The sequence below is a fragment of the Pseudogracilibacillus sp. ICA-222130 genome (assembly GCF_037892545.1).
Classification (GTDB): domain Bacteria; phylum Bacillota; class Bacilli; order Bacillales; family Amphibacillaceae; genus Pseudogracilibacillus.
Genome location: NZ_JBBKBG010000002.1, coordinates 57,672 through 173,014 on the forward strand (window position 1 = coordinate 57,672; position 115,343 = coordinate 173,014).

Annotated in this window: 110 protein-coding genes and 2 riboswitches (2 of these 112 cut by a window edge); of the genes, 77 read left to right on the forward strand and 33 right to left on the reverse strand. The window is 35.0% G+C overall.

Annotated elements, in window-relative coordinates:
- Nucleotides 1-876: the 3' portion of a YhgE/Pip domain-containing protein gene (locus tag WKT09_RS01670; RefSeq protein ID WP_340414358.1), read on the forward strand. The gene continues 1,263 nt to the left of window position 1, outside the view; the window shows 876 of its 2,139 coding nt (coding positions 1,264-2,139); the start codon falls outside the window, past its left edge; the stop codon is at nucleotides 874-876.
- Nucleotides 877-967: 91 nt separating this feature from the next.
- Entirely contained in the window at nucleotides 968-1,921 is a 954-nt protein-coding gene (locus tag WKT09_RS01675) for an alpha/beta hydrolase (RefSeq protein WP_340414359.1), read from the forward strand.
- Between the two features lie 61 nt (nucleotides 1,922-1,982).
- On the opposite strand, the gene dat is transcribed toward WKT09_RS01675, so the two are convergent.
- On the reverse strand, nucleotides 1,983-2,846 hold the full coding sequence (gene dat, locus WKT09_RS01680; protein WP_340414360.1) for a D-amino-acid transaminase: 864 nt from the start codon (nucleotides 2,844-2,846) through the stop codon (nucleotides 1,983-1,985).
- A 102-nt stretch (nucleotides 2,847-2,948) separates the two neighbouring features.
- Here dat and queG point away from each other — a divergent pair, with 102 nt between their 5' ends.
- From queG to odhB, 4 genes are all read left to right on the forward strand, one after another.
- Complete coding sequence (gene queG / locus WKT09_RS01685) at nucleotides 2,949-4,088, forward strand: tRNA epoxyqueuosine(34) reductase QueG (RefSeq protein WP_340414361.1); 1,140 nt, start codon at nucleotides 2,949-2,951, stop codon at nucleotides 4,086-4,088.
- A gap of 99 nt (nucleotides 4,089-4,187) precedes the next feature.
- Nucleotides 4,188-4,661, forward strand: a complete 474-nt coding sequence (gene trmL / locus WKT09_RS01690) for a tRNA (uridine(34)/cytosine(34)/5-carboxymethylaminomethyluridine(34)-2'-O)-methyltransferase TrmL (protein WP_340414362.1) — start codon at nucleotides 4,188-4,190, stop codon at nucleotides 4,659-4,661.
- 495 nt (nucleotides 4,662-5,156) lie between these two features.
- On the forward strand, nucleotides 5,157-8,012 hold the full coding sequence (locus WKT09_RS01695) for a 2-oxoglutarate dehydrogenase E1 component (protein WP_340414363.1): 2,856 nt from the start codon (nucleotides 5,157-5,159) through the stop codon (nucleotides 8,010-8,012).
- Nucleotides 7,999-9,252, forward strand: coding sequence for a 2-oxoglutarate dehydrogenase complex dihydrolipoyllysine-residue succinyltransferase (gene odhB / locus WKT09_RS01700; RefSeq protein ID WP_340414364.1), 1,254 nt, complete (start codon nucleotides 7,999-8,001; stop codon nucleotides 9,250-9,252). Before WKT09_RS01695 ends, odhB begins: the two co-directional genes overlap by 14 nt.
- 660 nt (nucleotides 9,253-9,912) lie before the next feature.
- Here the strand turns inward: odhB and WKT09_RS01705 are convergent.
- Nucleotides 9,913-10,200 (reverse strand): transposase, encoded by a 288-nt coding sequence (locus tag WKT09_RS01705; RefSeq protein WP_340414365.1) that lies wholly within the window; start codon nucleotides 10,198-10,200, stop codon nucleotides 9,913-9,915.
- 167 nt (nucleotides 10,201-10,367) lie between these two features.
- Here WKT09_RS01705 and WKT09_RS01710 point away from each other — a divergent pair, with 167 nt between their 5' ends.
- The 10 genes from WKT09_RS01710 (at nucleotide 10,368) to WKT09_RS01755 (ending at nucleotide 23,019) form a co-directional block, all read left to right on the forward strand.
- A complete protein-coding gene (locus tag WKT09_RS01710) occupies nucleotides 10,368-12,026 on the forward strand; it encodes a thiamine pyrophosphate-dependent enzyme (RefSeq protein ID WP_340414366.1) in 1,659 nt (552 codons plus the stop codon).
- A 17-nt stretch (nucleotides 12,027-12,043) separates the two neighbouring features.
- A complete protein-coding gene (locus WKT09_RS01715; protein ID WP_340414367.1) occupies nucleotides 12,044-13,477 on the forward strand; it encodes an NAD-dependent succinate-semialdehyde dehydrogenase in 1,434 nt (477 codons plus the stop codon).
- 34 nt (nucleotides 13,478-13,511) lie between these two features.
- Complete coding sequence (locus WKT09_RS01720; protein WP_340414368.1) at nucleotides 13,512-15,212, forward strand: dihydroxy-acid dehydratase; 1,701 nt, start codon at nucleotides 13,512-13,514, stop codon at nucleotides 15,210-15,212.
- Nucleotides 15,212-16,540 carry a glucarate dehydratase gene (gudD, locus tag WKT09_RS01725; RefSeq protein WP_340414369.1) on the forward strand — a complete coding sequence of 443 codons (1,329 nt, stop codon included), beginning with the start codon at nucleotides 15,212-15,214 and terminating at the stop codon, nucleotides 16,538-16,540. The genes WKT09_RS01720 and gudD overlap by 1 nt, the downstream gene beginning before the upstream one ends.
- 93 nt (nucleotides 16,541-16,633) lie before the next feature.
- Nucleotides 16,634-17,128, forward strand: a complete 495-nt coding sequence (locus tag WKT09_RS01730; protein ID WP_340414370.1) for a tripartite tricarboxylate transporter TctB family protein — start codon at nucleotides 16,634-16,636, stop codon at nucleotides 17,126-17,128.
- A 16-nt stretch (nucleotides 17,129-17,144) separates the two neighbouring features.
- A complete protein-coding gene (locus WKT09_RS01735) occupies nucleotides 17,145-18,629 on the forward strand; it encodes a tripartite tricarboxylate transporter permease (protein ID WP_340414371.1) in 1,485 nt (494 codons plus the stop codon).
- 16 nt (nucleotides 18,630-18,645) lie between these two features.
- Nucleotides 18,646-19,620, forward strand: coding sequence for a tripartite tricarboxylate transporter substrate binding protein (locus WKT09_RS01740; RefSeq protein WP_340414372.1), 975 nt, complete (start codon nucleotides 18,646-18,648; stop codon nucleotides 19,618-19,620).
- A 14-nt stretch (nucleotides 19,621-19,634) separates the two neighbouring features.
- On the forward strand, nucleotides 19,635-20,645 hold the full coding sequence (locus tag WKT09_RS01745) for a mannonate dehydratase (protein WP_340414373.1): 1,011 nt from the start codon (nucleotides 19,635-19,637) through the stop codon (nucleotides 20,643-20,645).
- Nucleotides 20,646-20,729: 84 nt separating this feature from the next.
- Nucleotides 20,730-22,241 (forward strand): galactarate dehydratase, encoded by a 1,512-nt coding sequence (garD, locus tag WKT09_RS01750; RefSeq protein WP_340414374.1) that lies wholly within the window; start codon nucleotides 20,730-20,732, stop codon nucleotides 22,239-22,241.
- A gap of 70 nt (nucleotides 22,242-22,311) precedes the next feature.
- Nucleotides 22,312-23,019 (forward strand): FadR/GntR family transcriptional regulator, encoded by a 708-nt coding sequence (locus tag WKT09_RS01755; RefSeq protein ID WP_340414541.1) that lies wholly within the window; start codon nucleotides 22,312-22,314, stop codon nucleotides 23,017-23,019.
- 40 nt (nucleotides 23,020-23,059) lie between these two features.
- Here the strand turns inward: WKT09_RS01755 and WKT09_RS13750 are convergent, their stop codons facing one another.
- Nucleotides 23,060-23,272, reverse strand: coding sequence for an IS3 family transposase (locus WKT09_RS13750; RefSeq protein WP_445323961.1), 213 nt, complete (start codon nucleotides 23,270-23,272; stop codon nucleotides 23,060-23,062).
- Nucleotides 23,273-23,967: 695 nt separating this feature from the next.
- Between WKT09_RS13750 and WKT09_RS01760 the strand changes: the two genes are divergently transcribed.
- Nucleotides 23,968-25,041 carry an undecaprenyldiphospho-muramoylpentapeptide beta-N-acetylglucosaminyltransferase gene (locus WKT09_RS01760; protein WP_340414375.1) on the forward strand — a complete coding sequence of 358 codons (1,074 nt, stop codon included), beginning with the start codon at nucleotides 23,968-23,970 and terminating at the stop codon, nucleotides 25,039-25,041.
- 225 nt (nucleotides 25,042-25,266) lie between these two features.
- Here the strand turns inward: WKT09_RS01760 and WKT09_RS01765 are convergent, their stop codons facing one another.
- A complete protein-coding gene (locus WKT09_RS01765; protein ID WP_340414376.1) occupies nucleotides 25,267-25,833 on the reverse strand; it encodes a beta-class carbonic anhydrase in 567 nt (188 codons plus the stop codon).
- A gap of 166 nt (nucleotides 25,834-25,999) precedes the next feature.
- Here WKT09_RS01765 and WKT09_RS01770 point away from each other — a divergent pair, with 166 nt between their 5' ends.
- The gene (locus WKT09_RS01770; RefSeq protein WP_340414377.1) at nucleotides 26,000-26,860 is read left to right on the forward strand and encodes a S1 family peptidase; all 861 of its coding nucleotides are present in this window, start codon (nucleotides 26,000-26,002) and stop codon (nucleotides 26,858-26,860) included.
- Here WKT09_RS01770 and WKT09_RS01775 read toward each other — a convergent pair.
- Nucleotides 26,823-27,071 carry a YhdB family protein gene (locus WKT09_RS01775; RefSeq protein ID WP_336267343.1) on the reverse strand — a complete coding sequence of 83 codons (249 nt, stop codon included), beginning with the start codon at nucleotides 27,069-27,071 and terminating at the stop codon, nucleotides 26,823-26,825. The genes WKT09_RS01770 and WKT09_RS01775 overlap by 38 nt on opposite strands.
- Before the next feature lie 144 nt (nucleotides 27,072-27,215).
- On the opposite strand from WKT09_RS01775, the gene WKT09_RS01780 reads away from it, so the two are divergent.
- The 10 genes from WKT09_RS01780 (at nucleotide 27,216) to fumC (ending at nucleotide 35,990) form a co-directional block, all read left to right on the forward strand.
- Entirely contained in the window at nucleotides 27,216-28,010 is a 795-nt protein-coding gene (locus WKT09_RS01780; protein ID WP_340414378.1) for a YhcN/YlaJ family sporulation lipoprotein, read from the forward strand.
- 92 nt (nucleotides 28,011-28,102) lie between these two features.
- Nucleotides 28,103-29,473 (forward strand): dipeptidase, encoded by a 1,371-nt coding sequence (locus tag WKT09_RS01785; protein WP_340414379.1) that lies wholly within the window; start codon nucleotides 28,103-28,105, stop codon nucleotides 29,471-29,473.
- Between the two features lie 19 nt (nucleotides 29,474-29,492).
- Nucleotides 29,493-30,254 (forward strand): (S)-benzoin forming benzil reductase, encoded by a 762-nt coding sequence (locus WKT09_RS01790; protein ID WP_340414380.1) that lies wholly within the window; start codon nucleotides 29,493-29,495, stop codon nucleotides 30,252-30,254.
- A gap of 98 nt (nucleotides 30,255-30,352) precedes the next feature.
- A complete protein-coding gene (locus tag WKT09_RS01795; RefSeq protein WP_340414381.1) occupies nucleotides 30,353-30,454 on the forward strand; it encodes a YjcZ family sporulation protein in 102 nt (33 codons plus the stop codon).
- A gap of 129 nt (nucleotides 30,455-30,583) precedes the next feature.
- Nucleotides 30,584-31,336 carry a type I methionyl aminopeptidase gene (gene map / locus WKT09_RS01800; RefSeq protein WP_340414382.1) on the forward strand — a complete coding sequence of 251 codons (753 nt, stop codon included), beginning with the start codon at nucleotides 30,584-30,586 and terminating at the stop codon, nucleotides 31,334-31,336.
- 52 nt (nucleotides 31,337-31,388) lie between these two features.
- Entirely contained in the window at nucleotides 31,389-32,102 is a 714-nt protein-coding gene (locus WKT09_RS01805) for an AzlC family ABC transporter permease (RefSeq protein ID WP_340414542.1), read from the forward strand.
- Nucleotides 32,103-32,396 (forward strand): AzlD domain-containing protein, encoded by a 294-nt coding sequence (locus tag WKT09_RS01810; RefSeq protein ID WP_340414383.1) that lies wholly within the window; start codon nucleotides 32,103-32,105, stop codon nucleotides 32,394-32,396.
- 500 nt (nucleotides 32,397-32,896) lie between these two features.
- Nucleotides 32,897-34,105, forward strand: a complete 1,209-nt coding sequence (locus WKT09_RS01815; RefSeq protein ID WP_340414384.1) for an MFS transporter — start codon at nucleotides 32,897-32,899, stop codon at nucleotides 34,103-34,105.
- A 64-nt stretch (nucleotides 34,106-34,169) separates the two neighbouring features.
- On the forward strand, nucleotides 34,170-34,403 hold the full coding sequence (locus WKT09_RS01820; protein ID WP_340414385.1) for an IDEAL domain-containing protein: 234 nt from the start codon (nucleotides 34,170-34,172) through the stop codon (nucleotides 34,401-34,403).
- A gap of 195 nt (nucleotides 34,404-34,598) precedes the next feature.
- Entirely contained in the window at nucleotides 34,599-35,990 is a 1,392-nt protein-coding gene (gene fumC, locus WKT09_RS01825) for a class II fumarate hydratase (RefSeq protein WP_340414386.1), read from the forward strand.
- Between the two features lie 53 nt (nucleotides 35,991-36,043).
- Here fumC and WKT09_RS01830 read toward each other — a convergent pair whose 3' ends face one another.
- Nucleotides 36,044-36,229 carry a YhzD family protein gene (locus WKT09_RS01830; protein WP_340414387.1) on the reverse strand — a complete coding sequence of 62 codons (186 nt, stop codon included), beginning with the start codon at nucleotides 36,227-36,229 and terminating at the stop codon, nucleotides 36,044-36,046.
- A gap of 169 nt (nucleotides 36,230-36,398) precedes the next feature.
- Here WKT09_RS01830 and WKT09_RS01835 point away from each other — a divergent pair, with 169 nt between their 5' ends.
- The 7 genes from WKT09_RS01835 to yhaM all read left to right on the forward strand — a co-directional run bounded on the left by WKT09_RS01835 (nucleotide 36,399) and on the right by yhaM (nucleotide 44,328).
- The gene (locus tag WKT09_RS01835) at nucleotides 36,399-36,602 is read left to right on the forward strand and encodes a helix-turn-helix transcriptional regulator (protein ID WP_340414388.1); all 204 of its coding nucleotides are present in this window, start codon (nucleotides 36,399-36,401) and stop codon (nucleotides 36,600-36,602) included.
- 1 nt (nucleotide 36,603) lies between these two features.
- Nucleotides 36,604-36,915 (forward strand): hypothetical protein, encoded by a 312-nt coding sequence (locus WKT09_RS01840; RefSeq protein ID WP_340414389.1) that lies wholly within the window; start codon nucleotides 36,604-36,606, stop codon nucleotides 36,913-36,915.
- Nucleotides 36,916-36,926: 11 nt separating this feature from the next.
- The gene (locus tag WKT09_RS01845) at nucleotides 36,927-37,823 is read left to right on the forward strand and encodes an ABC transporter ATP-binding protein (protein ID WP_340414390.1); all 897 of its coding nucleotides are present in this window, start codon (nucleotides 36,927-36,929) and stop codon (nucleotides 37,821-37,823) included.
- The gene (locus tag WKT09_RS01850) at nucleotides 37,816-39,072 is read left to right on the forward strand and encodes an ABC transporter permease (RefSeq protein WP_340414391.1); all 1,257 of its coding nucleotides are present in this window, start codon (nucleotides 37,816-37,818) and stop codon (nucleotides 39,070-39,072) included. Before WKT09_RS01845 ends, WKT09_RS01850 begins: the two co-directional genes overlap by 8 nt.
- Nucleotides 39,073-39,267: 195 nt before the next feature.
- The gene (locus WKT09_RS01855; RefSeq protein WP_340414392.1) at nucleotides 39,268-40,464 is read left to right on the forward strand and encodes a metallophosphoesterase family protein; all 1,197 of its coding nucleotides are present in this window, start codon (nucleotides 39,268-39,270) and stop codon (nucleotides 40,462-40,464) included.
- A gap of 14 nt (nucleotides 40,465-40,478) precedes the next feature.
- Entirely contained in the window at nucleotides 40,479-43,388 is a 2,910-nt protein-coding gene (locus WKT09_RS01860; protein WP_340414393.1) for an ATP-binding protein, read from the forward strand.
- Nucleotides 43,381-44,328, forward strand: a complete 948-nt coding sequence (gene yhaM / locus WKT09_RS01865) for a 3'-5' exoribonuclease YhaM (protein ID WP_340414394.1) — start codon at nucleotides 43,381-43,383, stop codon at nucleotides 44,326-44,328. Before WKT09_RS01860 ends, yhaM begins: the two co-directional genes overlap by 8 nt.
- A gap of 161 nt (nucleotides 44,329-44,489) precedes the next feature.
- Here yhaM and WKT09_RS01870 read toward each other — a convergent pair whose 3' ends face one another.
- The 3 genes from WKT09_RS01870 to WKT09_RS01880 all read right to left on the reverse strand — a co-directional run bounded on the left by WKT09_RS01870 (nucleotide 44,490) and on the right by WKT09_RS01880 (nucleotide 46,402).
- Nucleotides 44,490-45,365, reverse strand: a complete 876-nt coding sequence (locus WKT09_RS01870; protein WP_340414395.1) for a peptidylprolyl isomerase — start codon at nucleotides 45,363-45,365, stop codon at nucleotides 44,490-44,492.
- 217 nt (nucleotides 45,366-45,582) lie between these two features.
- Entirely contained in the window at nucleotides 45,583-45,945 is a 363-nt protein-coding gene (locus WKT09_RS01875; RefSeq protein ID WP_340414396.1) for a YtxH domain-containing protein, read from the reverse strand.
- 28 nt (nucleotides 45,946-45,973) lie between these two features.
- Nucleotides 45,974-46,402: an HIT family protein gene (locus WKT09_RS01880; protein ID WP_340414397.1), complete on the reverse strand. Its 429-nt coding sequence runs from the start codon at nucleotides 46,400-46,402 to the stop codon at nucleotides 45,974-45,976.
- Between the two features lie 223 nt (nucleotides 46,403-46,625).
- Here WKT09_RS01880 and WKT09_RS01885 point away from each other — a divergent pair, with 223 nt between their 5' ends.
- Both WKT09_RS01885 and WKT09_RS01890 read left to right on the forward strand, forming a co-directional pair.
- Entirely contained in the window at nucleotides 46,626-47,369 is a 744-nt protein-coding gene (locus WKT09_RS01885) for an ABC transporter ATP-binding protein (RefSeq protein WP_340414398.1), read from the forward strand.
- A complete protein-coding gene (locus WKT09_RS01890; protein WP_340414399.1) occupies nucleotides 47,362-48,576 on the forward strand; it encodes an ABC transporter permease in 1,215 nt (404 codons plus the stop codon). Before WKT09_RS01885 ends, WKT09_RS01890 begins: the two co-directional genes overlap by 8 nt.
- A gap of 47 nt (nucleotides 48,577-48,623) precedes the next feature.
- On the opposite strand, the gene WKT09_RS01895 is transcribed toward WKT09_RS01890, so the two are convergent.
- A complete protein-coding gene (locus WKT09_RS01895) occupies nucleotides 48,624-49,790 on the reverse strand; it encodes an amidohydrolase (protein ID WP_340414400.1) in 1,167 nt (388 codons plus the stop codon).
- A gap of 281 nt (nucleotides 49,791-50,071) precedes the next feature.
- Nucleotides 50,072-50,251: riboswitch (Lysine riboswitch) on the forward strand.
- A gap of 135 nt (nucleotides 50,252-50,386) precedes the next feature.
- On the opposite strand from WKT09_RS01895, the gene dapA reads away from it, so the two are divergent.
- From dapA to WKT09_RS01910, 3 genes are all read left to right on the forward strand, one after another.
- Nucleotides 50,387-51,271 (forward strand): 4-hydroxy-tetrahydrodipicolinate synthase, encoded by an 885-nt coding sequence (gene dapA / locus WKT09_RS01900; protein ID WP_340414401.1) that lies wholly within the window; start codon nucleotides 50,387-50,389, stop codon nucleotides 51,269-51,271.
- Nucleotides 51,272-51,431: 160 nt separating this feature from the next.
- Complete coding sequence (locus tag WKT09_RS01905) at nucleotides 51,432-51,851, forward strand: disulfide oxidoreductase (protein WP_340414402.1); 420 nt, start codon at nucleotides 51,432-51,434, stop codon at nucleotides 51,849-51,851.
- A 40-nt stretch (nucleotides 51,852-51,891) separates the two neighbouring features.
- Nucleotides 51,892-52,371 carry a thioredoxin family protein gene (locus WKT09_RS01910; RefSeq protein ID WP_340414403.1) on the forward strand — a complete coding sequence of 160 codons (480 nt, stop codon included), beginning with the start codon at nucleotides 51,892-51,894 and terminating at the stop codon, nucleotides 52,369-52,371.
- Between the two features lie 49 nt (nucleotides 52,372-52,420).
- Here the strand turns inward: WKT09_RS01910 and WKT09_RS01915 are convergent, their stop codons facing one another.
- Nucleotides 52,421-52,921 (reverse strand): antibiotic biosynthesis monooxygenase family protein, encoded by a 501-nt coding sequence (locus WKT09_RS01915; protein ID WP_340414404.1) that lies wholly within the window; start codon nucleotides 52,919-52,921, stop codon nucleotides 52,421-52,423.
- Between the two features lie 129 nt (nucleotides 52,922-53,050).
- Here WKT09_RS01915 and WKT09_RS01920 point away from each other — a divergent pair, with 129 nt between their 5' ends.
- A complete protein-coding gene (locus tag WKT09_RS01920; protein ID WP_340414405.1) occupies nucleotides 53,051-55,501 on the forward strand; it encodes a transglycosylase domain-containing protein in 2,451 nt (816 codons plus the stop codon).
- A gap of 232 nt (nucleotides 55,502-55,733) precedes the next feature.
- Here the strand turns inward: WKT09_RS01920 and yhfH are convergent, their stop codons facing one another.
- Entirely contained in the window at nucleotides 55,734-55,862 is a 129-nt protein-coding gene (gene yhfH / locus WKT09_RS01925) for a protein YhfH (protein ID WP_340414406.1), read from the reverse strand.
- Nucleotides 55,863-56,035: 173 nt separating this feature from the next.
- On the opposite strand from yhfH, the gene WKT09_RS01930 reads away from it, so the two are divergent.
- The 8 genes from WKT09_RS01930 (at nucleotide 56,036) to WKT09_RS01965 (ending at nucleotide 68,620) form a co-directional block, all read left to right on the forward strand.
- The gene (locus tag WKT09_RS01930; protein ID WP_340414407.1) at nucleotides 56,036-56,770 is read left to right on the forward strand and encodes an MBL fold metallo-hydrolase; all 735 of its coding nucleotides are present in this window, start codon (nucleotides 56,036-56,038) and stop codon (nucleotides 56,768-56,770) included.
- A 6-nt stretch (nucleotides 56,771-56,776) separates the two neighbouring features.
- A complete protein-coding gene (locus WKT09_RS01935) occupies nucleotides 56,777-57,772 on the forward strand; it encodes a lipoate--protein ligase (RefSeq protein ID WP_340414408.1) in 996 nt (331 codons plus the stop codon).
- Between the two features lie 268 nt (nucleotides 57,773-58,040).
- Nucleotides 58,041-58,532, forward strand: coding sequence for a competence protein ComK (locus tag WKT09_RS01940; protein ID WP_340414409.1), 492 nt, complete (start codon nucleotides 58,041-58,043; stop codon nucleotides 58,530-58,532).
- 149 nt (nucleotides 58,533-58,681) lie between these two features.
- Nucleotides 58,682-59,272: a TVP38/TMEM64 family protein gene (locus WKT09_RS01945; RefSeq protein WP_340414543.1), complete on the forward strand. Its 591-nt coding sequence runs from the start codon at nucleotides 58,682-58,684 to the stop codon at nucleotides 59,270-59,272.
- Nucleotides 59,273-59,292: 20 nt separating this feature from the next.
- Complete coding sequence (addB, locus tag WKT09_RS01950; protein WP_340414410.1) at nucleotides 59,293-62,769, forward strand: helicase-exonuclease AddAB subunit AddB; 3,477 nt, start codon at nucleotides 59,293-59,295, stop codon at nucleotides 62,767-62,769.
- A gap of 1 nt (nucleotide 62,770) precedes the next feature.
- Nucleotides 62,771-66,511, forward strand: coding sequence for a helicase-exonuclease AddAB subunit AddA (gene addA, locus WKT09_RS01955; protein ID WP_340414411.1), 3,741 nt, complete (start codon nucleotides 62,771-62,773; stop codon nucleotides 66,509-66,511).
- Between the two features lie 60 nt (nucleotides 66,512-66,571).
- Nucleotides 66,572-67,264, forward strand: coding sequence for an SDR family oxidoreductase (locus WKT09_RS01960; protein WP_340414412.1), 693 nt, complete (start codon nucleotides 66,572-66,574; stop codon nucleotides 67,262-67,264).
- A 144-nt stretch (nucleotides 67,265-67,408) separates the two neighbouring features.
- Complete coding sequence (locus tag WKT09_RS01965; protein ID WP_340414413.1) at nucleotides 67,409-68,620, forward strand: NAD(P)/FAD-dependent oxidoreductase; 1,212 nt, start codon at nucleotides 67,409-67,411, stop codon at nucleotides 68,618-68,620.
- A gap of 180 nt (nucleotides 68,621-68,800) precedes the next feature.
- Here WKT09_RS01965 and WKT09_RS01970 read toward each other — a convergent pair whose 3' ends face one another.
- Complete coding sequence (locus tag WKT09_RS01970) at nucleotides 68,801-68,995, reverse strand: hypothetical protein (protein WP_340414414.1); 195 nt, start codon at nucleotides 68,993-68,995, stop codon at nucleotides 68,801-68,803.
- 151 nt (nucleotides 68,996-69,146) lie between these two features.
- On the reverse strand, nucleotides 69,147-69,740 hold the full coding sequence (locus tag WKT09_RS01975) for a CYTH domain-containing protein (RefSeq protein ID WP_340414415.1): 594 nt from the start codon (nucleotides 69,738-69,740) through the stop codon (nucleotides 69,147-69,149).
- 150 nt (nucleotides 69,741-69,890) lie between these two features.
- Here WKT09_RS01975 and WKT09_RS01980 point away from each other — a divergent pair, with 150 nt between their 5' ends.
- The 4 genes from WKT09_RS01980 (at nucleotide 69,891) to WKT09_RS01995 (ending at nucleotide 73,810) form a co-directional block, all read left to right on the forward strand.
- Nucleotides 69,891-70,700: an NAD kinase gene (locus WKT09_RS01980; RefSeq protein WP_340414416.1), complete on the forward strand. Its 810-nt coding sequence runs from the start codon at nucleotides 69,891-69,893 to the stop codon at nucleotides 70,698-70,700.
- 11 nt (nucleotides 70,701-70,711) lie between these two features.
- Nucleotides 70,712-71,587, forward strand: a complete 876-nt coding sequence (locus WKT09_RS01985) for an RluA family pseudouridine synthase (RefSeq protein ID WP_340414417.1) — start codon at nucleotides 70,712-70,714, stop codon at nucleotides 71,585-71,587.
- A 50-nt stretch (nucleotides 71,588-71,637) separates the two neighbouring features.
- A riboswitch (M-box (ykoK) riboswitch) is annotated at nucleotides 71,638-71,800 on the forward strand.
- A gap of 149 nt (nucleotides 71,801-71,949) precedes the next feature.
- Nucleotides 71,950-73,314 carry a magnesium transporter gene (gene mgtE, locus WKT09_RS01990; protein WP_340414418.1) on the forward strand — a complete coding sequence of 455 codons (1,365 nt, stop codon included), beginning with the start codon at nucleotides 71,950-71,952 and terminating at the stop codon, nucleotides 73,312-73,314.
- Between the two features lie 211 nt (nucleotides 73,315-73,525).
- A complete protein-coding gene (locus WKT09_RS01995) occupies nucleotides 73,526-73,810 on the forward strand; it encodes a hypothetical protein (RefSeq protein WP_340414419.1) in 285 nt (94 codons plus the stop codon).
- A gap of 62 nt (nucleotides 73,811-73,872) precedes the next feature.
- Here the strand turns inward: WKT09_RS01995 and WKT09_RS02000 are convergent, their stop codons facing one another.
- Nucleotides 73,873-74,331, reverse strand: a complete 459-nt coding sequence (locus WKT09_RS02000; protein ID WP_340414420.1) for a CotY/CotZ family spore coat protein — start codon at nucleotides 74,329-74,331, stop codon at nucleotides 73,873-73,875.
- Nucleotides 74,332-74,501: 170 nt separating this feature from the next.
- On the opposite strand from WKT09_RS02000, the gene WKT09_RS02005 reads away from it, so the two are divergent.
- On the forward strand, nucleotides 74,502-74,765 hold the full coding sequence (locus WKT09_RS02005) for a hypothetical protein (protein WP_340414421.1): 264 nt from the start codon (nucleotides 74,502-74,504) through the stop codon (nucleotides 74,763-74,765).
- A 23-nt stretch (nucleotides 74,766-74,788) separates the two neighbouring features.
- Here the strand turns inward: WKT09_RS02005 and WKT09_RS02010 are convergent, their stop codons facing one another.
- The 7 genes from WKT09_RS02010 to WKT09_RS02040 all read right to left on the reverse strand — a co-directional run bounded on the left by WKT09_RS02010 (nucleotide 74,789) and on the right by WKT09_RS02040 (nucleotide 81,498).
- Nucleotides 74,789-75,514 carry a DUF421 domain-containing protein gene (locus WKT09_RS02010; protein ID WP_340414422.1) on the reverse strand — a complete coding sequence of 242 codons (726 nt, stop codon included), beginning with the start codon at nucleotides 75,512-75,514 and terminating at the stop codon, nucleotides 74,789-74,791.
- A gap of 153 nt (nucleotides 75,515-75,667) precedes the next feature.
- Nucleotides 75,668-76,093, reverse strand: coding sequence for a GNAT family N-acetyltransferase (locus WKT09_RS02015; RefSeq protein WP_340414423.1), 426 nt, complete (start codon nucleotides 76,091-76,093; stop codon nucleotides 75,668-75,670).
- A complete protein-coding gene (locus WKT09_RS02020) occupies nucleotides 76,093-76,605 on the reverse strand; it encodes a 2'-5' RNA ligase family protein (protein ID WP_340414424.1) in 513 nt (170 codons plus the stop codon). The genes WKT09_RS02015 and WKT09_RS02020 overlap by 1 nt, the downstream gene beginning before the upstream one ends.
- Nucleotides 76,606-76,707: 102 nt before the next feature.
- A complete protein-coding gene (locus tag WKT09_RS02025; RefSeq protein WP_340414425.1) occupies nucleotides 76,708-77,433 on the reverse strand; it encodes an alpha/beta hydrolase in 726 nt (241 codons plus the stop codon).
- A gap of 13 nt (nucleotides 77,434-77,446) precedes the next feature.
- A complete protein-coding gene (locus WKT09_RS02030) occupies nucleotides 77,447-79,249 on the reverse strand; it encodes an ABC transporter ATP-binding protein (protein ID WP_340414426.1) in 1,803 nt (600 codons plus the stop codon).
- On the reverse strand, nucleotides 79,242-80,960 hold the full coding sequence (locus WKT09_RS02035; protein WP_340414427.1) for an ABC transporter ATP-binding protein: 1,719 nt from the start codon (nucleotides 80,958-80,960) through the stop codon (nucleotides 79,242-79,244). The genes WKT09_RS02030 and WKT09_RS02035 overlap by 8 nt, the downstream gene beginning before the upstream one ends.
- 355 nt (nucleotides 80,961-81,315) lie before the next feature.
- A complete protein-coding gene (locus WKT09_RS02040) occupies nucleotides 81,316-81,498 on the reverse strand; it encodes a hypothetical protein (protein ID WP_340414428.1) in 183 nt (60 codons plus the stop codon).
- A 195-nt stretch (nucleotides 81,499-81,693) separates the two neighbouring features.
- Here WKT09_RS02040 and WKT09_RS02045 point away from each other — a divergent pair, with 195 nt between their 5' ends.
- The 5 genes from WKT09_RS02045 (at nucleotide 81,694) to WKT09_RS02065 (ending at nucleotide 86,512) form a co-directional block, all read left to right on the forward strand.
- Nucleotides 81,694-82,233 carry a CueP family metal-binding protein gene (locus WKT09_RS02045; protein ID WP_340414429.1) on the forward strand — a complete coding sequence of 180 codons (540 nt, stop codon included), beginning with the start codon at nucleotides 81,694-81,696 and terminating at the stop codon, nucleotides 82,231-82,233.
- Nucleotides 82,234-82,420: 187 nt separating this feature from the next.
- Nucleotides 82,421-83,632, forward strand: a complete 1,212-nt coding sequence (sstT, locus tag WKT09_RS02050; RefSeq protein WP_340414430.1) for a serine/threonine transporter SstT — start codon at nucleotides 82,421-82,423, stop codon at nucleotides 83,630-83,632.
- 342 nt (nucleotides 83,633-83,974) lie between these two features.
- A complete protein-coding gene (locus tag WKT09_RS02055) occupies nucleotides 83,975-85,159 on the forward strand; it encodes an acetyl-CoA C-acetyltransferase (protein WP_340414431.1) in 1,185 nt (394 codons plus the stop codon).
- A gap of 13 nt (nucleotides 85,160-85,172) precedes the next feature.
- Nucleotides 85,173-85,865, forward strand: a complete 693-nt coding sequence (locus tag WKT09_RS02060) for a CoA transferase subunit A (protein WP_340414432.1) — start codon at nucleotides 85,173-85,175, stop codon at nucleotides 85,863-85,865.
- Nucleotides 85,866-85,876: 11 nt separating this feature from the next.
- The gene (locus tag WKT09_RS02065; RefSeq protein ID WP_340414433.1) at nucleotides 85,877-86,512 is read left to right on the forward strand and encodes a CoA transferase subunit B; all 636 of its coding nucleotides are present in this window, start codon (nucleotides 85,877-85,879) and stop codon (nucleotides 86,510-86,512) included.
- A 127-nt stretch (nucleotides 86,513-86,639) separates the two neighbouring features.
- Here WKT09_RS02065 and WKT09_RS02070 read toward each other — a convergent pair whose 3' ends face one another.
- Entirely contained in the window at nucleotides 86,640-87,080 is a 441-nt protein-coding gene (locus WKT09_RS02070; RefSeq protein WP_340414434.1) for an RrF2 family transcriptional regulator, read from the reverse strand.
- 215 nt (nucleotides 87,081-87,295) lie between these two features.
- Between WKT09_RS02070 and hmpA the strand changes: the two genes are divergently transcribed.
- Nucleotides 87,296-88,513, forward strand: a complete 1,218-nt coding sequence (hmpA, locus tag WKT09_RS02075; RefSeq protein ID WP_340414435.1) for an NO-inducible flavohemoprotein — start codon at nucleotides 87,296-87,298, stop codon at nucleotides 88,511-88,513.
- A 299-nt stretch (nucleotides 88,514-88,812) separates the two neighbouring features.
- Here the strand turns inward: hmpA and hemH are convergent, their stop codons facing one another.
- Nucleotides 88,813-89,748: a ferrochelatase gene (gene hemH, locus WKT09_RS02080; protein WP_340414436.1), complete on the reverse strand. Its 936-nt coding sequence runs from the start codon at nucleotides 89,746-89,748 to the stop codon at nucleotides 88,813-88,815.
- A gap of 193 nt (nucleotides 89,749-89,941) precedes the next feature.
- On the opposite strand from hemH, the gene hemQ reads away from it, so the two are divergent.
- The 5 genes from hemQ (at nucleotide 89,942) to WKT09_RS02105 (ending at nucleotide 94,812) form a co-directional block, all read left to right on the forward strand.
- Nucleotides 89,942-90,688, forward strand: a complete 747-nt coding sequence (hemQ, locus tag WKT09_RS02085; RefSeq protein ID WP_340414437.1) for a hydrogen peroxide-dependent heme synthase — start codon at nucleotides 89,942-89,944, stop codon at nucleotides 90,686-90,688.
- A gap of 28 nt (nucleotides 90,689-90,716) precedes the next feature.
- Nucleotides 90,717-91,772: a FecCD family ABC transporter permease gene (locus WKT09_RS02090; protein WP_340414438.1), complete on the forward strand. Its 1,056-nt coding sequence runs from the start codon at nucleotides 90,717-90,719 to the stop codon at nucleotides 91,770-91,772.
- Between the two features lie 10 nt (nucleotides 91,773-91,782).
- The gene (locus WKT09_RS02095; protein WP_340414544.1) at nucleotides 91,783-92,568 is read left to right on the forward strand and encodes an ABC transporter ATP-binding protein; all 786 of its coding nucleotides are present in this window, start codon (nucleotides 91,783-91,785) and stop codon (nucleotides 92,566-92,568) included.
- Nucleotides 92,561-93,532: an ABC transporter substrate-binding protein gene (locus WKT09_RS02100; RefSeq protein ID WP_340414439.1), complete on the forward strand. Its 972-nt coding sequence runs from the start codon at nucleotides 92,561-92,563 to the stop codon at nucleotides 93,530-93,532. Before WKT09_RS02095 ends, WKT09_RS02100 begins: the two co-directional genes overlap by 8 nt.
- A gap of 161 nt (nucleotides 93,533-93,693) precedes the next feature.
- Nucleotides 93,694-94,812, forward strand: coding sequence for a 5-methyltetrahydropteroyltriglutamate--homocysteine S-methyltransferase (locus WKT09_RS02105; RefSeq protein ID WP_340414440.1), 1,119 nt, complete (start codon nucleotides 93,694-93,696; stop codon nucleotides 94,810-94,812).
- A 53-nt stretch (nucleotides 94,813-94,865) separates the two neighbouring features.
- On the opposite strand, the gene WKT09_RS02110 is transcribed toward WKT09_RS02105, so the two are convergent.
- From WKT09_RS02110 to WKT09_RS02120, 3 genes are all read right to left on the reverse strand, one after another.
- On the reverse strand, nucleotides 94,866-95,828 hold the full coding sequence (locus tag WKT09_RS02110; RefSeq protein WP_340414441.1) for a lysozyme inhibitor LprI family protein: 963 nt from the start codon (nucleotides 95,826-95,828) through the stop codon (nucleotides 94,866-94,868).
- 337 nt (nucleotides 95,829-96,165) lie between these two features.
- Nucleotides 96,166-96,420: a hypothetical protein gene (locus WKT09_RS02115; protein ID WP_340414442.1), complete on the reverse strand. Its 255-nt coding sequence runs from the start codon at nucleotides 96,418-96,420 to the stop codon at nucleotides 96,166-96,168.
- Entirely contained in the window at nucleotides 96,377-96,994 is a 618-nt protein-coding gene (locus WKT09_RS02120) for a hypothetical protein (protein ID WP_340414443.1), read from the reverse strand. The genes WKT09_RS02115 and WKT09_RS02120 overlap by 44 nt, the downstream gene beginning before the upstream one ends.
- Before the next feature lie 196 nt (nucleotides 96,995-97,190).
- Between WKT09_RS02120 and WKT09_RS02125 the strand changes: the two genes are divergently transcribed.
- The 3 genes from WKT09_RS02125 (at nucleotide 97,191) to WKT09_RS13755 (ending at nucleotide 99,524) form a co-directional block, all read left to right on the forward strand.
- Entirely contained in the window at nucleotides 97,191-98,090 is a 900-nt protein-coding gene (locus WKT09_RS02125) for a mechanosensitive ion channel family protein (RefSeq protein ID WP_340414444.1), read from the forward strand.
- Nucleotides 98,091-98,266: 176 nt separating this feature from the next.
- Nucleotides 98,267-99,403, forward strand: a complete 1,137-nt coding sequence (locus WKT09_RS02130; RefSeq protein ID WP_340414445.1) for a conserved virulence factor C family protein — start codon at nucleotides 98,267-98,269, stop codon at nucleotides 99,401-99,403.
- Between the two features lie 55 nt (nucleotides 99,404-99,458).
- A complete protein-coding gene (locus WKT09_RS13755) occupies nucleotides 99,459-99,524 on the forward strand; it encodes a hexameric tyrosine-coordinated heme protein (RefSeq protein ID WP_445323962.1) in 66 nt (21 codons plus the stop codon).
- Between the two features lie 47 nt (nucleotides 99,525-99,571).
- Here WKT09_RS13755 and WKT09_RS02135 read toward each other — a convergent pair whose 3' ends face one another.
- On the reverse strand, nucleotides 99,572-100,912 hold the full coding sequence (locus WKT09_RS02135) for a YjiH family protein (protein WP_340414446.1): 1,341 nt from the start codon (nucleotides 100,910-100,912) through the stop codon (nucleotides 99,572-99,574).
- A gap of 216 nt (nucleotides 100,913-101,128) precedes the next feature.
- Between WKT09_RS02135 and ytxJ the strand changes: the two genes are divergently transcribed.
- The 8 genes from ytxJ to WKT09_RS02175 all read left to right on the forward strand — a co-directional run bounded on the left by ytxJ (nucleotide 101,129) and on the right by WKT09_RS02175 (nucleotide 111,194).
- The gene (gene ytxJ, locus WKT09_RS02140) at nucleotides 101,129-101,467 is read left to right on the forward strand and encodes a bacillithiol system redox-active protein YtxJ (RefSeq protein ID WP_340414447.1); all 339 of its coding nucleotides are present in this window, start codon (nucleotides 101,129-101,131) and stop codon (nucleotides 101,465-101,467) included.
- A 372-nt stretch (nucleotides 101,468-101,839) separates the two neighbouring features.
- A complete protein-coding gene (locus WKT09_RS02145) occupies nucleotides 101,840-104,218 on the forward strand; it encodes a bifunctional metallophosphatase/5'-nucleotidase (RefSeq protein WP_340414448.1) in 2,379 nt (792 codons plus the stop codon).
- Nucleotides 104,219-104,507: 289 nt separating this feature from the next.
- On the forward strand, nucleotides 104,508-105,695 hold the full coding sequence (locus WKT09_RS02150) for an amidohydrolase (protein WP_340414449.1): 1,188 nt from the start codon (nucleotides 104,508-104,510) through the stop codon (nucleotides 105,693-105,695).
- Nucleotides 105,696-105,730: 35 nt separating this feature from the next.
- Nucleotides 105,731-106,777, forward strand: coding sequence for a DUF5105 domain-containing protein (locus WKT09_RS02155; protein ID WP_340414450.1), 1,047 nt, complete (start codon nucleotides 105,731-105,733; stop codon nucleotides 106,775-106,777).
- 25 nt (nucleotides 106,778-106,802) lie between these two features.
- Nucleotides 106,803-107,435 carry a fumarylacetoacetate hydrolase family protein gene (locus WKT09_RS02160; RefSeq protein ID WP_340414451.1) on the forward strand — a complete coding sequence of 211 codons (633 nt, stop codon included), beginning with the start codon at nucleotides 106,803-106,805 and terminating at the stop codon, nucleotides 107,433-107,435.
- A 96-nt stretch (nucleotides 107,436-107,531) separates the two neighbouring features.
- Nucleotides 107,532-108,587 (forward strand): DUF5105 domain-containing protein, encoded by a 1,056-nt coding sequence (locus tag WKT09_RS02165; RefSeq protein WP_340414452.1) that lies wholly within the window; start codon nucleotides 107,532-107,534, stop codon nucleotides 108,585-108,587.
- 283 nt (nucleotides 108,588-108,870) lie between these two features.
- A complete protein-coding gene (gene dpaL / locus WKT09_RS02170) occupies nucleotides 108,871-110,082 on the forward strand; it encodes a diaminopropionate ammonia-lyase (protein ID WP_340414453.1) in 1,212 nt (403 codons plus the stop codon).
- Between the two features lie 56 nt (nucleotides 110,083-110,138).
- Nucleotides 110,139-111,194, forward strand: coding sequence for a DUF5105 domain-containing protein (locus WKT09_RS02175; RefSeq protein WP_340414454.1), 1,056 nt, complete (start codon nucleotides 110,139-110,141; stop codon nucleotides 111,192-111,194).
- A gap of 279 nt (nucleotides 111,195-111,473) precedes the next feature.
- Here WKT09_RS02175 and WKT09_RS02180 read toward each other — a convergent pair whose 3' ends face one another.
- From WKT09_RS02180 to WKT09_RS02200, 5 genes are all read right to left on the reverse strand, one after another.
- Entirely contained in the window at nucleotides 111,474-112,031 is a 558-nt protein-coding gene (locus WKT09_RS02180) for a hypothetical protein (RefSeq protein ID WP_340414455.1), read from the reverse strand.
- On the reverse strand, nucleotides 112,028-112,675 hold the full coding sequence (locus WKT09_RS02185; protein WP_340414456.1) for an SCO family protein: 648 nt from the start codon (nucleotides 112,673-112,675) through the stop codon (nucleotides 112,028-112,030). Before WKT09_RS02185 ends, WKT09_RS02180 begins: the two co-directional genes overlap by 4 nt.
- A gap of 147 nt (nucleotides 112,676-112,822) precedes the next feature.
- A complete protein-coding gene (locus WKT09_RS02190; protein ID WP_340414457.1) occupies nucleotides 112,823-114,514 on the reverse strand; it encodes a cbb3-type cytochrome c oxidase subunit I in 1,692 nt (563 codons plus the stop codon).
- A gap of 22 nt (nucleotides 114,515-114,536) precedes the next feature.
- Nucleotides 114,537-115,004: a cytochrome c oxidase subunit II gene (locus tag WKT09_RS02195; RefSeq protein ID WP_340414458.1), complete on the reverse strand. Its 468-nt coding sequence runs from the start codon at nucleotides 115,002-115,004 to the stop codon at nucleotides 114,537-114,539.
- Nucleotides 115,005-115,019: 15 nt separating this feature from the next.
- Nucleotides 115,020-115,157 carry a hypothetical protein gene (locus WKT09_RS02200; RefSeq protein ID WP_340414459.1) on the reverse strand — a complete coding sequence of 46 codons (138 nt, stop codon included), beginning with the start codon at nucleotides 115,155-115,157 and terminating at the stop codon, nucleotides 115,020-115,022.
- 144 nt (nucleotides 115,158-115,301) lie between these two features.
- Here WKT09_RS02200 and WKT09_RS02205 point away from each other — a divergent pair, with 144 nt between their 5' ends.
- Nucleotides 115,302-115,343, forward strand: the beginning of a protein-coding gene (locus tag WKT09_RS02205) for a Crp/Fnr family transcriptional regulator (RefSeq protein WP_340414460.1). The gene runs 666 nt beyond the window's last position; 42 of the gene's 708 nt are visible here — the first part of the coding sequence; its start codon is at nucleotides 115,302-115,304; its stop codon lies off the right edge, out of view.

The window sequence follows — 115,343 nt, forward strand, 5'->3', positions numbered from 1 at the left end:
ATAAGTAATGCGATTCCAGAAATCGAAAAAATGTTAAATGAAACAGATACGAAAATAGATGAAGGACAAGAAGCATTAAATACGTTATTCAGTGTGTATCCTCAAGTGCAAGATCGTGTAAATACATTAGCAGATACGATTCGGGAAGTACAAGATGAAGCAGACATGCAAGAAATTATCGACTTATTATTAAATGACCCGGAAAAAGAAAAAGGATTCTTTGCAGAGCCAGTTGTGCTTCATAAGAATGAAGTGTTTCCAATTCCTAACTATGGTACAGGGATGACTCCTTTTTACACGGTATTATCTTTATGGGTTGGTGGATTATTATTAATTTCTTTATTATCGCCAAATGTTCCAGAAGAAGATACGTTAAGTCCAAAAGTAGTGTACACTGGTCGAATGCTAACGTTTATGACGATTGGATTATTGCAAACTGTCATTGTTACATTAGGGGATATATTTATTCTCGGTGTTGAAGTAAGTAGCCCATTCTGGTTTGTCATATTTGGGTTATTAATAAGTCTAGTATTTATGTCGATTGTGTATACGGCCATTGCGCTGTTAGGGGATGTCGGAAAGGCCGTTGCGATCATTTTACTCGTATTACAAATTGCAAGTTCAGGTGGAACATACCCTGTCGTCTTATTGCCAGAGTTTTTCCAAGCAGTAAATCCATTTTTACCATTTACGTATGGTGTTGACTTAATGCGTGAAGCGGTAGGTGGAATCATTTGGAAGCGGGCATACTTAGATATTGTTGCACTAATTATTTTTGCGGCGATATCCATAACGGTCGGTGTCTTCTTAAAGGGACCAATCCAGAAAAAGATGAAAAAATTAATTCAATCAAAAGGTGGACGATTATTCCACTAATGACATGCATATGATAGGAAGGTTGTAATGGGAGAGGCACGGGCGAACTAATTCATTCGTTCGTGTCCTTTTTTAAAAGGAGTTTGCGATATTGAAACGAAAAAATTGGCTTAAAATAATCATTAGTTTATTTATATTTTTATGCATTGCCGATGTGCTTGCAGGTTTTTATTTTTATCATTTGGCGATTGAACGTGGACCGAAGGAATTTTTGCAAAATAATAGCGATTTAGAAGTTGCAGACGAGACGATGGATACATTTCTGAAAGGGGATTGGATCAAGTGGAAGGATGAACAACCGTTTATCGAAATGACAATGCAGAGTGACGATGGTATCACATTACAAGGCTATTATTTACCACAGAAGGATAGTGATAAGACGGTTATTTTCGGTCATGGTTATTTAGGAAATGCATTACAAATGAGTCTTTATGGAAAATATTATTATGAAGAACTTGGGTACAATTTATTTATGCCTGATCTACGTGGCCATGGCAAAAGTGAAGGGGATTATTATGGATTTGGCTGGCATGATCGCCTTGATATGATCAAATGGGTGGAAACGTTAGAAGAAGCCTACGGAAAAAAGCAAATTGTTTTGCACGGATTATCGATGGGAGCTGCAACGGTATTAATGGTAAGTGGAGAAGATGTACCAAATGAGATAAAAGCGATCATTGCCGATAGCCCTTATACTTCGGTCTATGATTTATTTGGCTATCAAATGACGCGGATGTTCCATTTACCGAAAGAACCGATTTTAACGACAACGAGTATTGTGACAAAATTAAGAGCGAATTATGGCCTACGAGAAGCTTCTGCTTTAAAACAAGTGAAAAAGGCTACTGTTCCAATTTTGTACATAGCAGGGGAAGCAGATACATTCATACCTGCTGAAATGACCGATGTATTGTTTGAGGCTACGAGCAGTGAGAAAGAACTCGTTACGTTTCCGAAGGCAAATCATGGTGAAGCAGGAGTGATGTATGAGGCAAAATTCATGGCTACTGTTACAGAGTTCTTACATAAATATGTAGAGGATTAAGCGAAACAAAAAAGGACGAATTTTCTTAAAAGGTTATTCGTCCTTTTGAATCAAAGAAAATTTAAGCTAGTTTTACTGAAATATTTGCATCTTTTTCATATGTTTCTTGTAGTAAAGTCGAAACAGGACCAGGTTTACCATCCTGAATCATTTTGCCGTCTACTTCAATAATTGGCGATACCTCTGAGTTACTACTCGTTAAAAACATTTCATCCGCCTCATGGATATCTTCTAAAGTAAACGCCTCTTCTATAAATGGAATATCTAACTTTTCACAAAATTCTTTTACTGCCATCCGAACACAACCATTTAAAATGCGATTGGTAGCTGGATGTGTATATACGTTACCATTTTTCACTAGATACACATTTGAGGAAGCACATTCTGTTACAACACCATCGATATGTTGGATGGCCTCATAACATCCTTTTTCAGCAGCAGCCTGTTTGGCTAAAACGTTCGGCAATAAATTTAAACTTTTAATATAGCAATTTTTCCAGCGAATATCTTCCACGACAATTGTACGAACGCCGTTTTTAACATTGTCAACATTACGGGATTGCTTTTGAATGTATGCATATAGGTTTGGTTCTACATCTGTAGGGAAGTGGTGAATTCTTGTCGCTGAACCACGTGATACTTGTAAATAAATGAAACAATCTTCTTCCACGTTGTTTCGTTCGATCAATTCTTTTAATAAAGAGGATAATGTTTCTTTCTCTATTTTTAAATCAATTTTAATAGCAGCTAATGAACGGTACAAACGGTCGACATGCGACTCAAATAAATATGGCTCCCCATTATATACGCGAATTACTTCGTATACTCCATCACCAAACTGTAATGCTCGTTCTTCAAACGGAAATTGTAAACTGTCTTTGTGCACAAACTTATCTTGTGAAAGAATAATAGAATAAGTTGACACGTCATCATTCCTCTCTTCATATAGTCAATTTTATTTTACAATTAATAAAGGATAATGTAAATTACTACAAGAGTATTTATTTATAGACTGGAGGTGGGAGCTATGCAATTGGAACAATTAAAAGAAGATATTAAACAACATGCAGAGGAAATCGGAATTGACAAAATTGGTTTTACGACGGCGGATGTATTCACATCTTTAAAACAACGTTTAATTGACCACGAACGATTAAATTATAGTTCTGGTTTTGAAAAAGGAACGGTGGAAGAGCGTACAGAACCGAAACGTTTATTTTCAGAAGCACAATCAATTATTTCGGTTGCAATTGCTTACCCATCTAAAATAAAAAATCCCCCTAAAAATAAAAAAGATGCATATCGTGGTATATTTTGCCGTGCATCTTGGGGAGAAGATTATCACCATGTGTTACGTGACCGATTGCAACAATTAGCAAATTATATAGGAAATCGTGTAGCAGGTTTTAAGTATAAAATTATGGTGGATACTGGGGAATTAAGTGATCGTTCTGTCGCTAAACGAGCTGGAATTGGTTTTATCGGAAAAAATACATTGCTCATCACAGAGGAATATGGTTCGTTCGTATATTTAGGAGAAATGATCACGAATATTCCTTTTACGGAAGATGAACGAGTGGAAGATGGTTGTGGAGATTGTAATCTTTGCCGTACGGCTTGTCCGACTGGTGCGCTGGTAGAAGAACGAACATTAAATGCGCAAATGTGTCTTGCCTTTCAAACGCAGACAAAACAAATGTTACCAGATATGTTTCGCTCAAAAATTGGAACGAGAATATATGGTTGTGATACGTGTCAGGCAGTATGTCCGAAAAATAAAGGAATCGACTTTCACTTACATGAAGCGTTTGAACCGGATGGAGAAATAGCCAAGCCTTTATTAAAACCGATGTTGACGATGTCAAATCGTGAATTAAAAGAAAAATTTGGACATGTATCCGGTTTTTGGCGTGGAAAAAACCCATTGCAAAGAAATGCCATTATAGCATTAGCTCATTTTAAAGATACTTCCTCTATTGAATTATTAATGGATATAGTAAAAAATGATGTGCGACCAGTTATACGTGGAACGGCAGCATGGGCTTTAGGAAAAATTGGAACCGAAGAAGCGGAAAATGCTTTAAAAGTTGCATTGGAACATGAAAAAGAAGCTATTGTTTTAGAGGAAATTGAAAAAGGATTAGTTTTAATTAAAAGTAAAAAGTAAATAACTTTACGTATTCGATTGATAATGATATGATTTCTAACGTATTTGTATATATAATCAATCATAATAATGGAAAGTTATATGAAAGAAGGTTCATCAGTGGGATTGCATATCGTATTATATCAACCAGAAATTCCAGCTAATACTGGAAATATTGCAAGGACATGTCTAGCGACAAACACGACGTTACATTTAATTCATCCGTTAGGTTTTTCAACAGATGATAAAATGTTAAAACGTGCAGGTTTAGATTACTGGAAAAACGTGAATATAATAGAATATGAATCCATTTTTGATTTATATGATCAATATGAAGATGGAGTATTTTATTATATTGAAAATTTTGGTGAACAATATTATACCGATTATGATTTTAGTAATGCGGAGGAAGAAATCTTTTTTGTTTTTGGAAAAGAGACGACAGGTATTCCAAAAGACCTCATTGCAGGAAATGAACAACGTTGTTTACGCATACATATGAGTGAACATGTTAGGTCATTAAACTTATCTAATACGGCAGCAATTATTATATACGAAGCGCTTAGACAACAAGGATTTCCAAATATAAAATAAAATCGTCATGCAATTTACATTACATGACGATCTTATTATTGATTATTTGTTGGTACGCCTGGTTTTGATTCATATGCTGAAGTTAGGCAAGCTGTTACAAACGTAACGCAAAGAGCTAAGATTAATGCTAATTTCATCACATTCATCCTCCTTTGAGTTAGGAACTTTCTTAACATACATATTATAACTTTTATTCTTGCTTTTGTGAAATCATTTCATATAAGATGAACGAATTTGGCCAAAAGCCTGATGAGATGAATGGATTGTATATAAAATAAACGTAATTTTTGATATATTTACCCGTAAGTTTTAACAAAATATTCAAAAAATATAGGTTTTTTTCACTGTTTTTTAAAATAAGATAGCGATTTCATTTGACATTTATACTTTATAAGTGTTATTAGTTGCTCAACTTTCAAGACAGTTCTATAATGAACATGAGTAAATCATTCCGTAGTGAACGGGTAAAGTCAATATCTAATGGGGGTATAAGACGTGGCACAAAGTGCAAAGCCGAACGGCAAAATATGGAATAGTTTTTATGGTCCAAACATGGGATATGTAGAAGAACAATATGATTTATATAAAGAGGATCCAAGTTTAGTTGATCCTACTTTAAAAACAATGTTTGATACACATGGTGCCCCTGAGTGGATGGATCATAGAAGTAGTGGAGACGTTGTTTCAGAAGGTATTTCAAGTGCGGATGTGAAAAAGATTACTTCAGCAATGAAGTATATGGACGCAATTCGTCGTCACGGTCATTTAAAAGCTGATATTTATGCAGTTGGCGGATGGCATGAAGAAACAGATTTATTAAATCAAGATAAGTACGGTATTACAGATGAAGATTTAAAGAATATTCCAGCGTCATGGTTGTGGGATAAAGCTCCTGCAAACATCGAAACTGGATATGATGTTGTGCAAACTTTACTAAAAATTTATACGGGTAAAGTATCATTTGAATATGATCATGTAAACAGTAATGAAGAACGTGAATGGTTATTAAATCGCATTGAATCAGAAGAATTAAATCTTAATTTAGATGCGGAAGAAAAGAAACAATTATTACATCGTTTAATTGAAGTAGAAGGATTTGAACAGTTCTTACAGAAAACATTCGTAGGACAAAAACGTTTTTCTATCGAAGGTTTAGAGTCGATGGTTCCTGTATTAGATCGAATCGTTAAATCAGCAAATGATGATAAAATTGAACATATTATGATGGGAATGGCACACCGTGGACGTTTAAGTGTATTAGCTTACGTGTTAGGAAAGCCATTAGATAAAATTTTCTCTGAGTTCCACCATGCGCCAGATAAGGAGTTAATACCATCTGAAGGATCAATGGGAATTAACTATGGTTGGACAGGGGATGTTAAATATCACTTTGGTGCTACTAGAATTGTAGAAAATGATGATGCATCTACACGTGTACATTTAGCGCATAACCCATCACACTTAGAATTCGTGAATCCAGTAGTTGCTGGTAAAACGAGAGCAGTTCAAGATGATCGTTCTGAAAAAGGGTATCCGAAACAAGATTTAAGTAAAGCAATAAGTGTATTAATCCATGGAGATGCAGCGTTTATTGGAGAAGGAATTGTACCTGAGACATTAAACCTAAGCAACTTAAAAGGGTATCGTGTTGGTGGAACATTACACATCATTGCAAACAACTTAGTTGGATTTACAACAGATAGACGTGATTCACGTTCTACACGTTATACGAGTGATTTAGCAAAAGGATATGAAATTCCTATCATTCGTGTAAATGCAGACGATCCAATTGCTTGTATGAAAGCAATTCAACTTGCATATGATTACAATCAAACATTTAAGAAAGATTGTGTGATTGATTTAGTTGGTTATCGTCGTTATGGACATAACGAAATGGATGAGCCAAGATCTACACAGCCTGCTTTATATCGTGAAATTGACCAACATCCAACTGTAACAGAAATTTTCGGTTCACAGTTAAAAGAAGAAGGTCTTTTAACAGATGAAGAAATTCAGGCGATGAAAGATAATCATCAAAAAGAATTACAAACAATTTACGAAAGCATGAAGGAAAATCCTTTAGTAGGAGTTTCTGAATTAAAAATGCCAGATTATTTAGCGAATAGCATAGACGATTATGAAACTGCTGTTCCATTAGAAGATCTGAAAAAATTAAACGCTGACCTATTAAAACGTCCTGAAGGCTTTAATGGATTCAAACGTTTAAACCGTGTGTTCAAACGCCGTGAAAACATTTTAGAAGAAGGACAAAAAGCAGATTGGGGAGAAGGAGAAGCATTAGCTTTCGCATCCATTGTGAAAGATGGAACTCCAATTCGTATAACAGGTCAAGACTCAGAGCGCGGTACTTTCGCACATCGTCACTTAGTGTTATATGATACTGAAACGGGTGAGAAATACTGTCCAATGCACGGATTAGATGATGCAAATGCGTCATTTGATATTTATAATAGCCCATTATCTGAAACTGCTGTATTAGGATTTGAATATGGTTATAGTATTCAATCTCCAGAAACATTAGTTATTTGGGAAGCACAGTTTGGTGACTTCGCGAACGTAGCACAAGTAATTTTTGATCAATTTATTTCTTCTGCACGAGCGAAATGGGGCGATAAATCGAATATGGTTATCCTGTTACCTCATGGATATGAAGGGCAAGGACCAGAGCACTCTAGTGCACGTTTAGAGCGTTATTTACAGATGGCAGGAGAAAACAACTGGATCGTTGCAAACGTAACGTCATCTGCTCAATTCTTCCACTTATTACGCCGTCAAGCGCAAATGCGTGGATCAGAAGAAGCGCGTCCATTAGTAGTTATGTCACCTAAGAGTTTATTACGTAACGAACGTGTCGCATCACCTGCTGAAGAGTTTACAAATGGTAAATTTATGCCTTTACGTAACCAACCTAACTTAAAAGTAAGCAAGAAAAATGCGAAACGATTATTATTAGGTTCTGGTAAAATCATGGTCGATATTGAGGAAGCAATTGAAAATTCGGAGGAAAAATTTGACTGGTTACGTGCAATGCGTGTAGAACAGTTATATCCATTCCCGCAAGATCAATTGAAAAAAGAAATCGAACAATTACCTAATTTAGAGGAAATTGTTTGGGTTCAAGAAGAACCTAAAAATATGGGAAGCTGGCGTTATGTTTTAGAATATTTACGTGAGCTTACTAAAGACGGAGTAAAAATCCGTTATGTTGGTCGCCCTGAGAGAGCTGCAACTTCAGTAGGGGAGCCAAATGTTCATAAAGTAATCCAAGAAAAAGTCGTGAATGAAGCGATTAATCCAGCAAAGGGAGGAAATAATAGTGAAGGAAATTAAAATTCCAGAACTAGCTGAATCAATTACAGAAGGTACGATAGCTGAATGGCTTGTACAACCAGGAGACAAAGTAGAAAAAGGGGATCCGGTTGTAGAATTAGAAACGGACAAGGTAAACGTTGAGGTTAACTCTGACTATGCAGGTGTTATTGTTGAAGTACTTGCAGAAGAAGGAGACGACGTAAGTGTTGGGGACGCTATTGCAAAAGTAGACGAAAGTGGTTCAGGAGCAGCTGCACCATCTACGGAAGCGCCGGCAGCTGAAGAGAAAAAAGAAGAAGCGGCACCAGCAGAAGCGCCTAAACAAGAAGCACAAGAGGAAGTTGTTGCAACAGAAGCTGGAGATGTTATTGCATCACCTGCTGCTAGAAAATTAGCTCGTGAATTAAACATTGATTTATCACAAGTGAAAGCACAAGATCCTTTAGGTCGTATTCGTCCAGAAGACGTAGAGGCTGCAAACAATGCAGCTAAATCTGCACCAGCAGCTCCAGCGAAGAAACAAGCTGCAGCTACTGAGACAGCTCAACAGTTTGAAAAACCTGTACGTGTAGAAAAAATGAGCCGTCGTCGTCAAACAATCGCTAAACGTTTAGTAGAAGCTCAACACGAAGCTGCGATGTTAACTACGTTTAACGAAATTGATATGACAGCAATCATGAACTTACGTAAAGAGCGTCAAGAAGGATTCGTTAAGAAAAATGATATTAAATTAGGTTTCATGTCATTCTTTACAAAAGCTACTGTAGCTGCTTTAAAAGAATTCCCATTATTAAATGCGGAAATTGACGGAACGGATTTAATCGTTAAAGAATTCTACGATATTGGTATTGCGGTATCTACAGATGGTGGATTAGTTGTACCAGTTGTACGCGATGCAGATAAATTAGACTTTGCAGGAATTGAAAAAGAAATCGCTCGTTTAGGAACATTAGCAAGAGATAACAAATTAGGATTAGATGATTTACAAGGTGGATCCTTCTCTATCACTAACGGTGGTATCTTCGGATCTATGTTATCAACTCCTATCCTAAATGCTCCACAAGTTGGTATTTTAGGAATGCATAACATCGTTAAACGCGCAGTTGTTATGCCGGATGATACAATTGAAGTTCGTCCAATGATGTATTTAGCATTATCTTACGACCACAGAATTGTGGACGGAAAAGAAGCAGTTCAGTTCTTAGTACGTATCAAAGAAATGCTAGAAGATCCATACGACTTATTATTACAAGGTTAATCATTATAAACTAGGATATGTGGAACCCAACCCCCACCTATCCTAGTTTTTTTATGTAAAGAAATTTGGCTCTTTGTCAAATGGTGTTGGTGACCCTTTTAAAGTCGTCTAATATTTAATTGTGTTGAGCCAATAAGAATAGCGTGAATACGTCACTTCGGAAATGTACTCCGCTTTCCGCGGGCGGCTGCTAAGCCAAGTTCAGGCTTTGCCTTCACTTGTCTTATCTAGGCCTTCCCTCACGCAGGAGTCTATGTACATTTCCTACGTTTCATATGGCTGTTTACATGCTCGTTTCCTTTTCCTTTGATCTTAAGCTGCGAGGGAGGAGGATTTTTTACTTTGTATGATTGATCTCCATTTAAAATTGTCTTAATGTGTGTCTTCATGTAACGAAAGTATAACGATTGGTCAACAGCGTTTAGTGTATACGACAGCGGTGTAAAGTTCTTTTCTTTCACACTTTCCAATAATGTTTGATATAAATGATAATGCATTTTTAAATCTTCATCATAATCTAATAACTCATTGATCATACTTGCCTCCAAGCGTTGGCCAAATAACGGATAATATTTATAATACGTGTAAGATATGTTGTGCTTGTACTTTAATAATAACCACCAATGCTTCTTTAATCTAAGATATTTCTTCCTATCTTCGTTATGAGATGTTCTCAATTCGATTCATAATATGCACGCGTGTCTGATTCATCGAACGACTAATTAATTGAACGATATGGAAACGGTCGATTATGATCTTCACTTGTGGAAATATTTCCTTTATCACATTCACATATCCTGCATTCATATCAATCGTTAAGGTTTCTACCCTCTTCAAATCTTTTAAATGATAATTCCGAATGAAATGTTCTTTGATGGTTTGAGCATCTCGACGTTCTAAAATGTCAATGATATCACCAGTTTCTGCATTCACATATTCAAATGCCATTTTATAAGTATTATAAGAAACTATGAGTCGTTGAAATTATATAAAACTATAAAAAATATATGATGAAAAGTCATGTTTTAAAAATAGAATTTTCTAAAAATTTTATTGACAGACAATTATATATGTCATATAATTAACTCACAAAATTATATAAGGGTGAGTTAATAATGACAACTAAAACTAATATACATGGTGGTCAAGCGATCGTAGAAGTTTTAAAAAATGAAGGTGTAACAAAAGTATTTGGAGTTCCAGGTGAAAGCTATTTAAACGTGCTAGATGCATTATATGAAGAATCTAGTATCGACTTTATTTCAGCAAGACAAGAAGGTGGAGCATCTTTTATGGCAGAAAGTTATGCTAAATCTACCGGGGAAGTAGGAGTTTGTACGGCGACAAGAGGACCTGGAGCCACGAATCTATCTATTGGTTTACATACTGCTCAACAGGATTCTACACCATTAGTGGCACTTATTGGACAAGTGGAAAGAAATGTTAAAGACCGTGAAGCGTTTCAGGAAGTAAATTTTGTTAACTTTTTTAAAGAAATTTGTAAATGGACAGTCGAAATTAATGATGCAAACAGAATTCCGGAGATTTTACATAGAGCATTTCATGTAGCACGATCTGGAAGACCTGGTCCTGTCTTGGTTTCATTGCCGGAAGATATGCAAGATGATTTAGTTACAGAAACACCTTATCATCCAATTAAAAAGTCTAAAGTATATCCAAACGATGAAGATGTGAAAGAAGTTGCAAATTTATTAAAAGAAGCAAAGCAACCTGTAATTATTGCTGGTGGTGGGGTAATTTTATCTGAAGCGACAGATCAATTAGTAACATTATCTGAAAAGTGTTCGATTCCAGTTGCTACAGCATTTAGAAGATTCCATGCATTCCCGAATAAACATGAAAATTATATTGGAACATTAGGGTTAGGTGCTAGAGAAGAACTTTCTAAATGTATTTATGAAAGCGATTTAATTTTAGCGCTTGGAACTAAGTTTTCACAAATGACTACAGATAACTATACTCTGATCAATGAAAAATCAAAATTAGTGCATGTAGATATTTCCGAAGAAACGATAGGTAGAGTTTATTCTCCAACATTACCAATTGTTTCTAATGTAGATACATTTTTAGAAAAACTGCTAGATTATGTGGAAGAAAATAAAGATGAAGACCGTCAAAGATACGTTCAAAATGAAAACGAGAAGTATGTTGTGTTTTCAACACCTAGCAAAATAGAAAATGAAAATTATGTGAATCTAAAATTAGTTCTAGAATATATTCAAAACAATTTATCAGAAGAAAAAATCATTACGAGTGATGCTGGTAATTTCTTCTCTTGGATTTCTAGATATTATAAGTTTGATAAAAATGCACAATATTATGGGCCGACATCCGGAGCAATGGGATATGGAATGCCATCTGCAATAGGCGCTAAAGTTGCTCATCCAAACAAACTAGTTATCTCTTTATCGGGCGATGGTGGATTTATGATGAATCCCCAAGAATTTGAAACAGCAGTTAGATATGATATTCCGATTATTTCAATCGTTGTTAATAACAACCTTTATGGAACAATCCATACGCACCAGGAAGGTAAGTTTCCAGATCGAGTAATTGGAACGAGATTAACGAATCCAAACTTTGCTGAATATGCTGAGAACTTTGGTGGGCATGGGGAAAGAATTACAAAAAATGAAGATATTGCTGGTGCTTTCGAAAGAGCGATTCAATCCAAGAAACCTGCGATAATTGAAATTTTAACAGATCCAAAGATTTTATCTGCAAATCATGAAGTTCAATTAGAAAACAAATAATATTAGGAGGAATAAAAATGTTATATATCAACGGTGAGTGGATACAAGGGGAAAATACATTAAAAGTAGTCAATCCTTCTACGGGAGAAGTTATAGATGAAGTAACGAAATGTAATAAAGACGATATTGAACATACGATTGAAGCAGCAGAAACTGCGTTTAAAGAGTGGTCCAAAAAAACAGCAAAAGAAAGAGGAGCATATTTATTGGAAGTTGGTCGTATTTTACGTGACCGTACCGAGGAAATCGCTCAGGTTATTACAAAAGAAATGGGAAAACCGTTAAATGAAGCAAAAACAGAAATTTCCTTGGCTATTGATTATTTAGAATGGTATGCAGAAGAAGCTAAAAGGATTTATGGGGAAACGATACCACCATCTTCCGGCTCTAAACGACTGACGGTGATTAGACAGCCTATTGGTGTAGTGGGCGCTATCACGCCGTGGAATTTTCCTATTGCTATGATTACACGAAAAGTTGCACCGGCGCTTGCATCAGGATGTACAGCTATTGTAAAACCAGCTTCTGCTACTCCTTTGACTGCAATTGAAGTTGTGAAGGCTTGTCATGAAGCAGGTATTCCTAAAGGGGTAGTCAATTTATTACACGGTTCAGCAAGTGAGATTTCTAAAGGATTAATGGATTCACCAATTGTGAGAAAAATTACATTTACTGGATCGACAGAAGTTGGAAAACAATTAGTAAGGGATTCAGCGAAAACATTGAAAAAGTTAGCGATGGAACTAGGCGGACACGCACCGTTTATCGTTTTTGAAGATGCCGATTTAGATCAAGCGGTAGAAGGTTTAATGGCGAGTAAATTTAGAAATGCTGGGCAAACTTGTGTTTGTACAAATAGAGTATATGTCCATGAGAATGTGATAGACTCTTTTGCTCAAAAGTTAAAGGAAAAAGTAGATGCTATGAAAATTGGTGATGGATTTGAAGAAAATGTAGATATCGGACCATTAATTGATGGAGCAGCAGTTGAAAAGTCAATAGAACATGTAGAAGATGCAGTGCAAAAAGGCGCTAAAGTCATTACAGGTGGAAAAAAGGTTACGGAAGAACCTTATCATAATGGTAGTTTTATGTCACCGACAGTTATTGTAAATGCTACGCATGAAATGAAAATATCTCATGAAGAAACATTCGGACCAATTGCGCCACTATTTCCTTTTAATGATGAGGAGGAAGTCGTTGAATTAGCAAATAGTAGTGAATATGGATTAGCATCATATATTTATACAAATGATATTTCACGAAGTGTGCGAGTAAGTGAAGCATTACAATATGGAATCGTAGGAATCAATGATGCACTTCCAACTGTAGCACAAGCACCTTTTGGAGGGATTAAAGAATCTGGTTTCGGTCGAGAAGGTGGACGACAAGGAATTGAAGATTATTTAGAGTATAAATTTTTATCCTTACAAATCAATTCAAATAACTAATATATAAACCTTAATAATTAAGGAGCGAAGAATAATGAAGAGAAAAGGTACAGCTTACGGTGATGAAGGATTTAGTGAATTTATAAAAATGGCGTTCCGAAGACATTTAGGGCATGATGAAAGTGATTACGAAAAACCTGTCATTGGAATTGCAAATACTTTTAGTGAAGTAAACAGATGCCATTCACATTTAGAGCCAATAGTAGATGCGATTAAAGATGGCATTATTATGGCTGGAGGGACTCCATTAGAGTTTCCAACTATATCTATTGGTGAGATGTTCACAAGTCCAACAACAATGTTATATAGAAACCTTGTAGCAATGGATACAGAGGAAATGATTTCGGCTCAACCAATTGATGGAGTTGTATTATTGGGTGGTTGCGATAAGATGGCTCCAGCACAATTAATGGGTGCAGCAAGTGCAAATAAACCAGCGATATTATTTACTGGTGGTCCTATGAACAATGGAGAGTATAAAGGTAGGACATTAGGTGCTTGTTCAGACTGTAGGTATTTTTGGCAAGAGTATAAGGCTGGTACTGTATCAGATGAAGAAATTAATGATATAAATAAGCAATTAGCTCCAACAGCTGGACATTGCATGGTAATGGGGTCTGCAAGTACTATATCATCTTGTTCAGAGGCTTTAGGGATGATGCTGCCTGGAGCGGCTGCAGTACCTGCGACATTTAACGAAAGAATGAATTTAGCTAGACAAACTGGTAAGACGATTGTAGACCAAGTAAGAAACAATTTAACACCTTCAAAAATAATGACAAAAAAGTCTTTCGAAAATGCAATGAAGCTTTTAATGGCAATAGGTGGATCCACAAATGCAGTGATTCATTTGATTGCTATTGCTAAGAGATTAAATATCGAAATAACTTTAGATGATTTCGACAGAATTAGTTCTGAAACTCCATTTATCGGAAATTTACGACCTGCTGGTAAGTATCAAATGCAAGATTTATATTTTGCAGGTGGAATTCCCGCAATTTTAAAAGAATTAGAAGGTTTATTGCATATGGATGAATTAACAGTAACGGGAAAAAGTTTAAAAGAAAATTTAAAAGACGTTGCTGTAGAACCTGAATATAGAGATGTCATTAGAACAGTTAGTGATCCGCTTCATAAAGATGGAGGGATTGTCGTCTTAAAAGGAAATTTAACACCTGATGGAGCGATTATTAAACCGAAAGCTGTTATTAATAAAAAGATGTTAAAACATCGTGGGAAGGCAGTCGTTTTTACTTCTTTAGATGATATGGAAGAAAGAATTAATGATCCAGAACTAGAAGTAGATGAAAATAGTGTACTAATACTTCAAAATGCAGGGCCTGTTGGTGCACCTGGAATGCCTGAAGCAGGAATGATACCAATACCTAATAAACTATTAAAACAAGGGATTAGAGATATGGTTAGAATATCTGATTGTCGTATGAGTGGAACTGCTTTTGGGACAGTTATACTTCATGTTGCACCAGAAGCTGCGGTTGGTGGACCAATTGGCTTAGTGAAAACGGGAGACATCATTAATCTGGATGTGGATAAAAAGGAATTAAATGTAGAAATAAGTGAAGAAGAATTTGCTCAAAGGAAAGCGGGTTGGACGCAGCCAGAAAATCACGGTCGTGGTTATGAATGGTTATATAGAAAGCATGTATTGCAAGCAAATGAAGGCTGTGATTTTGATTTCATGTTACCAACAAATGATGGGAGAGAAAACACTTAATGGTTACACCTAAAATTGTAAATATGTCGGTATATCCTGTAGCTGGACACGATAGCATGTTGTTAAATTTAAGTGGTGCTCACGGACCATACTTTACTAGAAATATCGTTATATTGGAGGATAGTACTGGCAATTTGGGAGTTGGAGAAGTACCTGGTGGAGAAGATATAACAAATACATTAAAGGATGCTACTTCCTTAGTCATAAATGAGCCAATAGGTCTATATAAAAACATCTTAAATAAAGTTAGAAGCACATTTTCGAATCGAGACAAACATGGAAGAGGTTTACAAACATTTGATTTAAGAACGACTGTTCATGTAGTTACAGCAATTGAAGCGGCATTATTAGATTTATTAGGTAAACAATTAAATGTACCTGTCGCTGCCTTATTAGGCGAAGGGCAACAAAGAGAAGAAGTAGAAGCACTAGGTTATTTATTTTATGTAGGTGATCAAAGTAAAACCGAACTACCTTATGTCACAAATGAATCGGCAACAAATACTTGGTATAAAATCCGTCATGAAGAGGCACTAACACCTGAAAAAATTGTTAAACTAGCTGAAGCTTCCTATGAAATGTATGGTTTTAAAGATTTCAAATTGAAAGGAGGCGTGTTAGAAGGAAAAGAGGAGATTAAAGCAATTAAAGCTTTAAAGGAAAGGTTTCCTAAAGCACGTATAACCTTAGATCCAAATGGTGCATGGTCATTAAAAGAAGCGGTTGATTTATGCAAAGATATGCATGGGATTTTAGCGTATGCAGAAGATCCGTGTGGAGCAGAGGATGGCTTTTCGGGTAGAGAAATATTATCAGAGTTTAGAAAACAGACTGGACTACCAACTGCAACTAATATGATAGCTACAGATTGGAGACAAATGAGTCACGCAGTTCAATTAGATAGTGTGACAATCCCGTTAGCTGATCCACATTTTTGGACGATGGAAGGTTCTGTAAGGGTGGCGCAATTATGCCATGATTTTGGATTAACATGGGGATCACACTCCAATAATCATTTTGATATTTCTCTAGCGATGTTCACTCATGTAGCCGCAGCGGCACCAGGAAATATTACAGCAATAGATACGCATTGGATCTGGCAAGAAGGGATAGATCGATTAACAAAACAACCATTTAAAATTAAAGATGGGAAAATTAGTATTCCTAATAAACCAGGGCTCGGGGTTGATATAGACATGGAGCAAGTATTGAAAGCACATGAACTATATAAAAATGAAGCATTAGGACAGAGAGATGATTCTGTTGCCATACAATATCTCATTCCGAATTGGAAATTTGATAACAAGCGGCCTTGTTTAGTTAGGTGATTTGAATCTATTTATTATAAAAACAGCAAGCAATATTTTATAGTATAAGGATATTTAAGAAAAGTCATTCTAGCTGAGTGAGGAGGTTTTACAATGAAACATATGTCTAGAGATGTATATATAAGTATCATATTTTTAATTATTTCGATACTCGTTTTTTCTATGAGCTTAAATATGCAAGCGTTAACAACTTCGGCGGTAGGTGCGGATTTCTTACCTAAAGTAATAGCGATTTTAATTTTTGTGTTAAGTAGCTATTTTTTAATCGTATCGATTAAAAATCCGGTAGGGAATGTTGTGGATGATACAGACGAAATGGAAGAAATCAATGATAGTGATGAATCAAAGAAGTTTACACGTGTATTGCTGACAGGTTTATTAATGATTATTTATGTGTTTTTAATCAACTTCATAGGTTTTATCCTTGCATCCATATTGTACCTAACTGTTCAAATGGTATTGTTCTCTAGTGTAACAAAAAGAAATATTATTGTATATTTACTTATTTCTATTGTTACATCGGTGTTTATTTATTTTGTATTTAGAAATATATTTTATGTCATGTTACCAAGTGGAATTTTAGGCTGAAAGAGAGGTGGTTGCTATGTTTGAATTACTACTCGACGGGATTAATTCCGTATTTACGTTCAAAATCATATTGTTAATTGTAGCAGGTGTATTTTTAGGTTTAGTATTCGGTTCTATCCCAGGTCTTACAGCGACAATGGCAATTGCTATTTGTTTACCAATCACTTATGGAATGGATTCGGTAGCAGGTATGTCATTGTTAATGGGATTGTATATTGGTGGAGTATCAGGAGGGTTGATACCAGCTATTTTATTAAAATTACCGGGGACTCCATCTTCTATTGCAACGACATTTGATGGATATCCAATGGCCCAAAAAGGAGAGGCGGGAAAAGCTTTTACATATGCAATTACTGCCTCTTTCTTCGGAGGGCTAATAAGTATTATCGCTTTAATGTTAATTGCCCCTCCACTTGGAAGGGTAGCATTACAATTTGGACCATTTGAGTTTTTTGCGATTGTTGTTTTCTCTTTAACATTAATATCAAGTTTATCGGGAGATTCCATTATAAAGGGAATTTTAGCGGCAGCATTAGGAATCGTATTCGGAATGGTTGGTTCTGCGCCGATTGATGCATTTCCACGCTTCACCTTTGGTTTTGATTCTTTAGATGCTGGATTCGATTTACTTCCAGTATTGATTGGATTGTTTGCTGTTTCCGAAATTTTGATTACAGCTGAACAAAAAGTCAAAAATAATAAGAAGAAAAAAATGAATAAAATTCAATATCGCGTAAAATTAAAGGAATTTTTATCTCAAAAATGGAACTTTTTACGTTCAACTTTAATGGGTTTAGGAATAGGTATTTTGCCAGGTATTGGTGGTGGAACGGCCAATATTATTGCTTATGCTACTGCAAAAAATGTATCCAAAACACCTGAAGAGTTTGGGAAAGGTCATCCTGGTGGGGTAGTTGCCTCAGAATCATCTAATAATGCCGCTATAGGTGGTGCGTTAGTTCCTTTAATCTCATTAGGTATCCCAGGAGATACGGTCACAGCTATGTTGTTAGGTGGATTAGTATTACATGGATTGCAACCAGGGCCAATGTTGATTCAAAATCATGGCGATGTTGTGTATGGAATATTTGCGGCGCTAATTATTGCAAATGTTTTAATGGCTCTGTTCTTATTTCTTGGTATGCGAGTGTTTGTAAAATTATTAAGTATACCACAACAAATTTTATTACCAATTATATTTATATTATGTGTCGTCGGTGCATTTGGTGTGAATAACAGAATTTTTGATGTAGGTTCATTAATTTTCTTTGGTATTATCGGCTATTTCATGATTAAAGGTAAAGTGCCATTAACCCCTTTAGTTTTAGGGTTCATTTTAGGGCCGATTTTAGAAACTAACTTACGACGTGGTCTTATGTTATCAGAAGGTAGTTTCGTACCATTTCTTACGGAACCAATTGCCGCAGTATTTTTATTATTAACAGTATTCTCGATCGGTTTAAAATTATTTATGAATTATCGAAAAAAAGTTTCAGGATAAAAAGGGAGGATTTAATATGAAGAATAGGTTTTTACTAGTAATGTTAACCGTTTTATTTACTGTACTTGTTGCGTGCTCAAATGAAGGAGCAGAGTCAAAAAAAGATGGGGATAGTTCTGATTATCCAAATAAACCGATTGAAGTAGTCGTTCCTGTTGGGGCAGGTGGAGATACGGATTTAAATACAAGAATTACAGCGAAGTATTTAGAGAAGGAGCTTGGAGACTCAATTGTCATCACAAATATTGAAGGATCAGGTGGTTCAACAGGAATTAAAGAAGTATTATCAAAAAAACCAGATGGATATACGGCACTTGCATATCATAACGCTATGCTTGTTAACAATATTTATGGGTTAGCAGATTATACGGCAGAAGATTTCAAATATGCAGGTATTGGCATTCTAGATCAGTCAAATACATTTTTAGTTTCGGAAAAATCGGAATATAAAGATCTTGATAGTTTAATTGCATATGCGAAAGAAAATCCAGGTAAAGTAAAAGTGGCAACAGAAGTTGGAGCAATGACACATTTACAAATACTAGAGTTTCAGCAGAAAACAGGAGTAGAATTTAATATTGTAGATGCAGGTGGTGCTTCTGAAAAAATTACAGCATTACTTGGTGGAAGAGTTGATATTGTTCCTACTTCGCTAGGATTAGTAAAGGACTATGTAGAAAGTGGAGAAATGATTCCGCTTGGGGTCATTGCGGAAGATAGATTAGAAGGTGCACCAGATGTTCCGACATTTAAAGAACAAGGTGTTGATATGGCAATAGACAAAGTATTCTATTGGGCCTTTCATCCAGATACACCTGATGACGTAATTGAAGTATTCTCAGAGGCTTTAGAAAAAGTAGCGGAAAATGAGGATTTTATCGAAGAAATCCAAAAGAATATGTTAACATCACAATTTTATAGTTCGGAAGAAACAAAAGAAAAATTAAATGAAATTACTGAACATGACAAAGAAGTGTATGACAATCAATAAAGGGGCGAATATAGATGCAAGTATCTATCACAACAAATACAACAGAATTATCTGATTTGGATTTACAACAATTGTCACAACTAGGTGTTGATAAAATTGATTTTGGGAATGGACATTCATTTCATGGGGTTAGTGAACAAGGATTTCCAGACTTAGATGAATTGTTAAAGTTAAAGAAAAGAATTAGATCTTGGGGAATGGATATTAATCGTGTTACATTGCCAAATATTGATAAAAATTATATGGAAAATCCAGAAAAAAATGAACAACAAGTGCAGAATTCAGTTAATTCTATTAAAGTTTTTTCCGAAGCGGGAATAGATATTGTAAGACAAAGGTTTGAAGGGGATGTATTTTACGGTCAGTCTAAATTTTATGAGGCTCGACATAGAGGTGATGCTATTGCAAGAGGTGAAAGCCTAGGTTTACTTACAAATAAAAAACCTATCCCAAGTAAAGATGCATTAGATAAGTGGTGGAATTCGTTTCGGAAGGCGTATGAACATTTAGTGGAAACATCTCAAGATTTAAATGTTAAATTAGCGATGCATCCGTCAGATACGCCACATCATAATTCCCCGTTTGATGGATTAGGCCTTCATAAAATTGTTGATCAGTTTCCAAATGAAAATGTAGGTTTTGTCTATTGTATTGGTACGAGAGCGGAAGCAGGTGGTTCTTCATTAGTGATGGATGAAATTAATCATTTTGGCAGGAAAAAACGAATTTTTCTTGTGCATTTTAGAAATGTAAGAGGAAGTTTGGCTACTGCTGGAGCATTTGAAGAAGCAATGTTAGATGATGGAGATTTAAACATGTATAAAATATTATTGGAATTAAAAAAGGTTGGATTTGATGGCTGTTTAAATCCAGATCATGTTCCTATTTTTGCGGGAGATGAACCTGATGTAGATAATAAGTGGGCTTATTCTAACATTGGCTGGAAGAAGTCAAGTATGGGGTTTGCTTACTCTGTAGGGTATATAAAGGCTTTAATAAATGCCATGAATGAATTTATGGGCTAATCTTTACTGAGTGAGATAATACGTACGAATAGTATTATCTCCCTTTTTATTTTAAAAATATTTTTGAAAAGGTAGGGAATATGAATGACAAAAAATAAATTGATAATTAAAGTGCATCACCTAGATAATATTGCAATTGTTACTAGTAATTTCACATTAAAAAAAGGTACAATTATAGATGAAGAAATTAAGTTGACAGAAGATATTCCACAGGGACAAAAAATAGCAATAGATGATATCCCTATTGGAAACGAAGTGAAGAGGTATGGAGAAGTTATTGGTTATGCGAAGAAGGGAATTGCTAAAGGATCATGGGTCAAAGGATCGGATTTGGAGTTAGCAATGCCTAAAGAAATATCAAAAATAAAATATGAACCTAAAAGAAATACAATCGATGATATAAACTTAACAAAAGAATATACTTTTTTTGGTTATAAAAACAAAAATGGGACAGTTGGTATTAGAAATATTTTAGGCATTACAACAAGTGTTCAATGTGTTGTAGGTGTTCTAGATATAGCAGTACAAAAAATAAAAGAATTACTACCTAAATATCCAAATGTTGATGATGTTATTGCATTAAATCATGCATATGGGTGTGGTGTTGCTATTAATGCGAAGGAAGCAGAAATTCCAATTAGGACGATACAAAATTTATCCAATCATAGTAGTTTTGGAGGAGAGGTTATAGTAGTTGGCCTAGGATGTGAAAAGTTACAACCGACAAGGATTACTGAAAATAATGGTGACATTATATTCCTTCAAGAACAAAATGGTTTTGAAGCCATGATTAATGAGATTGTAGAAAATGCAGAAGTGAAATTAAAAGAATTAAATAAAAGAGAGCGGGAAGAATTTCCACTCTCAGAACTTGTGGTTGGCACACAATGTGGTGGTAGTGATATTTTTTCAGGAATTACAGCAAATCCTTCGGTTGGTTATGCAGCGGACCTCTTAGTTAAGGCGGGAGCAACAGTATTGTTTTCGGAAGTAACAGAAGTAAGAGATGCTGTTCATTTACTAGTACCAAGAGCAGTTAATCAAGATGTGTTACAAAAACTATTACGGGAAATGACCTGGTATGATAACTACTTGTCAAAATCTAATGTTGATCGATCTGAAAATCCCTCACCCGGTAATTTAAAAGGGGGACTATCTAATGTAATTGAAAAATCATTGGGTTCTGTAAGTAAATCTGGAAGTAGTCCTATTGTAGATGTGCTTTCTCCAGGAGAAAAAGTAAAAAAGACTGGATTAAACTTTGCTGCAACTCCAGCTAGTGACTTTGTTTGTGGTACATTACAAGCGGCTTCAGGCGCACACTTACAAATATTTACGACGGGAAGAGGTACCCCGTATAATTTATCGATGACCCCGGTTATAAAAGTATCAACACGAACTGAGTTAAAAGAGCAATGGGCTGACTTGATTGATGTTAATGCAGGAGAGATTATTTCAGGAGAAAAAACAATTGAAGACATAGGTTGGGAGTTGTTTCATGAAATTATTGATGTTGCGAGTGGTAAAAGAACATCAGCAGAAAAACTGAATATTTATAATGATATTGTTTTATTTAATCCGGCTCCAATAACTTAATCATACAAAATGCCTAATTCTAAAGGGGAAATAATTAACAAAGCAATTAAAGATGCTATTATATATATTAATGGAGGAGATTAAATTGCGTGATATAAAAGTTAGTGGTGTGCAGCGAAATACGTTATCCAGACAAATACTTGAACAGATTATTGATATGCTAATGGATGGCGAATTAAGAGCGGGTGATAAGCTTCCATCGGAATTGGACCTTATGAATGATTTTGGGGTAAGTAGACCTGTTTTAAGGGAGGCTTTAAGTTCTTTAGAGACTCTAGAAATAGTAACACGAAAACCTAGGGGTGGAACGATTGTAAATGAAAAGATAGGAAGTGCTCCATTTAGAGCTATGCTAGCATTGGCTATCAATGATGTGGAAGCAATTATAGAAGCTAGAATGGCATTGGAATTAGGTATGGTAACTTTAGCGGCTGAAAAAATTAAGGAAAGTGAATTAGAAGAATTAAAGAAAGTAAATGATAAAATTAGGCAGTCTGTTTCGAATGATTATGGTCAATATGATATACAATTTCATAGAATAATTGGAAAAAGTGCAGAAAATTCTGTTATACAGGGGATGATGGATGCACTTTTGATGGTACATGAAAAAACAGATAGTTTAATTCCATATAGAGAGAAAGAGAAAACAATTAATTTTCATGAAAATATTTATCAGGCTTTATTAAAAAGGGACCCAATTAGTGCATATAAACATATGTATGAACATTTATCAGATGTAAGGACGAAAATTTTATCTAGAAATGATATAAAAAAGTAGTAAAATAATAATATAGATTACCTAAAAATCACTCCTCTAGTTAATATAGTACAATATGGGCAGTAAAATGATATCCATATTGGTGAAGTAGTGCAAAAGCTATGCCAACAATAAATAAAGACTCTGAACTGCCCCTAATAAGTAGACAGTGGAAATAATAAAAAATTAATAAAGCGGCTTTAGTTCTGAATTCAATAGGACTAAGGCTGTTTAGTTTTTCTTTATATCTTTCATGGTTGTAAAATAAATATATTCATCAATCGCTTCGTAGAGTTCCGTGAATGTTTCATTTTTGTGTAAATAATATTACTCACATTTTAGTGTTCCCAAAAACGTCTCTATGGGGTCATTGTCAATATATTTCCCTACTTGAGACATGCTATGTGTTATTTGTGCATTATCTATATGGCGTTTAAAACCCTTAGATGTATACTGATACCCACAATTACTATGAATAAGGGGATGCTCTCCATCTAATTGATTCACTGCACCCTCAAGTGTGTTAAAGACAAGTGCATTATTATCGATGGTGATGAAAGTTGCCAAAATTGAATCTGTGATACGTAGAAAGAGAAAAATACAGACATTCAAATACAGATCATATTGCTAAAAAACCGAATGAAAAATAGGTAACGGATGGCTCTTGTAAAAAAACAAGTGCTATTTTAGATTTGTATGATGGTTCGATTATATGTTATGTATTAGGGCAACCATTTATAATAAACAGTTCTAGAAACACCAACAATGTCACATAATAAAACAACGCTAACTTATCCGCTTCATGTGACTCTTTAATAGCTATATATTTGGCTCAAATCTTATTTGGGTTAGAAATTTTATTGAAAAAATATGATAAATAGATTATTGTTAGTAATGGATTAACCGTATAAATAAGAAAAAGCATACATACATTTGTACAGAATGAAAAATTAGGAGAGAGAATATATAATGCAGGAGAAAAGTATATTATTTACTGGTGGAGGAACTGCGGGCCACGTTATTGTAAATTTAGCACTTATACCATACTTTCATGAGCAAGGATGGAAAATTAGTTATATCGGTTCTAAAGACGGAATTGAACGTGAATTAGTTGAAGATATTCCATATGTTGATTATTATCCTATTTCAACTGGGAAATTAAGACGTTATATGTCGATTGAAAATTTTAAAGATCCATTCAAAGTATTAAAAGGAGTTGTAGATGCAACGCGTGTAATACGTAAAACAAAACCACAAATTATTTTTTCAAAAGGTGGGTTTGTTTCTGTCCCAGTTGTGATTGCGGCAAAATTAAAACGCGTACCAACGATTATTCACGAATCGGATCTAACTCCTGGATTAGCGAATAAATTAGCATCCCCTTTTGCGAAGAAAGTTTTAACAACGTTTCCTGAAACAGTCAAATATATTAAGGGGGACAAAGCGAAACATGTCGGTGCTGTTGTGCGTGAACACTTATTTACAGGTACACGAAATAGTGGATACGAATTAACTGGATTTAAGGAAGGAAAAACGACCTTACTTATTATGGGTGGGAGTATCGGTTCCCAAAAAATTAACGAAATAATTCGTGAAAATTTAGATACTTTATTAAAGACATATCAAATTATTCATATATGTGGAAAAGGCAATGTGGATGAGACACTTAATAGGGTAGGTTATGTACAGTATGAATATGTGCATGATGAATTAAATGATCTATTTGCGATTACAGATATCGTGTTATCACGAGCAGGATCAAACGCTATTTTTGAATTTTTGGCAATGAATATTCCGATGTTATTGGTTCCATTATCATTAGCTGCTAGTCGTGGCGACCAGATTGATAATGCGAAATCATTTGAACGTCAAGGGTATGCACATGTACTCTTGGAAGAAGATATGACAAATAGCACTCTCCTGCAAGCTATAACAAGATTAACAGAAGAGGCGGAAACTTTAAAAGGAAATTTACAAGTAGAAAATAGTGAAGTTGCTCGTCGTGAAGTGATTCAACTTATTGAGTCGATGGCCAAAAAATAAAAATAAACCTTTCATAGAAAAATATCTGTGAAAGGTTTTTTATTGAAGATCCTGGACGATTCATATTTTATCAAAACAATCGATTTTTTTAATTAAAGGTCCATGTATTGTCTAGACCCATTTCTAGAGAAGCAAATCATAGGGCGTAATACAGTTTATCAAACATTAAAAAAGGATTGGGGCGTAAAATATTCATACGATTTTATGTCCCAATCCTTTTGTTATTTATTTTGCTTTTTCTCTGTCGATGGATACAATGTCCACTTTTCCTGTATGTGGATCAATAACTAGTCCGTGTACTAATACGTGTGCAGGAAGTAATGGATGACCACGGATAATTTCTACACTTTGCGCAATAGATTCTTCTACTGTTTCAAAACCATGAAATTCCTTATGGAAGTCAATACCAGAATACTCTAAAGCATTAAATGTCTCATCGGTAATTCCTTCTGAACGCATTTTTTCCATTAATGCTTTCGTATCAACGCAAGACATCCCACAGTCATGATGCCCAATCACAACAACCTCTTCTGCTTGTAAATTGTACACAGCAACTAAAATACTCTTCATAATGCTGTCAAAAGATTTACGAATAATTGCTCCAGCATTTTTTACCATCTTTGCATCTCCATTTTCGATGTTTAATGCTTTTGGTAAAAGTTCCACTAAACGTGATTCCATACAAGTGAAAACGACCATTTTCTTATTTGGAATCGATGTCGTTAAAAATTGTTCATAATTTTTATTGGCCACGAAATTTTCATTATATTCTAGCATTTTTTCTATTTGCATCTAGGGCACTTCCTTTCCAAAATCGTATAACAATCATATTATATCACAACAAAATAAATCTGTATGTTCATTACATTTAGGAATATTGTGAATGAAACGAAAATAAGAAATATTTAATATGTCATGGTAAAATAGATAGTAGTAAACGAATAGCGTGGTGATACGATTGACAGATAAAGAAAAAGAAACAAATCATCATGAAAATGAACAAGAAAAAGATATATATGAGGACAATATTATAGATGAAGATTTGTATGAGGAGTTTGAGGATGAAGAACTGTATGAGCTTGTACAAGAAGCACGAGAAAAAGCACTTGAAAGAGCGCGGATAAGGGAAGAAGAAAAGAAATCATACAGAAAGTTACCGCGTACATTTTATTGGTTAATTGCATTATTTTTGATGATGAATGTGCTCGCATTTTTACCACAAACGATTTCTATTCCAGCAGTTGAATTTATTAAAACGAGTGCAAAATTGTCGAAACAGGAGAATATTAAGACGTATAAAAAATCGGTTGTCGTAATCGAAACAGATGGAGGAAGTGGAACGGGTTTTTCCATTAATGAGCAAGGCGATATTTTAACGAATTATCATGTTATTGAAGGGTATCATAAAGTAACTGTAGCATTTCCAGAAAAAGGACTACATGTAGGAGAAGTGGTGGAAACGTATCCAGAGATTGACTTGGCATTGTTACGATTAGAAGGAGATGATACTTTTCCATATTTACCATTAGCGAAAGAATTCGTTTTACATGAAGAGGAACATATTTATTTTATCGGTAATCCGCTCAGATTTACTGGAATTGCAAACGAGGGAAAAGTACTCGATTATATTTCAGTAAAGAAAAAGCCATTACCTGTCGTCATGATGGATGCACCGGTATATCGGGGAAATAGTGGAAGTCCAGTAATTAATGAGGATGGATTAGTTATAGGTGTCGTTTATGCGACATTGGATCATGACGAAGCAGGCCGAGTTGGTTTGTTCATTCCGATTGATTACTTTGACATGTATCGTAAGTGAGAATCGTTTTTCGAAGTGCGTGATGAATATAAGAAAGTAAACAATGGTAATGAAACATAATATGTTTTTGTTCTATCGTGTAATAATACGCATATAAAAATCGATGAATTTTCTTTTCTAAAAAATGATCATCTGTACGTAACATCGTTATAAATAAACTATCCCAGTTATTCGCATGGACATCATATAATGACTTTTCATATTCAGTCATCGTATTCGCCTCCTTTTATATGTTAATATGAGCAAATAGATGAAAATGTTACTTGTATATGTGTGACAGAAATTCCATTTAATGTACTACATAAATCCTCTTTGTCGTTTCATACTAAAAGCAAAACGAAAAGGAGGATAAAACATGAAATGGAAATCGTTTTTCGTCATATTTACGGCATTTGTTTTAGTCGGGTGTGGAGGGATGAGCACGAAGGATGAAGAAAAGCGTCCTGCAAATAATGGAGATAAGACGATAGAGAATACACGATTTGAAGGCGACCAAGTAAGAAAAACACGTGACAACGATCGTAACCGAAACAATATCGGTGAAAATGTAAGCGACCGTTTAGAAGACAGAAATCGCCATAGTAATAATCGTGCATCAAATAATCGTCAAGATGAATATGATGTGTCAAAAGAAGCAGCAGATAAAATTGTTGCAGAAATCCCTGACATCGAACGTGCCTACGTATTAACATCTAATCGTAATGCGTATGTTGCAGCCCAGTTAAATCGAAATGATTCAACAGAAGGAGATCATATTGCCAAAAATGATCGCCAAAATAATTCTACTGGAATGAATGTTCGAAATACCAATGATCGTAATGCAAAAAGCCGTACTGTAAATGAAGGCGATGCGAACGATCGTGGCACGGATAACCATATGGCGAACAAAAGAGATATTGACACGAATCGTTATGATGATGACCGTCAAGTCGAATCAGACGAAGTAAGCGATCAAGTTAAAAATAAGATCGCGGACATCGTTCAAGACGTGGACAATGATATTGATAATGTTTACGTATCAACAAGTCCAGACTTCTTAGATTTAGCGAATAATTATATAACAGATATGGATAATGGAAAACCAGTTCGTGGATTTTTTGATCAAATTGGTAATACGATCGAACGAATTTTCCCACAAAATAAACCATAAAAGTGAAGAAAAAACGAGTTTTTTAAGAACTCGTTTTTTCTTTTTGCATAATATGGTACGATATGAAGGATAGCTTGAAAGGATGATGAATGATGACTAAAAACGTATTACAATACATAGAGGAAAATCGCTCCCTTTTATTAGATGAATTAACGGAATTTTTAGCTATTCCTAGTGTGAGTACAGATAATTCATATAAAGAAGAGGTTACACGTGCAGCATGCTTTGTAGAAAAGTATTTAAATGAAATAGGATTTTCCAATGTTACTCAAATGGATACATCTGGTCATCCACTCGTATATGGGGAATATGTAGAAGCAGGGCCGGATAAGCCGACAGTGTTATTTTATGGACATTATGATGTTCAACCGGTGGATCCCCTTGATGAGTGGGATAGTGACCCATTTGAAGCGGTCATAAAAAATGAACGTTTATATGCACGCGGTGCAAGTGATGATAAAGGACAAGTTTTCATGCACTTAGCAGTTTTGAAAGCATATATGAAAGCAGAAGGATCTTTACCGATTAATGTGAAGGTATGTATAGAAGGAGAAGAGGAAATCGGTAGTGAAAATTTATACGACGTGTTGCAAGCGAAAAAAGAATTGTTTCAAGCAGATCTCGTCGTTATTTCTGATTCGGGAATGGTTGCTAAAAATCAACCGACAATTTTATATGGTTTAAAAGGGTTTACCGGTATTGAAATTCATGTAAAAGGGCCTAACCAAGACTTACATTCAGGGCTTTATGGAGGAGCTGTTCGAAATCCATTAATGGCTTTGGCACATATTTTAGCTTCGATGAAAAGTGAAGAGGAAGTAGTACTTGTCGACGGATTTTATGATGGTGTCGAAGGGTTAACAGAAGAAGAACGTGCATTAATCGCAGCGGTAAAAGGCGAAAATTACGAAGAAACGACTGGTGTGAAAGAGACCGTATCTGAAAAAGGGTACGATGCTAAAGAACATACGATGGCACGTCCAACGTTTGAAATTAATGGGATGTATGGTGGATATCAAGGAGAAGGGTCTAAAACAATTATTCCTGCAACAGCAACAGCGAAAATAACATGTCGTTTAGTACCAGGGCAGGACCCAGATCATATTCAACAACTATTGAAAGAACATGTCGATAAAGTAGCACCATCTGGTGTGGAGGTAGAAGTACATTTAGAGAAACTTTCTTCTAAGGCATATAAAGTGGCACCAGATCATCCGTACATACAGTTAGCAGCAACATGTTATGAGAAAGCATTTGAGAAAGAAGCTGTGTTCGTCCGTATGGGAGGGTCTATTCCTGTCGTAGAATGGTTAGATGAAATTTATCAAATTCCAATTATTTTATTAGGATTTGGTACACCAGAAGATCGTCTCCATTCACCGAACGAAAGCTTCCCATTAGATAGTTTTGATAAAGGAATGGAGACAATTGCATATTATTGGCATGAACTTGGTAATATGTAAAAGATGAGAGGGGATTACGATGACAATTGCAATTGTAACAGGGGCATCAAAAGGATTAGGAAGATCCGTTGCTAAGTTTTTATTGGAGTCGAATATTGATGTGTTTGGTGTAAGTAGGACGAATGATGAATCATTGGAGGAGGTTGCAGCACAAAGCAGTGCCACATATACTTTTTTTCCTACAGATTTGGCAAATATGGAAGATGTAAAAAAGACGATGGATCAAATAAAAGAAAAAATCTATGCCATAGATGGTTTATCTCAAATATATGTCGTCAACAATGCTGCAGTCGTAGAACCAATAAAAAAGTCATTGCATATTTTACCAGAAGAATTAATGACACATTATCAGGTGAATGTATTAGCACCAATGATCTTGATGAATGAATTTTTACATGTATCAATGAAACAAGGCTTTCAAGTGATTGGAGTAAATGTGACGAGTGGTGCAGCAGAATCACCATACTATGGTTGGAGTGCTTATTGTAGTTCAAAAGCGAGCTTAAACATGTATACAAAAACGGTTGCATTAGAACAAGAAAAATTAGGAACGAATAATAAAGTATTTGCCTTCAGTCCTGGAAAAATGGATACAGAGATGCAAGGGGTCATTCGTTCAACAGATTATGAGCATTTTGTTGATGTAGATACGTTTAAACATTATAAACAGCAAAATGCTTTATCAGACACAGAAGTGGTTGCCTCTGTGTTAACAGACATTTTGACAGATGCCGCAACGATTGAAAATGGAAAAGTTTACTATGTAAGAGATTATTTTTAAGGAGTTCTATTGTCTATAGTCAATCGCCCTAACTTCTTTTATGGATATTCATATGTTGTTAGTACATGAAAGACATAGAAAGAAGGAGGTTATTCATAATGAGTAACGTAGGGTATGCAGGTGGTTATTCCATCGTATTAGTGTTATTTATTTTGTTAGTAATTGTAGGGGCAATTTATATTGGACGAAATTACTGTTAAGGCTGAAAGAAAAGGGCTAGTATCTATTGCTAGTCCCTTTTTTATGGAAGTTCATTTTTTATAAAAAAATGCTTATTTTATGATAAACTTAATAAAGGTAAAAATTTAAACTGAAAGGGTGTACGTTCAGTGATTACACGAAAAAGTAAACGTGAAATTGAAATGATGCAAGCAGCAGGAGATTTGCTTGTAAAAACACATAAAGAAATTGCGAAAATGATTAAACCAGGTATTACAACGATGGAAATTGATCATTTCGTTGAGGAGTTTTTAAGAAAACATGGAGCAACACCTGAACAAAAAGGTTTCCAAGGGTATAAATATGCAACATGTGCCTCGATTAATGATGAAATTTGTCATGGTTTTCCTAGAAATGAAAAATTAAAAAACGGTGATATTGTTACCATTGATATGGTCGTTAATTTAAATGGTGGGTTAGCAGACTCTGCATGGACATATGAAGTAGGAGAAGTAGATGAAAAAGGAAAACGTCTTATGGAAGTAACTAAAAAGGCGTTATATTTAGGAATCGAACAAGCACAGGTTGGAAATCGTATTGGCGATATTGGTCATGCGATCCAAACGTATGCAGAAGGGGAAGGTTTTTCTGTTGTACGTGAATTTACAGGCCATGGTATTGGACCAACGATTCATGAACCACCACATATCCCGCATTTCGGTGAGCCGAACAAGGGGATACGTTTAAAAGAAGGTATGGTTATTACAATTGAGCCGATGATTAATGAAGGCGATTGGAAAAGTAAAATGGATGACAATGGATGGACAGCTCGTACAATTGATGGTGGACGTTCCGCACAATATGAACATACATTAGCAATCACCAAAGATGGTCCAATCATCATAACAGAACAAGACGAATAATTTTTCGCCGTTCATATTGGAGGGTCTGAAATTGGCAAGTGAGATAAAACAAATGGAACCATCTGAACGAAGACAAGCCGTAGCTATGTTTCAAGAAGGAATTCAAGCTGGGTTTCCGATTATTTTAGGCTATATTCCGGTTGCGATTACGTTCGGTGTTCTCGCAGCACAATCTGGCATGTCTTTAATAGAAATTACGTTAATGAGTGCTCTCGTATATGCAGGTGCTAGTCAATTTATGGGTGTAAATATGATTGCCGCAAGTGCAGGCATGATAGAAATTGTCGTTGCGACATTCGTATTAAACTTCCGACATTTTGTCATGAGTTTATCTTTTATGAATGAAGTTCGGGATAGTTTTTCATTCAAAGGGAAGCTCGGTCTTTCTTTAACATTAACAGATGAAGTCTTTGCAGTATCATCGATCCGCAATGAAAACATACATAAAAAACATGGCATTTATTTTTATTTAGCGATTTATATTATTGCTTATTTAAGTTGGGTGTTTGGCTCTTTTTTAGGTGGTTTATTAGGAGAAGTCATCCCCGAACAATTAAGCCAAAGTATGGGAATAGCTCTGTATGCCTTATTTATAGGATTGCTCATTCCGACTGTGAAAAAAGAAATAAAATTCGGCTTTATAGCGATTTTTGCGATGCTCATAAATCTTATAGCGAGTCAATTTTTAAGTAGCGGTTGGGCAATTGTTCTCGGAACAGTGGTCGGTGGATTAAGCGGAGTTTATCTTTTAAAGGAGAAAAAATAAATGGTACTCTTCATTATTATTGGGATGGCGTTAGTGACGATTATTCCACGTATTATCCCTGTATTTATCGTCAATAAGTTAATGTTTAAAGAGTGGATTAATAATTGGCTCAGGGCAATTCCATATGCTGCATTAGGTGCACTTATTTTTCCAGGAATTTTATCTGTCATCGATGGCAAGCCACATATCGGGATTTTAGGTGGCATCGTTGCGGTTATTTTAGCATATGTTGGATTAAATGTTGTCATTGTTGTAGTTGGTGCAATTGCAACGGTATTTTTATTAACGATGTAATGATATAACTGTAAAAGTCTTGCGTAGATTGCGCGAGGCTTTTTTTGGTTGTTGATGCTGTGGAGCATTTTATCGTCCTTGGAAAAGGAGAAATTGCGATTTGAAGTGCATTGGGGTTTTCTATCGTCCTTGAAAAAGGGAAAATCGCGAATTTGAGGACGCTGGGATGTTCTATCGTCCCTGAAAATAGAAAAACCGTAATTTCAAGGACGCTGGAGAGCTCTACCGTCCCTGAAAACAGAAAAATCGTAATTTCAAGGACGTTGGAGAGCTCTACCATCCCTGAAAATGGAAAAATCGCGATTTCAAGGACGCAAGGTCCAGCCCGGCGTCTTCAAAAAAGAAAATCACAAATCCTAGTGTGCTAGTTCATCTTCTTTTCCCACCGAAAAAAACCACCCCATCCCATATCCATCCCAAATTTGAATGCGATACACGAATAGAAAAATACCATTGGTGCATAATACCATTACTTCTGTCGAAAAAGGAGCAGCAATGTTATGAAAACAATGGAAAGAGAAAAACGTTGGGCAATCGTCGCATTAGCATCTGTACCACTCATTATGACTTTAGGAAATTCCATGCTTATCCCAATTTTACCTGTAATGGAAGAAAAAATATCTATCTCTAAATTACAATCGAGTTATATTATCACTGTGTATTCCATTGTTGCAATCATTTGTATTCCAATCGCAGGTTATTTATCAGACAGATTTGGAAGAAAAGTGATTATCGTACCGGCGTTAATTATTGCGGGAATTGGTGGACTAATTGCAGGAATTGCAGCATGGAAAATGGAAGACCCTTTCACCTTTATCATCATCGGGAGAATTTTACAAGGAATTGGTGCCTCCGGTGCCATGCCGATTGTCTTTCCGTTAATCGGGGATATGTTTAACAAGGAAGAAGCGAGTGCTACGCTCGGTGTAATTGAAACATCCAATACAGTCGGAAAAGTGCTAAGCCCGATTTTAGGGGCTGCACTAACAGCAGTCATATGGTTTTTACCATTTCTAGCTATTCCATTTTTTTGTGCGATTTCGCTATTACTAATTATTTTTTTAATTAAAAAGAAGGAAGAAAAAGAAGAGGAAAAAATTACGTTTGCAACATATTGGGGAAAAGTGAAAAAGACATTTCAAGCACATAAAAAATGGCTCATTGCAATTTTTATTATCGGAGCAATTTTAATGTTTATTTTATTTGGTTTTTTATTTTATTTGTCGAGCCTTCTCGAGGATGATTTTCACATAAAAGGCGTGAAAAAAGGACTGTTATTAGCTATTCCACTTTTAGCGTTGTCGATTGCATCTTACATAACTGGAAAGAAAATTGGAAACGATATTGTAAAAATGAAATGGATTATTTTTATCGGTACTGTAATTTCTGGTGCTTCCGTGACAGTTTTATCGCTAGAACGTCATTTTATTTACGTTATTGTTATTTTTTTAGTATGTGGAGCAGGGATTGGTATTGCACTTCCATGCTTAGATGCGCTTATTACGAATAGTTTAGAAAAGAATGTATTAGGTGCGATTACGTCCATCTATAGTGCCATGCGTTTTATTGGTGTTGCAGCAGGCCCTCCAATCATTGCAATTTTAATGAAAAAGACGATTATTTCTATCGTCATATTATTTACATGCTTAGCAATTATTACCGCAATACTTGCATTTGTTTGTATTAAACCGGAAACGAAAAGTATTTAATTATTGCAATAATTCAGATAATTGTGCATAATATATGTAAAGGAGCTAAAAGGGGGCGTCTTCCATGAAAAAGCAAAAGACAAACTATCAAATTTATCGTTACAAAGGAAAAATGTTGGAGGCTAAAAAGGAAGCACCGTTCGATATTTCCATAACGGCTCGTTTACTATTAGACCAACTTTGTTATGAATGGAATAAAAAGCATCTTCAAAAGCAAATTGACATTGCACTTGATGAAGGTGATCACGATAAATTTATGCAGTTAAGTGAACAATATCGTTCTTATTTATTACATTAATTTGGAACGTGTGTGGAGATATGGACTTGTGCCATATCTCTTTTTATATGGAAAAACAGTTGAAATAAAGATATAGACCGTTTGTAAGGGCTTTCTGTAATGTGAGGAGATTTCAGTACATTTCATCTCCATTCTTTGTTACAATAAGAACGAGGCAATATAATATAATTACGGTCCATAGGGAGGAATAAAGTGATGGATTATCGTATTGAACGAGATACTATCGGGGAAATTAAAGTACCAGCAGATAAGTTTTGGGGTGCGCAAACACAGAGAAGTAAACAAAATTTCCCAATCGGTCATGAAACTATGCCAGTGGAAATTATTAAAGCATTTGCTATTACAAAAAAAGCATCTGCCATCGTAAACAATGATTTAGGGTTATTAGAAAGTGAAAAAGCAGAAGCGATTGCATATGCGGCAGACAAAATTTTGGCAGATGAATTAACAGAACATTTTCCATTAGTCGTATGGCAAACAGGTAGTGGAACACAATCAAACATGAATGTAAACGAAGTAATTGCTCATGTTGGAAATAAGTTTTTACAAGAAAAAGGTAGTGACTTAACATTACACCCGAACGATGATGTAAACAAATCACAGAGTTCGAATGATACATACCCTACAGCATTACACGTTGCAGCGGTATTAAAATTAGAAGATACAGTACTTCCTGCTCTACGCGTATTAAAAGACTCCATTAATGTGAAAGCGGAAGCATTTAAAGAAGTCGTGAAAATTGGTCGTACACATTTACAAGATGCGACACCAATCACTTTAGGACAAGAAATGAGCGGTTGGCATCGTATGTTAGAAAAAACTGAAAAAATGATCCAAGAAAGTGCGGACCATTTAAAAGATTTAGCAATCGGTGGAACAGCGGTAGGAACAGGCTTAAACGCACATCCAGATTATGCAGAAAAAACGTGTGCTGAGATTTCAAACATTACTGGAAAGGCATTCCGTTCTGAGCCGGTGAAATTCCACTCATTAACGAGTTATGATGAAACAGTATATGCTCATGGTGCTTTAAAAGCATTAGCGGCTGACTTAATGAAAGTGGCAAACGATGTTCGTTGGTTAGCAAGTGGCCCACGTTCAGGATTAGGTGAAATTATTATTCCTGCGAATGAACCAGGAAGTTCTATTATGCCTGGTAAAGTGAATCCGACACAGAGTGAAGCATTAACGATGATCGTTACACAAGTTATTGGAAATGACGCTTCTATTGGATTTGCAGCGAGCCAAGGTAATTTTGAATTAAACGTATTCAAACCAGTAATTGCATTCAACTTCTTACAATCTGCACAGTTACTTGCAGATGGAATGTTATCGTTTGAAGAGCGTTGTGTACGCGGAATTGAACCGAACTATGAAAAAATCGATCAATTCTTAAATGACTCTTTAATGTTAGTTACTGCATTAAACCCACATATTGGATATGAAAATGCAGCAAAAATTGCTAAAACAGCTTACGAAGAGAACTCAACATTAAAAGCGACAGCTGTTAAATTAGGTTTATTAACAGAAGAAGAATTCGATAAATATGTTGTACCTGAAAATATGATCGGGACAATTAAAGAATAGAATGAAAAAGAATGAGACGAGCTAATATGATAAGCTTTCGTCTCATTCTTTTTTTAACGATGAAATAAAACTAATCTTGCATTTGGGGCTACGAAACGATGGGTATGTTCTTCGTACCCTTTTTCTTTGAGCATCTGTTCTGCTATTGTTTTTCCTTCTGCATCATTGCTCGCTTGAATCGTTTCATCTAATAGTTTTTCTCCATTCTTTTCAAATACTGTTAATACGTAGTCGCCCATCCTTATTCCTCCTAAGAAAAATATGTCGTACATACATTATGCCATGAAAGCGCTTATATTTGAAGTTATACATATATATTTTTTCTTTGTAAAGTCACCTTGACATCTTATCTTTATATATTTATACTTTATGTAAAGTTACCTTGACAAAAGGAGCGGAAATGCGGAAGTGAAAAATAGGATAAGAGAGTTACGGAAAGAACAAAAATGGACACAAGAGGATTTAGCGAAAGCGGTCGGTGTATCACGCCAGTCAATAGTGGCGATAGAAGTAGGGAAGTATAACCCTTCCTTAGAACTAGCATTTAAAATTTCGTCCAAATTTGGACTTCCAATTGAAGAAATATTTATATTTGAAGGAGATGAGACGTAGAATGTATGAAGGATTTGATATCGCTTCTTTTTTAATGGGACTTCCTTTAGCGATCATGTTGATTGGAATCATTGCTTTATACGACATTAAAAAAGGGAAGAAGGAACGACGTTATGATGAACGATATACGAAAATACATGATGGAGCACGCTCTATAAGTTGGTATGTCACGTCTGTTTTCATTTTACTCAGTTGGATTTTTGTTTTGATATATGAAAGACCGAGTACAGCTTTTTTTGTGTTAACAGTACTTTGGATAGTTCATATGACATCATATGGTATCGGAGTGGCTATTTTAAATAAAAAAATGTAAAGGGGTATAGGATGTTAAAAATTGATAATATTACAAAACGGTTTGGAGAACATATAGCAGTAGACAATTTATCATTACAAATACCAGAAAAGGAATTGTTCGGCTTTCTTGGTGGAAATGGTGCAGGGAAAACGACGACTTTTCGAATGATTTTAAGTTTGCTTGATCCGACAGAAGGACGAATTTTATGGAATGATGAAAAAATTAGTTACAATAAAAGTCATCTAATCGGTTATTTGCCAGAAGAACGTGGATTGTATCCTAAGTTAAAAGTAAAAGAACAGCTTATTTATTTAGCAAAATTAAGAGGAATGCCAGCTAATGAATCAATAAAATCTTTAGAAAGATGGCTAGAGCGCTTTGAGATTAGTCATTATATCGATAAAAAAGTGGAAGAGTTATCAAAAGGAAATCAACAAAAAATACAATTTATATCGGCTGTTTTACATGAACCGAAATTACTTATTTTAGATGAGCCATTTTCAGGTCTTGATCCAATTAATGTTGAAATGTTGAAAAAGGCAGTAATAGACTTAAAGAATGACGGTACATCGATCGTATTTTCTTCACATAGGATGGATCATGTTGAGGAATTATGTGAACATATTTGTATTTTACGGGAAGGAAAGGCAGTTGTTCAAGGAAACTTACAAGAGATTAAACAATCTTTCGGTAAGAAAAATATTATCATCCATAGTGAAGATGAACTGCAGTTTTTACAAGAGGTAGAAGGAGTCCTAGATTATAAAGCGACCATGCAAGGTTGTGTTTTGCAAATCGAGGAAGAGAGAATCGCAAAAAATGTTTTTCAAGCATTACAGGAAGAAGTTTTCGTACGAAAGTTTGAAATAGAAGAACCTACATTGAACGATATTTTCATTGCAAAGGTAGGGGAAAAATATGAATAAGTTTTGGACGATTTTAGGGCATACGTACGTTTCAAAGTTGAAATCAAAAGCATTTATGATATCTACTGCTATTACTTTAGTATTCGTTATTGCTGCAGCAAATATTGATGTAATTATAAAGTTATTTCAAGATGAGGATGATAAAATCGTCTTGATCGAAGGCGATACAGAAGTAGCAAATATGTTAGAAATGTCTGTCCAACAAATGGATGAACGGATTGTTTTTAAAGAGAGTGAGTCAGAAGAACTTTCTAAAAAAATGGTGCAAGAAGATGAGGCTGCAGCATTTTTAGTCATTGATGTAAATGATCCAAATATATTAACTGCAACTTATTATGAAAATAAAGCGTCAGAATCGAATGTTCAGTCGATGATTCATCAACAGTTGCAACAATTAAAGGTGGCGATTGCAACAGAACAAGCTGGTGTGGATGAAGCAACATTAATGGATATTAATGAGCCCATATCGTTTGAAAAAGTTGCTTTAGACGAAGCGACGAAAACCGACGAAGAATTAAACCAAGCACGAGTCATCGTCTATATTATGTTATTCGTTTTATATATGGCAGTTATTATTTACGGTCAGATGATCGCGACAGATGTGGCAACGGAAAAATCTTCACGTGTGATGGAAATATTAATCTCTAGTGCACCACCTGTGACACATATGTTTGCAAAGATTTTTGGTGTCGCTTTACTAGGGTTAACACAAATTTTATTGTTTTTCTTCGTCAGTTTTAGTTTTATTAAATATAAAATTACGACGAGTGTAGAAGTGTCGGAAACATTAGATATGATCGGTATTTCCTCTGCACCTATTAGTATATATGTGTATGCCCTATTATTTTTCGTACTTGGCTATTTATTATATGCAACGATTGCTGCAATGCTAGGTTCGCTCGTTAGTCGGGTGGAAGATGTACAACAACTTATTTTACCAATGACATTACTTATAATGGTTGCATTTTTCATTGCGATGTTCGGTTTATCTGTTCCAGATGCAACATTTATTACTGTAACTTCCTATATTCCTTTTTTCACACCGATGATTATGTTTTTACGAATTGGTATGCTTGAAATTGCTACGTGGGAGATTATATTATCAATCGGTATTTTAGTTGGAACGACTATTTTATTTGCGGTAATTGGCGCTAGAATATACCGTGGTGGTGTTTTAATGTATGGACCATCCCGTTCCTTAAAGGATTTAAAAAATGCTTTCCAGTTATCAAAAAAGGAAAAGAATTAGATGAAGTCAATTATCGTATGAGAAAATAAACGAAGTGGAAAATAGAATGATCGTGCACACCCAGAATTTTGCTCATTCTGGGTGTTTTTCATGTGAATAAATTTGCTATATTTTATGTGGAATGCAAACGTTTGCTCGTATTTTTACTACGTGATATGATAAAATTTAACTAAACAAATGAAATTTGGTGATACATTGAAACGACAAATAACATTTATCCATGCAGCAGATTTACATATAGACGCGCCGTTTAAAGGAATGGCTACATTGCCAGCTTCTTTATTTGAAGCTACGCAAAAAAGTACTTATCGTGCATTCGATCGATTAATTGAAACAGCGATTGAAAAACAAGTTGATTTTGTGCTAATTGTTGGCGATCTTTTCGATCAAGACAACCGAAGCTTACATGCACAAATTTATGTGCGGGATGGATTTGCGCAATTAGAACAGTATGGGATTGAAGTATTTGTTTCCTATGGGAACCATGACTATGTAAAAGGAAATAAGTATCCAATTTCTTTTACGAGTAATGTACATGTTTTTCCTGGAGAAGATGTAACATCCTTTACGTATGTAAAAGAAAATGAACCATTAGCGGAGATTTATGGATTTAGTTATGAAAATCGGGCAGTCACTGAAAATAAAGTGCCACAATACGAACGAAAAGATACATCTATCCCCTTTCATATTGCTACATTGCACGGATCATTATCTGGAAATGATGAACATGATCCATATGCGCCATTTTTATTAGAAGAAATGAAAGAGAAGCCGTTTGACTACTGGGCGCTTGGACATATTCATACACGTACACATATAAGTGATAATCCTCCGATTGTGTATCCCGGAAATATTCAAGGACGACATCGGAAAGAGACTGGGGAAAAGGGCTGTTATTATTGTGTAATGGATAAAAACGACGTATCCCTTACATTTATTCCGTTACAGTCGATTTTATTTGTTGAACATATCATAGACATATCTGATGTACAATCGGTTGGGCAATTTGAAGTCGTGCTGGAAAATTTGTATCAATCAGCAGTACAGCCACAATTTAATCATGTTACATTCCACAGCACGAATGACTATGTATTACAATTAGATCGTGAAGGAATTATCGAAGATTTTATTATGTTATGGAATGAACAATATCAATTATTACCAAATTGGCAACATATTTATGATTATAAAATTGATTTTCATGAAGCGAAATCACAAGATCAATTTTTCATTGCCGAATTACGTGAGAGTTTAAAAAGCATTTCTATTCAAGATACATTATTGCCATTATGGAAAGAGCAAAACATAAGAAGACATGTTGAAAAAATGGACGAAGAAACAGTCGTCAAAGAAGCGGAAAAATTATTACATTATTATTTTTCACAAACATAAAAGGGGGGAATAAGATGCGATTTGTAAAAGCGGATATATACGGATTTGGAAAATGGGTGGATCAAACTTTCGATTTTTCTTCTGCGCAATTTAATGCCTTTTATGGGGAAAATGAATCTGGAAAATCGACCTTACAGCAATTTTTCTTATTCGTTATGTTCGGACTCCCTCCCAAAAGACGTCAACAATTTGAATCGAAATATAGTTCACGATTTGGTGGTGCTTTAACAGTAGAACAAAATGGTGCGCTGTATACAATAGAACGAACAAAAAATGGCGTACGTATTTTAACGGAAGATGGCGAGGCACCGGCAACGTTTTTAGAGGAACTTTTGTATGGGTTAACACGTGAAACATATGAATCTATTTATGCATTTACTGCACTTCAATTATCTGAAATTCAACAGATGAAGGTACAAGATTTAAATGATGTTTTATTTAGTGTCGGACTGACTGGTTCCACGAGTATATATAAAGTGGAAAAAACATTAGAGCAACGGTTAGGTTCCTTATATAAGGCGCGAGGTTGGAAAGCAGAAATCAATGAACAATTAAAAAAAGTAGAAACATTAGCAGAGGAAGTACGGCAACTACAACACCGAGAATCTACGTACATTGAAAAACGAGCAAATGTAGAAGAGTTAAAAGAAACATTACAACAACTGGAGATGGAACAACATCAAATAGAAACGACCTTGCATTTGAAGGAAAAGCATTTATACGCATGTAAACAAAAAGAGGCTTACCTATTATTGGAAAAAGAACGAGCAGCATATGGGGAGATAAAACCTTTTCCAGAAGAGGGGATTGCTCGTTTGGAACGTTTAAAAGATCGGTTGCTGCCACTAGAGAGCGAACGCAATGTGTTAAAGCAACAACTACAACAGTATGAAAAAGCATATGAGGAAGCAAATGCGACATTACTTTCTACAGACTATCATGCTTTACTACAGCAATTTATGAAACAAAAAATGACGTATATTGATTTAGAAAAAGATATAGCACATCTTACTGTTCAATTGAAACAAATAGAAGAGGGTTTACGGGAAAAGTTATCAGAAGTATCTTTAACAGTGGAAGAAATAGAGGATATTATTTTACCGTTTCATTTAGACCAAACAGTGCAGCAAATAAAAGAACAAGCTAGTACACTTCAACAGGAAGAGGCTATGTTACAAGACGAAAAACGTACGAATCAGACTGAAATCAATCGACTTGAAAAAGAAATAAAGGATATAAACGACCAAGTAATAGATGAAACGTTTTTAGAAGAACGAAAAACTGCAAATAAACGATACGAAAATGAACAAATGTTTTACACTCAACATGCCTCCCGTCAACGAGATATAGAAGCATTTACAGAGAAAAAACGTACCCAATCTAATCAAATAATGTATGGGGCTATTGTTGTGGCAATAATCTGTGCTTTTATCGGATGGAATAATGATATGCCAATATTTATGTTGTTTGCCGGTATCCTCGTTATCATTGGTGTTGGCCAAAAGTTATATTTGCAACGATTATGGGATGCAGTGCCAATCGATACACAGCATGCAACGAATAAGATGACGGAACAACAATATATCGAAAATGAACAAATCATCCAACAGCAACAAACAATCCATCAAGAATTATTTTTACTAAAGAATGAACTGAAAAAAGTATTGCATGCAGATTTATTGCTTGATAACAAATGGGAAGCATGGAAAACGAAACAGACACAACTGCAAGATAAAATTGCGACAGAAACGTTTCAATATCCATTTTTGCAACAATTGGAAGTGTATGTTTGGGATACATATATTCGGTATATTAGAGAAGTGAAAGAAATGTTGCAAACGAGGTCCGAATTACAAAATGAGTTATACACGATGGAGCATACATTTGCTCCGTTAGAAAAAATGCGCACACAGTTGGGAGAGCATTTGGGAGTTCCACATGTAACGGTTCAACAATTAGAAGAAATGTATGAGCATGAACAGCGATCTATTGCCAAAAAAGAGCAAGCGGAAAGAGAAATGCAGGAACGACAAAAAGCTTTAATGGATATTGAAGAAAAGATTGCGACATATCGTGCAGAAATGAAGGAACTATTTGCGATCGCACAAGTAGAAAATGAAAATGAATTTTATACAATCGCCCGTGAAAATGAAAAAATTGTATCACTAGACCGAGAAATGAAAAAATACTTATCCCCATTACAGTTACAGTTTTCAGAGGTCGAATTGAAAGAACTGTTTGCATCGACAGAATCAGAGGAAACATTAGAAGAATTGGTGGAGCAACTCCGACAAGAAAAGATGCAGAATCAAACTAAAATGAATGACACACATGAACGATATGTTGCCGTACAATATGAGGTCGAACAATTAGAAGCATCTGGTATATTATCAGAGAAAATATATTTACTTGAGATGGAAAAGACGAAGTTAACGAAATGGACGAATGAATGGTCTGTATACAAAGTAGCGCAGGCAGCATTAGATGAAGCGAAGAAGCGGTATCAGGAAAAGTATTTCCATGCAGTAATAGATAAAACGAGTACATTTTTCGAACATATTACACAAGGAAAATATGTAACTGTATTTGCTCCGACGGAAAAATTGCCATTCCAAGTAGAAACAGAAGACCAACGAAGGTATAGAGTGGATGAACTATCAAAAGGGACAATCGATCAATTGTATGTGGCATTGCGTCTAGCAATGAATGTCGTCATGCAAGAAAAAATTTCCGTTCCACTAATTATTGATGATGCATTTGTCCATTTTGATACAGTCCGGTCTTCACAAATGGTACAATTATTACGAGAGATTAGTGTTACTCAACAAGTTATTTTATTTACGTGTAAAGATTATTTTGCGAAACAAGTCCAAGCAACACATATTTTAACGAATGTAAAGATGAAGGAGGATGTACATGCGTAAAGGAATTGCAAACTACACCATTGGGGATACGTTTGAAGGATTTATGTTAATTAAATCAGCAACTAGAGGAACAGCTAGTAATGGGAAAGCATTTTTGACGATTTATTTCACAGATTCTACTGGTGAGATTGAAGCGAAATTATGGGATGCATCTAAAGATGATATGGAAACATTTGTGGAAGAAAAGGTTGTTCATATCGTAGGAGATATTAATGAATTTAGAGGAAAAGCACAGCTTCGTATTAAAACGATTCGTCCTGCACAAGTGACAGATGGTGTTCGTGTCTCTGATTTCCTACAGAAAGCACCAGTAGATAAAGAAGTATTACAAGAAAAAATTACAGAAGCGATTTTTGAAATGCAAAATCCAAATTTACAACGTATCGTTCGGGCGTTTGTACAAAAATATCAAGAAGAACTTTATGTGTATCCTGCTGCATCGAAAATTCATCATGCGTATGTATCTGGTTTAGCACATCATATTGTTGGTATGTTGCAAATTGCTAAGCAGTTATGCCATTTATATCCGACATTAAATAAAGATTTATTATATGCTGGAGTCATTTTACATGATATTGGAAAAATCCATGAGTTATCAGGAGTTGTCTCCACATCTTATACATTAGAGGGAAATTTACTAGGTCATATTTCAATGATGGCAACTGAAGTGAAAGAAGTGGCAGATCAATTAGGGATTGAAGGGGAAGAAGTGATCGTTTTACAACATTTAATCTTATCCCACCATGGTCAGTTAGAGTATGGCAGTCCGAAACGACCAATTATTCAAGAAGCTGAAATTTTACATTTAATTGATGTCATTGATGCACAAATGAATGTGTTAACGAGGGAGTTAGGAAAAACTCTTCCAGGGGAATTTACAGAACGAATTTTCTCCTTGGATAACCGATCATTTTATAAACCAAAATTTACGAATGAATAATGAAGTACCGGGATGAAAAACAGGGAATGATAAAAGGGGGTGTCCGTAAAATTAGTTTACGGACATTCCCTTTCTTTGTTGCTTTTGATAAATGTACACAATAAAAAACGGTCATGTGTATCTTATCGTGATACACATGACCGTTCTTTTTTTTGTGAAAATTACCCTTGAATTTCAGGCATTTCAGTTGCATCTAAAATATCTTTGAACTCGTCGATTTTAATGTCAACGTCAGCATCTTTAATGAGGTCATCGATTTTAGTTGCAGCTTCTTGTGGATCAATTTTTCGTTCTAAAAGAACTTGGCGAATTTCTTCTTTCTCATCTTCTAATGAACCAATTTCTTCTTCTGTTTCTTTTTTATCTGTTACTAAAATAATGTGATAACCGAAGTCTGAAGCAACAGGTTCACTAATTTCGTCTTTTTCCATTGCAAAAGCTTTTTCTTCAAATTCTCCTACCATCGTTCCAACAGTGAAGTAGCCTAAGTCGCCACCTTTATCTTTGTTAGATTCATCTGTCGAGTATTTTTTCGCTAATTTTGCAAAATCAGCACCGTCATCTAATTCTTTTTTCACTTTGTTTGCTGTTTCTTCATCTTCGACTAAAATATGACTCGCTTTAACTTCTGTTTTCATATTTTCGTAATAAGATTCAATTTCTTCATCTGTTACTTCAATTCCTTCTGTTAATGCTTTTTCATTTAACAGACCTTTACGGACGTCTTCTTTTAATTCATCCTCCGTTAATCCTTGCATTTCTAAAATGCTGTCAAAGTCTTCGCCCACCTGGTCTTTTAATTTATCATATTCTTTTTGAACCTCGTCATCAGTTACTTCATATTTATCTTCTAATACTTTAAATGTAATTAATTCCGTTAACACTTCTGCGCCACTTTGTTCTTGTAAAGCTTCGTAAAAATCATCTTTCGTTATTTTTCCAGCTTTAGAATCTACAACTGTTTCAGATCCTCCACCACATGCTGCAAGTCCTAAAAGGCTAATGGATAATGTTGTTGCTGCAATTACTTTTTTCAACTTCACTACACTCCTTCAATTCATCCTCATTAAAGAGTAACATATTTTAACGAACGGATAAATAATTAGCACCCTTTTAAAATATGTTATTTGTGTTACAATAAAAAAGGTTCGGACATATGATGGTAATAAAATAAATAGGAAATGTTGTTTTGGTGCCTTTGAACATATATTCCAATTTTATTACATGTAAAGATGTCCCAACCCTTTAAAAAAATTATTTTTGGTTTTGTAATTTGTTTTCTAAATCTTTGATGCTTGATTCGATTTCTTCTAAATATCCGTGGATATTTTCCTGATGTGGTTCAATTGCTTCTTTCCATTCTTCAATGGATGTTTTCATTTCTTCTGTTAGCTCGTTAATTAATGCAACACCTTCTTTAGAAGTTTTTGCAATTTGGTCTTTTAAACGTAAACCATCTTGGATAATGTCATCCACCGTATTTTTCCATTCTAAGCCTTGTTCTTTTATTTGTTGACGTAATTCTCTTCCTGAAGTAGGTGTGACTAATAATGCTGTTGCTGCACTAATGACGCCACCTACAATAAAACCTGTAATAATTGACTTTCCGTTCGACATAATGACATCGACTCCTTCATATTAAAGTTTATTCTATTTCTTTTGCGATATTGTTCGCCATATCTTGAAGTTCTTCTTGTGAAAATTCATCATTTCTCGTGATCCATTTTGCATTGAAACCATCATCTTTATTATAACGTGGAATCAAGTGTAAATGGAAATGAAATACAGATTGACCAGCCGCAACCTCATTGTTGTTTAAAATATTTAATCCAGCTGGTTTAAATGTTGTTTTCATCGCTCTAGCAATTTTTGGAACAGATGTGAAGATGTTTGATGCAACATTTTCATCCATCTCATAAATATCGACCGTATGTATTTTAGGTATTACTAATGTGTGACCAGTTGTTACTTGACTAATATCAAGAAAAGCATATACATTTTCATCTTCATACACTTTTGCAGAAGGAATTTCACCTGCAATTATTTTACAAAATAGGCAATCATCATGTTTCATATTCAACAACCTCCAACGTTTAGTAATCGTACGTTTATTTTAACATAAACATACGAACAAGTATATGTATGATTCGTGTATTCTATTGGAGGTTGTGTTCATTCATTGGAAAAGTTTATTCATATTGTGAACGATTGTTGTATCATTATACAACGAAAGTGAAAATACTATATACTAGTATTAGATTTAAATGATCGATAATCCTGAATTGGAGGTATGATGGATGCAACCATTGCTACAGATTGAACAAGTAATTGGTGGATACACGAATAAAAATGTGTTACAAAATATATCATTTACTGTACATAAAAATGAAATTGTCGGTTTAATTGGTTTAAATGGTGCTGGAAAAAGTACGACAATTAAACATGTGATCGGTTTAATGCAACCGAAATCAGGGTCTATTAAAATTAATGGACATACATTTAAAGATAATGAAGAAAATTATCGGAAACAATTAGCGTATATTCCGGAACAGCCAATTTTGTATGACGAATTAACTTTGCATGAGCATTTACGATTAACCGCGATGGCATATGACATTTCGGAAGAAGATTTTGAGCAAAGATTGCCAAATTTATTAAAGGCGTTTCGTATGGAAAGACATTTACATTGGTTTCCTGTTCACTTTTCTAAAGGGATGCGACAAAAAGTAATGATTATGTGTGCTTTTTTAATAGAGCCAGCATTATATATCGTCGATGAACCATTCGTTGGACTGGATCCTTTAGGAATTCAAGCTTATTTAGAATGGATTGAAAAAATGAAAAATAATGGTGCGGGAGTATTAATGTCCACACATATTTTAGCGACGGCACAACAATATTGTGATCGATTTGTGATTATTCATGAAGGAAAAATTCGTGCAAATGGAACGTTAGCAGAACTTCAAAGAGACTTTTCGATGCCTGGTGCGACATTAGATGATATTTATATCCAGTTAACAAAGGAAGAGAACAATGTTTAATGCAAAAGAACTGTTTCAAGAGCGTTTCAAAGAACATATGAAGTTATTAAATCGTTACTTGCGTTATATTTTTAATGGGCATTTTATGATTGCGCTCATTTTTATATTAGTGACGGTTTCGGTCTATTATCAACAAATGATTGAGCACATCAAAGACCCGCTTATTCCGACTATCGTGATGGCAGTTGTATTTGGCATTGTCGTCACGTATAATCCATTACAATTTTTTCTTAAAGAGCCGGATAAAGTTTTCATCATTGTAAAAGAACGAGCAATGACACCTTATTTTAAACGAACCTTTTTATATAATTACTTTTTTCAACTATATATCGTTTTATTTGCAGCCGTTGCCATCGGTCCATTATATACCCATATTTACCCGGAAAAAGGGTTAACACAGTACGGTATTTTAATTTGGGTTGTGCTCTTTTTAAAAGCGGTACATATGTGGATGAACTGGTATATGTTACGAAGTCATGATGCGTTTTTTAGAAAACAAGATATCGTGCTCCGTACACTTATTAGTATAAGTTTCTTTTACTTCTTGCTTACTAGTAGTTACCTTGCGATCGTCTTTATTGTATTTTTAAGTATCGTCTTTTTAAAAAATACGATGACATTAAAGAAACAACAAGGATTAGCTTGGGACGTATTAATTGAAAATGATAAGTATCGTTTGGCACAATTTTATCGTTTTGTTAGTATGTTTGCGGAAGCTCCACAAATGACAAAACGAATGAAAAAGCGACGATTCCTTACGAATATAGTGGAAAAACAGCTTTCATTTTCACAAACGAAAACATATGACTATTTGTATCGTCTAACATTTATTCGTAGTAGTGATTATTTAAATATGTACATTCGATTAATCGTTATCGGAACGCTATTTATTCTATTTATTCCGAACGATATATTAAAAATTTTATTTGGATTGCTTTTTATTTATATGGCGATTTTTCAAATGGTTTCTTTGTACTATCACCATCAAACGAGTATGTGGTTAGACATTTATCCAGTTAATCAAAAAGAAAAGAAGAAGCGGTATATTGCCTTTTCATCCAATTTAACGATTGCACAAACGATGGTGTTTACGCTCGTCTTTGTTGCGATGATGGAATATCAATTAGCGTTATTTATGTTTGCGCTAGGGCTATTGTTTAATTACTTATTTCATTCGATGTATATTGAGAAGCGATTGAATAAATAAAAATGGTATGTGTAGACGGTTTATTGGACCGTACACATACCATTCTTTTATTTTTGGGATTCAAAGTAGGCACTAATAAATGTTTTTGCGGCAATTGGCATTGCACGTTCATCAAAGTCGAACATAGGATGATGATGTGGATAGGCATGACCTTCTTTCAATGCACCTGTAAAGAAAAATACTCCTTCTTTTTTTCGAACATAATAGGCAAAATCTTCTCCACCCATTTGAGCATCCGAAACATATTTTTCTTTAATTTCTGGAATTTGTTCACTCGCTTTAAATAGCGTTGCTACATCTTCTTCGTGATTGACGACAGGTGGGTACCCTTCACTGTAATTTACGTCGTAGTCGGCATTATTTGCTAGACAAATTCCTTTTACAACTTGTGTGATTTCCCTTTTTACAACTGTTTGTACAGCTTCATCTAAATAACGTACAGTACCAACTAATGTCGCTTCATCCGCAATAACATTAAAGGAATTTCCTGCTTGGAAACTTCCTACTGTGATGACCGCAGTTTCGAGTGGACTTATTCTTCGACTAATAATATTTTGTAGTTGGCTAACGATTTCTGCACCGATTAATAAAGCGTCTTTTGTTTCGTGTGGATATGCACCATGTCCCCCTTTTCCTTTAACGGTTATTTCAAATTTATCTGTCCCAGCCATGAATACGCCTGGTCGTGTTTGTAATGTACCTAAAGGAGTCGTAGCCCATAAATGGTTCCCAAAAACTTTATCGACATGATCAATAGCACACGATTCCACGATTGGTTTTGCTCCACCTGGCGTTATTTCTTCCGCGTGTTGGTGTAAAAAGACAATCGTACCATGTATATCTTCTTGGAATTGTTGCATCACTTTTGCTAAAACTAATAGGGTTGCAGTATGCCCATCATGTCCACAAGCATGCATGACACCTGGTACGGTCGATTTATAAGGCACATCTTTTTGATCTTGAATTGGTAGGGCATCAAAGTCTGCACGTAAAGCTATTGTTTTTCCTGGATGTTTTCCTTTTAATGTTGCAATGACACCATTGCCACCAATATTTGTTTCATAAGGAATGTGTAAATCTTCATAATATTGAGCGATATATTTAGCAGTTTCCTTCTCGTGAAAAGAGAGTTCGGGGTGCCTATGTAAATAGCGACGAATCTCAATCATTTCTTCATAATGTTCATCAATTTTTTTAAATATCTGTTGTAACATACGTATCCCCTCCTAATATTTTACTATTATAACATGGAGGAAATGAAAATGCCGATATACAGATTTGTGCTGTTTGCGTTGTTGTAATGATGTAATATAGGCAATGATACTTATTCAATAATGGATTGTTTATCTTTTTCAATTCCATATCGACATAGATATAATTAGTGCTTTTTCATATGATTTGTACAAAAGATGAATCCTACAAGAAACTATTGCAAACTAGTATAGTTTTTGTTATAGTACATAATAAGAAAACATATTCTACGTTCACGATTGTAAGTGAGTATGGAGGAGCAAAAACCAAGAGTACATAGTAGGAAGAGAATGAGCTCTAATGATTATTATGGAAAGGGGAATTTGCCGAAATTATTCAAAACCTCATTGTTTGAATAGTTGGGTCTACATTGAATAAGTGTAGAACTGTCATATAGGAAACTATATGGAGGGCTATCTTGCAGACATATTGTTATATGTATTAGTATATATAAATGTCTATGCAACAGCGAGCCGTCGTTGTTGTTTTTTTATCTTTAAAACGCTGTAGCTGTATAAGATTAGCCTTATATGTTAAATATCATAAAAGGGTGAGGAAAATGAATTTTGGTCAAGTAATTACAGCAATGGTAACGCCGTTTAATGAAGAGGGGAACATAGATTTTCCGGCGACGAAAAATTTGCTCGATCATTTAGCAAATAATGGTACAGATGCCGTAGTTGTTGCAGGAACAACAGGGGAAAGTCCCACACTTTCTACAGAGGAAAAAATTCAGTTATTTGAATTTGTTGTGAATGAGGCAAAAGGACGTTTAACGGTTATTGCTGGAACAGGATCGAATAATACGAGTGAATCTATTGCATTAACGAAAGAAGCAGAAAAATGTGGTGTAGATGGTATTATGCTCGTTTCGCCATATTATAATAAACCATCTCAAGAAGGTTTATACATGCATTTTAAAACAATCGCTGATGCGACGTCATTACCAGTAATGTTATACAATATTCCAGGAAGAACAGCTGTCAATATTGATGTTGATACAATCGTTCGCCTATCAGAAGTTGATAACATCGTCTGTGTCAAAGAAGCGAGTGGAAACTTAGATGCAATGGCAGAAATTATTGAGCGAACGGCAGATGATTTCTCACTTTATAGTGGAGATGACAGCTTAACATTACCAGTGTTAGCGATTGGTGGGGTAGGTATCGTGTCTGTAGGGGCACATATTGTCGGAAATGAAATGAAACAAATGATTGAAGCGTTCCATGCTGGGAATGTCAAAGAAGCTGGTGCAATTCACCGTCAATTATTACCAGTATTTAAAGCATTGTTTTCAGCACCAAGTCCAACACCATTAAAAGCAGTATTAAATATGAACGGTGTATCTGTTGGAGGGGTACGATTACCACTAGTACCATTAACAGAAGAACAATTGAAAGAAGTAAAAAAAACAATTCAATTAAAAATTACACAGGCTAGTTAATGAAAATATGAGGTAAACTTTTACCTCATATTTTTTAATTATGAACAATTGATGAGCATTTTATAATAGACACAAGTTTGTTGAAATCAACTAATTGTAAATAAAAATATTATATTTTATAATTACGATAGAATTAATGACAATAAAAAAGGAGAAGCAAATGAATGGACCAAAAAAAGTAGAAAATATATTAACACTTATTTGGATTCAGGCTTTAGTTGCAATGTTTGGAAGTTTGTTTTATTCCGAAATAATGGGGTACATACCGTGTGAACTTTGTTGGATACAGCGTATTATTATGTATCCATTAGTTGTTATATATGGTGTTGCATTATGGAAGAAAAATATGGATATTGCATTGCCTGGCCTTATTTTAAGTGGAATTGGTATACTTGTTTCCGTCTATCATTATGGGGTACAAAAATTGTCGTTTCTACAAGAAGCTGGAGGAATGTGTGGAGAAATCCCGTGTAACTTACAATATGTAAACTATTTTGGATTTATTACAATTCCATTTTTAGCTGGAACTGCATTTATTATTATTTTTGTATTACATATTTTCATATTACGTTCGAAATAAGTGATGAATTCAAGGGTGAAAGATTAGGGAGGAAAATAGAATGAGAAATAAAATGATACTGATTGTAGTCGTTATCGTTGTCTTATTTGCAGGATTAATGTTAGTGACTAATATGAAAAATAAACAAACGATTGAAGATAATAATCCATACGATAAAACAAATTTACAACAACCAACTGTAGATTTATTAGATGATCCAAACTATCAAAACATTATTGTCCCTGATGATTTAGATGAAAAATTGGATAATGATGAATCTGTTACAGTATATTACTTTAGCCCAACTTGCTCTTATTGCCAACAGGCTACACCAATTGTTTCTCCATTAGCGGATGACTTAGGTGTCGATATGAAGAAATTGAATTTATTAGAGTACGATAAAATGGATTATTATGATATTCAAGGTACTCCAACATTAATTCATTATGAAAATGGAGAAGAGGTAGCTAGAGTGGAAGGGTTACCTGAAAATGCCGAAGAAGCATATGAAAATTTCTTTGAAACATATGTATTAAACTAACGAAATCGGTTCTTGTCTTTTTATGTCATAGACAAGAACCGATTTGTTTTTATTCTTCTTCTTTGAGCATATAATACGTGGAAGTAAATGGTCGTTCAGCAAAATAAGCCGGATGTCTTGCTAATGTCGCTTCTTCGTAAAAATCATGCATAGATGACTGCAAAAAGGTTTCGTATGCATCTTCTGATTTCCATTGTGTCATAATACAGTAAGTATCACTTTTTTCGGGTTTGAAAAATCGAATGGTTTGTATTCCATAGGCACGGGTTAACGTAGGCAAAAATTCCTTTACTTTATTTTCAAATATGTCTTTCGCATCGTCAACGACTGGAATATGGTCCATAACGACAAAACCATTTCGTTTGAGTGTTTTAAAGTCATATAAAATTTTGTACACCCTACCTGAGACGAATACACTTTTCTTTTTATTACTCTCATAATATACAAGTGTAGCCCCTCCGCCTTTCAAGAAAGAAAAATCGATGGTTTCATGCTTTTTAGTTAATTGTTTTAAAAATGAAATGGTACCCGTTGTCATAAATCCCCACATAAATATATCCTCCTTCCTATATATTTTGTACAATTGTATGAAAAAGATGTCGTTATTACCCATTATACATGGTAATATCGTATAATATAAAAGGAAACTGAATATCGATGGTCAATTTGAGGTGATGAAATGAAAAATAATAATGGACAGTCTGAAAGAAAAAGACGTTCTGACCGTCATGAAAAGGAAGAAAAGCGGACTTTCTTCACTATAATTAGAGATTTTTTTACAACGACAGAAGAAGAAACGACAAATCATGCAATAGATGAAACAAAAATATACCGACCATCTCGTAAGTTTAAAACAATGGAAAAAGAAACGATTGCTCGTAAAACACGAATGGATAAATACCATAACGAGAAAGAAGAAATAGAAAGTATTGAAATAGATGACATCGATGAAGTGGAAGAAACTGATCAAACATCTTCCAAACGTCGCAAATTTTTTACAATTAAAAAAATGGCAGTTTTTGCTGGTTCTGTTTTTTTACTTTTATTAATTGGATATACGACATTGCTTTATGGTGGAAAGATGTTTGTAGACGAGAAAAAATTGTTTGTTAGCCCACCGACAACAATTGAAACAGAAGATGGAGAGGTCTTTTGGTATCTGTATGATGAATATCGTTTGCCAGTAGAACTAGAAGAAATACCTGAACATGTTCAAAATGCATTTTTAGCGATTGAAGATAAACGTTTTTATGAACATAATGGAGTCGATATGCGTTCGATTGGCCGTGCATTATACCGTGATATTCTTACACGTAGTAAGGCAGAAGGTGGAAGTACAATCACACAACAATTGGCAAAAAATTTATTTTTAACGAACGACAAATCATGGTATCGAAAAGTAAAAGAAGGAATGATTTCCCTTTATTTAGAACGTGAGTATACGAAAGATGAAATATTCGAAATGTACTTAAACGTTATTTACTTCGGGCAAGGTCGTTATGGAATAGAAGCTGCCGCAAATAAATATTTTAATAAATCTGTCCAAGATTTAAATTTAGAAGAAGGTGCATTATTAGCAGGAATGGTGAAAGGCCCAAATGGCTATTCACCGATTGATCACCCAGATAAGGCAAAAGATCGTCGGGATATCGTATTACAAACGATGGCAGACTTACAGCTAATTACAGTAGAAGAAGCAGAAGAAGCGAAAGCAAAAGGGATTAATTTACAAATTACGGAACGCAAAACAAATCCTGCATATGAGGCGTATGTTGATTTAGTTATTCAAGAGGTCGAAGAAGAATATGGATTAACTTTAGAAGATTTAAAAGCAACCCAATATCGTATTAGAACAGGAATCAACAAAGAAGCGCAAAATATAGCATTTGAGGAATTTCAACAAGATACGTATTTCCCGGGAAATAGTATGAAAAATGTCGAAGGGGCATTTTTAATGATGGAAGGAGAAACAGGCCAAATTGCAGCGGCAATTGGTGGAAGGAACTATCAATCTTCACAACATAACCGAGCTATAGAACGAGTTGGACAACCAGGGTCAACGATGAAACCATTAGCCGTATATGGTCCCGCGCTTGAGACGGGAGATTACACGCCATTTTCGATGTTAGAAGATGAAATGAAAGAATGGGAAGGAAAACCCGTTCGTAATGCGGATGAGGTATATAATGGGGAAGTTAGTTTGTATGATGCGTTAGTACAATCAAAAAATACCTCAGCTGTTTGGTTGCTAGATCAAATAGGAGTTGACTATGGAAAAAGTTATTTAGAGAAAATGGGAATAGAATTTAAAGATAAAAATTTACGTATCGCTTTAGGTGGCTTAGAAAATGGAATTACATTAAAAGAAATGGTGCAAGGATACCGAACATTCACAAATAATGGAAGATCTATTGAAGCACATGCGGTTATTGACATTCATGATTTATACGGAAATGAAATGCTGACAGAATATTATGATGAAACAGAAGTATTTTCTGAACAAGTAGCATGGAATATGTTGGAGATTATGAAAGCTGTTGTAACGAACGGAACAGCGCAATCTGGATACTATCCGAATGAATTAGCTGGGAAAACAGGTTCTACACAACATCCGAAACATGAAGGGCAAACGAAAGATGCTTGGTTTGTTGGGATGACACCAGAATATGTTACAGCTTTATGGATGGGATATGATGATATTTCTGAAGAGGGAAATTATTTATTTGGTGGTAGTTCTTATCCAACTGTAATGACGAAAACAATTTTAACTAGATTAAATGAACAGCAGTCATTAGAGGCAGCCTTTATCAAACCAGAAAAGGTCGATGCGTTAGAAGAGTCCATTCAATTACCTGTTATAACAGATTTAAAAGGTTCTCATACATTTGGTGGATTTAAAGTGATGAAAGGGAAGTTAACTTGGTCAAAGACGGAAGATGATCGTATTGTCTATCGAATTTATGAACAAAAAAATGATAAAGTACAAAAAATAGGAGAGGTTATCGGAGAAAATGAATTTACGATAGATAAATTCTCTTTATTTGATGGTAGTTCTTATTATGTTGTCCCTTACGATACATTAACAGATCGTGAAGGTGAAAAATCAAACCGTGTTAAAATTACATTTTAATGTATAACGAGGTTGAAAAATGGATGTCTTTGAAGATAAAGATATTCATTTACGGCCTCGTTTTTAATTTGATTTGTTATAATATGTTAAAATAAACAATAAGAGCGTGTGGCTGTACTAGTCTGTTACATAAAAAAATGAGCAACTATATACATAGTTGCTCCAATAGGAAAGGAAGTCTTACTTTTGAATAGACTATAAAATATGATTAAAATGATTTTTCAAGTACTTGTTATTTAGCTGGGTGATTACACTCATCACATACATTGCCATAACAGTCAGCTTGTTCAACCATTTCGAATCCACACTGTGAACATACCTTCTTAGGTAAGTTTCTAAAAAAATCTAATACATTCATCATTGTTGTTTCCTCCTCGAATTTTGGAAATATTTCGTAAATCATTGTTTATCAATTTGTTAAATTTATTGTACTATAACAGATGTTTGGAAGTCAACCCTGTTTTACAACATTTTTTAATTTTTTTAATAATTTTTTATTGTGTTACATTACATGTAGAAAAAGAGGTGTTTTATATGAGGCTAACAATTATTGGTTATTGGGGTGGATATCCCGGTGTAGATGAGGCTTCAGCATGCTATTTACTTGAAAAAGACGGGTATAAACTCGCGTTAGATTTTGGAAGTGGTGCATTAAGTAAACTACAAAAATATACAAATGTATTAGAATTAGATGCTGTTATACTGTCACACTATCATGCAGATCATGTAGCGGATATAGGTGTATTACAACACATCTTGCTAGTACAGTCCTATATAACAGGTCAAAGTAAGAAAGTGAAAATTTATGGTCATCGTGAAAATCCATTAGAATTTCGCCGTTTAGACGATGATTATACGGAAGCAGTTGAATATGATCCAAACAATGCTTTAAAAATAGGCCCGTTTTTTATTCGTTTTTTACGGACCAAACATCCCGTACCGTGTTTTGGTATGAGAATAACAGATGGAATGAGTACAATCGTGTATACGGGTGATTCTGCATATCAAGATGAATGGATTAAATTTTCTAAAGGCGCAGACTTACTTTTATCGGAATGTAATTATTATAAAGGACAAGATGGAACGGCAGCAGGTCATATGACAAGTGAAGAGGTTGGGCATATTGCAAATAAAGCAGACGTTAAAGAGGTAATTTTAACTCATTTACCGCATTCCGGTCATCATTCACAGTTGTTAAATGAAACAAAAGAACAATTTAATGGTAAAATACAATTAGCTAAAGAGGGGTTAATTTGGGAAAAGGAGTAGATGTTCATGAAATTTATTGATAATAAAGGAATTACAGATCCAATGATCAACTTGGCTTTGGAAGAATATGTACTACAAAACTTCGGAGAAAAAGATACGTTTTTATTATTTTATATCAATGCACCTTCCATTATAATTGGGAAAAATCAAAATACATTAGAAGAAGTAAATACAGATTATGTCGAGGAAAATAATATTAAAGTCGTTCGACGTTTATCTGGAGGCGGCGCTGTTTATCATGATGAAGGAAATTTAAATTATAGTTTCATTACGAAAGATGATGGGGACAGTTTCCATAATTTCGCTAAATTTACCGAACCAATTGTTAAAGCATTAAATAGTGTAGGAGTACCAGCAGAATTAATTGGTCGAAATGATTTATTAATCGAGGGGAAGAAATTTTCAGGTAATGCACAATTTTTAACGCGAGGTCGCATGTTCAGTCATGGAACATTAATGTTTGATTCGGAAATTGAACATGTTGTCAGCGCCTTAAATGTAAGCAAGGAAAAAATTGAATCGAAAGGAATTAAATCGATTCGAAGCCGAGTGACAAATATTATCGACCATTTGGAAGAAAAAATTACAATGGAACAGTTTAAAGAATTAATATTATGCTCTATTTTTGACGTGGAGGATGTGGCACAGGTACCACGTTATGAGTTAACAGAAGCCGATTGGGAAAATGTCTATAAAATATCAGAAGAACGTTATCAAAAATGGGAATGGAACTATGGACGATCTCCAGCATATAATGTAAAAGCACGTCATAAATTCCCATCTGGTTTATTAGATGTTCGTTTAAACGTGAAAAAAGGGATCATTGAAAATTGTAAAATTTATGGTGATTTCTTTGGTATTGGTAATGTGGCAGATGTCGAACAAAAACTAATCGGTGTGAGACATGATAAACAAGCAGTAAAAGAAGCATTATCAACGATGGATATTCCACATTACTTAGGAAAAATAACAGTGGAAGATTTTGTTGAGTTAGTATATTAAAGTTTGAAAAAGAGAATATATGGTAAAAATGATGAAAAATGAAAATTGCATTTTTCATCATTTTTTTATGTCGAAATAATATGTTTTATCTTTCGGAATGAAGTAAAATGTCATTTTTCTTATGGAATCGTTAGAAAAAACGATTTTTTTACATAAGTGAACGATAAGACCTAATTGAAAATTCAGATAATAGGACTTGTTTTTTAAGAAAGTTCTGTTATATTACTGAATAAGCCCTATTTTTTTGTTTGGAAAGGAGAAAAAGAAAGTGAGTAATAAGGAAAAGGAACTATATGAAATTACCCCGTTTACAATGGCTGTTTTAAGAAGTAAAGATGAAACAGGCAACCACACAACTTACATACTGGAAGAAGAACGTGATTGCCTCGTTTATGAAACCCCAATAAAAATTATTGACCATGCTTGCAAATATTTCGGAAGTTCATTAAAAGGTCGTTTAGAAGGAACAAGAGATATTAGTAATATTACACATAAAGCACCAATTGCGATTGATCCGATGAGTGGAATTTATTTTTTTCCCACCGCATCACCTTCCAATGAAAATTGCTCATGGTTGTCACATTCACATATTAAAGAAATCATCAGGAAAGAATATAATCGTTCGGAAATTATTTTTCATAATGGGGAACGTATCACTTTAGAAGTATCGTATGGCTCCATGGTCAATCAATTAAATCGAACAGCACAGTTTCGTTATTCATTGGAAAATCGCATGAACAGTGAACCACAAGCATTTTAAAGAATTTTTGCTGTATCTTTTACTGAACAAAACTGACATTTTCATGTAAAATAGAATAAGACATAGGAATAAAAATTGAATGAAAATAGGGCGAACAAGATTTGCTTTCACGGGAGTCGGATGATTTGTACATTTGGTCAATTTTTACAATGGAAAACGCAAATGAATTATTAGAAAAAGTGATAGAACTAATAGACAAATATGAAAAATTAGGCCCTTTACCAGGTGTTTTATTACCATTTATCGAAGCATTTTTGCCATTTTTACCTTTAATTGCATTTGTGATGGCAAATAGTGTTGCATACGGTTTATTAAAAGGTTTTTTATATTCGTGGATAGGTTCAGCATTTGGTTCGATGGCGGTTTTTTTAATTATTCGTACTTTTAGCCAAAGGAAGCTTTTTCAAAAGCTAAAGGCGAATAAACAAGTATCATACGTTACGGAATGGGTGGACCGTCATGGATTTGGACCATTATTTATTTTGCTCTGTTTTCCATTTTCACCGTCTTCTGTGATTAATGTTGTAGCTGCATTGTCCAATGTTAGCAAACAACAATTTGTTCTTGCAGTTTTATTAGGAAAGTCTGTCATGATTTTTTCTATTGCATATGTCGGATCTAGTTTAAGAGAGTTTGCTGAAAATCCCGTGAAAACAATTATTATTACCATTTGTATTGGATTGTTCTGGATAGTTGGAAAACGAATTGAAAATATCATGTTAAAATATAAAAACAAATAATGTATGGGAGGATGTCACTTATGTCATTAACGATGCTTATCGGGCGATCGGGTACGAATAAAAGTGCTTATATTTTAAAGCAAATAAAAGAAACTTTACAACAAAATCCAGAAGGAAAGCCAATTTATTATATCGTACCAGAGCAGATGACGTTCCAAGAAGAATATACATTATTACAAGATGACAATATAAAGGGTAGTATTCGAGCGCAAGTCGTGAATTTTTCACGTCTTGCTTTTCGTGTTTTACAGGAAACTGGAGGTAGTACGAAACAATTTATTACTTCGACTGGGACGCAAATGATGTTGCGGAAAATTATTGAGGATCGTACAGAACGATTTTTAATGTTTCAAAAAGCAGTTGATAAACATGGCTTTATTCAAGAGTTAGAAGGAATGATAACGGAATTAAAACGTCATTGTATTACACCAGAAATGTTATATGAGCAAATAGCGTTTACGACACAAAATGAAGCATTAACAAATAAACTAACAGATATTCATTTTATTTATGCGCAATTACAAGCGTTGTTGCAACAAAAATATATCGATGGTGAAGATCGATTGCAATTGCTAGCAGATAAAATTGAGCATACTCCGTCTTTACGAGGTGCACGTATTTATATAAACGGTTTCTTCCGATTTTCACCAAAGGAATTAGAAATTATCCGTCAATTATTACATGTGTGTGAAGAAGTAACGATTGCATTAACTGTTGATGAGGAGTCTATTCATGATCAAGTAGATGAACTTGATTTATTTTATCAAACGGTAGAAACATATCATCATTTATCACAATTAGCGGATGCAGAATCTATCCAAATGAATGATCCAATTGTGTTATCTCATGAACAGGGGATTTTTCAACATCGTCCATATATGTATCATTTGGAACAATGTTTTGATGATCGCCCTGCACCAGCGCTGGACGTAGAAGAGGAATGTCCAATTCGTTTGCGAGAAGCGGTACACCCTAGGGCGGAAGTAGAAGGGATGATACAAGAGATTCTTCGTCTTGTCCGTGATGAAAAATACCGTTACCGTGATATCGTTATTTTTCACCGAGAATCAGATACGTACAATGATTTAATTCAAACTTTATTTACAGATTTTAATATACCTTTCTTCATTGATGAAAAACGAACGATGTTAAATCATCCATTTATTGAATTCATTCGTTCTTTATTTGATGTCGTGCAAACGAATTGGCGTTATGATGCGATATTTCGTCTTTTAAAGACAGGGTTCATAGAGCCGACAGATGAAGAATATCCATTAACTGTCGATGCGATTGATCAGTTAGAAAATTATTGTTTAGAATATGGGATACGACAAAAGAGACAATGGATACAAGAAGAACCGTGGGAATATCGTCGTTTTTATGGCATGGACAAGGCTAAAAAAACAGATAAAGATATACAGTTCCAAATTGAAATCAATGCATATCGTAATCAAGTGGTGCAAGCGTTATTCCGTTTTGATGAAGCGATTCGACGTGCAGAAACAATTGAAGAGAAATGTACAGAAATATATGCATTGTTAGAGAGATTACATATTCCGACACAGTTAGAACGTGCTAGAGAAGCTTTTGATTTAGAAGGTAAAATTGAAAAAGGTCGGGAAGAAGAGCAAGTTTGGAATGGGTTTATGCAATTATTGGACGAATTTGTGGAGTTAGTTGGAAATGAAAAAATGGATGTAACGAGTTTCCAGAAAGTGTTAGAAGCAGGAATTGAGTCCTTAGAATTTGCCCATGTTCCACCGACGATGGACCATATAATTGTAGGGTCGATTGACCATTCACGTATGGAAGATAAAAAATGTGCTTTTCTTCTAGGTGTGAATGAAGGTGTATGGCCGATGAAACCAGCTGTCGATGGAATGATCAATGAACAAGAACGGGAGTTTTTAAAACAGTTTGGTATGAAATTAGCTGAAAGTAATCGTCGTGTTTTATTAGATGATACATTTTATATGTATTTAGCTTGTACAAAAGCGACCGATTATTTATCGCTAAGTTATGTTATCGCAGATAGTGAAGGAAAGACTAAAACGCCGTCCCCACTTATCCAGCGGATGAAACAGTTCTTCCCGTCTATTCAAACAGAATTATTAATGGAACCAGATGAGCTATCAGATGCGACAAGATTTATTACGACGAAAGAAATGACACGTGCCCCTTTAACCGTACAATTGTCGCGTTATTTACGTGGATACTCCATGGAAGATACATGGTGGAATGTTTTAAATTGGTATATTCGAAATGAAGAGAAACATAGTGTGACATATAATGTGTTACAAAGTTTATATTTTGAAAATAAACCGAAACCATTAGCAAAGAAAACAGTTCAAAAATTGTACGATAAACAAATTCATACGAGTGTCTCACGATTAGAAATGATGTATCGTTGTTCTTATCAACATTTTGTACAATATAGTTTAGACGTATCAGAACGGCGTACTTATAAACTAGAAGCACCAGATATCGGACAACTATTTCATGAGGCATTAAAAACGATTACAGAATGGGTACAGCGAGAAGGAAAAGACTTTGGAACAATTACACGGGAAGAAGCCGAACGGTATGCCGATGAGTCGATCCATCATTTGGCACCATTATTGCAACATCAGATTTTGACAAGTTCGAATCGTTATAAATATATGACCCAAAAATTACGTGATGTCGTTGCAAGGGCAACATATATTTTAAGTGAACAAGCCCGAGCGAGTGGTTTTTCACCTGTCGGGGTAGAGTTAGCATTTGGAGAAAGACAACCATTAGCACCATTAACTATCCCGCTTTCTAATGGCTATACATTACAATTACGTGGCCGAATTGATAGGGTAGATCAAGCTAAAATAAACGAACAATTATATTTACGAATCATTGATTATAAATCAAGTGACCGAAAGCTTGATTTATTCGATGTATATTACGGATTGGCATTACAAATGCTCACCTATTTACATGTCGTATTATCACAGGCTGAACAATGGCTAGGAATGAAAGCCTCGCCAGGAGGTGTTTTATATTTTCATGTGCATGATGCGATGTTGCAAACAGAAGGAAATTTAGAGGATGAAAAAATTGCAGACGAACTATTTAAGCAATACAAGATGAAAGGGTATGTATCGAATAATGATGCGGTCGCAAGGGAAATGGACCAATTTACATCAACTGGATGGAGTGACATTATTCCAGTTGGATTTAAGAAGGATGGTTTATATTCAAAATCAAGTGTTGCGAATGAAGAAACCTTTACACTACTGCAATCCCATATCTATTCCTTAATTCGTGATGCAGGTATTCGCATTACATCTGGAGAAGTTTTGTTAAATCCATATGAACATAAAAATCAGCATGCATGTACATTTTGTTCGTTCAAATCTATTTGTCAGTTTGATCCAATTTTAAAAGAAAATAATTTCCGTACGTTGACACCGATGCAAGACGAAGAAATTATTTTACAGATGCAACAAAAAGGAAAGGAGGAATAAAATGGTTTCTTGGACGAAAGAACAACAAGCGGCAATTGATCGTAAAGGTTCTAATATTCTTGTTGCTGCTGCAGCTGGATCGGGAAAAACTGCTGTACTTGTAGAACGGATTATACAAAAATTGATCGATGACACAGATCCATTCCATATCGATGAAATGTTAGTTGCGACATTTACAAATGCAGCTGCAGAAGAGATGCGTAATCGTATTGGAGCTGCGTTAGAAAAAACAATTGCCAAGGATCCGACTTCATACCATTTAAAAAAACAATTATCGTTGTTACAACGTGCATCCATATCGACATTACACTCCTTTTGTACGCAAATTGTTCGTCAATATGCCTATCTGATTGACGTGGATCCATCGTTTCGAATTGCAGATGAGATGGAAATGGAATTAATTAAACAAGAAGTAATAGAAGAAATGTTTGAAGAGGCATATGGACAACATATTGAAGAAGTCGATGCATTTTATCGTGTGATTGATATGTTTTCTAGTGATCGTAGTGATATCGAAGTAGAACAGCTAATTTTAAAATTGTATACTTTTGCCATGCAACATCCACAACCAGAAAAATGGCTTCGGGATGTTTGTGCGACATATGATGTAGCAACAGATATAGATGAAAAATCAATCACTTGGTTACAAATTTTGAAAGAAGAAGTGGCGGACACAGCACAGTCTTTCATGGAAGAAGCAGAGCGGGCACTTCAAATTGCGCGCGAAAGTGATGGGCCATATACGTATGTGGATGCATTAGAAAGCGATATTACTTTCTTTCAACAAGTGATGGAAAAATGCGATCGTTGGGATGAAATACAATCTTTTGCTCAGTCTGAGACTTTTGCTAATTTATCTAGGAAAAAAATGGAATGTAATGAAGACAAAAAAGCACTTGTACAAGCGATACGTAAAAAGTATAGGGAAGCATGGAATGACTTAAAGAAAGAATGGTTTAGCCGAAATTTAGCAGGGCATATGGAAGATATGAGACGATTATATCCAGCAATGGAGGAACTTGTCTCCCTCGTTCTACAATTTAGTGAGCGATTTACAGCAATAAAAAAAGAAAAGGCCATTGTTGATTTCTCAGATTTAGAACATTTTTGTTTAGCGATTTTAACCGAAAAAATAGATGGAACAACTGTCGTTCCATCAGATGTAGCTTTACAGTTTCAAAAGCAGTTTAAAGAAGTGCTCGTGGATGAATATCAAGATATTAACCTTGTACAAGAAACAATATTACGTGTCGTAAGTGATGAAGAAAATGGCGGAAATATGTTTATGGTTGGCGATGTGAAACAAAGTATTTATCGTTTTCGTCATGCAGAACCGACATTGTTTATCGATAAATATAAAAAATATGAAGAAGATGAAACGGCTGGATTACGTATTGATTTAGCCAAAAATTTTCGAAGTCGAGAAGAAGTATTAACGAGTACAAACTTTGTTTTTAAACAAATTTTAGATGAATCTTTAGGTGAAATTGAATATGACGATAAAGCATCTTTAGTGTATGGAAATTTGTCCTATGAAGAAGTTCCTTTAAAAGAAGCGGAAACGGAATTACTCATCATTGATCGTGGAACATCGGAAGAGCGTCAGGAGGAAGGAGAAAATGTAGAAGATCTAGAAGCTTGGCGACTAGAAGCAAGATTATATGCGGAAAAAATTAAAACGTGGATTGGTAAAAAAGATAGTGAACCGTTTGAAGTGGTAGATAAAAAGACGAACCAAAAGCGTCCGATTCAGTATCGAGATATAGTGATTTTACTACGTTCCTTAACGAATGCTCCGATTATTGTGGATGAGTTTAAGAAACAAGGTATTCCTGTTCATGCGGAGCTTAAAGCTGGATATTTTGAAGCGATTGAAATTCAAATTATGGTCAATATGTTAAAGATTATTGATAATCCATACCAAGACATCCCGCTCGTCTCCATATTACGTTCGCCGATAGTCGGTTTAGATGAAGATGAGTTAACGACGATACGGGTAGAAAATAAAAAAGGAACATATTTTGATTCGTTACAAACATATAGTAAAAAGTCAGATGAATTAAGTAAACGAGTGCGACAGTTTTTACAGTTGTTAGAAGCGCTTCGAGTGTATGCGAAAGAAAACGGCCTATCCGATTTGATTTGGCATATTTTTGGCGTGACAGGTTATTACGATTTTGTCGGTGGTATACCGGGTGGAAGGCAACGACAAGCTAATTTACGTGCATTATATGATCGAGCAAAGTCATATGAGGCTACATCTTTCCGTGGGTTATTCCGTTTTTTACGATTTATTGAAAGAATGGAAGAACAAAATAAAGATTTAGGGGAAGCTCGTGCATTAAGTGAGCAAGAAGATGTTGTTCGTATTATGACCATTCATAAGAGTAAAGGGTTAGAATTTCCTGTCGTCATTGTTGGAGGGATGGATACACAATTTAATTTAAGTGATATCCGTTATAAATATATTTTAGATAAAGACTATGGATTTGCAACGAAGTTTATTGATCCAGTGAAGCGAATTACATATCCGACATTGTATTATATTGCATTAAAAGAAGCTTCACGTCGTAAGTTATTAGCAGAACAAATGCGTGTTTTATATGTTGCGATGACTAGAGCAAAGGAAAAGTTAGTACTCATAGGTAATGTTGCATCATTTGAGAAAAAGGCACAAAAGTGGAGCAATGTTGTAGAACAACCTGAATGGATTTTACCGAATCAGTTACGCAAAAAGGCGATGTCTTATTTAGATTGGGTTGCACCGGCGGTTATTCGTCATGAACATGGTGCCGCTTTGCGTGGGGAAGAAATAGCCGCGAATGAAGACTTTGATATGTTTAAAGATAAATCTAAGTGGGATGTCCAAATAATTGATGCGAATGAATTATTAAATATGGAAGAAGCAGAAGTTGTTTCTGAGGAGACATTAAAAGAAGCTATTCAACAGTGGAAGGAAATACCGAATGTTGCATCCCATTTTGCTGAAGAGGTCGAAAATAAACTGACGTTTATATATGCACACGAAGAGGCAGCAATGCACCGTGCGAAGCAAAGTGTGTCAGAAATTAAACGTCGCCAAGAAACAGCTGATATGTATAGTGATCAAAGGTTATTACAACCATTCAGGGCACCATTAGTGAAACGACCGAATTTTTTACAGAAAGAAGAAACATTAACGAGAGCTGAGATTGGAACTGCGATGCATACAGTGTTGCAACATATTCCGTTTACGAAGCAGCTGACACGGGATGAAATTGTATCATGTATCGATGACCTTGTCCATGAAGAAAAATTAACCGAAAAAGAAGCAAATGTCATTTCAATTGAAATGATTGAGCAGTTTTTCCAGACAGAAATTGCAGAAACGATGATTGAAAACGAGGCGACATTACAACGAGAAGTTCCATTTACTTATGCATTGCAAGCTTCAGAAGTATATCCAGATTGGAAAAGTGAACAAGAAGAACAAGTCATGTTGCAAGGGGTTGTAGATTGTATCATTCGGACACCGGAAGGGCTTATGATATTAGACTATAAAACAGATACTATTACCGATGAGGAAGTAACGGAACAAACGATTTCGAGGTTGAAGAACCGTTATAAAACACAAGTGTTATTATATAAACGAGCAATTAGTACAATTTTACAAGAAGAGATAAAGGCGAGTTATTTATATTTCTTTGATCGACAACTACTTATTCATGTAGAAGATGAGGAAAATAATCGTGTTTTCAATTGATAGAAGAGTAGTTTTTCGTTTACAATATATGATAGATTGTTTATAGAGGTGAAATGGCAAATGAAATTACAAACTGTCGTTGTAACTGGAGCAAGTAGTGGAATTGGAAAAGAAATTGCAACAAAATTTGTTCAAGAAGGTTTTCAAGTTATACTTGCGGCACGATCGTTTGAAACATTGCAACAGTTAGAAGAAATATTGAATAATCAAGGGCCAGGAAAAGCTTTAGCAGTTCAAACAGATGTAAGCAATCCAAACAGTGTGAAGAAAATGATTCAACAAGGAATGGAGACCTTTGGGGACATAGACATACTCGTCAATAATGCCGGACTTATGTTAAGTGCAAAAGTAACGGATGGAAATGTGGAAGCTTGGGAAGATATGGTGGATGTGAATGTGAAAGGAATATTATACACAACGAATGAAGTCATTAATAGTATGATCGCTCGGAAACAAGGACATATCATTAATGTATCTTCTGTATCTGGACAAGAAGTAACAAAAAATAGTACGGTATATAGTGCAACAAAATTTGCCGTCCGTGCCATCACAGCTGGTTTAGAAAAAGAACTTGCACATACTGGGGTACGTGTAACGAATATTTCCCCTGGAATGGTCGAAACGAGGTTGATAGATGGATATGAATTAAAACGGAAACCATTAGACCCGACGGACATAGCAAATGCGATTTATTATGCTATCTCCCAACCATCCTATGTGAATGTAAATGAAATTACTGTTCGCCCAGTATAAAAAGTGAGAAATGGGAGAAATTGATTTTTTTTCTCGACTGATACTGGTATAATATATACATTGTTCAACAATTCACGATTGAATGTACGTATATGAATAAAAAATGCTTTATGTCAAAACAATAAATGGAAGGTGGAGTAATAAATGAATAGCAAACCAAAAATTGTAGTGCTTGGAGCAGGTTATGCAGGTTTAAAAACTACAAAAGAATTAACAAAACTGTTCACACCAGAAGAAGCAGATATTATTTTAGTAAACAAACATAATTATCATTATGAGTCAACATGGTTACATGAGGTGGCAGCAGGAACGATTAACCCTAACCAGGCACGCTTCATGATTAGCGATGTAATTAATCCTAACCGTGTACGTTTAATTTATGATTTAGTAGAAAAAGTTGATACGGAAAACCAACGTGTAGTATTAGAAAATGGCGAACTTACTTATGATTATTTAGTATTCGCTTTAGGTTTCGAAACAAACACATTTGGTATTAAAGGAATGGCTGAAAATGCATTTTCGATTGTTGATATTGAATCAAGCCGTTTAATCCGCGAACATATTGAGTTAAAATTTGCTCAATATAATAATAATCCAAATAGTAAAGATTCTGACTTAACGATTTTAGTTGGAGGAGCTGGATTTACTGGAATCGAATTTATTGGTGAACTTGTAGAGCGTGTACCTCAATTATGTAAAAAGTATGATATTGATCGTCGCAAAGTACGAATCATTAATGTGGAAGCAATGCCATCTATTTTACCGATGTTCGATAAAGATTTAGTAGAATATGCGAAGAAATCATTATCAGATCGTGGAGTAGAGTTCCGCTTAGGTGCAGCAATTAACGAATGTACAGAAGATAGCTTCATCATTGGTGACGATAATGAAGAAATTAAAGCTGGAACGATTGTATGGACTGGTGGAGTAACTGGAAGCTCTGTTTTAGGAGAATCTGGATTTGAATTAACACGTGGAAAAGTGACAGTTAATAGTGATTTACGTGCACCTGGTTTTGATAATGTGTTCGTATTAGGAGACTGTGCTTGGGTAATGGATGAAAAGGCTGGTCGCCCATTCCCGCCAACTGCACAAGCAGCTATGCAACATGCAGATGTATGTGCTAGAAACGTCAAAGCTTTAGTGCATGGTGGCCCATTAGAAGATTTCGTATTCCATGACCGTGGAACAGTTGCATCATTAGGTGTGACAGACGGTATCGCTAGTGTATTTGATGGAAAATCTTTAAAAGGAAAATCTGCTGCAGCTATGAAAAAAGTAGTTGACAACCGTTCTATATTCTTATTAGGTGGAACAAAAACTTTACTTAAAAAAGGAAAACTTCGTCCGTTTTAATTTTTGAAAGAACATAGGAGGAATGTAAAAATGAAAAAGTTCTTTAACGTACTCGCTGTTGTGTTCGTATCTTTAGTTGGTTATGCAATCGCATCAAGATTTATGGAAGAAACAAGAGATTTTAGATAAATCGAAATGGAAAACTGCTACAGTCGAATTTTGACGATAGCAGTTTTTTCTTTATCTTTTTCGTGTTCGCATCCATGTTTGTTTAGTTGTTGAAGTCGGTAGAAAGGCGAGAAGTGTTGCATAAATAGCGATAAATAGAAGTGGCAATGTGATGATAGGTGGAAAAACACCTAAAAACGCTAAAAAGTTAACAAAAATAAGTAGAATACAACAACATAAAAGGAGAAGTGGCACAATTTGTTTCATATAAACGTCGCCCCCTATGAACAATGTATGTGAGGATTCATAGGATATGTGTACAAAATTTTCCATCATGTTGTAATGAATCATGTTAGTATACTCGGATAAAGGCGGTGCTATGTTATGTTCCGCTGTATTTAACCCGAATCAATCTATGTTATAGGTCATCCTCCGTAATGACAGATGGCAAGCTGTTAAAAAAACGTTCTATTTTTGTAATTGGGGCTTTTTTTTGTATATGATATTGACGTAATAATGCATCAAAAGCTTTTTCCCCTTTCGCAAAAGATACAGCTTCTAATTCTAATTCATAGTCCACGATTCCATTATAATGACTTTCATCTAACACATATTCTAGCTCATTTTCAGTAAATGTACGACGGAATGTTGTTAAATAGCCGTGGTATATTAAATCTTCGGGGCGGACTTGTAAGGCCGTTAGCTGGTCTTTTAATTGGCCAGTTGCAACAGGCTTTCCATCGATCCAATTCATAAATGTATGACGATCAATTTGTTCGTGTGTTTCTAATATGCCTTGTTCATGTGGTTGTTTTAATGTAACGACATATTCATCACGCTTTTTACGAATCCGAATGGCACTACCTTGTTTTTTCAATGCAAAATCATTCGTTTCAAAATAATAATTGGTTTGTTCCATTGCATCTGCTGAAAAAGGGAGTCCATTCAATAATGTGTCAAATGCTGTTTTTTCTAACACCGTTTTGAACTCTATTTCAATTTCTTGGGTCATCTTGTCACCTTCCATCTTATACTTATATGTATTATGACAAAAAATTTAGCGGATGAAAAGAATTACATAGAAATGATAGGTTAGATAGAAATAGTATGATAATATAGAATTGACAATGATTTGAACTTGACACTGAAGGGGGCTACGCTCATGAAGTTTGCAATTGTATCTCGTGGAGACGAACGTTCTAATAAAATTACAGCAAAAATGAAACAATATTTAATCGATTTTGATTTAACGTATAATGAGGAATCACCTGATTTAGTCATCTCAATTGGTGGAGACGGAACCTTTTTAGAGGCGTTTCGCCGTTACGTAGATAAACTTGAGACGACAGCGTTTTTAGGAGTACATACAGGACATTTAGGGTTCTATACGGACTGGACATCAGAGGAAATTGAAAAATTAGTAATTGAAATTGCAAAAACACCATTCCATGTCGTGGAATATCCTTTATTAGAAGTGATCATTCGATTTGAAGGCGAAGAAAAACCACATCGTATTTTAGCATTAAATGAAACGACGATTAAAACAGTAGAGGGTTCCGTTGTGTTTGATGTTCAAATTCGAGGGGAACATTTCGAAACATTTAGAGGGGATGGATTATGCATTTCAACCCCATCTGGAAGTACGGCATATAATAAAGCATTAGGAGGAGCAATTTTACACCCGTCCTTAGAAGCGATTCAAGTGGCAGAAATTGCGTCAATTAATAACCGAGTGTTCCGAACGATTGGGTCACCACTTATTTTGCCGAAGCATCATACTATTTTATTGAAACCATTACAAAAAAATAGCTTCATTATTGCAATTGATCACTTAACAGAGTCTTACTCAAATGTGCGATCCATTCAATGTCGTGTGGCAAAAGAACGTGTACGCTTTGTTCGTTATCGTCCTTTCCCATTCTGGAATCGTGTGCGTGATTCATTCGTTACGGAAATTAAAAAATTTGATTAGGATGAATCAGCTTGAAATGGGAAATTAAAAAAGAATATGATGGAGTATTATTACGTACCTATTTAGAGGATGTTGTCAACCTTTCGACTAGGCTTATAAAACGTGCGAAAAGAGGTAAGATATTAGTCAATGGCTCCTTAAAAACGGTACGGTATGTTTTACGTCAAGGAGATATAATAGAGATTATTTTACCAGTGGAAAAAAGCGAAACAATGGTAGCGAATAAAATACCATTACATATTTTATATGAAGATGATGACATCATCGTTTTATGTAAGGAAGCCGGTATGCCAACAATACCATCTAAAATCCATCCAACTAATACACTTGCGAATGGATTATTGTATTATTATAAACAACAAGGGATAGATGCAACGGTGCATATCGTGACAAGGCTTGATAAAGATACATCAGGTCTTGTGTTAATTGCAAAACATGCATTTAGTCACTCACAACTTGCCATGTTACAACGAAAAAATGCTATCTCCCGTACATATGTAGCGGTAGTTTCGGGTAAACTAAAACAAGTAGCAGGTAGTATTGATGCACCTATCGGTAGAAAAGAAACATCGATAATGGAAAGAATGGTAACGGAAAATGGACAATATGCGGTGACACATTATGAATTAATGAAACAATTCGATTCATATGCCTTCGTAAAAGCACAATTAGAAACAGGGCGAACCCATCAAATAAGGGTGCATTTTTCTCATATTGGACATCCGTTACTCGGAGATGATTTATATGGTGGCAATGTTGATTTAATAAAAAGACAAGCACTACATTGTGATGAAATTAGCTTTATGCATCCTACTACAAAAGAGAACATGCAATTTAAAGTCGATTTTCCAAAAGATATAGCGAATCTTTATGAAAAAAGTGTTTGACAAATTAGATGCATATGTTACGATTATATTTGGAATTTAACATTGTAAATATCTATCCTCGTTAGGTGAGGCTCCTATATGGATGTAAGCTGCTACCCAGAAATGTCGAGAGACACCAATGGGTTAACAGAAACTATCGACATAAGGTAGTATCTAATGCAGTGGGAAAAATCCAAGCCATATAGTGCTAAAACTCCACGATGGAGGCTTCGTTCGTTATTTTGTGTTTTTATAGATGAAATAATTTTCAGAACACCTTCTTCGTATAGGTGTTCTTTCGTTTTTTCGAGCAAAATCACAAAATAATGTATAACAGTTGTCATTCACCTAACTTAATATTATGCAGAAAGTTGGTGACGAACATGGTAGATATACAAGAAAAAGCTGAATTACATGCAGAGGAGTTATTACAACTACTCCAAGCGGAAGAAACAGCTGATTTCCGATATTTATTTTTTGAACTACACCCATATGAACAAGCAATGTTCTATCGTGAACAAGAGAAGGACAATCGAATGAGGGTGTATCACTTCCTATCGCCAAAAGAAATGGCGGAAATTATGGAATATATCGAGCTAGAAGAGACGGAAAAATTTATTACAGAAATGGATCCGCAATTTGCGACCATGGTCATCGCGGAACTAGCTGCGGATGATGCGGTAGACATTTTAAAGGAATTAACGAAAGATGAAGTCGCAAGTTTTCTAGCGATTATGGAAAAACAACCTGCGGAAGAAATTAAAGCCCTTCTTCATTATGAAGAAAAAACAGCAGGAAGTATTATGACGACAGAGTATATTGCCTTTATAAAAACTCAAACCGTCAAAGAGACGATGAAAGAAATGAAAGTGAAAGCACCAAACGCGGAAACAATTTATTACACATATGTATTAGATGAAAGTAAGCGTCTTGTAGGTGTCGTTTCCCTAAGGGATTTAATCGTTGCAGATGAAAATGAATTACTAGAAAATGTCATGAATGAAAATGTTGTATCTGTAAAAGTTGGTCGAGACCAGGAAGAGATTGCACGGATGATGCGTGATTATGATTTCCTAGCTGTACCAGTTGTTGATTTTCAAAATCATTTATTAGGAATTATTACAGTAGACGATATTTTAGACGTTATGGATGAAGAAGCGAGTGACGACTATTCTAAGTTTGCGGCAGTTGTTGATATTGATACGAAAGATTCCTCGCCAACACAAGCGGCCAAAATGCGTTTACCTTGGTTGATTATTTTACTTTTTTTAGGGATGGTTACAGCAAGTTTGATTGACAGTTTTGAAGAAACACTGGAAGCAGTTCCAGTTGTCGCAATTTTTATCCCATTGATTGCGGGAATGGCGGGGAATGCCGGAACACAATCTTTAGCGGTTGCAGTTCGTGGAATAGCTGTTGGAACGTACGGCAAAGATAATAAATTGAAACTTCTATTACGAGAAATGACGACAGGACTGCTCGTCGGTGGAACATGTGGAATTATTATTATCGGCGTTATTTACGTATGGAAAGGCAATCTTTTCCTTGGATTGTTAGTTGGGATTGCCATTTTAGCAACCTTAACAGTTGCAACCATTTCAGGTGCACTTATCCCATTAATTATGGAAAAATTTAATATTGACCCAGCAGTTGCTTCTGGTCCATTTATTACGACATTAAATGACGTTACATCTGTAATCATTTATTTTGGAATGGCAACAGCATTTATGGGAATGTTAATTTCGTGACAAAAAGCTGAAGAGTATTGGATACTTTTCAGCTTTTTTCGGTTCTATCATATATCGTGTTGGGGGAGAAAAAAAATAATCATCGCCTTACAACTTAAGGTATATAGATAAATGGCTATGGTCAGCAAAGAGGATGTTACATGATCTATGCACTAAAATTGTATAGGCACATATAATGGTTTTACAAAGAAATGAGATGGAGGTTTTGAAAGTGAAAAAACCATTTATGTATATTGAACAACCTGAAATATCTTTCTCCAATCGACAGATGCAAGAAACATTTTATTTAGGAGAAAAGGAAAGCAAAAATCATGAAACATGGAATTTTCCAACCTTACTCGGAAATGTCGTATATGAAATAACCGTACAAGATGAAAAAATTCGTGGAGAAATAATAGAAGAAAAAGAAACGGAATTAATTATTCTAGATGAATATAATGCGAAACGAAATATTTCTAAAGATAAATTGGAACATGTGCAAATTATTCGAATGTAAAAAGAAAGGACGGGACGTAGAGTTTCATTCATTTTTCCTCAACGTCCCTAGCCCCTTATCTGTTAAGAACAAGCATTAATTGCTGGTAAACAAGTGATATGACAGAAGCATTTCGCATCGATTGTCATACAAATTCCTGTTGCACGTAAATGTTTCGTTTGTTGTTCTGCAGGATCTTTCGGATGGAAATTATTATCTCCTGGATCTCTTAATAATTCAATGACCGCACAGCAATCATTCGTGACACTTTTGACTCGGAAAAAATAACTAGAAACAATTTTACTAATATTACGAGGATGTGCACCATATCCTTTAAATGGTTTACAGCCACTATCACAATATAAAATGAAAGGGACTGTATCTAAATTATTGCGCACCTCTGTATCCCCTAATAAATCGTTAATCGATTTTTCACAACTAGTATCACAATGGAATTCTGAAATATCCTTTTGGGCACGGGCAATTTCTTTTAATACGTTACAAACACAACTTCCTGTATGCATTTCTTTTCCACAACTCATATTTATTCTCCTTTCTTGCTTGCTATAGGTGTTCGATATTACTTTATGTAAATGAGTACTCATTGTGTAGGCATACAACTATTCATCTGTGTGATTATTTTATCTGAAAATTCAAATATCATGTTTCGGACATGAAAAAAAGGGTAGAAGGAGTAAAGGAGGGGATGCAGATGGGCTATATCATTCCATATACACATTATACGTACCAACAATATGCAAGAAGAATGGAAAAGAAGAAAGATCGTCCACATCATGTTGATCGTCCGTATAGAGCTGTTTTTCATGAAATAAAAGAGGACTATCCGTATGATCGGTATAAGCATATATATAAAGTAAAAAAGAAACACCATGTAAAAAAACGCTCTTTCAATATAGAGGAAGCAGAGCGTTTCTTGTTAACTGGAAAAGGTGGCATATTCAATGAATTCGTATAATTAAAAAGTGTAAAGGATACACTTCATTCCTTTACACTTTTTTTCATGTAATCTTTATGTTTTATTTTATGATATGGGAGAAGAAATAAAGGTTGGCCAGGAACAAATTCAGCATAAAAAACATCTTTTATTTTGCCTATTTGATGTTGTGCTTCTAATGATTGGCGTAATTGTTTTTCTGTCATATCAATTTCTTTTAAATTGTCATAAATGATTTCCCCATCCATAATAACCGGAGTTGCAACAAAGGTTTGTTGTAATGGCAATTGTAAATCTTGTTTGGTCGGAGATTCATACTCAGCTTTTTTAAGGACAGATAGCTCTCCATTCGTTTCTAAAATCGCATAATACACTTCTTGTAAAGAGAAGATATCTTTCATCCGTAGTAAGTGTAATACTTCGTTTAAATCAATTTTATTCTTTCTTAATTCTTCATAGACTAAATTGCCTTCATGAATCAAAATAGCAGGTTTTCCTTCTAATAAAAATCGTGATCCTTTAAATTTCTGCGTTACTATTTCAATAATGTATAAAATAATACCCCATAATAAAATGACAAAGCCAATATCTAATAGTCCTGTTTTCTTATCGAATAGCGCGTTACCGACTAATTCACCGAGTACGATAGCTGCGATAAAATCAAAAGCAGTTAACTGAGAAATTTGTGTTTTTCCGAGTACTCTTGTTAAAATGTACAAAGCAAAAATACCGAATATTGTTTCATAAAACATCGGCCACATATTGTCCATGTTTAAGCCCTCATTTCAAAATCGATATGTTTATTGTTGCTCAAATGAGGGAGAATATACATCGGAAAAAGAAAATAGATCAATATCATTGTATGATTTATTTCATACAAAAAACCCCTTTTATGTGTACGAAGCATAAAAAGGGTGTACGTTTTATAAAGTCTTTTTCATCGTTACGTGTGGGATACCAGCATCCATGAATTCATCGGAAATAACTTCATATCCTAATTTTTCATAAAATGCAGTCGCATGTGTTTGAGCATTTAAAACAGCTCGGTGATATCCTTGATGCATGATTTCAGCTTCCATTATTTCCATTATCTTTTTCCCTATCGACTTTCCGCGTACATTTTTATCTACACAAATACGTTCTAATTTTCCGTAATTATCTATAAAACGTAGGCGAGAAGCTCCAACCGGTTTATGGTTAGAATCATAACAAATAAAATGTGTGGCATGTTTGTCATGTTCATCTAATTCAATAGAAAGAGGGACTTTCTGTTCCTCTACGAACACTTTTTTTCGAATGGTGTATGCGTCTTGTAATTGTTGTTCATTTTGTACGATAAAAATTTCCATTATTTTTTACCAAAGTGGAATGTCGTGTCAACAGTCCAATTTCCATTATCAAGTTGTTTACATAATTGGAAGCGATCAATCGTATCTGTAAAATGAACTTGACGCATTCTTAAACTACTGTATATATCAGAGTATTCATCACTTGGTAAGTCTTGTGCGATAGTAATGTGTGGAATGAACGCATGTTCACGATGTGCATCAAATACTCCTTCATGCATTTTTTCATTTAATTTGTTTAAATGCTCATTATCTTCTACTTTTAAGTAAATGGCATTCGAAACAGGAGAGAATGAACTTATTTTCGTTACTTCGATTTGAAATGGTTCGGTTTCTTGTGCAATTTCTTCTAATGCTTTCACCGCTTCATCACGTTCTTGTGCATCCATTTGGAATGGATATTTTAACGTAATATGTGGTGAAATATAAGGGTATTTCGGATCGTATCGTTTACGAAGCGCATTTGCCTCATCTTGTATATCAACGGATGGGAAAATTACAATTCCATATGTCATCGTTCGACCTCCAATTTCAATTTATATTCTCTTTTTAATGTATCTACTAAATTAGTATACCAAAGTTTAAATAAATACTAAAGAAGAAAAATATATGATAACTTATCCTAATATATGGGTGAGTACATCGGGCAACTCCTTTTGCCAATGTTTCCACGTATGATTTCCTTCATCCATTTCAGTATACGTGTAATCGTTGTTTCTTTCTTGTAAGAAAGCGTGTAATTGTTTGTTTGGTTCGATAAAGTCCATTCCTTCACCCTTCGTTGTAATAACTGCATCCTCTTGTAATCCAATCGAATGATAAATCGTCAATGGATTAAAATCATGTACATTTTTAACGACATTTAATACATGTTCATCTACTAATGGTGATTGTAAAATAATGGAGGAAAAAATATTCGGATTTTCCGTTCCCAATATAAGTGCAAATGTTGCAGCTAATGAATCCCCCATTAAACTGTACGTCGTTCCTAAAGGATGGATAGGAAGTAGATCTTCCAAAAAGGGAAGGACTTCCTGTAATAGAAAATTTTTATATGCTTCATGTTGATCGCCTAAAGGATAATATTTACGCCAGCGATCTTCGCGGTCCTTATAATGAATTCCAACGAAAATGGTGTTGATTAATTCGTCCTCCTCATGTAGACGATCACTCACTGTTGCAACACGTCCCATATTAAAGTAGTCATCACCATCTTGCATGATACAGATTTGTCTTTCATAAATTGCATCATATTGTTCTGGCTCATATACCTTTAGATTCATGTTTTCTTGTAAAAATTCACTTTCGATCGTATACAAATTCATTGTTCCTTTTCTAGCCATGTTGTAAACTCCTTTAAGTTTGAAATAGATCATAATATGTTCCTTTTTGTCGTAACAATTGTGCATGTGTTCCTCGTTCGATGATTTCCCCATGTTCAAGCATAATGATTTGGTCGGCACGCTGGATAGTATTTAAACGATGGGCGATGACAAAGCTCGTTCGATTTTTCATTAAAGCTTGTAAACCAGCTTGAATATTTAATTCCGTTATCGTATCGATATTGCTCGTCGCTTCATCTAAAATTAAAATTTCAGGATCTGCAATCATCGCTCTAGCAATAGTAATTAATTGTATTTGTCCTTTACTGATCGAACTATGCTCTTGATCTAATACGGTTTCATATCCATTTGGAAGGCGCATAATGAAGTCATGTGCATTTGCGCGTTTTGCTGCTTCTATTACTTCTTCATCTGTTGCATCCATTTTTCCATAACGGATATTTTCTTTCACAGTATCTTGGAATAAAAATGAGTCTTGTAAAACAAATGCCATATGTTGTCGTAAAGATGTACGTTTTATTTGTTTTAATGGCTTCCCATCTAATAAAATTTCCCCAGAATCATAATTGTAAAAGCGAGAAATTAAATTAATAATCGTTGTTTTTCCGGCGCCAGTGTGCCCAACAAATGCCACCATTTCACCTGGTTGAACTTCAAAATCGATGTTTTTTAAAATTGGTGTCTCCTCATAACCAAATGACACGTCATTAAAAACAAAATGCCCTTTTACTTGATGGAGGTCAACTGCATCTACTTCGTCGACTTCCTCTGCTTGTTCATCTAAAACGTGGAAGACACGTTCAGCACCGGCAATTGCAGAAAGTAATATATTAAATTGGTTCGATAATTCATTTAATGGGCGTGTAAATTGGCGTGCATATTCAGTGAAAATGACGATAACTCCCACTGTAATATATCCTTTTATCGCTAATATTCCACCAAAAAAGGCAATAAACGCGAAACTTAAAAAGTTTAATGTATTCATTACTTTTGGAATGAAGCCAGCAATAGTTTGTGCCCAAAAACTTGATAATTGTAACTGTTTATTTTTTTCATCGAATTCATGGATAACACGTTTTTCTTGTGAAAAGACTTTCACAACTTCTTGTCCGGATACCATTTCTTCGATAAACCCGTTTAATTCCCCTAAATCTTTTTGTTGTACTTTAAAAAGTGGTCCTGTTCGTTTAGTAATAGCACGCATCGCAAAAAACATGATTGGAATAATGGTCATCGTAATTAGTGTCAATAATGGACTTAAAAGGAGCATGACGGTAACAGTTCCAACTAAGGTAATAATACTAGAAAAGATTTGAATGACCGACTGATTTAAGGTGTTATTAATATTATCGATATCATTCGTTACCCGGCTCATCAATTCTCCTTGTTGTCTTTTATCAAAATACGAAATTGGCAAACGGTGAAACTGCTCAAATACATCTTTACGCAATGTATAAACCGTTTTTTGTGCAATGCCAATCATCCAATAGTTTTGTAAGAAAATAGATAATGCATGCAATATATAGACAATGATTAACCATATTAGAATCGTCATTATACCGTCAGGACGTTTGGTGACGATAAAATCATCGATTGTCATTCCAACTAAATAGGGACCGAGTAAACTTAAACCACTACTTACAAGTACGGTAAAAATGACGAGCAATAGCATCCATTTATATTGCTGGAGATAAGTGAAAATACGTTTTATTGTATGCCAACTATTTTTAGGCTTTACTGTTTTCGTTGTCGGATTTGTATTACTTATATCAATCTTTTTGTATTGAAAAGCTTTTTTAATTTCGGCTTTACTCATGGGAAATCTCCCTTTCTGCTTGTGACTCCACGATACGCTGATAAAATTCGGAACGTTCTAATAATGTTGTATGATCTGCAAAATCAACGACCTTTCCTTGATCGAGAAGTAGTATATTGTCTGCTTGTTTCGCCGTTGTAATTTTTTGTGTAATAATTAATGTCGTACATGCATATGTTCGTAATGCATGTAATAAAAGATGTTCTGTTTTCGTATCTAATGCACTTGTCGCATCATCTAACATTAAAATTTTTGGTTGTAATAATAGGGCACGTGCAATGGAAATACGCTGTTTTTGTCCTCCAGATAAATTGACTCCTTTTTGACCAACAATCGTATCATATCCATGTTGGAAAGAAGTAATCGTCTCATGAATTTGTGCATCTTTCGCGGCTTTGATAAGCATCTTATCAGACATGTTAGCTTTACCAAAGCTTATATTATCTCTAATAGTCCCTGTAAAGAGTAGGGGACTTTGAGGCACATATCCAATTTGTGTACGTAATTTGGTCGGATCATACATATGCAACGGTCGATCATCTAGGAAAATTTCCCCGCTTGTTGGGGTATATAACTTAGGAATAAGTTGGAAAAGGGTTGTTTTTCCCGCTCCAGTTGCACCGAGAATTGCAACTGTTTCTCCAGGTTTTATATGAAACGATACATCTTGTAATACATTTACAGTATCATTTGGGTATGTAAAATTTACGTGATTAAATGTAATCTCACCATGTTTTAATGTGTAGTCATGTTTATATGACGGTTTGTCTATGTTTTCTTCTAAAATTGGTGCGATCCGTTCTGCAGATGATGTTGCACGAGCGAACGCTAAAGTTAAAAATGTAAACATTGAAATAGCCATCACTGTGCGTAATGCGTAATTCACAATTGCAACCACATCTCCGACAGATGTGGTTCCGATTTGAATTTGTTTATGTCCTACATAAAGGATAATGACTAAACTGATGTTCATAATCAACATGAGTACAGGCATGGAAGATTCCATGAAACGGAAAGCTTTCTCTGTATTACGAGCGAGTGTTTCATTCGCTTCGCTAAAACGTTTATTTTCATGTTTTCCACGGACAAAAGCTTTAATAACACGCATACCTGCAATATTTTCTTGAATGACGAGGTTTACTTTATCGACATTCTGTTGTACACGCATGAACATTTTTCTACCTATATTTAAAACAGTAAATAAAAAGATGATTAAAATTGGGACGGTTATAAGAAAGACGATCGATATTTTCGGATTGACAATAAACGCCATCACCACACTACCGATGACCATCAGTGGGGCTCGAACCATGATACGTAATCCCATAAAAATAGTATTTTGAATTTGTCGGACATCGTTTGTAAATCTTGTTACAAGTGCGGATGTCGGATATTTACTTAGTTGTTCAAATGTAAACTGCTGAATCGTAGCGAATAATTTCTTTCGAATATCGTAAGCAGAACTAACACTTATATGTGCGGAAATATATGAATTTGTCATTCCAGCTGTAAAAGAAATGACGGTAATCCCGAACATGATTACTCCCCATTTAATAATTTCATCCATATTTTCGTTCATGATTCCATTATTTATCATTATCCCTAGTATAAAAGGGAAGAGTAGTTCGGAAATAAGCTCAATTAAGGTTAAACTATAGGCTACATATATGGCAATATCGTATTTTTTTAAAAATGATAAGATAAGTTTCACGATGTTCCTCCAAAATTTTTTAAACTAATACTTTCATTATAAGCAAAGAGGATGGTATGATTCAAAGAAGTAGATTTAGGGAAACACGATCTTATGGATGGATAAATTTTATTATAAAAAGAACAACTAAAAACGTAACGATTTTGTGTCCAAAATATTGATATAGATCCAGAGATGAGATAAGAATAGAAAATATACAGATAATGGGGAGCTTCGAAAAAATAAAAAGAAAAGTTTGTGAATAATAAATGACGGCAAATGAATAGAAAGATAATGAAAAATAGTCTAATTACAGTTCTTTGAAAAAAACCTGTAATTAGACTATTTTTATTTATAGTGGCTACATACAGTTAGCCTATCCTATGGCGCTTACATTTTGAAATACTGTTTTTGTGAATACAGTTGGATCTGCGAAACCGAAGATAAAGTCGTATCCTTTTGCATGGCCGAACATAATAGCAGCGAAAAAGGTAAGTACAGCTAATGCCACAACAATCCACATTAAAACAGATACAGTTTTTTCTACGTTTTTCTTCATGATTATTCACCTCGTCACGTCGAATTATAAAACATTTTTGTTAGAAATACAAGGGAATCAAGGGGAAATAGAGCCAAAGGCAGGGTTAGATATATGTTACATACATCTTTAAAATCGAATAAACTGTGAATTGTAATGACATTTATAAGAGAGACCCTTATAATGAAAAAGAATAAAGAGATGGAGTGAAAAAGGTTGAAAAAGGTATTGTTTTTCGTTGCATTAATATCAGTATTATTTTTAGCCGCCTGTGGTGGGGGAAATTATGAAAATGAGGCTACTGGAACATTAAGTAAAGAGGAGTTAAAAGCATTAGTCAATGACTATAGTGTTGGAAATGTGGAAGGACATCAAGCATCAATTACATCGGAACAATTAATAATTACTGATGAAAATGAGGAAGAAATCGTTCATGATTTACCAGAAGATGAGTTTTTCGTTTCCATTGCACCATTTATTCATGAAACACATCCATGTAAGGATCATAGTTTAACTGGATGTCAGGGAGAGTTAGTAAATCAAGACTTTAACATTATTATTAAAGATAAAGATGGAAAAACAGTGGTGGAAGATACAATGAATTCAGAAGCAAATGGCTTTGTTGATTTATGGTTACCGAGAGATGAGACATTTGATATTTCGATTGAGGTAGAAGAAGAGGGGAAAAAAGTAGAGGCAGAAATTTCTACATTTAAAGAGGACGGTACTTGTATTACAACGTTGCAGTTATTATAAAAGGAAGCTAGAGGGTATGAGGTGAAAATAAACGATTACCCTTTAGCTTTTTTGTTGCACGATAACCAACAGATGGAGAAAAGAAAGTAGATAGAAGTAGTAGTTAGAAAATTACATATATTATTGTGTTACTGACTAAACCTCTATATAATTGAAAGAATAATAGTATTTCAAAAGGAGGACAAATATGGGCGAATTGTTTCATATGTGGAATCGAATGAGTTTAGTCGTACGCATTATGATTGGTATTGTTATTGGACTTATTTTAGCATTATTATTTCCTGAACAATTAAGTGTGTTATCTATGCTCGGGACATTATTTGTTGAAGCATTAAAAGCGGTAGCACCGGTACTTGTTTTTGTACTTGTATTAAATGCGATTGCATCCCATGTTAGTGGGAAAGAAACAGCTGTAAAAGGGGTGCTAGTACTATATATTATTAGTACGTTTTTAGCTGGATTCGTCGCGGTAGTCGTTAGTTTTATTTTTCCAACGACACTCACATTAAAAACGGAAGCACAAGATGTTGCGCCACCGAGTGGGATTGGAGAAGTATTAGAAACGTTATTATTTAACATTGTTACAAACCCAGTAACGGCCATTATGGAGGCAAACTATTTAGGGATTTTAGTTTGGGCATTATTATTAGGGGTTGCATTACGGGGAGCACATAGTTCAACGAAAACAATGATAACAAACGTATCTGAAGCTGTAACGAAGATCGTTCAATGGGTCATTAGCTTAGCACCAATCGGAATTTTAGGTATCGTATTTGATACTGTAGCAACGACTGGTTTTGCAGCTTTAGGAGAATATGGTCGCTTAATTATTATTTTAGTAGGAACCATGTTGTTTATTGCATTAGTAGTGAATCCTATCATTGTCTTCATTGCGACTAGGAAAAATCCATATCCACTCGTTTTTACTGTGTTAAAAGAAAGTGGTGTTACAGCATTTTTCACTAGAAGTTCGGCGGCAAATATTCCAGTAAATATGAATTTGGCTGAAAAATTAAAATTAAATAAAGATACATATGCCGTTTCTATACCTTTAGGCGCAACGATTAATATGGCAGGAGCGGCGGTAACAATATCAATCTTATCGATGGCAGCGGCACATACATTAGGAGTGAAAGTTGATTTATTCACAGCCGTTATTTTAATGGTTTTATCCGCTGTATCAGCAGCTGGGGCATCAGGAGTAGCTGGTGGGTCGTTATTACTTATCCCATTAGCATGTAGTTTACTCGGTATTTCCGATGATATTGCAATGCAAGTGGTTGCAATAGGATTTGTCATCGGGGTAATCCAAGATTCTTGTGAAACAGCACTTAACTCATCATCGGACGTATTATTTACAGCAACAGCAGAATATGCCAAAAAAAGAAAAGAATCATAAAATATAAAACTAGTGCGTATTCAAATGTACCGACCCCCAAACATACTGAGTGTAGTATGTTTGGGGGTTACTACTTTACTGGTGTTTTTCTTTTTGTCTAACAAATACTTCGAAATGATATGTCGTTACTCCTTTGGTTGAGAAACGAAAGACTGGTGACTAGACCGAGAGAAACTTCCTATTATACGACCGAAATAACATGCGCTAATAATTTCAAATCCATCTATACACCTATATATATTCAAATTCAGAGAAGTTGCATTCGATGCATTCATTTTACTTATAAATCAAAGGGAAGTAAAATATAAGAAATGATTCATATTGAGAGGATGGGGATTTTATATGCGAGAAGTTGTAGTTGTAAGCGCTTTAAGGACGGCGATAGGTAGTTTTGGTGGGTCACTGTCTTCTGTTCCTGCCACAGAATTGGGAGCGCAAGTTATAAAACGTGTATTACATGATAGTAATATTACAGGTGACAAAGTAGATGAAGTTATTTTTGGGAATGTACTCCAAGCTGGTTTAGGACAAAATCCGGCACGACAAGCTTCGATAAAAGCTGGCTTACCTGATCATGTACCGGCATTCACGATAAATAAAGTGTGTGGTTCTGGTTTGAAAGCAATCCATTTAGCACAACAAGCGATTGCATTAGGTGATGCTGATATAATCGTTGCAGGTGGGATGGAGAACATGAGTCAAGCTCCGTATTTATCGATGGATGCTAGAAATGGTTTACGTATGGGGAATAAAACACTGGTGGATAGTATGATTCAGGATGGATTATGGTGTGCCTTCCATGATTATCATATGGGGATAACAGCGGAAAATATTTGTGACCGTTATGAATTAACGCGAGAAGAACAAGATATGTTTGCAGTTGAAAGTCAGAAAAAAGCAGCAAAGGCGAGAAAAGAAGGGAAATTCGCTGATGAAATTGTACCAGTTGAAATCCCACAACGTCGTGGAGAACCAATTGTATTTAAAGAAGACGAATATATTCGAGAGGATGCTTCTATCGAGTCCATGGCAAAACTTCGCCCAGCATTTAAAAAAGACGGTTCTGTTACGGCAGGTAATGCATCAGGTATTAATGACGGGGCTGCGGCGGTACTTTTAATGAGTAAAGAAAAAGCAGAAGCATTAGGTGTGCCACCATTAGCGACACTCGTAGCGAATGCAAGTGCAGCACTGGATCCAAGTGTGATGGGGTTAGGTCCAATTTATGCGACAGAGAAAGTGTTAAAGAAAGCGAATATTGCATTACAAGATGTTGATTTAATCGAAGCGAATGAAGCTTTTGCTGCACAATCATTAGCAGTTGCCAAAGATCTTCAACTCGATATGAATAAAGTGAATGTAAATGGTGGTGCAATAGCTTTAGGACACCCTATCGGTGCAAGTGGAACACGTATTTTTGTAACATTGTTACATGAAATGAAACGAAGAAAATCAACATACGGTTTAGCGACATTATGTATTGGCGGTGGGCAAGGTGTTGCCACTATCATAAAAAATTATGATTAAGTAGGTGGAAGAAATGAAACGTATATTTCATAACGCACAAGAAGCGGGAGAATATATGGAAGATGGCATGACATTAATGGTTGGCGGATTTGGTCTTGTTGGCATTCCAGAAAACTTAATTCAAGCAGTTCGTCATAAGGGAGTTAAAGATTTAACGGTTATTTCAAATAACTGTGGAGTGGATGACTGGGGATTAGGATTACTATTACAAGATAAACAAATATCCCATATGATTGCATCTTACGTTGGAGAAAATAAAGAATTTGAACGTCAGTTTTTAAGTGGGGAATTAAAAGTTACATTAGTGCCACAAGGAAGTTTAGCAGAAAAAATTCGTGCAGGTGGTGCAGGAATTCCAGCTTTCTATACACCAACAGGAGTAGGAACACCAATTGCAGAAGGAAAAGAAGTACGGGAATTTAATGGAAAAGAATATGTGTTAGAAGAAGCATTTCACGCTGATGTTAGTCTCATACGTGCATGGAAAGCAGATACATCTGGAAACTTGATATTTAGAAAAACGGCCCGTAATTTTAATCCAATCATGGCTGCTGCTGGAAAGTATACCATTGTCGAAGCGGAAGAAATTGTAGAAACTGGTGCACTTGACCCAGATCAAATTCATACACCAGGAATTTACGTAGATGCACTTGTACAGGGGGACCAAGAAAAACGAATTGAACGGTTGACGACCAGAGAAAGATAGGAGGGTCAAAGATGGCAAATAGTACGAGGGTACAAATTGTAAAAAGAGCGGAAAAGGAAATTAATGATGGAGATTATGTTAATTTAGGAATTGGTATGCCAACAATGGTTGCGAATTATATTTCCGATAATAAACAAGTGGTTCTACAATCTGAAAATGGATTGTTAGGGATTGGCCCATATCCGACAGAAGAGGAAGTAGATCCTGATTTAATAAACGCTGGAAAAGAAACCGTTACAACGATAAAAGGAGCAAGCTTTTTTAACAATGCGGAGTCATTTGCGATGATCCGTGGCGGCCATATTGATGTTGCCATTTTAGGTGCAATGGAAGTATCTGAAACAGGAGATTTGGCGAATTGGATGATCCCAGGAAAAATGGTAAAAGGAATGGGCGGGGCAATGGATCTTGTGCATGGTGCGAAAAAGGTTATTGTCATGATGGAGCATGTTACACGTCACGGTGCACCAAAAATTTTAAAACAATGCGCATTACCTTTAACAGGACAAGGCGTTGTCGACCGGATTATTACAGATAGAGCTGTATTAGATGTGACAGATAATGGGTTGGAATTAGTAGAATTGTTAAATGGATATACGTTTGAACAAGTTCAAGAAGCGACAGAACCAACAATTGTCGTAAAGTAACAGGCTAAGGATAAGTTTGGGATAAAATCATGTAGTCGTGAAATAAAATGAATGTATGTATTCATTTTCATTTCGTTTTATTTGATAACGACTTTTTATTTATATCCCTAACTTATCCCATTTTATTTTATGGATCTATTTGAAGTAATCCCCTAAACATTAGTGGTTGATCAATAACATCAGCAATCGTATAGTTATCTAATACAGCTAAATAAGCTGCTAATGCTTCTCCGAGTACACTACGCAATCCACAAACAGGTGAAAGGACACAATGGTTTGCACCACTATTAAAACATTCCACCATATAAAAATCTTCTTCCGTTTCTCTAACGATGGACCCAATTGTAATTTCTTCAGGTGGTTTTGCTAATACAATCCCACCACCACGTCCACGAGTCGTCTCAATCACTCCTATTTTTCCTAACTGATGGATGACCTTCATTAAATGATTTCTGGAAACATTATAAGCTTCTGTTATTTCTGTAATCGTCGATTTCTCATCCGTATCTTTCACTGCTAAGTATATTAAGACGCGTAAAGCATAATCTGTATAGTTTGTTAGTCTCATTTTCATCACCTACATATATTATAGCATCTTTTAAAGATGTATTTTAAATGAATGTTTGTGACAAAATTAAGAAGGAGATGTGTCGACTTTTTGACACCTTTTCATAATGCTTTATTTTGTATTGATAGATATTTTATATCGGGTTACACTAAAGGTGCATTAAAAATACATGTTTAATTTTTATGATATATATTTAAATAGGGGAGAGATTTCAAATGACTTTATCAAAAGAAACGATGGATATTATTAAATCAACGGCACCAGTTTTAGCAGAGCACGGGAAAACGATAACAACGGTGTTTTACAAAAATATGTTTGCAGCAAACCCGGAATTATTAAATATTTTTAACAAGACAAATCAAGCGAAAGGCCAACAACAAGAGGCTTTAGCGAATATGGTATATCAAGCAGCAGCTAATATTGATCAATTAGAAACCATTATTGATGAAGTAAATTTAGTTGCACATAAACACCGTGGATTAAATGTTTTACCTGAACATTACCCAATTGTAGGAAAAAATTTATTAATTGCCATTAAAGAAGTGTTAGGAGAAGCGGCTACAGATGAAATTATGAATGCTTGGGAAGAAACTTACGGTGTACTAGCAAAAGTATTCATTGATATAGAAGAAGAAATGTATAAAGAAGCAGAGTCTAAAGAAGGCGGATGGAGAGGCTTTAAAGATTTTACCGTTGTTGATAAGGTGAAAGAAAGTGATGTAATTACATCATTTTACTTAGAACCTAAAGATGGTGGGGTTGTTCCGATGTATGAGGCTGGACAATATTTATCTGTTCGTGTACATCCAGAGGGAGCAGAACATAAACAAATCCGTCACTATACATTATCGACTAAACCAAATGGTAAGCAATTCCGTATTTCAGTGAAGAAAGAAGCGGACTTTACTCCAAATGGTGTTGTATCAACACATTTACATGACAATGTACAAGTGGGTGATACAATTGAGGCGAGTGCACCGGCTGGATTATTTACCTTAACAGAAGAAGATGCTCCAGTGGCATTTATTAGTGGTGGAGTAGGTATTACACCGATGTTAAGTATGTTTGAACAATTAATAGATGAAAAGTCAACACGTGATATTACATTTTTACATGCCGCACAAAATGAAAAATTACATGCGTTCCATGAAGATGTAAAGGCGATGGTTGCCACTGCTGAAAATGCAAAATATGTGTATGGATATAGTAATCCAATCGATAAAGATGGAGAACAAGACTTCAATGGTTTTATTAACAAAGAAGTATTAGAAAACATTAAACAAGAAAACATGATTTATTATGTTGTAGGTCCTGTGCCAATGATGGAGCATGTTGCAAACTTATTAACAGAAATTGGAGTACCAGCTCAAAACATTAAATACGAATTATTTGGACCAAAACAAACGATTATTAAAAAAGCACAATTAGCATAGTACCGTTTATATAATAGGATCAGTAAAATTTAAAAAACACGAACATGGTGTAGAGCATTGTATCTTGCTCTCTTTCCTACCATGATTCGTGTTTTTTTATTTAAGAAATTTGTCATCTAAAATAAATATTGCATCATTCATATTTATTCACGTAGCCTCTTCCTTCTCATCGTGCATATGAATGTTTGTATCATTGCTAAACTAAGGCATGCAAATGGGCATGCAAGTAGCATGGAAATGTTCTCATGAAAAATAGCCTCTCTTTTGATTGTATAAAAAAGAGGGGCTATTTAATCGATTTAGATTTTTACTTTTAACTCATTTAAGACAACTTTTGCTAATGTTTCAACGAATAGAGGATCCGTATTAGGCATTTCTGGTCTGTAATAATGTGCATTTAATTCTTCACATACCTCTTTACACTCAACGTCATTGTCAAATAATACTTCCAGATGGTCGGAAACGAATCCTACTGGTGCATAGACGAATGTACGATAGCCATCTTCATCGTATAATTTTTTCGTCACATCACAGACGTCTGGTCCTAACCATTCCACACGTGTGTTTCCTTCACTTTGCCATGCAACTTCATAATTTGTAATGTCTGCTTTCTTGGCAATTAATTTTGCTGTTTCTTTTAATTGGTCTACGTATGGATCACCGGTTTTTAAAATATTTGTTGGCAAACTATGTGCCGAAAATAAAGTAATTGCGTTTTTTCGTTCGTCTTCTGTCATTTTTGCATATTCTGTTTGGATAGATTTAGCCCAATATTCAATGAAACCTTCCTCAGTATACCAACTTTCTACAGAACTAATAGAGATACCATATTTATCTGCAGCTTCTTTTGCACGTTTATTATATCCTTTAATGCTCAAACTAGAATAGTGTGGAGCGAGAACAAGTGAGACAATATGTTCAATCCCTGCTTCATGGATGGCATCCACTGCATCTTCAATGAATGGTTCGATATGTTTTAATCCGATAAATGGTTCAAATTGAATATCGTCTTGTAATTCATTTAATTGTGCAGAGATTGCTTCTACCTGCTGTTTCGTAATGTTAGCCATTGGTGATACTCCACCGATTGCTTCATACTTTTCCGTTAGGTCGTCTAAAGCCTCTTGTGAAGGTTCTCTTCCATTACGAATATGTGTGTAGTACCTTTTAATATCCGATTGTTCATAGGGTGTTCCATATGCCATAATTAATAAACCAACTTTTTTCTTTCCCATTTTTGCACCTCTTTTAAAATTTTTGTGTAAAATTACGGTTCGAATAACTTTGTTTAATTAGCTGTTAGTATGCTTGAATGTTAAAAAAGTTATTACGATTTGTTGAACAAGACATTATTAACTGTCTAGTATATATAAATTATGTTATATTAAAGATGAACATTTTTCAATACAAAAGGAGCGAATGATTTTTATGGTTGAAGCAGTAGAAACGATGGATGGTTGGTGCTGTTTGCACGACCTACGAAAAGTAGATTGGGAAAAATGGAAAAATGCGAGTGAAACAGAAAGAACAGAGGCGCTTACACAGTTTCAAGAATTGTTAAAAGAATGGGAACTCGTGGAAGAGAAAAAAGAAGGTAGTCATGCACTTTATCAAGCAATTGGCCATAAAGGCGATGTACTATTTATGATTTTACGTCCTACATTTGCACAAGTAGCAGAAGTGGAGACGGCACTAAACAAAACAAAATTAGCTGAATATTTTATTCAAACACATTCATATACCTCCATAGTAGAATTAGCAAAATATCGTCCAGAAAATGGAGTAGATCCTGAAACATTACCGGAAACACAAGCAAGATTAAAGCCAATTTTACCTAAATGGGAATATATTTGTTTCTATCCGATGAGCCGTAAGCGAGAAGGAGACAATAATTGGTATACATTAGAAAAAGGTGCACGTTCGAAATTATTGTATGAGCATAGTTTAACTGGAAGAAAATATGCAGGAAAAGTTCAGCAAATTATTACAGGTTCGATTGGATTAGACAGGTTTGAATGGGGTGTGACATTATTCGCACATGATGCATTACAATTTAAAAAAATTGTATACGAAATGCGTTTTGATGAAGTGACAGCATTATATGGAGAATTTGAACAATTTTATATTGGACACCATTTGCCAAAAGAACAATTAGCAACATTTTTACACGTATAAAGAAACAGATAGATTGAGGAATAGATAAATGGAAATGAATGAAAAAGGCAAACATCGCTTGTTTGAATGGAATAAAACATGGACGATGATCGTGCTTACTATATTGTTGTTTATCTCTATCGTTGTTGCTGTATCTATTGGACCTGTTTCGATTCCGTTTATGGAAACTATTTATATTTTTTTGAGTAAACTATCTATACCAGTAGATATGGTATTTGAGGATAAACATGCAATTGTCATTACAGATATTCGTTTGCCACGTGTATTGTTGGCAGGGCTTGTCGGATGTGCTTTGGCAATTAGTGGGGTGACGATGCAAGGATTGTTTCGAAATCCTCTTGTAGAACCCGGATTTATTGGGATATCAAGTGGTGCAGCTTTCGGAGCGGTTCTTGCGATTTCGCTAGGACTAGCAGCAATTCATCAAGCGATTTTACCTCTCGTCGCTTTTTTAGGAGCAATTTTTGCGATGGCACTTATTTTGCTCGTTTGGAGGGTAACGAATAGTAATAGTATTGCATTGTTATTATTACTCGGTATTGGAATGAATGCCTTTTTCTCTTCTTTTACGAATGTATTAATTGCATCTTCAAGTACTGAACAAGAATTACGTGGCGCATTGTTATGGCTGCAGGGTGGATTAGAAGGGGCGACTTGGGAACAAGTAAAGATTGTCGGTCCAATTATTTTAATAGGCAGTATCATTATTTGTTTATTTGGTCGTTCTTTAAATGTCATGTTATTAGGCGATGAGCAAGCAATCACTTCAGGAGTGAGACTTCATCTCGTTCGGAATTCATTGCTTGCTATTGTCGCCTTAATGACAGGGGCAGCAGTTGCTGTTAGTGGCATTATTAGTTTTGTCGGTTTAGTTGTCCCACATATGTTACGACTCGTCATTGGTGCTGATCATCGTTTGCTATTACCAGCAAGTATGTTAACAGGCGCAATTTTTCTTATTATGATGGATTTAATTTCACGTATGATTTTACAACCAGTGACATTACAAGTAGGAGTTGTATCCGCAATGGTCGGGGCACCGATTTTTATCATATTAATATTACGTTCTGTTAGGAGGGTATAAGTTGCAAGCAGTGACAGTAGAAAATATGGATGTTCAAATTGGGCGTAAACATATTTTACATCAGATTAATTTTACTATTAATCAAGGGCAATTTTTTGGATTAATTGGGCCAAATGGTAGTGGGAAATCTACATTATTAAAAACGATCGCAAATATTCAAGCGCACCATAATGGACATATATTGCTGCATGAAAAACAACAGCATACTTTTACCCCGAAACAATTAGCGAAAATGATTAGTTATGTCCCACAGGAAACAGATGTTGGTTTTGATTTTTTAGTGAGAGATGTCATTCAAATGGGGCGTCATGTGTATGGAACATTATTTAAAAGCGAAACGAAAAAAGATGAGGAAATGATCGAATGGGCGATGAAACAAACCAATACGACAGCTTTACAAAATGAATCGATTCGTCATTTATCTGGTGGTCAGAGGCAATTGGTTATGATTGCGAAGGCACTTGCTCAAGATACGCCAATTATTTTATTAGATGAACCAATTTCAGCATTGGATGTTCATTATCAGCTGAAAATATTAACGATGTTACAAAAATTAAGTGAACAAGGAAAAACAATTGTCATTGTTTTACACGATTTGAATTTAGCTGCTCGCTTTTGTCGCACATTACTTTTATTAAATGAAGGAAAAGTACAAAAGATTGGAACACCTGAAGAGGTGTTAACAGCGCCATTATTAAAACATATTTATCATATTGATGCACGTATTCAAAAAGATGAAGAAATGAATCGTGTCACGATTACACCGTATATAGAGGAGATTGAAAGTAATGTTTAAAAAGGTTTTACCTATCTTAGTTGTTATGTCATTATTTGTTGCATGTTCGAATAATGATACGCAAGTAAATGATGTGACAGAAGATACGAATGTAGAAACAGAGGAAGCGGAATTTCCAGTTACCGTAGAGGTGGAAGGAAAAGAAGTGACGGTGGAAGCTGCACCGAAAAATATTTTACCAATGTCATTAGAAGTAGCTGAAATTGTATTAGAATTAACGACTCCAGAAAATGTAACGGCTACGACAAAGGGAATTGATGACCCATTATTATCAACGAAAGTAGAAGAAGGGAAGCAAATTGAAGAACGGATTGGTGCGGCAACAAATGTAGATACAGAAGAAATTATTGCACTGGATACAGATTTATTAATTATGACGAAAATGTATGGTCAAGAAGAAGATGCCGAAGATGTTTTATCTCAATTTGATACACCGATTCTTTCATTCAGTCCGTTTGTAACGGTAGAAAAATTCCAAGATGCTGCTTTAATAATTGGGGAAGCAATAGGGAAAAAAGAAATGGCAATAGAAAAAGTAGATCAGATGAATGAGGAAATAGAAGCAATACAAGAGAAAATTCCTGAAGGAGATACACCGTCTGTATTGGTGTTATCTGAGGTCGGTGGAGATATGGGGCCATTTATGTTAGGACCAACAAATATTTCTTATGATTTAGTACAATTAGCTGGTGCAACACCTGCAACAGATAGTATCGATTTAGAACGTTCTGGACCAGCAGAAATGGAACAAATTATCAACATGGACCCTGATTATATTGTATTATTGGACTTCTTCGGAAAAGGGGAAAAGTCATTTAGTGATTTAATGGAAGACCCAGGCTGGAAGACATTAACTGCAGTAAAAGAAGATAAAATTATGTTAGAAGATGCAAAATATATTTTGAATCCAAATTTTGAAAATGCAAAAGGATTGGAAAAACTCGTCGATTTTATTTATGAGTAAAAGGAAAGCTAGGGAGATGATCAATGGTCATTGCTCCTAGCTTTTTTTCATTACATGTTCATTTCATATATGAAATATTAGATGAAAATTAGATCATCTGTTATAATGTATAATATTGTAAAATATCAGAATATTACGTACGTAAGAAAGAAGGATGACAGATGGCAGAAGTGAAAAAATCACCATTCCGTGCTGATTATGTTGGCTCATTTTTACGCCCAGAAAGTATAAAAAAGGCTAGAGAAGCTTTTCAAGCAGGGGATATCACAGCGGAAGAATTAAGAAAAGTAGAAGATGAAGCAATTAAAGATTTAGTGAATAAACAAGCTGAAATTGGACTAGAAGCTGTGACAGACGGAGAGTTTCGCCGTAGTTGGTGGCATCTAGACTTTATGTGGGGATTAGACGGTGTTGAAAAGGCATATACAGAATCTGGTTTAAAATTCCAAGGTGTTGAAACGAGAAATGAAACAGCTAAAATTGTTGGGAAAATTGACTTTTCAAACCACCCATTTTTAGAAGACTATAAATATTTAGCATCCATCAAACCTGAAGGTGTGATTGCTAGACAAACCTTCCCTTCAGCAGCACAATTTTTATATGAAGTTACAAAACCACATAATATTGAAAATACAGAGAGAATATATCCGAACAAAAAGGAATTACACGACGATATTGTTCAAGCGTATAAAAAAGCATTTCAAGCATTTTATGATTTAGGTTGTCGTAGTATTCAAATAGATGAAGTAATTTGGGCAGTATTATGTGACAAGGATTACCGGGAAAAGGTAGAAGCGAACGGTGTTGACGTCGATGCATTAATCGAGGAATATATTGATTTAAGTAACCGTGTTTTAGAAGGTCTACCAGAGGACTTAATTGTAACGACACATGTTTGTCGTGGGAATTATCGATCTACATGGCATTATTCAGGTGGCTATGATCCTGTTGCCGATGCATTATTTGGTCGTGAAAATGTTCATGCTTATTATCTAGAATTTGATACAGATCGTGCAGGTGGATTTGAACCATTACAGTATGTATCTGGTGATAAACAAGTCGTGTTAGGGTTAATTACTTCGAAAAGCCCGGAACTTGAAAAAGAAGAAGATGTTATTGCACGTATTGAAGAAGCGGCAAAATATGTTCCACTAGATAGATTATGTTTAAGCCCACAATGTGGATTCTCCTCTACGGAAGAAGGAAATGAACTAACTGAAGAAGATCAGTGGGAAAAAATGAAATTAATTAAGCGTATCGCTGATAAAGTTTGGGGATAATAAAAAGGAGCTAAATGATATTTTCGTCATTTAGCTCTTTTCTATTAAAAATGTTAATAATCGATATAATGTGTAATTAAATAAACCGTTCGATTCATGGTCGTGTAACCTAAGTATGTATCTGCCTCTACTTTATCTGAGTACTCTTTGTATTCAGCTTCTTTATTTTTAATCCATTCACGTTGATCTTCTAATAATTCATCGTATACGTCAGAAGGAAGGTCTTCTTTTAGTACATCCCAAACTTCATTTAATAGATTATCCCAATCTGAAACAAATTTATAAGAAATCATAGAATAATCATGCATATATCCAGCATCATAAGCGGCATCTTTCATACGGCTCTCTATCGCCATTGCTTTATCATAATATTTATCATACTTACTTTGTGATGCAGCAGCTTTTTTCTCTTCTTCCTTACGTTTTTCCTCAGCTTTTTTCTCTTCTTCTTTACGTTTTTTCTCTGCTTTCTTTTCTTCCTTTTCACGTTCTTTTTCTGCAAAAGCAATTGTAGCATCTTCTAATGCATACCCTAATTCTTTATGGCGATCATATACTTCCGATGAATCGATGGTGAAGTCAAAGTCCTCTAAAGCTTTTGCAGCTTTTTCAAATTTTTCATTTTTAATATCTTTTTCAATTTTATCTAAGGAAGCTAATAGTTTTTCTTCCTCTTCTTTATTTTTTTCAACGGTAGTTAATGTTTCCTTTACTTCTTTTTTCATTTTGTCATTGATGGCATCATGTTTTAAAATGTTATTTGCAAGATCATATGTCTCATCCCAATCATCTTCATCCATGGAGTTTAATTCCTTATACATATCAATGAGTTCTATTTTTTCTTTCGCTTCTTTTCCGTCTCCCTCTTCGTCTAAAGCATATTCATATAGTTTTAAGGCTTGGTCATATTCTCCTTTATCGAACGCTTCATTACCTTCTTTTAATAAATCATCATAAGGAGAACTACAAGCAGCTAATACGAATATTGCAACGGAAATTAGTAAAAATCTTTTCAAAATATGTACTCCTTTCGTGTTATGAAAATTAGTATGTCTATTTTTGATTATACAATAAATACAACTAAATAGGTAAATTTTACTTAGTCATGTCCTTAAAAATGATACTGAATTTATTAAAGCTTTCTCGTTAAAAGGCTAACAGTTTTTTTCATGTCATTTAACTGTTATAGAACGTTTTCTTGTATATAATAAAAAGGTATATAAAAATACTCTAAAGACATCAACATCTTTAGAGTATTTTTCATTGTATCATGTCACATATTTATTTTTATTCCATACGATAGAAATATGGATGATGGATTATTTGGAAGATATTTCGAACATTAGAAAAACATTAAAACCATTTTCTTTTTTGTTGTTTCTTTTCGATATTATGAAGCCTTTCATCAATATCTCTTAATATAAACGTCTGTTCCTCGACTAATTTTTTAAGAGTTTGTTCTTCTAAATCTTCCATCTCTTTCTCTGGTAAAGATTTTTTTAAGTTTTTAACTTGTTCTTCAATATAAGTGAAGTCAAAAAGGTCGTGTTGAAAAGGACTTTGTTTAACCATACCAATCACTGCCTTCACAACGATTGTCATTGACATCTTTCACAACTCTTAAGTTAGGAGCCTTTGTGACGACTGGTCTCGTTACAGTTAAGTTCGTAGAGAGAACAACCTTAAATAAAATATTTCCTACTGAAATACCTAATGCTTCAATACCTTGAGTGACGACAGATTCTATTTTAAAAGGTGATTCATGAATTCTGTCTTCCGGGCATACTCCTGGACATACTGTTTCTTGCTGGAAAGGAATATTAATTTGTAATGGGGTTTCAATTCCTAAAATGGTAATATTCGCTGGTAAATAACCTGTATTAATAACCATATCTTTTACGACTGTCGTTTGCGTGACAATTCCACTTAACTCTGGTGTTAGAGTTATAAGTGGTGTAATAACTCCTCCAGGTCCAATATCAATAATATCTCCTAATGTAGGGATTGGAACGGAAAGTTCTGCAATTTTGTATATTTTTTTATTACAAATTAGAGAATCAACTACAATACAATCGGATGCTAAGTTTGGTGGACATTTCTGTTGGCTATGGAATTCACATTCATAACAAGGTCTTTCCTTATGGCGACAAGCTTCACAAGTAACATGTTTATCTTTACTCATTTAAACCATCCTTTCTTTTAGATTTATTACAATATATGAATTTGTGTCGTATCCGAAATGGCGCTTATCTATCAAAGTTATACATTGAATGAATCATCTACATGACATATACATCTACGTACATCATTTTCTATTTATTTCATGCTATTTCCATTTTATTATTATGGTAAAATAAGAAAGAGAAGGAGGTTTTTTTGTGTCTGATTTATTGTTAGATTATTTCTCTGAATGGCTCGAAAAAATGCTTGCAACTATTACGACGTCTGATGTATATATCGATAAAATAGCACTAACAGCTATATTAGTGGTATTGGCATTAAGTTTACATATTTTTTCGAAAAAATTTATTATGAAAAATGTTACAAGTTTAAAGGATCAATTTTTATGGAAAAAAATATCGAAGCGAACCATTACGACATTATTAACGATCGCTATATTTGCAATTTGGATTCGCTCTTTAAATGCTTTCGTGATGATTTTATTATTACTAGGTATTTTTGTCGTCTTTATCGTAAAAGGATTAACGAATAATTTGATTGGTTATTTTGTTATTAAACATGGAAAATACTTTAAAGAAGGCCACCGAATTGAAATTAACGATGTAATGGGAGATGTTGTCGCTATAAAATTCACACATTTTGAGTTGCTTGAAGTGAGAAAATGGTTATCATCTGATTCCAATACAGGTCGTATGCTAAAGTTTCCAAATAAAACGATTTTTGAGGAAACCATTGAAGTTGTCGGGAGAAAATATGCTTATATATGGCATGAAATTCAATTCATATTAACTTTTGAAAGTAATTGGCAGGAAGCTGAAAAAATTATGCTAGAAGTTGGTAATCGGTATTATGCTGATTTTATTCAAGAGGCGAAGGATAGAGGGGATAATATAATTATCGAAGCGGAAGAGCAGTATAAACCAGTATTTGCTTTACATTCCAATGAGGATGGAATCATTGTAACATTACGTTATATGGTTGATTATAGAAAAGGGACAGCTACGAAAACGCGATTTCATCGAGAAATTTTGCCGAAATTTCATGCACATCCTGAAATTGAATATGCTGCAACAGATGTTCGAATTTTTGAAATGTAAAAATAAACATGAGACATGAGCGCACACGGTCTCATGTTTTTTATGATTCGGCTATATTTTAAATAATAACTGCTAGACTTATTGTATTAAATTAAATGTGTGATGTAATATGAAATCGATTAGAGGAAGTAGCGTGTATTTTGTAGTAAAATGTATACAAATGAGGAGGATGTTACATGAAAATTATTTCGATGGAACCGACACCTAGTCCATATTCAATGAAAGTAAATGTAAATGAAACTTTACCGGATGGAGAAGCATTCAATTTTTTAGAAACGGATCCGCTTCATGAAGCACCATCTTATATACAGAAATTATTTGAAATTAATGGCGTAAAAGGAGTTTATCGTGTCATTGATTTTATAACAATTGAGCGTAATCCTCGTGTTCCTTGGGAAGAAATTTTGCCTGAAGTGTACACGATATTTGGTGCAGATAGTAATACAGATGATTTATTTTCTAAAGCTGTGACACAAGAAGAAAACGAAGCATTTGGAGAAGTAAAGGTTGAAATCCAAATGATTCGAAATATCCCGACACAAGTGAAATTAACTGAAGCGGAAGTGGAGAAACGTTACGCACTACCAGAACGATTAACGAATGCAGCAATGGAAGCTGCAAGTGCATCGAACAGTTATTTACTTGAAAGAAAATGGATTGAACAAAGTCCAAGATATGGCGAGTTAGACGAAATAGGTCGGGCAGTTGTAGAAGAATTAGACGCTGCATATACAGATGAGAGATTGAATCAGTTGTTGCAAGCAGCCCTGCTTGATGAGGCGCCTAAAGAAACGTATCGTCAAAAAGTTACCGTTCATATGTTAGAAGCGGATAATTGGCGAGATCGGTATGCAGTATTGGCGAATATGCCCGATCCGACAGAAGACGATTATCCTTTATTAAATAAAGCATTAGAGGACGATAACTCGTCCGTCCGAAGAATTGCGACAGCATATTTAGGGATGATTGAACAGAAAGAAACATTGCCATATTTATATAAAGCTTTGCGAGATCGTTCTGTCAACGTACGTCGAACGGCAGGGGATTGTTTAAGTGACTTAGGGTTTAAAGAAGCAATACCAGAAATGATTCAAACATTAGAGGATAAAAGCCGGATTGTTCGTTGGCGTGCGGCAATGTTTCTATACGAAGTAGGGGATGAAACAGCGATCCCGGCTTTACAAAAGGCATTGGAAGATACAGAGTTTGAAGTACGAATGCAGGCGAAAATGGCACTTACTCGCATTGAAAGCGGAAAAGAGGGAGAAGGTTCTATTTGGCAACAAATGGAACAAGCGACAAAGAAAAATTAAGCCTATAAGTTTATTGAAGCTCGTATCCTATATTTAGTGGGTTGAAAAAGAATAGTTGGTTTCCCAAGTAATTTCGATTCATTTTCAGCCGATTGTGACAGCAAATAATTATTGGAAATAAAAAAGTGATGTTCACCTTATTTGGCGGACATCACTTTTCGTTATTCATTAAAAGAATAGATGTGCTAATAATACAATGACAGGTAGTGTGATAACGGTTCTTAATAAGAAAATGATTACTAAATCTTTAAATGATACTGGTACCTTTGAACCTAATAGTAATCCACCAACCTCAGACATGTAAATAAGTTGTGTAATAGATAAAGCACCGATAATAAAACGAGTCATTTCAGATGCAATAGAAGCCCCGATAATGGATGGTAAAAACATATCCGCAAAACCAATTAAAATAGTTTGCGAAGCTTTTGCCGCTTCAGGCACTTGCATCCATTCTAAAATAGGGATAAAAGGAATTCCTAACCATTGGAAAAATGGTGTTCCTTCCGCAATCATTAAGGCGATTAAACCAAAAGCCATCACGACAGGCGCAACCCCCATCCACATATCAAGAACATTTTTTACTCCTTCTGCAATAAAATTCCCTATTCCTTTTTCTGCACGGCTACGTTTGATTGCTTTTTCATATCCATATGAAAATACATTATGCTCAGAAGGAATAGATTCATCGATCATCTTTTGCTCTGGATTAATATATTCATTTTTCTTACGTGATAAAGGAGGAATACGTGGCATAATAATCGCCGCTACAAATCCAGCTACAGTAATCGTAAAGTAAAAAGGTAAAAACTTATGCTCTAATCCGAGTTTTTCAATAATAACTAATGTAAAAGTAATGGAAACAATCGAGAAAGTTGTACCGATAATTGCTGCTTCCCGTTTTGTATAATATCCATCCTCATATTGTTTACTCGTTAATAGTACTCCAATTGTACCATCACCAATCCATGATGCTAATGCGTCGATGGATGAACGACCTGGTAATTTAAATAAAGGTCGCATAATCTTTTTCATAAAAGCACCAATAAATTCTAACAATCCGAAATTCGTTAATAACGGTAAAAAGAAACCAGCGAATAAAAAGACAGAAAATAATACGTGTAATAAATCATCTAATAATAATTGTCCTGTATCTTCTCCTACCATAATGTCTGGACCAATTTGGAAATAGATCATGAATGTAAAAATTGCTGCAATAAGACGCGTAATCGTCCAGAAGTTCCCTACTAGAAACAAACGTTGTAAGAATGGTTTGTTGGTAAGGAGGGAAGGATTTATCGAAAAAGTAACGGTTAATATTCCGGTTAGAATAACGATGACCGTCATAATTAATGATAAGTAATTTGCTAATCCCTCCTGAATAAAACCGGCTAAAACGGCAATGGGGATAGTGAAATTCCCTGCGACTTTAATAGGTGTCATAAATAAAAATACACCGAGTAAAGAAGGGATAATAAATTTTATATGATCTTTTGCTTTAATATTATTCATTTTCTTAACTCCTATTTCATTCAAATTCGATATAATAAGTATACGGTATTTTGTATACTTATACAACCCTGAAAAAGCGGAATGTATAAAGTTTAACTATTCTGACGATTTGGTTTGTGTATAAATATAAATGTACAACTGTTTAAGCACGTTCTTTTGAATTATAGCCAAAATATCGTACACTTATAGGTAGGAATTCATTAGGAGGGAACAGAGATGGAATGGAATGAAATAACAGAAGTAGAAGAATGGGAAGCAATTTTAGAAAAATCAGTTGATAAAGATCAAGTTATTTTAAAACATAGTACAACTTGTCCAGTTAGTTTTAATGCATTAGATGAATATAATGATTATTTAGCAGATGCACCGGACAAGAATATTGATTATAGTTTAGTAAAGGTACGTGAATCACGTCCAGTTTCCAATCAAATTGAAGCGGATTTAGGAGTAAAGCATGAATCCCCACAAATTATTTATATTAAAAATAAAAAAGCGTATTGGAATACATCTCATTGGTCTGTAACAAAAGCTCATATGAAAGCAGTTATAGACTAATTAAATGATGTATCTTTATAATGTGGATCCCCTAGAATAAGGATGAAATCTATCTCTAGGGGTTTTTCGTATGTGAAAAAGGATTGTTCTTATAGGCTATGGTATGTAAATGTTACTGTTGAATAGATGGAAATAGGCAAAAATGGCAATATGTTAGAAGAGCGGGATGGTAATTCCATCTTTTTACTTATATATAAAACCATCCCCATTCCTCATTAATTAACTTATATTTACGTATATAATTATTATTTAAGTTAACAGATTATTTAAAAAAATGGAGGTGTTTACGAATTTTTTACATGAAATACATTCATATTTAACGTTGGTGTACTATATTGAAAAGTGTATCGTATTTCAAAAGGAGGATTTTTAGTGAGTAAAATATATAGGAATTTAATGACAAAATTTATGCTCGTATTAATGATTATATTTACTACAATACCAGCAACAGGTTTAGCGGAACCTGCCATACATAATGATCAGTCAGAAAATAGTTCCTCTGAGGAGCAAGAACAAAATGTAGAAGAGTCAGAAGAAGTACATACGGAAGATGATGAAGAAGAGGAGCAAGAAGATACACGTGTTAAGGAAGAAGAAAAAGAAAATGGAAATGATTCATCTGATTCAGAAGTACCAATGGAGTCTGTAGAAACAACTTCTGATGAGGAATCAGAAGACGAGACGAATGAGGAAGATGTTCAGGATTCAGCAGAAGATAAAGAAGTGCCTGCAGAAGACGAAATCGAAGAAAATGAAGATGAAATCGAAGAAAATGAAAATGATGAAGATGAGAACTTTCAATTAAAAGTAATGCACTTAAATGATACACATTCACATGCAGATAAGTTACCGAAGGCGATTACTGAAATAAAAGAACAACGTAAAAACAGTGACAACAACTTATTATTACATGCTGGAGACAGTTTTTCTGGCACATTATATTTTAATTTACATAAAGGAAAAGCCGATTTGGCAATGTTTAATCTCATGGGCCTTGACGCTTTCACTTTTGGGAATCATGAATTTGATTTAGGGACTTCTGAAGGTCATCCGGAATTGCAAACATTTATCGAGAATGCTTCTTTTCCCTTTTTAGGGACGAACGTTGATTTTTCAGATGATCCAACTTTAGCACATGTAAAAGTTCAGGATTCTGTAGTAAGAGAGGCAAATGGTGGAAAAGCATATAATGCGATTATTAAAGAAATTGATGGGGAAGAAATCGGTATTTTCGGATTAACGACGGAAGATACAAAAAATGTTGCTAGCCCAGAATTAGTAACATTTTTAAATTATAAAGAATCTGCTGAACGTGCAGTGGACGCACTGGAAGAAGAAGGTGTGAACAAGATTATTGCTGTGACACATATTGGGTATGATAGCAATCCAGCAGTAGGAAATGACTTAGTGTTAGCTGAACAAGTGGACGGCATAGATATTATTGTTGGCGGTCACTCACATACAGAATTAGACAATACGGTTGTAAAAGGAACAGAAGAAGATCCCACACTAATTGTGCAAACAGGGCAATATGTTGATAATTTAGGGGTTTTAGATGTTGTGTTTGATGAAGAAGGTAAAATTATTGAACATGAAGGCAAACTAGTTGATTTAACGGATGTGCAAGATGACCCGGAGGCTGTGGACGTTTTAGCAACGTATAAAGCCGAAGTAGATGCATTGTTTAATGAACCGAGCGGTGCTGAAGCTTTAAAGGAATTAACGAATCCAAGACATACGAGCGATGATAAGTCAGATAGTGTTCGTGCAAATGAGACGGAATTAGGAAATCTTGTAACAGATGCAATGTTAGCGAAGGCAAAAGAGAAGTTTCCTGAAACAGAAATAGCTTTACAAAATGGTGGAGGTATTCGTGCGCCGATAGCAAAGGGAGAAATTACGAACGGAGAAATTATCGAAGTATTACCATTTGGAAATGATCCAGTTGTTGCAACGATAACAGGAGCAGAACTAAAGGAAATATTAGAGCATAGTGTTAGTCAAGCTCCAAATGAAAATGGTGGTTTTTTACATGTTGCAGGGATGAAATATTATTTTGATAGTAAGAAAGAAGTTGGGGATAGAGTAATTGACATGCAAGTCTTGAAAAATGGTGAATATATGCCAATTGATTTGCAACAAACATATACAGTTACAACAAACCAATTTACAGCACAAGGTGGAGACGGTTTTGAAACATTCGCTAAAGTGTATGAAGAAGGACGTGTCACAAATATTGGGGAAGTAGATTGGGAACAATTGCGTGATTATATGGTAGAGGAAGAATATTTAAATGGAAAGGTAAATCCTGAAAGAGAGGGGCGTATTTTAGATGCTGCATTGGATGAAATTCCGGAAGATCCGACTGATCCAGACCCTACACCAACACCGGACCCAGATCCAACGCCAGATCCGAATCCAGACCCTGCACCAACACCGGACCCAGATCCAACGCCAGATCCGAATCCAGACCCTGCACCAACACCGGACTCAGATCCAACGCCAGACACGAAGCCAGACCCTGCACCAACACCGGATCCAGTTCCAAATGAACCAGGCGATGGGAACGAAAATAATACAGAGGAGGATAAGGGAACGGTAATTACACCTGGAAAAGACGATGATGATCAAGCAAAAAGAAGTGCATTACCGAATACTGCAACGACAATGTATACGACTCTATTAATTGGTTCTCTATTATTATTAGTAGGTATCGCCATTTATGCCATTCGAAAGTTTCGTATGAATTAAAAGATAGACCTGAGACCTTTTACATCGGACGAAGTTTCGTATGTAAAAGGTCTTTTATTTTTAAAACTATGAAAGGAGTTGTGTTCTATGTGTCATGCAAATATAACCATTACGACGGATGTGAAAAAACGGACATTGAAGAGTAAGAGTGCGATAAGTATCATTATAGGAGCGACAAGAAGGGGAAAATAAAGATCATCACTAGCTAACGATCGTGTAAGATTGTTAGCTTTTTTTATGAAAAAATATGGTAAGATAGATAGAAGTAAAAAGAGAGGTAGTGAATGATGTGAATGAACGAATTTTACAACTTGCAAAAACATATGAACAAGAAACTATCGCTATTCGCACCTATTTATATGAACATCCAGAAGTAAGTAGTAAAGAATATGAAACATCACGCTATTTAAAAGAAAAAGTTGCAGCAATGGGTTTAAAAATAGAAGAAGTGGAAGGTACAGGCTTTACTGCTTTACTAGATACAGGGAAACCGGGAAGAACGATTGGAATTCGGACAGATATCGACGCACTCCCTGTTACAGAAAATCCGAATAATTTGGCAGGACCACGAAAGTACCGTTCTAAACATCATGGTGTTATGCATGCATGTGGGCATGATGGACATATGGCGATTGTTTTAACGACGATAAAAATTTTAACAGAACTACATACATTCTTAACCGGTAAAATTTATTTCATTTTTGAAGAAGGGGAAGAAATTGGTAGTGGTATTGATGCAATGATCGAACATTTAAAAGGAAAACAAATAGAAGCTATTTATGGTAATCATTTGGTGGCCTTCTTGGAATCGGGGAAAGTTAGTATCGATGCTGGGCCTAAAATGGCCGGTGTTATTTTTGTTGATTTTACGGTGCATGGAAAAAGTGGCCATGGAGCACGGCCAGATTTATCGGTCAATCCAATTTTTGCGACGGCGAATGTATTGACAGGATTAACAAGTGCATGGGCAAATCGAATTGATGTGAATAAAACTGTTACGTTAGGATTAACGAAAATTAATGGTGGGACTGCTCATAATGTCATTCCAAATGATGTAACAGTCGGTGGAACATTACGTTTCTATGATGCGGATGAGGGGAAGAAAGCTTTATCCATTTTAAAAGATGTTGCTACGCAAACAGCTGCAGCACATCAATGTTCTATAACATTTAATGAAAAAACAAAAATCGTTGCACCTGCATTGATCAATGATGAAAAATTGGCTGATATAGCAATAAAAGGATTAGCAGAAGTTTTACCACATAGAAATGTGGAAGGAGTACAATGGTTTGCTTCTGAACCATTTAGTCGATATAGCGAGTTATGTCCCATTGTATATGGATTTATCGGGATGAAAAATGATACATACGGGAGTGGAGCGGCACACCACAATGATTATTTTGATGTCGATGAAAATGCTTTGATTTATGGGGTCATTGCAACGACAAAAATTGCCGTTGATTTTTTACGACGATAAGTTTGTTGGAGAAATTTAGAAAGTGAGGAGCTTTTATGCAAAGAGTACCCATGCTTTTATGCATGATGTTTATTCTTTTTCTTTCTGCTTGTAGCATGGGGGAAGAGACGATACGTGAAGAGGAAGTAGACCCAGTTGCTCCGTCAAATGATGTGGAGGTAATAGTAAAGGATATTCAATATGTCTTGTTGGATAATGATGGGACTTTTCATGAAGATAATGAAGAACAAACGATTAAAGTAACAATTGATTTAAGAAATAATATGGATGAAACGAGAGATTTTTATCCAGATATGGACATGGTTTTAATACATAACGAAGGAGAAATTATTGAAGCGAAATCTCCATCTAAGTTACCGTCTGGAATCGACATTGCCGAGTTTAGCCAAAATCCTTCTGTTAACTCGGAAGAAGAAAAACTTTTTCACGCATTATTTAACATAGAAAAAGATGCATCTTATGAATTGGAAGTAACTTTGCCACCTGCAAATAAAGTGAAAATACCATTTGATTTAGCAGATTATGAGATGAACATAGATGAAATGACAGAACCTGAATTAGCAATGGAAACATATTTAGAACAAGTTGTGTTAGGAAAGGAAGAAATAGCTGAAGATGTTATCGATATCCATCTTGAGAATGAATTGCAGGAGGCATACCAGGTTTTTGCAGAAAAAATGAAAAAAGTTATCTTTTATGATGTATCAGAAGAAACGATTGAAGCATTATTTGAAGAGTATGTGCCATATGTACAAGAAAACTCGGTTATAGATGTCAAAGTTATAGCGAACACAAATGCTCAAGCCGTTGTTGAAATCGATTATGCAGCATTAGACCAACGAAAAATGCTAGAAAAAGTATTAAAGCAGGAAAAGATTTTTGACGGATTAACCGAAGAAGCATTCGTTGAAAAAGTGGTAGAAATTTTGCCAACAACATTTGAAGAATTAGAAGTAAAAGAAGCGAAAGAACCAATGAAAATAACATTAGAGAAAAAGAAATCTAAATGGTATATACCTGAACGCGAATTAGACAATAAAGAGCGTTTATTACGTGCATTTTTTGCAGGAGGTATTTACTAATAATATGGAAAGAGAGTGAGATTGGATGGATGAGATTAAAAATATTTATTGTATTGGTAGAAACTATGTCGAACATGTACATGAACTAGGCAATATCGTCCCAACTTCTCCTGTTGTTTTTACTAAACCAACACATGCTTTAGTAGAAGCAAATGGCCAGGAAATCGTTCTTCCTTCGAATCAAGGAGAGGTACATTTTGAAGCAGAATTAGTCATTAAAATGGGACAAGATTATGATCCTGAATTACCTGTACAAGATCTAATTAGTGAAATGACAATCGGTCTTGATTTAACTTTACGAGATGTACAAAGTGCACTAAAGGAAAAACAACATCCTTGGTTATTATCAAAAGGATTTCCGAATGCGGCTATTATAGGAAAATTTATCCCGTTTCCTGGTATAGAATCATGTGCTAAAAAAGACTTCCGCTTGTTTATTCAAAATTCTTTACGGCAGAAGGGAAACATCCAACATATGATATTTCCGATTGGACACCTCATTCGTTTTATTGGAGAAAACCTTGGGCTTAAAAAGGGAGATATTATTTTCACTGGTACACCTGAGGGGGTTGGCCCATTACAAGAAGGGGATACTTTATCGCTATGGTGGGAAGAAGAAGAGCTTGGTACTTGTACAATGACATTTCATCATACATAAATGAATGAAAACACTTTTGAGATGAGATGGGAATGATGGTAATTTTTTGCAAATATAAGCTATTTTCTTCCACAATGGCGTGATAGGGGGATTTACATGAGGGAAAGGATTCGTGTTCTTTTAGCAATCGTTATGTTGCTAGTATTTACGGCTTGTAGTGCTGGTGAGGATAAAGAGGCAGATTCAACAAGAAAAAGTAAAGTATTAGAAGCAACCGTAGAAGATGGGGCATTCATTTTATCGTCTACAAATGATGAATTTGATCCTGAAGGAGATACAGGGACGATTAAATTAAATGTTGCTGTAAAAAATATAACAGATCGTTCGATGAATCTTTTCCCGGAAAAAGATATGCAATTATTTGATGGGGATGAACAAATTGACGCTGTAAGTATTTTCGATGCCTCCATTGAATTAGACGTCCCATCAAACACATCAATAGGAGCAAACAAAAAGAAAACGTTTAGTGTGTTATTTGAAGTAGAACGTAACAAAGAATATGAATTACATATTGAACCACTTTTAATGTCAGGTGAAGGGGTGGAATCGGTAACATTTCCTGTCGATATGAGTGAATTTGACGATACGTATGAAGTGTTACAAGAACCTGTGGATGTATTAACGGCTTATTTGGATACCATTTATTTTGATGAAAAAGATGAAAAATTAGAAGAAATGATGCAAGTAGACGTAGAAAAACAGTTAAAAGAAGCAGAAAAGGAATTTACACAATTTTTAGATGATGCAACGTTTAAAGATATTTCTGATAAACAAACAGCGAAACTTTATGAAACATATGTGGAAACATTAAAAGATAAGGGAGAATATCATATTCAATTAAAAGGTAACTCTGGTGAACATGCAGTGGTAGAATTGCAATATAAAGGGATTTCTGCGGTAGATGTAGGGGATGAATTTTCGAATGTCCGAAAAGATTACTTGGAGAAATCTGCTAACTATGATAGGAAAAAAGCAGACGAATATGCTATTTCTCAGTTAGATAAAATTATAAGGGATACAGATTCTACAGAAGGTCGAGATAATCTTGAGATTAGAATGGTGAAAAAAGATGAAAAATGGACATTTGAAAGTGGATACTCAGATGCTGCAAAAGAGTTAAATAGAATTTTTGCAGGTGGACGAATTTATTAAATGAAGTCAATAATTGGTATGATGATCGCCATCATAGTTTGTGCTGTGATTGCTATTTTTCCATATGGTTATTTTCATCTTAAATAAGCTCTCTAGCGGAGCGACAGCCTCCTTTTCAGGTATTATTACCATTCGGATGATACATTTGATTCTGTTATGTGAATAAGGAGATAGATTTATGTTGTCTCGTTTTTTCTTCTAAACCTCTATATCCACTTCATATTGACGGAATTCGATTTCATAGTATGCTTATCTTTATATATTGTAAAGGGGATAACACAAAATGAGTGACAAAGTGAAAGCGATCCAAAATACATTTTTTGATGCAACATTTAATGAAACCGAGTTACAATATTTTTCAAAAGACGTGATGCAAAAAGTTTTTCAATTTCAACAGACGAGTGAAAAGTTTACGAAAACCCCACTCATCTCCCTTCATCAGTTAGCAGCTCATATTGGTGTTGAAAAAGTCTTTATCAAAGATGAATCCAAACGATTTGGCTTAAATGCGTTCAAAGTAATGGGCGGTATTTATGCCATTGGAAAATATATGGCACAACTACTAGGAAAAGATATAAGCGAAGTGACATTTGAACAATTACGATCCAAAGAAGTAAAAGAAAAAATTGGAGAGATCACATTCATTTCTGCAACGGATGGAAATCATGGACGTGGGGTTGCCTGGGCAGCAAGAGAATTAGGGCAAAAAGCAATCATTTATATGCCAAAAGGTGCTTCCAATCATCGGCTACAAGCTCTGAAAGATGAAGGGGCACAAGCGGAAATAACAGACGTAAACTATGATGAGACGATTCGTATTTGTCACCGACTTGCAGAAAAAAATGGCTATGTCTTGGTTCAGGATACAGCATGGGAAGGATATGATGAAATTCCATTATGGATTATGCAAGGCTATGCAACGATCGTCCAAGAAATAGCGGAAGAATTAACAACGACAGATGAAGCACCACCAACACATGTATTTGTTCAAGCTGGTGTCGGTTCTTTTGCCGCAGGAATAGTTGCATCACTTATCCAATTATATGGAACGGAGAAGATGAAGTTTTTCGTTGTAGAACCTAGATTAGCAGATTGCTACTATCGTTCCTTTGCCAATAATGGAGGAAACATTGAAGCGGTCACAGGGGATATGCATTCGATTATGGCAGGATTATGTTGTGGAGAACCAAATGTAAGAGCATTTCGGATATTAAAACAATATACGAATACATTTTATTCTTGTGAAGATGAGATAGCTGCATTAGGCATGCGTATATTAGGAAATCCTCTAGAACAGGATGAACAAATTGTTTCAGGGGAGTCTGGTGCGGTTTCACTTGGATTAGTATATTATATGAAAAAGTACGCTACCTCATTAGCGGAACAAATTGGTTTAGATGAACATGCTCGTATCCTTATTATTAATTCAGAAGGAGATACAGACCCTGTTCATTATCGTGATGTCGTTTGGCATGGGGGAAATGCTACTATGTAATAATGCGTTCCCATTTAATGGTATAATATGTGTAAAGTCATTAGGAGTGGTATGACATGGGAAGGGTAATTTCGGTCCTCGTTATTATATTTGCAAGCGCTATGCTCATCATTAATTTTTATCGGCAACAAGCGCCTGAAGATGTCCAAAAAGATAGTGAAACGAACGGGAATTTAGAAGTGCATATGGAAGATGCACAGTTTGTTCAAGTGAAAAATGGTCCTTCATATAATCCGGAGAAGGAAGAAGGTATATTAAAGGTAGAGTTGAAAATAAAAAATAACACCTCCAACACTTTACAGGTCCGTCCAGAATCCGATATCGTTTTATATGATGGGGATAAACAAATAGATGCATTACAAAACGTATCGGATCCTTTTTTAAATCGAGAGGTTTATTCATCTAGTTCTCTTATTGCTGGAAAGCAAAAATCATTTATCGTATTATTTGCAGTAACATTTGATACGGCATATGAAATGCATATTTCACCAAAAGCGAACTATGGAAATGAAGAAGTGGATGATGTTACGATTCCATTAGATGTTCGTAATTATATGGATACATATGAACAAATCAATGAGCCAGTTGAAGCATTACAAGCTTATGTAGATGCTGTTTACTTCCAAGAAGACATAGATGTAGAGGAAAAAATGGATGTACATATTGAAACACTACAAGCGGAGGCAAAAAGTGATTTTCTCTCATTCATTACTTTTAGGCGTTCAGAAAAATTACCAGATAAAATTGCTGACCGATTTTATGACACGTATATTAATACGTTAAAGAAAGAGGGAGAAGTGAACGGCACGATTATCGCTTATAATGAAAATAATGCAAGTGTTCAATTAGAATATCGTTTACCATCTTATTCCAAGCTATTAACGGATATGTCTGAAGTTCGGTTAACAGCACGAGAGGAAAAGAATATATCAGAATTAAAAAATGCAGATGAAGCTACGTGGAAAGAAATAGATGAATTAATCGAAGGAGTACAGATGGAAAGTGGCCAAATAGAAGTTTATTTGATGAAAAAAGATGGTAAATGGGAGTTTCATCCAAATTACTCCGACGGGGAAAAACAAATTAAACGCATATTTGGTAAAGGTTATTAATTAGAAAGCTTAAGGGGAAACCTAGCCAAACAGAAGAAAGACTTTTGGTAAAACATGTTACCGAAGTCTTTTTTTCAATGATCTTTGTCTATTTTTAATGTTTTTGATCCGGTTTGATATCGTCGAGAGTGATGCAAAGTTTATACAAGTACACCTTGATTACTTTGGTGCTCATACATATGAAAGGAAAGAGAGACTGTGAAGGTGTGTTTCATACAAGATGGTAAAAGAGAAATCTCTCCGTCGTTTTGTAACGGGAGAGATTTTTTGTTAAAGCAACTATTCATATTGGGAGTAGTCGATAAATATTGATTGTAATATATAGACCGTTAAACTGATAGCGATAATTAAAAATCCCCATCCGAGTGCTATTTGTTCGACAATTAAGTAATTATTACATAGTTGTTCATCGGTGAAAATATAGATAAATCCCATAAGAAAATATAAGCCACTTATAAGGGACAAACTAATAGTTTTTCCACGATCTGTTAGTTTACTCCAACTGTCGCGGAGTGGGATACCAACTAAAAATGGCCAACTTATAAATTTAAATAATTCAACTGATGTACTCATTAATGCTTCATCCATCGTTCGTGGAAATAACCAGTAAATGACGATGATGAAAAAGAGCAACATTCCCGGAATCCCATTTTCATTCCATTTATGAAAAAAAGTAGGGAACCACTTTTTAAATTGTGGGTACATAAGCAATCCAGCGATTGCGAGAAATGGCATTTGCATATGCATATGAATACTCATAATAGATTCTGTTAACTCGATGACAGGAGGCATCATGAGAAATACATATAAAATGACCCCATAAACAAATTGTTTCATGATGATTCCCCTCCTTTTTTAGCTGTTGAACGATCGGTTTGCAATAGGTTGTTCACCGTTTCAGCTGCTTCATCTATTTCTGTAAAGTCAAGAACATCGATTAAAGTTCCTTCACGATCCACCATGTAGAATGCTGAGTTGTGTTGGAAATGTCCATTTTCATCTGGTATGACGATGACACCGAAGGAATCTAATAGGTTTTGCAATGCTTCTTCATCATTAATTCTCGCCATGCGCCATGTTTCGCCATCACTATGAAAAAATTCACGATAACGCTCTAATACTTCAGGCGTATCGTTTTTAGGGTCAAAACTAATACTTAAAAAGACGATATCCTCTCCCTTATATGTCTCGGGAATTTGTTTGTATACTTCATACATATTCAGTTCAAGTTGGGGACAAACATCGGTACATGCGGTGTAAATAAATGTAATAAAGACATATTTCCCTTTAAATTCATCGAATGAATACGTACGTTTTTTAGAATCCTCTAGTTCAACATTCGGGAATGTAGGTTGTTGTTCAATCAGTTTATGTGTACGAGCTGTTTCCGTTGTGAATGCTTGAAACCCATCGATACCGAAGAAAAACAATCCAAGCCCGAACAATAAAATGACCGTAATCGATATTTTTGTCTGTTTCATTTTCCTCCCTCCTGCCATTTAAAATTATATATATACACTGTGTTAGATTACGTTTCAGAAGAAATGTGCGGGAACTTCTGTGAACATCATCGCACATTTCTTCATGTATGGTGTTAGTAATGTTTCCATCTCTCATTAAATGCCATATTACCAAGTTTTAAATGGGGGAGATCCAGGCGGTGCATTGACGATTAAGTCGACTAATGGAATCACATATCCCATCGATATGACAATGACCATAATTAAAACCCATAAGCTCCAACGTTCTGTCCATTTTGGTGTAGCTGGTGCATCTTCCTCCACCTCGGCAATAGGAAATTCTGTTTCTCCTTTTGGTGCTTTAAACATTAAATGGAAAACGATGTAAACAACTAGACATACTGAAATGAGTAATAAGGTTCCACCGATAGCGATAAGTATATAGTAAGGATTCCAACCCGCTGCTTGTAAACTCTCAAAGTAATCAGTGAATGCCGTACGACGTGGTGCACCGAATAAACCAACTGTGTGCATTGCGCCTGACATAATGAGCATTCCGACGCTCCATAAGACTACTTGGATGATTGCTAATTTATTCATCGTGTTCGTCATGACACGTTTCGATAAATGTGGGACAATCCAGTAAGCGATACCGAAAAATGTTAATGCTACTGAAACTCCCACTGTAATATGAAAGTGTCCTGTAATAAATAAAGTATTATGAACGACTTGGTTTAATTGGAAGTTTGTTTGAGCAATTCCACCTGCACCACCAGGAATGAATGCAACCATCGCGATAAATGGTGCAAGAAAACGAACATCTTTCCAAGGTAACATTTTTACCCAGCCGAATAATCCTTTAGCACCTTTCTTACGTCCAGTACGTTCAAATGTTGCGAACATCGCAAATGCAGTCATTAAGGAAGGGAAACCAATGGCTAAACTCATAAATACGTGTAAATATTTTAATCCTTCTGTAAAACCTGGATCGACGATTTGATGGTGAAATCCACCAGGTATATTTAAAATGACAAGTAAAAATACGACCATTCTTGCGAGTGTGTCACTAAACTGGCGACCGCCGATGATTTTTGGCACTGCTACATACCATGCAGATACAGCGGTTAAATACCAAACATTTACGAGTGTATGACCGAAGCTCCAAAATAGTGTACGACTTAACATTACGTTAATCGTTTCTGTCCAACCAAGTGCCCAAGGTATTAACATAAATACTTCCACCGTCACTCCGATTGTACCGCCGAATAAGAGAATGAAGATACCTGTTGCAAAATAGGCGAATAATGGAATATGTTGACCTTTATGATTTTTTCTCCAATGTGCGACATTGATGAATACACCAAATGCAGCAGTCCATAACCCTAAGACGATAAAAACGAGTCCAATATAAAATGCAGGCGATGCGGCCATTGGTGGATAAAATGTATATAAGACGGAAGCTTCTCCAATGACGATTTGGGAGGTAGTGAGAATCGTCCCAAATGTAATGAGACCAAATGACGTCCACCCCATTTTACGTACTTTCGGTAAAAGTCCCCCTAAAACATGTGATACCCCTCCGTATAAGTAACCGATTAAAAATGCCCCAGTAAAGACGACGATTAAAATAAAACCGTGTGTTGTTAATGTTTGATAATAATCAAACCAAGTCGGCATGGTGATAAGTCCTGCACGTTCAAGCCCTTGTAATAATCCTAAAATTCCACCGATTAAAAGAGCGATAAATGATACGGCAAAAAATGTTAACGACAATGTTGAATCTTGCTTATTCGTACCTAAAAATTTATGTTCACCAGTCACTGGTGTATGAGCATGTAATTTCTTTGCTGGAAGTCCCATTATACTTCCTCCTTTCTAAGTTTTATTCGACGATAATAGTACCGCTCATCATTTGGTGACCTGCTCCACAATATTCGTTACATAACATGAGGAACTCACCAGATTCATTAAATGTATGGGAGATTTTTTGAATATGTCCAGGTGGAACCATTGCATTAATATTTGTATCAACGACTTGAATACTATGAACGACATCTTTGGAAGTCATAATAAAGTTGACCTTTGCTCCTTTTGGAACGACAATTTCACCAGGATCGAAACTGAATGTTTGCAATGTCATGACGACATCATACTCATTTTCACCGACTTTATAGATGCCTGGTTCATCGAATGGTGCCGTTTCGGATACTTTTTGTGGGTCAATTGTTTCCTTACCACTTGGCGGTCCCCAGCCTAATGCGAAAGTTTGATAACCAGTCACCAGCATAGAACCGATAATGATAATGGAAGCAATCGTTAAAAAAATTTCTTCAAATCGATGCATTTTCATTTTCTTTTCCTCCTTTTATAATCGTGTTATATAGAAATAAAATAAGATCATGATGAAACTTAATATACCTCCTCCAACGAAGACAATAGTTGAAAATAATGTGCCACGTAGAGATTGTTCATGTTTATTTTCTTGTGTTTTTGTATCTTTCATAATGAACTCCTCCTTTTGTTTATGTTACATTCATTTTATAATGGAATAAGAAGCTACTTAGTGATTTGTATCACTATGTCGCTGTGATACGTGCCACATAATAGAATGGAAATTCACATAAATGTCAAAGAAAGGGAAGAAAATATGATAGAGAGAAATAAACAAGGACTCGTCCCGTATTTAAAA

Excerpts from the sequence above, each read along its gene's own strand:
- WKT09_RS01765 (WP_340414376.1), bottom strand. The coding sequence starts at position 25,833 with ATGCAAATAGAAAAAATGCTAGAATATAATGAAAATTTCGTGGCCAAT.
- WKT09_RS01785 (WP_340414379.1), top strand. The coding sequence starts at position 28,103 with ATGACTAAAAACGTATTACAATACATAGAGGAAAATCGCTCCCTTTTA.
- queG (WP_340414361.1), top strand. The coding sequence starts at position 2,949 with ATGCAATTGGAACAATTAAAAGAAGATATTAAACAACATGCAGAGGAA.
- sstT (WP_340414430.1), top strand. The coding sequence starts at position 82,421 with ATGGGCGAATTGTTTCATATGTGGAATCGAATGAGTTTAGTCGTACGC.
- WKT09_RS01960 (WP_340414412.1), top strand. The coding sequence starts at position 66,572 with ATGAAATTACAAACTGTCGTTGTAACTGGAGCAAGTAGTGGAATTGGA.
- WKT09_RS02015 (WP_340414423.1), bottom strand. The coding sequence starts at position 76,093 with ATGGAAATTTTTATCGTACAAAATGAACAACAATTACAAGACGCATAC.
- WKT09_RS02030 (WP_340414426.1), bottom strand. The coding sequence starts at position 79,249 with ATGAGTAAAGCCGAAATTAAAAAAGCTTTTCAATACAAAAAGATTGAT.
- WKT09_RS01775 (WP_336267343.1), bottom strand. The coding sequence starts at position 27,071 with ATGACTGAATATGAAAAGTCATTATATGATGTCCATGCGAATAACTGG.
- dapA (WP_340414401.1), top strand. The coding sequence starts at position 50,387 with ATGAATTTTGGTCAAGTAATTACAGCAATGGTAACGCCGTTTAATGAA.
- WKT09_RS02160 (WP_340414451.1), top strand. The coding sequence starts at position 106,803 with ATGGATGAGATTAAAAATATTTATTGTATTGGTAGAAACTATGTCGAA.
- hemQ (WP_340414437.1), top strand. The coding sequence starts at position 89,942 with ATGGTTGAAGCAGTAGAAACGATGGATGGTTGGTGCTGTTTGCACGAC.
- WKT09_RS01975 (WP_340414415.1), bottom strand. The coding sequence starts at position 69,740 with ATGACCCAAGAAATTGAAATAGAGTTCAAAACGGTGTTAGAAAAAACA.
- WKT09_RS01755 (WP_340414541.1), top strand. The coding sequence starts at position 22,312 with ATGGAGGAGATTAAATTGCGTGATATAAAAGTTAGTGGTGTGCAGCGA.
- WKT09_RS02010 (WP_340414422.1), bottom strand. The coding sequence starts at position 75,514 with ATGGACAATATGTGGCCGATGTTTTATGAAACAATATTCGGTATTTTT.
- WKT09_RS01780 (WP_340414378.1), top strand. The coding sequence starts at position 27,216 with ATGAAATGGAAATCGTTTTTCGTCATATTTACGGCATTTGTTTTAGTC.
- WKT09_RS02195 (WP_340414458.1), bottom strand. The coding sequence starts at position 115,004 with ATGAAAATGCATCGATTTGAAGAAATTTTTTTAACGATTGCTTCCATT.
- WKT09_RS02155 (WP_340414450.1), top strand. The coding sequence starts at position 105,731 with ATGCAAAGAGTACCCATGCTTTTATGCATGATGTTTATTCTTTTTCTT.
- WKT09_RS01890 (WP_340414399.1), top strand. The coding sequence starts at position 47,362 with ATGTTTAATGCAAAAGAACTGTTTCAAGAGCGTTTCAAAGAACATATG.
- WKT09_RS02115 (WP_340414442.1), bottom strand. The coding sequence starts at position 96,420 with ATGTCAATGACAATCGTTGTGAAGGCAGTGATTGGTATGGTTAAACAA.
- ytxJ (WP_340414447.1), top strand. The coding sequence starts at position 101,129 with ATGGAATGGAATGAAATAACAGAAGTAGAAGAATGGGAAGCAATTTTA.
- hmpA (WP_340414435.1), top strand. The coding sequence starts at position 87,296 with ATGACTTTATCAAAAGAAACGATGGATATTATTAAATCAACGGCACCA.
- WKT09_RS02025 (WP_340414425.1), bottom strand. The coding sequence starts at position 77,433 with ATGGCTAGAAAAGGAACAATGAATTTGTATACGATCGAAAGTGAATTT.
- WKT09_RS01910 (WP_340414403.1), top strand. The coding sequence starts at position 51,892 with ATGAGAAATAAAATGATACTGATTGTAGTCGTTATCGTTGTCTTATTT.
- WKT09_RS01915 (WP_340414404.1), bottom strand. The coding sequence starts at position 52,921 with ATGTGGGGATTTATGACAACGGGTACCATTTCATTTTTAAAACAATTA.
- WKT09_RS01760 (WP_340414375.1), top strand. The coding sequence starts at position 23,968 with ATGCAGGAGAAAAGTATATTATTTACTGGTGGAGGAACTGCGGGCCAC.
- WKT09_RS01850 (WP_340414391.1), top strand. The coding sequence starts at position 37,816 with ATGAATAAGTTTTGGACGATTTTAGGGCATACGTACGTTTCAAAGTTG.
- WKT09_RS02190 (WP_340414457.1), bottom strand. The coding sequence starts at position 114,514 with ATGGGACTTCCAGCAAAGAAATTACATGCTCATACACCAGTGACTGGT.
- WKT09_RS01805 (WP_340414542.1), top strand. The coding sequence starts at position 31,389 with ATGGAACCATCTGAACGAAGACAAGCCGTAGCTATGTTTCAAGAAGGA.
- WKT09_RS02070 (WP_340414434.1), bottom strand. The coding sequence starts at position 87,080 with ATGAGACTAACAAACTATACAGATTATGCTTTACGCGTCTTAATATAC.
- WKT09_RS01790 (WP_340414380.1), top strand. The coding sequence starts at position 29,493 with ATGACAATTGCAATTGTAACAGGGGCATCAAAAGGATTAGGAAGATCC.
- WKT09_RS01815 (WP_340414384.1), top strand. The coding sequence starts at position 32,897 with ATGAAAACAATGGAAAGAGAAAAACGTTGGGCAATCGTCGCATTAGCA.
- WKT09_RS02180 (WP_340414455.1), bottom strand. The coding sequence starts at position 112,031 with ATGAAACAATTTGTTTATGGGGTCATTTTATATGTATTTCTCATGATG.
- WKT09_RS01720 (WP_340414368.1), top strand. The coding sequence starts at position 13,512 with ATGAAGAGAAAAGGTACAGCTTACGGTGATGAAGGATTTAGTGAATTT.
- WKT09_RS02005 (WP_340414421.1), top strand. The coding sequence starts at position 74,502 with ATGGGCTATATCATTCCATATACACATTATACGTACCAACAATATGCA.
- addA (WP_340414411.1), top strand. The coding sequence starts at position 62,771 with ATGGTTTCTTGGACGAAAGAACAACAAGCGGCAATTGATCGTAAAGGT.
- WKT09_RS01930 (WP_340414407.1), top strand. The coding sequence starts at position 56,036 with ATGAGGCTAACAATTATTGGTTATTGGGGTGGATATCCCGGTGTAGAT.
- WKT09_RS02165 (WP_340414452.1), top strand. The coding sequence starts at position 107,532 with ATGAGGGAAAGGATTCGTGTTCTTTTAGCAATCGTTATGTTGCTAGTA.
- WKT09_RS01895 (WP_340414400.1), bottom strand. The coding sequence starts at position 49,790 with ATGTTACAACAGATATTTAAAAAAATTGATGAACATTATGAAGAAATG.
- yhaM (WP_340414394.1), top strand. The coding sequence starts at position 43,381 with ATGCGTAAAGGAATTGCAAACTACACCATTGGGGATACGTTTGAAGGA.
- WKT09_RS01905 (WP_340414402.1), top strand. The coding sequence starts at position 51,432 with ATGAATGGACCAAAAAAAGTAGAAAATATATTAACACTTATTTGGATT.
- WKT09_RS01860 (WP_340414393.1), top strand. The coding sequence starts at position 40,479 with ATGCGATTTGTAAAAGCGGATATATACGGATTTGGAAAATGGGTGGAT.
- WKT09_RS01935 (WP_340414408.1), top strand. The coding sequence starts at position 56,777 with ATGAAATTTATTGATAATAAAGGAATTACAGATCCAATGATCAACTTG.
- WKT09_RS02060 (WP_340414432.1), top strand. The coding sequence starts at position 85,173 with ATGAAACGTATATTTCATAACGCACAAGAAGCGGGAGAATATATGGAA.
- WKT09_RS01945 (WP_340414543.1), top strand. The coding sequence starts at position 58,682 with ATGGAAAACGCAAATGAATTATTAGAAAAAGTGATAGAACTAATAGAC.
- WKT09_RS01810 (WP_340414383.1), top strand. The coding sequence starts at position 32,103 with ATGGTACTCTTCATTATTATTGGGATGGCGTTAGTGACGATTATTCCA.
- gudD (WP_340414369.1), top strand. The coding sequence starts at position 15,212 with ATGGTTACACCTAAAATTGTAAATATGTCGGTATATCCTGTAGCTGGA.
- WKT09_RS01745 (WP_340414373.1), top strand. The coding sequence starts at position 19,635 with ATGCAAGTATCTATCACAACAAATACAACAGAATTATCTGATTTGGAT.
- WKT09_RS01840 (WP_340414389.1), top strand. The coding sequence starts at position 36,604 with ATGTATGAAGGATTTGATATCGCTTCTTTTTTAATGGGACTTCCTTTA.
- WKT09_RS02100 (WP_340414439.1), top strand. The coding sequence starts at position 92,561 with ATGTTTAAAAAGGTTTTACCTATCTTAGTTGTTATGTCATTATTTGTT.
- WKT09_RS01740 (WP_340414372.1), top strand. The coding sequence starts at position 18,646 with ATGAAGAATAGGTTTTTACTAGTAATGTTAACCGTTTTATTTACTGTA.
- WKT09_RS02105 (WP_340414440.1), top strand. The coding sequence starts at position 93,694 with ATGGCAGAAGTGAAAAAATCACCATTCCGTGCTGATTATGTTGGCTCA.
- WKT09_RS02040 (WP_340414428.1), bottom strand. The coding sequence starts at position 81,498 with ATGAAGAAAAACGTAGAAAAAACTGTATCTGTTTTAATGTGGATTGTT.
- WKT09_RS01965 (WP_340414413.1), top strand. The coding sequence starts at position 67,409 with ATGAATAGCAAACCAAAAATTGTAGTGCTTGGAGCAGGTTATGCAGGT.
- garD (WP_340414374.1), top strand. The coding sequence starts at position 20,730 with ATGACAAAAAATAAATTGATAATTAAAGTGCATCACCTAGATAATATT.
- WKT09_RS01970 (WP_340414414.1), bottom strand. The coding sequence starts at position 68,995 with ATGAAACAAATTGTGCCACTTCTCCTTTTATGTTGTTGTATTCTACTT.
- WKT09_RS02000 (WP_340414420.1), bottom strand. The coding sequence starts at position 74,331 with ATGAGTTGTGGAAAAGAAATGCATACAGGAAGTTGTGTTTGTAACGTA.
- WKT09_RS02200 (WP_340414459.1), bottom strand. The coding sequence starts at position 115,157 with ATGAAAGATACAAAAACACAAGAAAATAAACATGAACAATCTCTACGT.
- WKT09_RS02055 (WP_340414431.1), top strand. The coding sequence starts at position 83,975 with ATGCGAGAAGTTGTAGTTGTAAGCGCTTTAAGGACGGCGATAGGTAGT.
- yhfH (WP_340414406.1), bottom strand. The coding sequence starts at position 55,862 with ATGATGAATGTATTAGATTTTTTTAGAAACTTACCTAAGAAGGTATGT.
- WKT09_RS02120 (WP_340414443.1), bottom strand. The coding sequence starts at position 96,994 with ATGAGTAAAGATAAACATGTTACTTGTGAAGCTTGTCGCCATAAGGAA.
- mgtE (WP_340414418.1), top strand. The coding sequence starts at position 71,950 with ATGGTAGATATACAAGAAAAAGCTGAATTACATGCAGAGGAGTTATTA.
- WKT09_RS01710 (WP_340414366.1), top strand. The coding sequence starts at position 10,368 with ATGACAACTAAAACTAATATACATGGTGGTCAAGCGATCGTAGAAGTT.
- WKT09_RS01980 (WP_340414416.1), top strand. The coding sequence starts at position 69,891 with ATGAAGTTTGCAATTGTATCTCGTGGAGACGAACGTTCTAATAAAATT.
- WKT09_RS01820 (WP_340414385.1), top strand. The coding sequence starts at position 34,170 with ATGAAAAAGCAAAAGACAAACTATCAAATTTATCGTTACAAAGGAAAA.
- WKT09_RS02130 (WP_340414445.1), top strand. The coding sequence starts at position 98,267 with ATGAAAATTATTTCGATGGAACCGACACCTAGTCCATATTCAATGAAA.
- WKT09_RS02090 (WP_340414438.1), top strand. The coding sequence starts at position 90,717 with ATGGAAATGAATGAAAAAGGCAAACATCGCTTGTTTGAATGGAATAAA.
- WKT09_RS02065 (WP_340414433.1), top strand. The coding sequence starts at position 85,877 with ATGGCAAATAGTACGAGGGTACAAATTGTAAAAAGAGCGGAAAAGGAA.
- addB (WP_340414410.1), top strand. The coding sequence starts at position 59,293 with ATGTCATTAACGATGCTTATCGGGCGATCGGGTACGAATAAAAGTGCT.
- WKT09_RS01845 (WP_340414390.1), top strand. The coding sequence starts at position 36,927 with ATGTTAAAAATTGATAATATTACAAAACGGTTTGGAGAACATATAGCA.
- dpaL (WP_340414453.1), top strand. The coding sequence starts at position 108,871 with ATGAGTGACAAAGTGAAAGCGATCCAAAATACATTTTTTGATGCAACA.
- WKT09_RS02175 (WP_340414454.1), top strand. The coding sequence starts at position 110,139 with ATGGGAAGGGTAATTTCGGTCCTCGTTATTATATTTGCAAGCGCTATG.
- hemH (WP_340414436.1), bottom strand. The coding sequence starts at position 89,748 with ATGGGAAAGAAAAAAGTTGGTTTATTAATTATGGCATATGGAACACCC.
- WKT09_RS01795 (WP_340414381.1), top strand. The coding sequence starts at position 30,353 with ATGAGTAACGTAGGGTATGCAGGTGGTTATTCCATCGTATTAGTGTTA.
- WKT09_RS01705 (WP_340414365.1), bottom strand. The coding sequence starts at position 10,200 with ATGGCATTTGAATATGTGAATGCAGAAACTGGTGATATCATTGACATT.
- WKT09_RS01715 (WP_340414367.1), top strand. The coding sequence starts at position 12,044 with ATGTTATATATCAACGGTGAGTGGATACAAGGGGAAAATACATTAAAA.
- WKT09_RS01920 (WP_340414405.1), top strand. The coding sequence starts at position 53,051 with ATGAAAAATAATAATGGACAGTCTGAAAGAAAAAGACGTTCTGACCGT.
- WKT09_RS02020 (WP_340414424.1), bottom strand. The coding sequence starts at position 76,605 with ATGACATATGGAATTGTAATTTTCCCATCCGTTGATATACAAGATGAG.
- WKT09_RS01875 (WP_340414396.1), bottom strand. The coding sequence starts at position 45,945 with ATGTCGAACGGAAAGTCAATTATTACAGGTTTTATTGTAGGTGGCGTC.
- WKT09_RS01735 (WP_340414371.1), top strand. The coding sequence starts at position 17,145 with ATGTTTGAATTACTACTCGACGGGATTAATTCCGTATTTACGTTCAAA.
- WKT09_RS01830 (WP_340414387.1), bottom strand. The coding sequence starts at position 36,229 with ATGGGCGACTACGTATTAACAGTATTTGAAAAGAATGGAGAAAAACTA.
- WKT09_RS01885 (WP_340414398.1), top strand. The coding sequence starts at position 46,626 with ATGCAACCATTGCTACAGATTGAACAAGTAATTGGTGGATACACGAAT.
- fumC (WP_340414386.1), top strand. The coding sequence starts at position 34,599 with ATGGATTATCGTATTGAACGAGATACTATCGGGGAAATTAAAGTACCA.
- WKT09_RS02185 (WP_340414456.1), bottom strand. The coding sequence starts at position 112,675 with ATGAAACAGACAAAAATATCGATTACGGTCATTTTATTGTTCGGGCTT.
- WKT09_RS02135 (WP_340414446.1), bottom strand. The coding sequence starts at position 100,912 with ATGAATAATATTAAAGCAAAAGATCATATAAAATTTATTATCCCTTCT.
- WKT09_RS01880 (WP_340414397.1), bottom strand. The coding sequence starts at position 46,402 with ATGAAACATGATGATTGCCTATTTTGTAAAATAATTGCAGGTGAAATT.
- WKT09_RS01730 (WP_340414370.1), top strand. The coding sequence starts at position 16,634 with ATGAAACATATGTCTAGAGATGTATATATAAGTATCATATTTTTAATT.